The sequence below is a fragment of the Diaphorobacter nitroreducens genome, from assembly GCF_002214645.1.
GTDB classification, from domain to species: Bacteria; Pseudomonadota; Gammaproteobacteria; order Burkholderiales; family Burkholderiaceae_C; genus Diaphorobacter; species Diaphorobacter nitroreducens.
In genome coordinates, this window is the sequence record NZ_CP016278.1 from 1,746,686 (window position 1) to 1,854,701 (window position 108,016).

Below are 108,016 nucleotides of genomic sequence, written 5' to 3' on the forward strand. Positions count from 1 at the left end.
TACACGAGGTAGTCCAGCGAGCAGCGGAGCGTTTTGGTATCCGCGTCGAATTCGTCGCGCTGGCCGTCCAGCACGAAGGTGGCGCCCAACGCCTGCATGGCGGCGAGTAGCTGTGCGCGCAGGGCGAGGAATGCGGCCTCGCCCTTGCCGTAGGCATCTGCGAGATCGATCTGCACGCGGTAGTCGGCCGCGTCATCGCCGCCGTCGCCGCAGATGCTGGGCGCGGTGGTGAGCGAGGCGAACACAAAGCGCGCCGCGGGCCAGGGCGGCAGCGCGCCGTCGGGCTGCAGGAAGGTGCGCGCATAGCAACGCCCGCCGACCAGCGGGCCGACGGCCTGCACGATCTGCTGGGATACGCTGAGCTGGCTCATTTACCGGTCCTCTGTGCGCGCTCGATGCGCTTGCGCAGGCGCTCTGTGATGGCCTGCAGGGCTTCACCCTTGCCCTCGTCAAACGCGGGCCGCACGAAGGGCTGCGGCTGCCGCTTGACGGTGCCGAACTCCTGCAGCGCGCCCACGCGGCTGGCGTAACCGTGCTTGCGCTTGCCGCGCACGGCGACTACGTGTTCGCTGGTGAGCCTGCGCTGCGACTTGGGCACCTGCTTGGCCACGATCTGCTTGGGCAGGTTGCCGCGCGGCACGTGCTGTCCCTCGACTTCGTAGTCTTCGTCTGCGATGGGCGCGTTCTGCTGCGCCCGCTTGCGGATGACGCGCGCGCCGGCGCCGGTGGCGGCCACGGCCACTTTCTTGGAAATGTCGGAGCCCAAGGAACGCATGGCGGCGCCGAGCTGGCGCAGGCCATCTACACGCACGGTTGTCTTAGCCATCGTTCGCCCCCGAGTTGCACGTGATCTCCACCTCGCGATGGCGGGATTTGAGGTCTGCCGGCGGGCGGACGATGTTGTAGATGACGGCGCCGTGGATGATGCGGTCCTTCGCGGTGATGGCCGCGATATCAGTAGTCCAGCGCGTGGTAATGCGCGTGTCCATGTCGGCCACCAGCTGGTTGGCGCGCATGGCTTCGCGGCCGCCTATGGGCTCGACGTAGGCCCAGAACTCCACCAGCGTTACCCACTGCGACACGACGCCGCCAGCGCCGTCTGGCACCTGCTGCACGCGCTGGGCGATAACCCAGTTTCGGTATTTGCCAGCAGCCACGGCCTACCCTCCCCAGCCCACGCGATCGGGCAGCAAAAAGAACTCTGCGCCTAGCGGAACTTCGACCATCGATACGCCGCGCGCTACGCTCTCGCGGTTCTCATCAAGATGGTTCAGCAGCAATCGCAATGCGGTCTTGATGTTCTCATTGATGACGATGCCACGCTGCACGTAGCCAGCGTCCGACAAGGCCTGCCGATATTGCTCATACGCAGTGCAGCGCAGCCATTCGGCCACATCAGGATCGGTGGCTGCATCTGCGGCAGCAAGGCCAACTGCTTTGGCATCAGCGGCCGCCTCAAGTGCAGCCGGAACCCCCGCCAGCGCAGACTGCAGTGCGGTGGCGCTTTCATAAATATTCCGGTTGAGGAACTTCACCGCAATAGCTTCAGCGCCGCGCAGGTAGGGCTCAATTTGTTCGGCTGGGTAAGTGGGGCCCACCTTCAGGTGGGCGCGCGCCTCATCAAGGGTGAGCAGGCTCATGGCGGAGGCCTCAGGGCGTGGGATTGATGTCAGCGTTGCCGGAGCCCTGACCGTCTTGGCTTGCGGCGGCTGGATCGGCAGCAGGCGCGGCGGCCAAGGCGCCTGCGGACGGGGCGGCAGGATCAGCCAGCGCCACCGCCGCGGTATTGCCGCCCGGAGCGGCGACATAAGAGGCTGCGGGCGCCGGTGCGTGGGCCGGTGCTTTGGGCGCGCGCGGCGCCTTCGGCTCGCGCTTTGCCTGCTCCGATTTGAGCGTCTTGGCCTGGCCGCCGGGTTTGCCGCCATCGTTCGACTGGCTACCGACTATGACGCAGAGCCGCTTCTTCTGCAGTTGCTCGGCATGCTGCGGGCTGACCTCGAAGAACTCACCCGGGCGGCGGGTGCCGTTGTGCTCGAAACTGGTGAGCGCTTCGACTCTGACTTGGGACATGGAGTACTCCAGTGGAAGGGATAAACGGGAAATGAAACAGGGCAGTGCATACGTATGCACTGCCCCGCCCTGGCGTTCTGCCGCGGATTACGGCGTGACCAGCAGGCCCTTCACGAACGCTTCGGGACGGAACACGGTGAGGGCGATGCGCTCTTCGCAGAGGATCGTCACCATGTTCTTCACGAAGTTGTCGCGGTCCTGGTTGCTCACGGCGATGTTGGCGTCTTCGCGGTCCCACCCCATAGCCCCCATGCGGAAGGAACCAGTCAGGAAGTTGTTAACCGCGATCGCCGTGGTGGCCACTACCGGCCGGCCCCACAAAATGGGACTGGACACGCCTTGGGGGTTAGCGAACAGGTAGCCGCCCGTGGACTCCTTGAGCAGTTCGATCTCGGCCCAGTCAATGGGGTTCAGCACGATGCCATCGGCGGCGTACTCGGCCAGCTGCACCTGCAGCATGGCGATGCGCAGGCGGTCCACCGGTGTCTCACCGACCACCGTGACGCCCGGGTTTGCATACGCAGTGGCCTGGGTGTTGATGCCGTTGAGGTTGAGGCCGACGCCGGAGCCATTCAGCAGCTGGGCTTCTTCCTTCACCTTCAGGCCGTAAAGCAGCCGACCGTCGATGTAGGCCTGCAGCTGGGTCACATCGTCCAGGATCTGCTTGGACGCGCGGATGTAGTGCGCAATGGTGCGCACAGGCGCGCTGTCTTCCTCGAAAGTGATGTCGCTCTCGGGCTTGGGGTCGGCCGGGTTCTCATCCACAGGGCCGGCGTTGTTGGTGAAACCCAGCTCGCGCACGTACTCGATGGCATTGCTGGCGGCACGACCCCAGAACAGCAGATCACGCACGAACAGTCGTTGGTCCGGCGGGGCGATCACACCCGGCATGCGCTGCGGCACCACAAGGTTGCCGGCGGTGCCATTGCCAGCCAGGGCCGCGTGGATGCTCCCCACCTTCGTGGTGAAGCTGTTCGGGTTGGTGAAGTTGGTGTTCTTCAGTCCCTCGGCGTTGGCGAACTTCTCACCGAGTGACTGGGGTGCACCAGCTGCGCCGAGTGCGCCATCTTTGATCTTGGCGAGGATCTGTTCAGCCGCACGCTGCGCTGCCTGAAGCTCGCCCTGAGTTACCAGCAGCTCGTCCACCTTTTCTTTGGTTTCCTTGCTCATCTGGACGGCCTTGGCCGTCTCGGACTTGGCCTGCTCGGCGAAGGCTTTGAGCTGGTCGCCCACCTTCTCCAGGTCTGCGCTGACTTTCTTCAGATCGGCAGCGACGACTTCAGTATTGCCGAGCATCGCCAGGGCCGAGAGGCCGGCGAACACATCGGGATGGGCGCCGATGAACCCGGCGATATCAACGCCTACCGCTTGGGCGGCAATGGCGGCAACAGCCAGGGCGCAGATGCCCAGGGAGAACAGGGTACGGGAGATACGCATGGTGATGGTCTTTCAGAATGTAAGGATGTTTGTCAGCCGCGACGAAGCCGAGGACATGACACCTGGGACGTAGTCGGCCAGCTGGCCGCGCTCGGCGGGATCACCCTCGCCGCTGCCAGCGGGATCACCCGCGCCGGCCTTGAACTCGCTGATGAGGCGCATGGCCTCGGTCTTGGGCATGCCGGAGGCGCGCAGCGCGGCCTCGATGCGGCGGGCCGCGTGTGCATTGGCCTTGCCGTCACCCTTGCCGACCTGGTCGCTGGGCAGCAACTCGTCGGCCAGGCCGCGTTCGATAGCGTCGCTCCCACCGATCCAGGACTCGGCGTCCATCAGGCGTGCTGCTTCCTTTTCGCTCATGCCAGAGCGCGCCACGTAGATGTCGGCCATGGAGCGGTCGAACGGCTCCAACCAGTCGGCAATCTCGCGGAAGTCGAGGCGGTTGCCAGCGGCCACAACCCAGGCGTTATGCACCATGAAGAAAGCGGCCCGCGCGATCTGCACTTTGTCGCCCGCCATGGCAATGATGGATGCGGCCGAGGCAGCCAGGCCCACCACCTTGAGAGTCACTTCGCCCTCATGCTCGCGCAGCAGGTTGTAGATGGCCAGGCCCTCGAACATATCGCCGCCCGGGGAGTTGACGTTGACTGTGACGGGTCCTTTGCCAAGCGTACGCAGCGCCGAGGCTATGCGCTTGGCTGTGACACCTTCACCGGTCCAGTAGTCGTAACCGATCACGTCATAGACGCTGATGCTGCGGTCTTCCTCGTTCTCGGTAAGAGCGGCCCGCACCTCACGGTTCCAGCGATCGAACGCGCGGGGCGATATCTCGCTGCGCACGCTGGCACTGGGCCTGCCTGCGAGGGCGGCTGGTAGGGTTCGCAAACTCATGGTCTAGCCTTTCTGTGGCTCGTTGTCGTCCAAGCCGAGCAGCGCGCGGAGCGATGCCCGCACTTGCTGCGCGTCTGTGTTGGCGCCGATGGCGTCAAGCAGCGTCATCGCCGACTGGACGGTGAGCTGCGCGGCGTTACCGCCCATCGGTGGAAGGTCTTCCAGCTCGCGCACTTCGTCACGGGTCATGATCCCGCGGTCCACCAGCGCGCCGTAGAACGAGGCCCGAGCAGCGCTGTCTGCGCGCAGCAGGCCTTCCACGCTGAATTTGGCGTAGTACTTTGTGCGCTCGGCCGGCGTGAGAAGATCCTTGTTGATGGCCTGCTCGATGCGCTTGAGCCAAGTGCCCAGGGTGAAGGTCAGGAAGCCGATCATTTCCTGCTCCATCCCACTGCCCCACTTGGTGGCGCCCTGGGCAGAGTGACCGACCATCCAGGGCGGCACGCGGAACCATCGGCAGATTTCTTCCACGCTCCAGGACCGGGACTCCAGCAGCTGAACATCCTTCGGATTGATGCTGACCGTCTTAGCCTCGATCTCGCCCTCCAGCAGAGGAGCCTTGCCCTGTGCCAGAAGCCCGCCCACGTTTCTGTGAAACTCCTCGCGCTGCTCTGGCGTGAGCCACTTCTTGATGGTGTAGTAGAGGTTCTGGAGCGCGCCGTTGTTGAATGTCCGTCCGGCGGCGTTATCGGCCGCCAATGCGTTGCCGAACACTTTCGAGCCGTACTCAATCACGCTGATGCCGTTGCGCCCATCGAGCGAAAAGCCGGGGATGGTCCACACCTCGCTGTCGGGCAGGATGAGCAGGCTGCCGTCGTCGTCGCGGTACTGCCATTCCACTACGCGGCGGCCGATGCGCCGCCGAGGAGACAAGCATTCCGGGTCTAGGAACTGCAGTCCGACCAGTCGGCCGTTGAACATCAGGCGGCGAGCCCGACCGGCGCCGCGCGTGAGCATGGCGGCCACCATGCTTTCCCAGAAGACGCTGGCCGTGCTGTCATCGTTGGGAACGTCGTGCACGATGCCGTGCAAGGCATGTTCGGGCGCCAGGCGTTTGCCGCTGGGTGACCGGATATAGATACCCAGGGGCAGCGTGGAGATCGTCTCCGAGATCAGCCGCACGCAGGCCATGGCGGCCGACAGCTGCATCATGGACCGGTGCGAAATCGAATGGACTCCACCCAGCGCAACACCGAACACATGGGAGCTTCCAGCGGAATCGCTCAAACTCGCCGAGCGCCCAGTGAGCGCTCCAACTGCAGCCCGCACTCGGCCCACCAGACTGGGTTTCATTGCATATGTCATCCGTAGTCCTTACGCCACAGCTGGCGATGCAAAGAAGCCATCGGCGTCGCCTTCGTCACCGTGATGAGCGAGCGCGCGGCCCAGCGCCATGAGCATGGCGATGGGGCCGTCGATCTTGTTCTCGGGCCGCTCCTTCGTGGGCGACATGAGCTCGTTGAACTTGCTGACCTTCACCACCAGGTTGCTGACCATCCAGGCCATGACGGGGTTGCCGTCGTGCACCAGGTTGCCCTCGCGCACCATGTTCTCGACCTGGATCAGCGCGGGCGTGAAGAACACGCTGCGCTGCGCGATCTCGACCAGCGGCAGGCCTTCCTCGATCAGCTTGCCGGCAAAGTACATGGACAGCGCCGGGTCGAAGGCGATCTCCTGCACGTCCCACTGGCGGCAGTAGCGGCGCAGGTCATCGGCCACGCGGTCGAAGTCGGTGAGGTCGCCGTCGGTGACCTCCACGTAGCCTTGGCGTGCCCAGCCGCTGAGGTGGGCATTGCCGCTTTCCTGCACGGCCAGCTCGTTCAGGTACAGACGTGTGCACAGGCCCCACACGCGCGTCGGGACATAAACACCGTCCGCGCCAGGGCGCAGCAACTCGTGCTCCCAGGCAATGGCAAGGGCGGCGAAGTCCTTTTTCTGCGCCAGGTCTAGGCCCATGTACACCTTGGCGCCGGGCGGGATGCTGTCAACGGTGACGGGCTCTTTGCCGCAGCGCTCCCAGGCGCGCATGTCCATCCACGGGCTTTCGCCGGATACCCAGACGTTGAGGCGCTTGGTCAGGAAGTTGTTGAGGGCCGATGGCATGGCCTCGGCCTTGCGGGCCTGGGCGGCCATCTCATCGGCCTGCACTGACTTGCCAAAGTTGGGGTTGGCCTTGGGCCACACGGCCGGGTCGAAGGGGTCATCACCATCGTCGATGGTGTAGATGATCCCGAACACCCGCGCGTCATCAATCACCCGGCCCAGGATCTTGGTGATGTGCGTGCGGCGTTCGTAGCAGATGCCCGAGCGGTCCGTGCCTGCGGTGGTGATGGTCCACAGCAGCGATTGCTCGCGGGCGCCGCGGGCGGTGTCGATCACGTCGTACACGGCGCGCGTCTTGTGCGCGTGCAGTTCGTCCAGCAGCGCGAAGTGCACGTTCAGGCCGTCCAGCGTACTGCCCTCGGCGGCCAGCGGCGCGGCCTTGCTGCTGGTGTGCGCCACCGTCAGGCTGTGCTGCATGATGGCCACGCCCAGGTAGGTGCGCAGATCGGGCGTGCGCTCGGCCATGGCGCGGGCGTCATCGAACACGATGCGCGCCTGGTCGCGCGTGGTGGCGGCGGTGTAGCACTCGGCGCCGTGTTCGCCATCGGCGGCCAGCATGTACAGCAGCAGGCCCGAGCCCTTGGCGCTCTTGCCGTTCTTGCGGGCGACCTCTTCGTACACCTCCAGGAAGCGGCGCAGGCGGGTCTCGCGGTGCACCCATCCGAAGACGGTGGTGATGATGAAGCACTGCCAATGCTCCAGCTCAAGCAGGCGCCCTTCGCGTGCCCACTTGCCCTTGATGTGCGGCAGCAGTTCGATGAAGGCGCATGGCCGCTCGGCCGCTGCCTCGTCAAACACCCATGGCCATTCCTCAGATGGCTCGCGCGCCAGGTCGTCTGCCTGGCGCTGCACGGCCAGCTTCACCCATTTGCAGGCCGCAACTTCCCCATCCAGCACGTCGCGCATGTATTGCTGCGCCTGCTGGATGTAGGAGTGGGTCATCGTGCTGGGTTAACGAACATCGAGAAACTGGGTTTGGCCTCTGGCTTGGGCTCAATGCCGGGCAGCGTGGGCTGCACGTAGTTGCTGGCCTGCACGCGGCCGCGGGCGGCTGGGCTCAGGCCGAAGTGCATCAGGTAGCGGTTGAGCTGCTCGCGGTGCTTGCCGATGAGCTGCACGATCACGCTCTGCTGGGCGTAGCCGCTGGGGGTGGTGGAGTAGCTCATCTCATAGACGGCGTCGGCGTAGTCCATACCTTCAGCCACCTTGGCGGCCACCTTGCAGTTGAAAGCAGTCTCCAGCTCGGCCAGCCGCCCTGCAGCCTGGCAGTACAGCGCCAGGGCCGCACGGTCCAGGCCGCTGATCAGGCCCAGCTCCTCCAGCAGCGGCGTGATGCGCTTCCACTCCTTGCGCGCCTCGGTGCCCAGATGCTTCGGCGGGCTGGGCACCTCGATGCGCGGGTTTACGCCTGCGGCGAGATCCAGCGAGCGCTTGCCGGCGTTGCCTTCCAGCAGTTTCAGGGCCGCAGGCTTCGGCAGCGGCCCACGCGTTCCACTCATGATCAATCCTTTCGGGGTACCCCCCCTCCAAAACCTGCGCGCACAAAAATTTGGGGAGGCGGTCGGTTTCCAGTGGGTGGTTTCTGGACTTTTGCCCCACCCCTCCCCCAATGGGAAACAACGGGTCAGGGTTCGCGGTAGTGACCCCATGCGCGCTGCACGCCGCGTGCACGCTCGGCCTTGCTCTTGGCGTCGTGGCAGTCGGCGCACAGGCCCTGCACGTTGGACTCAATGTCCTCGCCGCCCTCTTCCAGCGGGATGATGTGATCGCGCTGGGTTGCCAGCGTCACGCGCCCATGGCGCTTGCACTCGGCGCACAGCGGATCGCGCTCAAACAACTGGGCGCGCAGGCGCTGCAGCTTGCGGCCGGTGACACGCTTGGCTGCCGTGGGCTTCTTTGCCCATGCCGCCTTGGGGTGCTTCGCGCACCGGCCCGTGCCGTCACGAACCAGCACACCGCAGCCGGGATGACTGCAAGGGCGAGGGGCGGCAACAGGCATGGGGTGGGCTCCAAAGAACAAAACCCCGACAAGCTCAACGCCTGCCGGGGTTTCTCCCCTGTGGGTGCGGGTGGGGCGCACCAATCACAAGATGCCTGGAATCTACCAGAAAGGTCTATGGTGTAAAACTCCCCGCGTGTCTATAGCTGGCCGCGCCGCATCTTGTCTATTGACACTGCGCGCTTACGCTCACGCTCGATAGCCTTGGCATCCAGCCAGGCCGCGATGGCATGGTCCGCCTGCTCCAGCTGCGCCTTGATCGTGGACTCCGCGCGCTGCATGCGCTGCGCGGTCTGCTTCACCCCCAGGTCCTTCAGATAGATGCAGTCCAGCGTGACGAACAGGTGCCCCTTGCCCAGCTTCAGCGCATTGACCGCCTCATCGGTCTCCACCGCTTCATCCTCGAAGTGCGGGATGCTGGCGCCGTTGTAGCTCCCGCGCATCCACACATCCACTGCCAGGATGCTGCGGCTGTGAAACCCCAGGCCGCTGTCATTCATGCGCGCTTTCCACAGCGCCCAGTTATCTAGCCGACGCTTGATGTGCTCAAGCCGCGCCATTGCCCGCCCCCTTGCCCTCGCCCGCCGGCAGTTCACCCCACATGCACACGTGTGCACAGCCGAACTGCACCAGCTGCTGCGCCACCGCCGCCTGCACCGGATGGCCATCGAAGGGCGTGCCGACTACATGCCCGCGCTCCATCGCCCAAAAGCACAGCGGCTCACCGCGCAGGCCTCGCCGCACCAGGCCGTAGGCGCCCTGCCCTATCTCTGCCGCCTTCGCCTGGATCGCCGCATACACACCGGGCATGGCCGTCTTGATGGTCTGCAGGTCCCGCTGAACTGCTGCTGCCTGGGCTTCGGTCATGACTGCTGCCCCTTGCCGGGCCTGTTGAGGTGGCCGAGTGTCCATACTGTCCATCCTTTTCTATAGAGATCAACGGGTGAGTGGGATTACGCCTGCGCGTACGCGAACGCAGGTGCGCCTGCCTGCGCCCGCCCGCACCGTAAGAGGCGCGGGGCCCATGCCGCAGGCCTTGGGCAATGCAGCGGCCTCAACTCCAGAAACAAGGGAATTGGGGTAGCTGGTGGTGTCCATGCAAACGCGTGGACACCGTGGACACTTGGACACTCAACTCATGGGCGAAGGCAGCGCCATCCCCGCCACTGCACCGCAGGCCGGGCGCGTGGCGCTCCGGGCTGGCACCGTGGCGCGAATCACGCCTCCCCCACGGTGTGCGGTGCAGCGCGTTTCAAGCGCTGCGTGTGTGATGCGAGGCATGGCCTCAGAAAGGCGCATCGTCATCCTCCTGCGCGGCCAGGTAGGCCCCGGCGGGCGATGCGGGTGGCGGCGGCTCATGTGGCGCTGCAGATGCTGGCGGCACGTCGTCCAGTTCATCGCCTGGTGCGCCACCATCCTGGTCCAGGCCCGTGGCACGGTCCTTTGGGGGCCACACGGCAGGGCGCTGGAAACCCCAAGCCCGCACGCCGTTCACCTGCTTTTTCACGCGCTCCCAGCCTTCGTGCTTCAGCCAGGCCGTGATCTGCCCCTGTAGCCCCGGCGGCGCCTTGGCCGCATCCACGCCCAGCGCTTGCACCAGCTGCGCAATCGTGACGAACGCCGCCTCGCAATGCACGAACGACAGTGGCCCGTTGGCATTGGGATTGGGCTTGCGCGTCAACACGGCAAGCAGCTCGCTCTCCACTGCCGTCTCCACAAGGCGGCTTTCCTGCATAGGGTGGAACAGACGTGCCTCTTCATCGGCCGTGGGTGTGTAGCGCTCACCCTGCAGGTACAGCGCATAGGCCTCTGCGAGCAGCTGCTCACGGTACTTCGCCACCCAGTCGGTATTGATGATCTTGCGCACCGGGATGGGCCAGAACCGCCGGTTACCCGTGCGGTCGCGCAGGTAGGTATCCTCATTCGTGGTGCCCACCAGCACGCACTGGCGCGGGAAGGCCTCCACCGTGCTGCCGTAGGCCACCCGGTAGCGGTCCACCTTCGAGCTGATGAACGCCTTGATCGCGCCCACCTCGGCCTTGCTGAAATGCGTCAGCTCCGCAATCTCATACAGCCAGCAGCCCTGCACCTGCTCCGGGCCTTCCTTGCCCTGGCCCACCTGGAACGGCGTGTCGCTGTAATACTCGCTGCCCGCCAGCACCTCTACCAGCGTGGACTTGCGCAGGCCGCCCGTGCCCTCCAGTACCGGGCAGTAGTCGAACTTGCAGCCCGGCTCCATCACCCGGAACACCATGCCCAGCAGCCAATAGCGGCCCACCAGGCACAGGTACTCGGCCAGCGCCGGGCGCACGCTCTCAGGCGTTTCCCCCAGCGCGTGCATCAGCCACTTGTCCAGACGGCGTTTGCCGTCCCACTGCAGGCCGCCCAGCCACTCGCGCACCGGGTGGTAGCGGCAGGCATGCGCCACGGTCTGAATGCCCTCCTCCAAGCTCGCTTTGCTGATGCTGGGCAGGCCCCACTCGTCGCTCATCCACTTGCCCAGGGCCAGCGCATCCGCACCGCGGATCTCGCCCGGCTTGCTGTAGGCCCAGGGGAAAGCCTTGCGGCACACCACGCTGTTGCGCAACTCGTCGTAGGCCAACACATCCTGCAACGCGGACGCATGCTCCAACGCCGCGATCACCGTCTTGCGGCTCACGTTCCAGCGCTTTTTCTCTCGGTCGTAGTACCAGCTCAGCCACTCAGGCACCAGCCGCGCGCCGCACTTGACCAGGTCTTCGCCATGCTCATCCGGCGAGGCCGCGCCCTCGGTGCCAACGGGGTCATCGATTTTTTTTCCAGCCGGTGCCGCAGCAGCCGGGCCCACCTCGGGTTCAGGCGTGTCCACCAACGCGATCGCCTCACCAAAGAACGCCAGCACGCGCTCGCCCGTCCACCCGTCTACCTCAATGGCATCCTTGGCGTCCCAGCCATCGGCCAGCTCACCCGGCTGCTTGATGGGCAGCAGGCTCACCGTGCAGCCGTGCGTGTCGCGCAGCAGCGTCCCAATGGCCCGCTGAGCCTTCATGCCCGGCTGGTCCAGATACGGCAGGTACGGCTTACTGTCCTTCAGCGCCTGCAGCGCCTGGGCATCCCCCTCGGGCAGCGCCTTGCGCTCGGCCACCGTGGGCTGCTCGCGCTTGCTGTCACAGTCAGGCCACAGCAGCACCGTGCAGCCGGCCAGCCAGCTCCAGTCCGCTTTCTGCCAGGCCTTGCACCCGCCGGGCCAGCCCACCACGCAATACACGCCGGGCGCATGCGCGTCCAGCAGCTGCTGCAGCACATCGCCCTTGCGTTCACCCTCCACCAGCACCACCGTGCGGCCCTTGGGCAGCGTGCGGCCGGGCAGGTACAGCGGGCGCGGCTCCTCCCACTGCTTCCAGTGCCAGCGCGCGCCGCCCTTGGTCACGCTCTCGCACCACGTGCGGGCAATGTCATCCTTGCCGCCGTCGCTGGTCTTGAAGCGCACCACGTAGCCGTACAGCTCGCCCTCGCACCAGTATTCGGACACATGCACGATGTCATCCGCCGTACGGTGCTGGTGCTGGTAGTTCACCGGAGGCGCGTACGCCGGCACCGGCGCAATGGCGCGCCACTGCTCGCGCGACTGTTGGGCGGGCTTGGGCTCAGGCGCGGGCCGTGGCGGGCGCGGCGCATGTGCAGCGCCATCGGCGCCCTTCACCACGCCGGCCACGCTCTCCAGCCCTTCGGCGCGGGCCAGCTCCACGCAGGCCTTCGCCATGGTCAATCCATGGATGGCCGCGTACAGGCTCAGCAGATCGCCGCCGCGCTCCTCGCTCGAAAAATCCGCCCACGCACCCGTCGTCAGATTGACCGAGCAGCTGCTGCCCTTGCCCCCGGCCAGCGAGCCGCAGACGAACTCATGTCCCCGGCGCACGCCACCCGGCAGCCAAGCAGGCACCAGCGTTTCGGCGTTCTTCAGCAGCTCCGCAGCCAGCGCCGCAAACTGCAGCGGCGGAAGGTCTTTCTTGTTGCCGTCAGCCATGGCGCGACCCCCGCGCCACCGGGGCAAGGGCTACACAAGCCAGCGTCCCACCGCCGGCAGGCTTGTCGTGAAAGTGCATGCGCCCTACCCCACCCAGGCCGTCATCACGCTGGCCAAGCCGCGCGCGACTGGTGCACAGCGCTTCGTACGCTGCACGGGCACGTACTCATTGACGGGCTTGTTGCGGTAGGCCACGCGTCGCGTGCGCGGCACGTCCAGCACGCCCGCGCGGCGCATGTTGCGCACCGTGTCCCGCGCCGATTTCATGCCCACACGCGCGTGGTGCGCCATCTCGCGCAGTGTCGGCGCCCGGTCGGGCCGCTGCAGATCCTTGCATGCCTGCAGCAGCGCCTGGTGCACTTCGCCGGGCTGCTTCATCGGGCAGCCTCCACGGCAGCGCGGTGCTGCTGCACCTCGGATTCCAGGCGTGCCTGCAGGTTGCGCATCATCAGCTGGCCTGCGGCCACGACATCGGCCCACTGCTGGCCCAGCTCACGCAGCTCGCGTTCAGTCACGCGGCCGTCAGCATCGGCATCGGCCACAGCGGCGACTACCTCGGCGCACTCGCGCATCAGCGTGGCCACATCCCGGGTCGTGGCGGTATGGCCCCCATCCATGCGCGGCAGCACCACCAGCATGGCACCCACCGCTTGCGCCACGGCGTTCGGGAACTCCAGCGCATGCTCTGCCCCACCTCCACGGCCATGGCCGCAATCTCTGCGGCATCCACCGCGCCCAGCTTGTAGCCCGGCGCACCCCGCAGCTCACGCTCCAGCGTGCCCAGCTGCTTGTGCAGGCGCAGGGCCACAGCCTCTAGGCCCCCAGGGTAGTGGCGCGCAGTGCGCCGTGCGGCATCCAGCAAATTCATAGCTCAAACCCCCACATAGCAGCTATAGATCGACAAGTGCCCCAGCCGCACACTGCGGCTATGAGGCGAGGAAGACAAAGCACCCAACCACGCAGCCATGCGAAGCGCCGCGCACCTGCCCGCGCGCAGCACACCCAATGGGGGAGGAGTTGCGCCCCGGCGGCATGGCCGTGGGCATGGCGGGTGGGAAACAGGCAACGGGCGCCCGCCCCGCCCTGGCATACGATGGAAGTTCCTACACAACCATCGCCAGAGGGGACGAGCAATATGGATTGGTCTGCAATAGCAAGCATCGCGACCTCAATCACTACTGCGCACGACATCGCAAAGGGCATTGCCGCTGGCCGGGACACCGCGCTCATCAACGAGAAAACGGCCGCGCTCATGGACCAACTGCTCAAGGCGCAACAAGGACTGCTCACCCACAATGCCTCTTTGCTGCAGCTCCAGGCGGATCTCGCCGAGGCACAGCAAAAAGTGCGAGAACTGCAAACACGCATCGAAGAGCGCGCCAACTATTCGCTGTTCGAAGTTAAGGAGGGGCACTTCGCGCTTCGCTACACACCCATCAACAGCAGCAACGGGGCCAGCGACCCAAGCAGCGGAGAGCCGCCCCATTACATCTGCCAGCCATGCTTCTCCCTGGGGAAGAAGTTCGTCCTCCAGCGCACCTATGTAGCGGGGTACGACAACGGACTCATCTGCCCCAGCTGCAAAACACAGGTTTTCGACGAGTGACATCACACCACCGCCTGCTGGGCGCAAGGGATAGCCGCAAGGGTTGCGTGAGTGGGCGCGGGAGTCTGGGCTGGCTCAGCAACGGCCAGCTCGGGCCAGATGTCTTGCCAATCATCGGGCCTCAGTTCGCGACGGGTGATAGCGCCGCACGTGGCTCGTTCGATGGATACGCAGTGAGCAGCATCAATCTTGGTGCCGCGCGCACGCCAGTTACTTATGGTGGACTGAGCGACACCCAGAACCAAAGCGAGCTTGCTAACGCCACCTACGCGGGAGATGGCAACTTCGAGTGGATGTGCGGGGGTTAGGTGTTTCACGAACGTGATATTAAGTTCATCACCATCGTGAGTCAACCTCGTGGGAAGATCACAAGCGTGAACACCATTGCGGAAAGACTCAAAGCTGCTCGAGAAAAAGCCGGGCTCACTCAGCCAGAACTGGCGGCCAAAGCACGCGTCTCTCAGGGAACCATCGGAAACATCGAATCCGGTCTGCGCAAACGACCTCGCGAGTTGCTTTCCATTGCGCACGCTTTGAAGGTAAATCCTGTTTGGCTCGAATCAGGGAAAGGTTCTATGAGCCTTGATCCATTCGAGGACTATCTGCTCAGATCATTGGCGTCAGAGGGCATTGAAGCTGTTCCATTAAAAAGGGACGCAACAACAAAAAATAGTCTCCCCAAATGGCTCTTGCATGCATGTGGTGACGATCAGTTGTTCATTCCGGATTTCGCAGCTACGAGACCGGATTCATCAATGGTTTACGTCACCGTCTGTTCCCGCCATAACCAGGCCCATGCACAGCTGAAAGCAGTGGAGGAGAAGCATCCACACGATTTCGTACTCCTGGACGGTGATGGGCAAGTACATATGGGCGCGCGCGTCGCAACGGCCATAGCAAGAGGCGGTACCACAAATCGCGTCAATACAGAGCCCGGCCCCGACCTGCGCGGCAAAGTTCCGTTGATTTCCTGGGTGCGTGCCGGCGAATGGTGTGAGGCCGCAGACCCCTTTCAGCCCGGTGATGCTGAGCGCTGGATGGATTGCCCCGTCAGCCACAGCAGCAGCACCTTTGCATTGCGCGTGCGCGGTGACTCCATGACCGCTCCCCACGGCAATAGCCGCACCTATCCCGAGGGGTGCTTCATCTTCGTGGACCCCGAGCGAAAGACGCCCGTGAACGGCGACCGCATCGTGGCCTGCATGGAGGGCTCACACGAGGTGACCTTCAAGGTCTACAAGAACGAAGATGGTCGCCAGTGGCTGCAGCCATTGAACCCATCCCATGAACCCATCCGCGAGCCTTTCAAGGTGTTGGGCACCGTGCTGGGCAAGTGGGAAGATGGCTAAAGTCCTGCAGCAGTCAAATAAAAAACCGCCCTGAGGCGGTTCTTATTTCAGTCCTGCTTTTGGTCCGCAGGCGGGCTCAGTGCCTCGAAAACCTCTTGCACCTTAGCCATCCATTCGGCACCGCCTTGCTGCAAGGCCGACTTGTTTTGCGCCATATTTCGCAAGATCCCCTGGGCGATCTCAAGCATTGCAGCTGTTGGCATCACTAACTCGCATGCCAATGAGTGAACAACCTCCTGACCCTCACCGTTGTCAGCGTGCTCAATCATGCTAGAAAGGCGCAGGCGGCTATTGGGAAAGCCCACGACCATCTGGCTGACACCCTCCACATAAATAGTAGGTACTGCGGCGCTACGGATGATCCGTGTATTGATGACTGTTGGCTGCTGGGGATTGGCTGTGGTCATGGTGTGACCTCACAAATTTGGTCTTCTAGAATTTCAGGGAAGCTGAAGCTTGGCAAGGTAAACGTCGTGCGGCGCATACCTAAAGATGGTTGCATCTTGATGTGCACCACGCTCCTGGGAGTGATGTTGCTCGCGACAAGCGTCGTCGCCCTACTCGCCTCGTAGAAACTGACAAACGGAGCTTCTTCTTCAAACGAAGGCACTTCGCGAAGATCAGCTCTGGGCTTGAAGGTTTCATGCAGCATGGTGATCAGAGACACGAACTGCACGCGCAGTCCTGTATCGAACACGCGGCTCAAGTCCAGCAGGGTCTTGATGGACAGGCGTCCGTAGCTTGGATCCTCCAAGCGCGAAACCGCAGCTTGGGTCGTGCCCATCTTTTTTGCCAGATCTGCCTGAGACCAATTGCGTTGCATACGGATGGCGCGAATCTGGTGCGCAAGGGCAGTTACGACCTCGGCCTGGACGTAAGCATCACGCGCTGCCGGGCTCTTCGTCATGCGCAGGAAAGTCTTCTCCATCGATTTGGAGAGGTACTGTCGATGCGCTTCCGTTCTCAATTTGCCTGATGCGACGGTGGGCGATTTCAAAGGCGTCTGCCGGGGTGTAGATCCTGCCTTTATGGAAGCAACAGAGAACGATGACAAAGGTGCTTCCGTCGGGCGCAAAGTACCCAAGCGCCCGCGTTGCACGGTTGTTGGCTTTGTACCTGATTTCATATAAGGGATCCTCGTTCTTCAGCTTTTTGCCGTGTGGCTCATTCCACTGAACTTTTGGCGTGATGGCTAGATGCTCGACTGCGCGGGAGAAGGCTTCACGGGCGTAGTCGTCATAGCTATCAATCTCCGCTTGAACATCGCAGCGCCCAGTTGGACCTACGTAAATACTGAAGTTCCACGGGAGCATACCAAATTTGTGATAATTATGTGTTGTTTGTTCCGATTTGGCTCTATTGCCCAGGGTCGCGGCCGGCAGCCAGATGCACGGCTGCATCACTCAGATCGGCCAACATCAGCGAAAGCTCTTTGCCCACCTTCGCTACCAATGCGACCAGAGCCGCAATTCCCCACCCCACCAACAGCACCCAAGTCGATCCATTCGCGCTGAAAAAGACCGATACAGCCAAGACTGCCGCAACGATGTATCCCAAAATGGCAAAGAAACCGACGACCTTCCGCCACGCAGGATACAGAGTTTGCTCCCGCATGCGTTCGGCAAACGAGTGAACCTCTATTTCTGCGGAACTGCGCCGCGGCTTTGAGTTCCGCTGTGACGCGAAGTAACCGGATGCAGTGTCTTGAATCTTGCTGGTTGGACCGCTTGCGCTTAGCGCCTGCGCCGCCTCCACCTTTGTGTAAATGGCACCGCATGACGGGCAGGCCTGGGGTGGCTCTGTTTCGTAAGACGCGGCGTGACCGCACTTGAGGCACTTCTTCGTATTCATCGCTTCCTCCCTGGAACGTTGAATAGGCCCGGACGCTGTGGGCCGCTGTGAGTTGTAAATAGAGTCTACAAGACGCCTGAATCTGCATGTCCGCCCGCTGGCCGTGTCTTGAGACGGCATTGCTTGCCTGCTGGAAAGCGTTTCTGAATTTGCGTGATAGAAATATCACGAACGTGTTGACATTTAAATTCACGTTCGTGATACTCCGTGTGCCAGATCAAGCCAACGGAGTACGTCATGCAAGTCACAGCCCTACGCAGTTACCGCTGCTACCACTATCCCAAGACTCCTTACGGCCGTCCCGTGGCCAGCGAAACGGGCGTGCTGCCCTTCGTGCAGGTGCGCGCCTCCAGCGCCACCCGCGCCATGGAGAAGGCGGCGGCCGTCACCGGTTGCGTGATTGACCGGGCCGAGCGGCTGGAAGGCGGTGTGGCATGACCACCACCCAGCAGGCACGCTCAGTGCACAACCTTGTGCCCGGCCAGACGCTCCAGACGCTCGGCATAGGTCTTCCAGTGCGCCGCGCTTTCGGTGGGGATGCACCCGTCGTTGTAGAGGTATATGCGCTCGGGGTTGGCGTCACCCTTGTAGGAGAGGGCGGCAACCTGCGCGGCACTAAGGGCACGCTTGAACTTGAAGCGAACGGGAAACGCCTCGTAATCGACCCACTCCACTGTCGAAAGACCGACAGGCTTGTAGCGGGCGGTTCCCTCTCTGTTGCAAGGACGGCCATTCTCAGCCTGCCTGCGGGGTGGGGCAAGACGGCCATGGCGCGGCCCATCGCTGAATTCCTGGGTTGCACCTTCATCGTTGAAGAATGGCTTCCTGGCAAGCCCATCCTTCCCGGTGCCCTGCACCTGACAAATGAGGTGGTGGAAGGCGGTGCAGCATGAGCAACTCCCCTCAGCCCAGTGCACACGCGTGCACATCACCATCGGCTGGTATACGCCAGGCACTCGCCCACGGCGGCCTTGATAGCCTCTGTGTCCCCATAGAACGCGCCGCCCGCAGTATCTCGCTGCAGGGCTTGTGCGCGGGCCTCCTGCTGGCGCTGCCATGCAGCCAGAAAGCCCTTGCGGCGCCAGAAGTGCATGCGCTGCACCAGACGGTCAATCTCCACCACGTCGGGCGCACTGCTTCGCCAGCTGGGGGCGCGCTGCTCGCGCAGCAGCCAGGCACGGACTGGATCAGCCGCGTCGTTGAATTCCTTGCGCAAGTCCCGCCACAGTGCCGTGCGGTGGCCAACCAGCAGCCCGATCAGGAATGTCAAAAGCGAAAGAAGGGGGTTCTGGAGCAGCTCAAGCATGACCATCCTGTGTTGTTCAAACTGGCGGTGGCAGCAGCCACCTTCGCGCTGGGGTTTTACATCACGGGCGGCTTCACGGGGGGTGGCAAATGACCTCAATCACGTTTGAGATCAACAGCGACCGTCTGGACGGCTACACCGACGAGTACCTCGTCCAGCTGTGGCACATCAGCCAGGCCAACCCGGCGCCGTTCGGTGACCGGCAGGCATGCGAGCTGACGGAGCGCGTCGGCCGCGAGATCATCCGCCGCTTCGTCAGCAACCAGCCTCCCGCGCTGTGGAATCACCAGGGACGGCACGTACTCACGCAAGTGCGCATCGCCACCGCATACGCCGCCCCGTCCGTCGAGGACATCATCGAGCGCCTGCAGGCCCAAGTGCAGCCTGGCGAAGTCATCACACTCGACGACGCCACCAGCCTTCTGAATCTGCCCGACGAGCCGGGCATGCAAGGCCGGTTGACCACTGCCCTGCGCTGCGCCGGCTTTACGCGTGATCGTTTCGGGGATCTTCGCCTGTGGGCATGGAAGGCTCCCGCCGGGCCGCATCGTCCTGGATCTCCAGGCGAGCTTCCCGCAGCGCCGAGTACGCATCAACAACAGCCTGGCGCATGTGATCAATGCTCACATCCGAGCGCTGTGCCCACCCCTGGAGCACAGCAGCAGCCAGATAGCTCGCTTGCGCAAAAAGTGCCTCATCAATCTGCTTGGCCATCTCTTTCTCCTTTGGAAGTCGGCGGCAGTGTATCCAGCACGCAAGGCGGTGACGCATGACCGCCCCCAACTGGCTCACCGCCATCGCGCTCACCCTGGTCGTCGGCTGGTTTGCCGCCTGGGCCGACTCCACCGCCGACCGCCCCAGCGCCGCCAGCCAGGCCGCGCAGGAAGAGGCCGCAGCCCTGGCCAGCCGCGACTGGGTAGCTGCCCAGGTGTGCGCTGGCCGCCCGTTTGAGTGGCTGGACGACAAGACCCTTGTATGCCACCGCGAGGTGCGCCCATGAGGCTCGCCGCCATCGCCGCCCTATCGGTCCTGACCTGGCTGCTGGTGCTGGTCGCCGCAGTCGTTCTCACCGCGTGCATCGCCGTGGCAATGCCCGGCACGCACTGACCACCACCACCCGCACAGGAGGCCGCCATGCACACGTGTGCACTGCACCCCGACGCATCCGCCGATCTGTTCGGCGACATGCCAGAGCCGCAGCCGCCGCAGCTGGAGTTCACCGGCACGCTGGCCGCGCAGCCCGTCATCCGCACCCGCAGCGACCACGGCCGCCCGGTGCCCGTGCTGTGCGTGGAGCTGCAGGGCGTTGGGCCCCATGGCCACACGCTGCACGCCGAAGTGCCGTTCACCGAAGACCAGCGCAAGGCCGCAGAGGCCCAGGCCAACGCCCTGCGCGCCGGCCAGCGCGTGGCTGTCACCACCCCTATCACGACCCTGCGGCTGTCGCTGCCGCAGGCCACATCCGTAGCCCTCGCGGCCGATTGACCACCACCATGCAAGCCAAGACCATCACCATCCACATCACCGACACCGCCGGCGGCGGCGTCACCGTGCTCACCACCGCCGGCACGCCCCTGCCCGGCCTGCGCCTGACCCCCGCCGAGGCCCTGGCCACCGACCTGATCAACACCTGCACCCACCGCGCCAGCGACGTGCACTACTGGCAGGGCAAAGACCGCGCCCTGGAGCTGCTGCAGGACCTCGTCAGCCCCGACGAACTGGGCTACGACGTCAGCGAAACCGTACGCCGCCGCGCCTGCGCGGTGCTGGGGCGCGTGGGAGGGACGGCAGCATGACTGATATGCAAAACCCAAAGCAGGCAGCGCGTGCCGCTGTGGCGGTGCCAGTCATGACACGCCATCGGACGAAGGACGGCATTCTGCATTTCCTGACTAAAGAACAGATGGCCGAAGAGATCATCCGCCTTGATGCTGCCCTCGCCGCCGCGCCCGCCGCCCAGTCAGCGCCCCAGCAGGAGCCAGTGGCGTGGCGTCACAGCAAAACACTGCGCTTGTACGAAGCCAAAGCCGACGTCCCGCTCGCAGACGGTGACGAGTGGGCAGAGCCGCTATATCTAGCAGCGCCTCAGCCAGCGCCAGTAGCGCAGGGGGATGCGGAGCAGCGCGCAATGGACACACGCCACGCCGCAATATACCGGTGGATCATCCAGCACACAGACGAGGCGGCCGGCATCATCGACGCATGGCGCGAGGACGGCGAGGCCGACACGGACGAGCTGCATGACGCACTTGCCGCCCGCTCCCAGGCCAAGGAAGGCGGTGCACCATGAGCCGCCGCCCATCCACATCCTCCGCGCACATCCACGTGGTTCCCGTCGCAGTCCCGCGCGCCCCTGGCCTGCACGCCGTTGCGCGCCCCGGCCGCAAGACACCACCGGCACGGTTCCTAGCGGACATGCCCATCAGCAACGCCAGCAGCCGCGCCATCTACGACGGCGCCGAGCTGCGCGCCCACGTGCGACCCGGCTCGCAAGTGGCATTCAGCCTGCCCAGCCGCGTTGGTAGCCGACTGCACTTCCCTGATGGCCGCGTGACGGATCTGCAGGGCAACTACATCGACCGTAGCGCATGAGCGAACAGGCCACCACGCCCGACTGGTACGGCGCAGACAAGGCCTACCAACTGCACCACTGCAGTTGCGGCACCTGCCGCGCCGCAGGCGCACGGCCCGGCGCTGCCCAGCGCTCCCCCACCGGGGCGCAGCTGTGGGCCACGTACGAACAGGCGGGCAACCCGCCGCACTTCAACTGGCTGAAGAGCACCACCCCTTCCCCGTGAGGCAACACCATGGCAACCGACTTTCACGACACCGTAACCACCCCCCTGCCCCAGCCCGGCGCAGGCCCGCAGATGCGCATGGTGGAGGTGGCCCTCATCGAAGAGAGCACCACCAACCCCCGCAAGCACTTTGACGCCACCAAGCTGCAGGAGCTGGCCGACAGCATCGCCGCCACCGGCGTGCACCAGCCCATCTTGCTGCGGCCGCTGCCCGGCCACCGCGTGCCCGACACGTGGGGATTCCGCCGCAAGGACGCGCCCCTGCCCGCCTACGAGCTGGTGGCCGGCGCCCGCCGCCTGCGCGCATGCCGCCTGGCCAAGGTGGCCGAGATCCCAGCCATGATCCGCGAGCTGACGGACGAGCAGGCGCTGGAGATCCAGGTCATCGAGAACCTGCAGCGCGAGGACGTGACCGAACTGGAAGAGGCAGAGGGCTACGAAGTGCTGATGCGCACCGGCAATATCAACGCCGACCAGGTGGCTGCCAAGATCGGCAAAAGCCGCAGCTACGTGTACGCGCGGCTCAAGATCCTGGACCTGCACACCAATGCCCGCGAGGCCCTGCGCTCGGGCGACATCGACTTCAGCAAGGCCTTGCTGATCGCCCGCATCCCTGACGAGGCTCTGCAGCTGAAGGCCTTGCGCTACTGCAGCGAGAGGAACTACCTGGGAGAGCCGCGCGGCCAACGCGACTGCGCGCAGCATGTGCAGCAAAACTACATGCTCAAGCTGAGCGGCGCCCCCTTCAAGATCACCGATGCCGGCCTGGTACCCAAGGCTGGCAGCTGCAAGGAATGCCCCAAGCGCACGGGCGCCAATCCCGACCTGTTCCAGGATGTTGGCAGTGCAGACGTGTGCACCGACCCCCCGTGCTTCCACGCCAAAGAAGAGGCCCACGCCACGGCGATGAAGCGCGAGGCCTTGGCACGCGGCCAGCAGATCATCGAGGGGCGCGAGGCCAAGACCCTCATGCCCAACAGTTGGAGCACCGAGGTCAAGGGCTACCTGCGCCTGGACGACAAGGCCGACAGCCCGACCGACAAGCCGCTGCGCAAGCTCATTGGAAAGGTCATGGAGCAGCATGGCATTCAGCCAACACTGGTGGCCAACCCACACAAGGGTGGCCAACTGGTGGCCGTTCTCACCCCCGACCAGGTGGAAGGCCTGCTGAAAGCAGCCGACAACACCGAGGCCGCCGCCAAGATCGAGGAGCAGGCCCAGCAGGACGCCCGCTACGCCAAGCAACGCTCCGATGCCGATGCTAAGCAGGCCTATGAAACGCAATGGCGCTGGGATGTGCTGACAGCCGCGTGGAAGGAAATCACCAGCCCGGAGTTTTCCGGTGCCGTGCCCACCGACGAAGTGCTGCGCCTGCTGGCCACCAACATGGCCCGGGCCTACAACCAGGACCGCGCCAAGCGCCTGTGCAAGCTGCTGGACCTCGGAAAGGTTGCCCCACAGGCCGGTTTGCTGCAATACATAGCCGACACCGAGACCCCCAGCGATGTGCTGCAACTGCTGGTGATGTTCAACGACGTGGAGTATCGCCACTGGCTTGGCAAGGATGACAACGAGGGCCTGATGCTGGTTGCCAGCCAGTACGGCGTTCACATCGATGCCGTGAAAGCCAAAACAAAGGCCAACCAACGCGCCGCAGCCAAAGCCCAGGCTACGCCCGCGAAATCTGAGGCCCCGAAGGGCTCCTCCCCCCATGACCCCGCTGCGCAGGCCAGCGCAGTGCGTGGTGGTGGCAAAGCCAAGAAGAAAGGCCCCGCTGCGCCCGCCGGCGGCGAAGCGCCCAAGACCTCCGCTGCGCATGCCAGCGCGCAGATTGCCGAAGCCCTGGCTGCGCTGAAAGAGGACCATGACCAGGCGCCTGCGGCGCAAGGCAACGAAGCGCCGCCTGTCCCTGATGGGCAGGCGGCGGGTGGCGTTGCGCCCAGCAACAACGGCAGCGCCCAATCCACGTCGGTCGCTTTGCCCATGGTGGCCGATGCCTCCCAAGCAGGAGCGACCGACTCCCGTCTCGCGCCCGGTGGTAATGGCAGTGCAGACGTGAGCGATGGGGCGGCAGCGAAGCCCGTGGCCATCGGAGTGGGCGTGCGCGTGCGCATCAACAGCACGGCCACCGGTAAGACGCAGAAGCCCTGGATCGACTACGAGGGCGTGGTGGCTGCAAAGGCAGGCGACCGCGCCTGGGAGGTGGACATCGAGCGCAGCAAGCGATCGGCACCCAAGCGCGTCATGTTCGACGTGAGCGAGCTGGAGGTGCTGGCGTGAACGGCTTGACCATCCCCACCCTGCAGGCCCAGGAGCGCGCGCAGGCCCGTCAGATCGCGCTGGAACGTGCCGAGCGAATCGCCATCACGGCCGCCGAGGAACTGATCATGACCGAGGGCGAGCGCCTGGCCGAGGACGACACCTACGGCTTCGCCGCCGGCCAGCTCGACGACCACACGCGCGAGTGCATAGAGCACCTTCGCTTCCACGGCCGCGCCGCGGCGCATGAGACGTCCGACGGCTACATGCTGGTGCAGCTACTTGATGACGATGCGGGGGTGTCTGCATGAGGTACGTTCAACACCCCTCCAACAACAGGGTACTTGGCGCCCCATCCGGCTGGGATCAACAGCAGATGCCCGTGGGAGCACTGCCCGTCACAGATGTGGTTGAGGACGGTCTGCCCTGCGTGCTCTCATTCTGGAAGCCCGACGCGGCTGAGATGGCCGCCATCAATGGCGGCGGCCTGGTCATGCTCAGCATTGTTGGCCGCACCATGCCACCCGTGGCGGTGCACGTCACAAAACCGGAGGCCCGATGACCCACGGCCGCAAACCCCGCAAGCCGCGCGTGATCAACGTGAATGCGTTCGGCACCGCCCTGTACCGCGCCGCCCGGCTGACCGACGCCGAGGTGCGCGAGACCATCGCCCCAGCCCAGGCGTGTCTGGACCGCCTGCGCGAAGGCGTAGCCACAGAGGACCAGCACACGGTGCTGGCCACATGCCTGCAGATCGCTTTGGAGATTGAGCGCAGTGGCATCGTGCGCGGGCTGCGCGAGCACATCGCCGCCGCCCAGGCCGCCATGGATTCCATCCGGGCACGAGCCCTCGCCTCAGGCGCCTGGCGCCCAACGGCGCTGTATTTCCACGAGCTGGACGCCCTGCGCGATGCCGTGGAGTTCCATGAGTTCCAACTGCGCCAGGTCAGCTCCGGCGAGCTGACCGCCATGGCACGCAAGCTGATCGCCCGCACCCAAAGCACTGGCGGCACAGCAGTGCGCACAGACATGACCAGCCTGGGCCGGCAGGCCGCCTGAGAAGACCATGACGACCACGATTCAAAGCACCTCTGCACGCGTTGACACCGCCGGCATTGCCGCGCTTTTGGGCTGCACGCGTGCGCACGTCACAGACCGTTTGACCAAGCGTCCCGACTTTCCCAAGCCGTTCATCAACGTGTCGCAGAAGATGCGTTACTGGCGCCTGGCCGACGTGCAGGCGTTCATGCAGGGCAAACGCCAACCGAGGTCTTGATGCCAATCCTAGAACGCATGACATTGCGCGATGCCAGGGTTGAAGCCTCTCGAAGAGGCCAAGCGGAAGGGTGGCCGCGCTGCTACTACTGGAACGCGATATGGTGGAGGCTGTACGCGCGCGAGTCCGCAGTGCCGCATGAGCAACTGCGCTACAGCCGCAACCAAATGGCCCTTTATCGGGACATCAAACTACGCCCCGAACATTACGCCAACCCACGGCGCCCGCACGGCATGAGCGACTGGCTATGGAGCGGGCTAGCTTCAAACGGTTAGCCAGCTAGAGCCGCGCCGCAATGTCCTGCGCGCTCTCGCGGTAGTACGTGTGGAACAACTCGTTGATGTCCACGTGCCCGCTGATCTTGGCCAGCGTCATCACGTCGTAGCGTTTGGCCAGCCAGGTCAGCGCGGCCGCGCGGCTGTCGTGAAAGCGAAGGCCCTCGATCATCACGCGATCGCGCACTTTGCGCCAAAGCACGTCGCGGCTTTGGTCACTGATCGTGAAGTATTCATCCCGCCCGGCGGCCGCCGCCGCCGCATCCAGTACCTGCAGCAGCCGCGCAGCACGGCGCGTGAATGGCACCAGGCGCTCGCCCACGGCGCCGTCCGTCTTGTGCCTGGGCAGGCGGTAAACGCGCTTGGCCAGGTCCACCGTGCTGCGCGACATGCGCAGCACCTCGGCGCTACGCAGCGCGGTATGTAGCGCCACCATGTACGACCACACCGCCTCCTGCTGGGGTGACTGGGGCGGCAGTGCACGCGTGTAGCCTGCCGAGCGCACCAGGCGGCGCACCTCAGGCCACATCGTTGACCGCCGCCGCGCATGGCCCTTGCGCGGCAAGCGCAGGCCCTTCCAGGGGCTCTTACCCGCCCACTTCCATTCGTCAATAGCCAGCGCCCAGATGGGGCGAAACTGCTGCAGCTCGCGCAACACGCTGGACTCTGACACCTCCTGCAGCCGCTTATCGCGCCACCTGGCCAAGTCCTCCGTGGTGATCTCGTGGAACACCTTGGCCGCGAGATCCGGGAAGTCACGCAGCCAGGCATCAAACCGCAGGTTGTCCGCCCTGGCCACGCCCGGCCGGGCTTTGGCCTTCTTGTCCGTCACCTCGCGCCGGTAGCGCTCCACGGCATCGGCCAGGGTCTTGCGCGGGTATTCGCCCCGCGCGCCGGCCAGGATTGCAGCCTCTTCCGCCACTGCCCAGGCCTGGGCCTCGGCCTTTGTCGCACGCGTGGCCGACACACGCACGCCGGCGCGCTCAACCTCGGCCCGCCAGCCGTTCCTTACCTTCCGCAGGTATGCCATGGTCCAGCGCCCTCCACCGCGCGGGATGCAGCGCGGGATTCGCGCGGGAAGGCATTGTAGTTTTTGGATGGGAGCGGCTGGAAACGGCAGGACGACAAGACAAGAAAAAAGGCCCGTTTCCAGAGGGAAAACGGGCCTTTTGCAGGAAACAGCCGGAACTGGCAGTTTTCTATCGTGGTGCGCGGGGGGGGACTCGAACCCCCACACCATTGCTGGCGTCAGGACCTAAACCTGGTGCGTCTACCAATTTCGCCACCCGCGCAGTTCTGAAAGCCACCCGGATGGCAGGCACAGCAGGCCACCCCGGTGAAATAGGTCAAACGGCAGATTTTACCCTGTTGCGGCCCGCCTTTAAATGGAATCGTTTATTGGCGCTCCGGGATCGGGCCGCCGCACACGAAACCACGCTGCGTACATCGCGGGCAGTGCCAGCAGCGTGAGCACCGTGGCCACGACCAGTCCACCCATGATGGCCACGGCCATAGGCCCCCAGAACACGCTGCGCGACAGCGGGATCATGGCGAGCACCGCCGCCGCCGCCGTCAGCACGATGGGCCGCAGGCGCCACACCGCCGCCGCCACGATCGCGTCCCACGCGGGCACGCCGGCCGCACGGTTGAGCTCGATCTGGTCGATCAGGATCACCGAATTGCGCTGGATCATGCCCATGAGAGCGATAACCCCCAACAGCGCCACAAAGCCGAAGGGCCGGTTCAGCAGCAGCAGCGCCGCCGCCACTCCCGCAATCCCCAACGGGCCGGTGAGGAACACCAGCACGGAGCGGCTGAAGCTGTGCAGCTGCAGCATCAGCAGCGTGAACACGATGAACAGCATGACGGGCACGCCCGCCACGATGGAGGCCGAGCCCTTGCTGCTCTCTTCCACCGCACCCGCGACCTCGATGCGCACGCCGTTCTCACCGGCCGCCTGCCAGCGGGCCTCCAGCGCGCGCAGCTCGGGCAGCAGTTGCGCCGTGACGGTGGCGCCCTGCAGCCCCTCCACCAGGTCGCCCTGCACGGTGATGGCGTAGTTGCGGTTCCAACGCCACATCACCCCCGGCTCCCAGGTGAACACGGGCCTGGCGATCTGCGTGAGCGGAATGGAGCGGCCCGAAGCCGTGGGCAGGTAGGCGTTGCCGATGTCGGAGATCGCCTCGCGCTCGTCCTGCGCCTGGCGCAGCACGATCTCAATGAGCTTGTCGCCCTCGCGGTACTGCCCCACCGTGGAGCCGCTGAACATGATGCGCGAAGCCTGGGCGATGGACTGGCTGGTCACTCCCAGCGCGCGCGCCTTGTCCTGGTCCACCTCCAGGCGAACCACCTTGACCGACTCGTTCCAGTTGTCGTTCACGCCGATCAGGTTGGCGTTGCCGCGCATCAGCGCCTTCACCTCGTCGGCGCGCTCGCGCAGCACGGCCGGGTCGCTGCCCACCACGCGGAACTGCACCGGGTAGGGCACGGGCGGGCCGTTGGGCAGCAGCTTCACGCGGCCGCGTGCCTCGGGGACCTCCTCGGCCAACAACCGGGGCAGGCGCAGGCGCAGCGACTCGCGCTCGGGCAGGCTCTTGGCCAGCACGATGAACTGCGATACGTTGGGCTGGGGGAACACCTGGTCCAGCGGCAGGTAAAAACGCGGGGTGCCCGAACCCACCCACGCGGCCACGCTGGCCACGCCTTCCTGCTCCATCAGCCGCTGCTCTACACGGCGCACCACGGCCTCGTTGGCTGCGAAGGATGTGCCCTCGGGGAACCACAGGTCCACCATGATTTCCGGCCGGCTGGAGTCGGGAAAGAACTGCTGCTGCACGCGCCCCATGCCCACCAGCCCCAGCGCAAAGATGCCGATGGTGGCGGCGATGGTGATCCACCGGTGCGCCACGCACCAGTCCACCATGTGGCGGAAGCGGTGGTAGAAAGGCGTGTCGAACACCTCGGGCGGCGGCGCATCGGGCGCATGCGGCTTCACCTTCAGCAGCAGCGTGCCCAGGTAGGGCACGAAATAGACCGACACGATCCACGACAGCACCAGCGAAATCACCGTCACCGCGAAGATCGCGAAGGTGTATTCGCCCGTGACCGACTTGGCGATGCCGATGGGCAAGAAACCCGCGGCCGTGATGAGCGTGCCGGTGAGCATGGGCTTGGCCGTCACGTCATACGCAAACGTGGCCGCGCGCACCTTGTCGTAGCCCTCCTCCATCTTGCGCACCATCATCTCCACGGCAATGATGGCGTCGTCCACCAGCAGCCCCAGCGCGATGATGAGGGACCCCAGCGACACCTTGTGCAGCCCTATTCCCAAATAGTGCATGGCCAGGAAGGTCACGGCCAGCACCAGCGGGATGGTGATCGCCACCACCAGGCCCGGCCGGTAGTCCACGTGCCAGCCAAAACGCCCGCCCTTGTGCAGCCCCAGCGAGATGAAGCTCACCGCCAGCACGATCACCACGGCCTCGATCAGCACCTTGATGAACTCGCCCACCGACTCGGCCACGGCCGCCGGCTGATCCTGCACCTGGTGCAATTGCACGCCGGCCGGCAGCCGCGCCTGGATGTCGGCCGCTGCAGCGCGCAGCGCCTTGCCCAGCCGGATGATGTCGCCACCCTTGGCCATGGAGATGCCCAGGCCGATGACCTCGTGCCCCTGGAAGCGCACCTTCACCCCCGGCGGATCGACATAGCCCCTTCGCACTTCGGCGATGTCGCCCAGGCGCAGCTGGGCTCCAGAGCCGCCGCGGATCGGCATGTCGCGCAGCTGCTCCACGCTGGTGAACTGCCCGCCCACGCGCACCTGCACCACGTCCTGCGGCGACTGGATCGCGCCCGCGCTCTCCACCGCATTCTGCGCACCCAGCTGCTGCAACACCGCGTTGAAGTCCAGCCCCAGCTGCGCCAGACGCTTTTGCGAGACCTCGACCCAGACGCGCTCGTCCTGCACGCCGAACTGCTCGACCTTGGCCACATCCTTCACGCGCAGCAACTGCTGGCGCACGTCGTCGGCGAAGTCCTTCAGCTCGGCATAGCTGAAGCCCTCACCCTGCAGGGCGTAGATCACGCCGTACACGTCGCCGAACTCGTCGTTGAAGAACGGCCCCTGGATATTGCCCGGCAGCTGGTAGCGCATGTCACCCACCTTCTTGCGCACCTGGTACCAGATGTTGGCCACCTCCGCCGGCTTGGACGAGTCCTTGAGCTCGAAGATGATCTGCGACTCGCCCGGCTTGCTGTAGCTGCGGATCTTGTCGGCGTAGGGCACCTCCTGCAGGGTGCGCTCGATCTTGTCCGTCACCTGCTCGGCCACCTGCTGCGCCGTGGCGCCGGGCCAGTAGGTACGCACGACCATGGCGCGGAAGGTGAAGGGCGGGTCTTCGTCCTGCCCCAGCTGAAAGTACGCGGCGATGCCCAGCACCATCAGCACCACCATCAGGTAGCGCGTGAGCGCGGCATGTTCCAGCGCCCAGCGCGACAGGTTAAAGCCCTGCTTGGGCTGCGTCTGCTGCATGGGGCGGCTCCTCAGCGAGCGGCAGCGGAGGCCGCTGGCGCTTCATTATTAATAGCTGGTAGCGCTTGTCCTTCGGGCGTTGGAGCCGTTTTTGGCTTGTACACCGTCACCACCTGTCCCGGCGCCAGCACATGCACGCCCGTGGCCACCACCTGCATGCCGGGGGTGAGGCCGGCGGCGATCACGGCCTCGTTGCCGTCGGCCGTGGCGATCTGCACCGGCTGCAGGCGCACGGTGCCAGTGACACTGCCGTCCTTGGCCTCATAGACCCACACCACCGTCTGACCGCCCTCCTGGCGCAGGGCGCTGGTGGGCAGCTTGATCGCCTGCACGCCGCCCCGCGCCAGCACCTGCGGCGCCACATACACGGTGGCGCCCAGCGGCGGCACGTCCGCGCCCTCCACCGCCACTTTCACGAGGAAGGTGCGCGTCACCGGATCGGCGCTGGCCGCCACCTCGCGCACCCGGCCCTGCAGCAGCGCGTCGCCCGACCAGGCGCGCACCTGCACGGCCTGCCCTACGCGCAACTGGCCCACCTTGTCCTCCGGCACCGAGAACACCGCGTCGCGCGGGCCGTCGCGAGCAATGCGCACCACCGGCGTGCCCGCAGACACCACCTGGCCGGGCTCGGCGTCAACCGACGTCACCACCCCCGGCGCATCCGCCACCATGCGCGTGTACTCGGTCTGGTTGCCCTGGGAAGCGAGCTGCGCGCGCGCCTGGTCCAGCGAAGCCTGCGCGGCCTTCAGCTGAGCCTGGCGGCGGTCCAGCTCCGCCCCGCTGATGAAGTTCTGCGCGCGCAGCTTGGAAAAGCGCTCGAAATCCGCCGCGGCCAAATCACGCTGCGTGGTGGCGGACGCCACCTGGGCGCGCGCCGCCTGCGCAGCCAGCTCATAGTCGCGCGGATCCAACTGCGCCAACACCTGGCCGGCCTGCACGCGCTGGCCCAGCTCGGCCTGGCGCTGCACGATCTTGCCGGCCACGCGAAAACCCAGGCGCGATTCCACGCGCGCGCGCACTTCGCCCGCGTATTCCAGGTGCATCTGCAGGGGCGCCACGCCGACGGTGAGCAGTTTCACCGCGCGCACCGGCTCTGGCGCCGGCTCGCGGCGCGAACATCCCGCCAGCGCCAAGGCAGCCACGGCCAGCACCAGTGCAGCACCCGCCACGCCGCCACGCGGCGGCCACAAAAAAACCCCGCGGCGGGGTTGCAATGAAGACGGGCCCGGCAGGCCCGCGGCGCGCTGTGCGACAGGGTGGGTCATGGAAACATCCGGTATGCCAAATTACTGACTGACTGGTTAGTAATCTATGAGAGGCCGGTCGCTCTTGTCAAGCACGACAATGGCCGCGTGAAGCATCCCGAGTCCCCCGCCCCCCTGCGCGATCCGCGCACCGCGCCCGCCGAGGCGCCGCCGGTCACGCACTACGAGAACTTTCCCGTGGCTTCGCTGCTGTGCCCGCCACGGCTGCGCCCGCCGATCGCCGCGATCTACGCGTTTGCGCGCACGGCCGACGACATTGCCGACGAGGGCACGGCCTGCGCAGCCGAGCGCCTGGCGGACCTGCGTGCCTACCGCGCCGAGCTTCAATCCGTGGCGGCCGGGCACCCCCCCCAGACGCGCTGGGCCGCCGTGTTTGGGCCGCTGCAGGCGATGTTGCGCAGCCACCAGCTGCCCGTGGCACTGCTGGACGACCTGCTGGACGCCTTCATTCAGGACGTCACCCTGACCGAGGCCGGCGCCACCTACCCCGACCGCGCCGCGCTGCTGGACTACTGCCGCCGCTCGGCCAATCCCGTGGGGCGTCTGCTGCTGCACCTGTATGGCGAGCACGGGCAGGACGCACTGCGCGAGAGCGACGCCATCTGCACCGCGCTGCAACTCATCAACTTCTGGCAGGACCTGAGCGTGGACCTGCCCCGCGGGCGCCACTACCTCACCGATGCCGACTGCGCCGCCCATGGCGTGGCGCGCGCGGACCTCGCGGCGCAGCGCCGCTCCGCCGCCAGCGACCGGCTGGTGCTGGACTGCGCGGACTGGGCCCGCGCTCTCATGCTCGAAGGCAGCCCCCTGGTACACCGGCTGCCCGGCCGTGTGGGGTGGGAGCTGCGCTTGGTCGTGCAGGGCGGTCTGCGCATTCTGGACAAGGTGCAGGCGCTGGATGGCGCCAGCCTGCTCGCGCGACCGCGGCTGGGCACGCTCGACTGGCCCCGCATGCTGGCACGCGCCGCGCGCATGTAAGGGCCGCCCCACCCGCTGCAGCAGCGCGAGCACGCGGGGGTCAATGGCCCCCCATCACCGCATCGCGCGGCGCGCGTGCAACCCTCAGGCTACCCAGCGCCCGGCCCATTCGGCGCGGGCCTGCGCATGGCGCAGGATCTGCGCCAGCGCCTGCGGCACTTCGGCCGCCGCACGGTTGTGCAGGCGCCGCGTCGCGGCCTGGTAGCGCGGCAGGTCGGACAGCAGGGCCTGCACGCCCGAAGCGATGGATCGAAAGCTCGGCAACACCAGTCCCAGGCCCTGCTCACCCACCCATTCCGTGCAGTAACGCTCCTGCGGCATGGTCCACGCATTGCGCGTGACGAGGGGCGGCAGCCCCATGTGCACGGCCTCGCTCAGGCTGCCGCTGCCCGGCTTGCCGATGAAGAAGTCCGCCAGCTGCATGACGCGCGCCATCTCGCGCGTGTATTCGAGCACCACGGTAGGCGCGTTGCGGCGCAGCGCGCGCAGAGCCTGCGCCAGGGCCGCGTTGCGCCCGCAGGCCAGGATCAGCGGGGTGTCCGTCAAGCGGCGGGCTATCGTCACCATCTCCCTAGAACCCTCGGAGCCGAACAGCACCAGCCCCACGGGGCGCTCGTCCAGCCCCAGCCGCGCCCGCTCGGCGGCACGATCCTGGCCCACCGGCGCATGGAACTGCGCACTCAGCACCATGCCCGAGGTCTCCCAGATGCGGTGGGGCGGAAAGCCCGCAGCGCGCGCCTGGTCCACGGCATAAGGCGAGCCACAGACCACGATCTGCTGGGTTTGCGGCTCCATCCAGAAGCTGGGCGGGCAGTCGGCCAGATCGGTCATCACCGTGACGTAGGGCACGCCTGGCAGGGCCTGCTCCAGCGCGTCGGCCATGGCGCGGTTGAAGTTGGGCACCAGCGACACCACCATCGCCGGCCGGCGTGCCGCCCAGTGCCGGCGCAGCGACTGCATGAGCCGCTGGTGGTTCCAGCGGATCATGCCCTGCAGCAGGCGCAACTCGTGCGTCAGCCCCAGCGTCCAGCCCCGGGCCAGGCGCTTGTTGTAGACGTCTTCCGGTTCCATGCCCGTCCACTGGCGAAAACGCGCGTTCGGGTCCAGCACCTCGAAGAGATTGGTGCGGCACACCTGCCACGGCAGCCCGGCGCGGGCGATGGCCGCTTCCAGCGCCAGCGCGGAGGTGCGGTGTCCGCCCCCGGCATTGAAATAGATCAGCTCGACCAACGGGGCAGCTTCAGGCGCCATGGACTTCAATCGGTAGTGACAGGAATGGGTTGCGGTAGTTCTGCGCCGCTCTTGCGCTGCACGGGCATGTGCTGCGCCCAGTGCAGGATCTCCAGGCGCCCATCGGCGTGCTCGGCCAGCGCGCTGAGGCTTTCCACCCAGTCGCCATCGTTGGCATACAGGATGCCGTCGATGTCTCGCAGCTCCGCATGGTGGATGTGCCCGCACACCACGCCGTGCAGGCCTCGCTTGCGCGCTTCGCGAGCCACCGCGTTCTCGAAGTCGCCCACGTAGCTCACGGCGCGCTTGACCTTGAGCTTGAGATATTTGGACAGCGACCAGTACGGCAGCCCCAGGCGCGCGCGCAGGGTGTTCAGGTGCCGGTTGAGCTTGAGCGTGAATTCGTAGAGCGAGTCGCCCACATGGGCCAGCCACTTGGCGCACTGGATCACGCCATCGAACAGGTCGCCATGGATCACCCACAGCGCGCGGCCGTCGGCCGTCTCGTGCACCCAGTCCTCCGCGACGGCAACGCCGCCGAAGTTGAGCTGCACATAACGGCGCGCAAACTCGTCATGGTTGCCGGGGATGAAGATCACGCGCGTGCCCTTGCGGGCCTTGCGCAACAGCTTCTGCACCACGTCGTTGTGCGCCTGCGGCCAGTACCACTGGCGGCGCAGTTGCCAGCCGTCGATGATGTCACCCACCAGAAACAGCGTCTCGCACTCGGTGTGCTTGAGAAAGTCCAGCAGCGCCTGCGCCTGGCAGCCGGGCGTGCCCAGGTGCAGATCGGAAATCCAGAGCGTGCGGTAGCGCAGCGGGGGGCGCGCCGGGTCGCATGCATCATCCGCTGGGTCGTCCGGCGGCCGGGCCGCGGAGGATTTCCAGGCGTTCAGGAAGGCATCGTCGCGCATCATGAACAGGCATGGTGGGCCGGCGCCACGACAGCGGCATGACATTTCCACGTCTGGCCAGTGACGTTGCGGCGGCGCAGCGCTCCGGCCCTGCGCTGCGCATGTTTCCCCCGCGAGCCCCGCCCAGGGCCATGGGAGAATCACGCCCCCATGAGTCCTGAACAGTACGTCCAGCAAAAGGCCGCCGCCTCCGGCAGCAGCTTCTACTACGCTTTCCTCTTCCTGCCGCGCGAGCGGCGTACGGCCATCACGGCCTTCTACGCCTTTTGCCGCGAGGTGGACGACGTGGTGGACGAAGTCTCCGAAGCCAGCGTGGCCCAGGCCAAGCTGGCCTGGTGGCAGGGCGAGGTGGCCAAGGCCTTTGCCGGGCAACCCAGCCACCCGGTGATGCAGGCGCTGATGCCGCATGCGGCCGCCTACGGCATCGAACAGCGCCACCTGCTGGCCGTGATCGAGGGCTGCCAGATGGACCTGGAGCAGACGCGCTACCTGGACTTCGCGGGCCTGGCGCGCTACTGCCACCTGGTGGCCGGCGTGGTGGGCGAGGTGGCGGCGCGCATCTTCGGCCAGCAAGATGAGCGCACCACGCAGTACGCGCACAAGCTGGGCCTGGCGTTCCAGCTCACCAACATCATCCGCGACGTGGGCGAGGACGCCATGCGTGGGCGCATCTACCTGCCCATTTCCGAGCTGCAGCAGTTCGATGTGAAGGCGCACGAGATCACCAAACGCGAGTATTCGGAGCGCTTCACCGCGCTGATGCGCTTTCAGGCCGAGCGCGCGCACCTCTTCTACGACCAGGCGCTGGCGCTGCTGCCCGACGTGGATCGGCGCGCGCAGAAGCCCGGCCTGATGATGGCCAGCATCTACCGCACGCTGCTGCGCGAGATCGAGGCCGACAACTTCCAGGTACTGCACCAGCGCACCAGCCTCACGCCGCTGCGCAAGTTCTGGCTGGCCTGGAAGGTGCAGGCGCTGGGGATGATGTGAAGGTTGCCATCGTCGGCGCCGGCTGGGCCGGCATGGCCGCGGCCGTGCATGCGGCCCAGGCGGGCCACGCGGTCAGCGTGTTCGAGGCCAGCCGCACCCTGGGCGGGCGCGCGCGCGCCGTGGCCGGCCAGCGCGCGGACGGCTCGCCCCTGGTGCTGGACAACGGCCAGCACATCCTCATCGGCGCCTATGCCGAATGCCTGCGCCTGATGCGCGCCGTGGGCGTCACGCCCGACTCCGCCCTGCTGCGCCTACCCCTGGCGCTAGTGTTCCCCGACGGCAGCGGCCTGGCCCTGCCCGATGCCCCGCCGCCCTGGGATGCGCTGGCCGGCATCGCCCGCGCACGTGGCTGGAGCCTGCGCGAGCGTGCGGCCCTGCTGGCGCGCGCCGCACGCTGGCGGCTGGCGGGGTTCCGGTGTGCACCGGGCACCAGCGTGTCGGACTTGTGCGCAGGCCTGCCACAGCGGCTGGTGGACGAGTTCATCGCGCCGCTGTGCGTGTCGGCGTTGAACACGCCCGTGCAAGATTCCTGCGGCCAGGTGTTCCTGCGCGTGCTGCACGACAGCCTGTTCGCCGGTCGGGGCGGCTCCCACTTGCTGCTGCCGCGCACCGACCTGGGCGCGCTGTTCCCCGAGCCCGCGGCGCACTGGCTGCAGCAGCGCGGCCACGCGGTGCACCGCGGCCAACGCGTGCAGGCACTCGCACGCGACGAGGCCGGCTGGCGCGTGGACGGCTGCGCGTTCGACGCCGTGCTGCTGGCCACCAGCAGCACCGAGTCCGCCCGCCTGGTGGCCGAAGCCGCCGTGCCCGCGCCCCAGCGTCCCGCCCTGCAGACCTGGGCCGCCGGTGCGCAGGCACTGCGCTTTGGCGCCATCGCCACCGTGTATGCCGAACTGCCGGGAGCGCGCACCCCGCTGCTGCCCCGCCCCATGCTGGCGCTGCGCGCGCGGGCACAACGGCCCGCGCAGTTCGTCTTCGACCGCGCGCTGCTGGGCGGCCCGGCCGGGCTGCTGGCGTTCGTGGTCAGCGCCTTCGAGGGCGAGCGCGCCGCGCTGGAGCGCGACGTGCTGGCCCAGGCGGCCGAGGACCTGGCCTTGCCCGGTCTGCGCGTGGTGCAGACGGTGGTGGAAAAGCGCGCCACCTTTGCCTGCACGCCCGCCCTGGCGCGCCCGCCGCGCGTGATTGCGCACGGCCTGCAGGCCTGCGGCGACTACGTGGCAGGGCCCTACCCCGCCACGTTGGAGGGCGCGGTACTGCACGGCGCGGCGGCCGCGCAGGATTTAGGCCAAAACAGCCTCTAGCGCTTACCCATCAAGCGCTAACAGCTATCGTTTAAGGAGCATCTCAGATGGCCGCTGCACGGACTCGCGCGGCAGCACGTCGGCCAGCGTGAGCACCTCCAGCCCCGTGTGCGCCCACAGGCGCTCCAGCGGCGGGGTGCGCGCCAGCAGCAGGCGTTGCACCAGCGGCTCCATGTGCGTGGTGGCCGGCTCGGCCAGCAGCACGTAGCGTGCGTCGGCTGCGTCGGACCCGTCGGCGGCCGTCTCGTCCACCCGCACCACCCAATCCAGCGCCGCCAGCACCGGCAGCACGGACCCCACCTGCAGCACATCCACGCGCAGCCGCTGGGCCAGCTCCAGCACGCTCAGCCCGTGGGGCGGTTGCTGGCGCGCGCGGTGCAGCTGCTGCAGCACCTCCACGGCCAGCAAGAAGGCCCAGCCCTCGCCCGTGGCGCAGCGCGCCACGCCGGCGAGCAGGCTCGGTAGATAGGCGGCCACCACCGCACCCAGCAGCACGATGACCCAGGCCACGTACACCCACAGCAGCAAGATGGGCAGCGTGGCGAACGTGCCGTACAGCACCGAATAGGTGGGTACCGACGCCAGGTACAGCGACAGCACTTTCTTGGCCAGCTCGATGCCCACGGCGACGAACACCCCGCCCGCCCAGGCGTGGCGCCAGTGCACCTGGGTGTTGGGCACATAGCGGTACAGCGCCGCCATGCCGGCGGCCAGCACGAAGAACTCGATCGCATCGAACAGCAGGCGCGCTCCGCCCGGTAGCGTGTCGCCGATACCGCGCGACGCGGCGCTGGCGACCGAGGTGGTCAACGCCAGGCTGGCCGCCAGCACCAGCGGACCGAGCGTGAGCGCGGCCCAGTAGATCAGCACACGCTGGCCCAGCGGGCGCAGGCGCTGCACGCGCCAGATGTTGTTGAGCGTGCGATCGATGGTGAGGATCAGCGCCAGCGCGGTCACCATGAGGATGGACAAGCCCGCCGCGCCCAGGCCATGCGCCTTGGCGGCGAACTGCGTGAGGTAGCCCAGCACCGGGCGCGAGATGCTGTCGGGCACCAGGCTGTCCACCAGCCAGCGCTGCAGCACGAGCTGCATCTCGGCAAACATGGGGAACACGGTGAACATGGCCAGCGCCACCGTCACGAACGGCACCAGCGACAGCAGCGTGGTGAAGGTGAGGCTGCTGGCCGTCAGCCCCAGGCGGTCCTCGCGAAAGCGCTCGCGCAGCGTCTGCGCGGTGGTGCGCCAGGGGAAGTGGGAAAGCTCCACCAGCCACTCCTCGGCACGCACTGCAATGGACTGTAGGGACAACGACATGACCGATATGATGCCAGCCCCATGCATCGCGAAACCCTGCCCCCCGCCCCCGCCCTGCACATCGCCACCGACGTGGCGGCCACGCGCTGGCTGGCCGTGGGCAGCCTGGCGGCGCTGATCGTGCTGAGCCTGGCCTGGGAGCTGTGGCTGGCGCCGGTGCGCCCGGGCGGCTCGTGGCTGGCGCTCAAGGCCCTGCCGCTGGCGGTGCCGCTGGCCGGGTTGCTCAAGCGGCGCATGTACACCTACCGCTGGGTCAGCCTGCTGGTGTGGCTGTATTTCACCGAAGGGGTGGTGCGCGCCTGGAGTGACCCGACGCCCGGCAACTGGCTGGCGGGCCTGGAGATCGTGCTGTGCCTGCTGCTGTTCACCGCCTGCGCGCTGCATGTGCGGCTGCGCCAGCGTGCCGCCAAGGCGGCACGCGCCGCCGCGCCTGCATGAGCGTGCTGAGCCTTTGCCTGACATCGACTGGATTGACCGCCATGACCACTGCCCTGCTCGACACCCTGCGCCAGATCGTTGGCGCCGCCCATGTACTGACCGAGGGCGACCTTGCCGCCTATGAACAGGACTGGCGCAAGCGCTCCCATGGCAAGTCCCTGGCCGTGGTGCGCCCGGGCTCCACGGCCGAGGTGGCAGCAGTGGTCCGCGCCTGTGCCGATGCCGGCGCGGCGATCGTGCCGCAGGGCGGCAACACCGGCCTGTCGGTGGGCAGCACGCCCGACGGCAGCGGCACACAGGTGGTGCTGAGCCTCACGCGCATGAATGCGGTGCGCGCCATCGACCGCGACAACCTCACCATGACGGTGGAGGCCGGCTGCATATTGCAGGCCCTGCAGGAGACGGCCGAGAAAGCCGAACTGCTGTTCCCGCTGTCGCTTGCCGCAGAAGGCAGTTGCACCATCGGCGGCAACCTGTCCACCAATGCCGGCGGCACGCAGGTGGTGCGCTACGGCAACACGCGCGAGCTGTGCCTTGGGCTGGAGGTGGTCACGCCCCAGGGCGAGGTGTGGAACGGCCTCTCGGGCCTGCGCAAGGACAACACCGGCTACGACCTGCGCGACCTGTACATCGGCAGCGAAGGCACGCTCGGCATCATCACCGCGGCCACCATGAAGCTCTTCCCCCAGCCCGCCGCGCAGCTCACCGCCTGGGCCGCCGTGCCGTCGATGGGGGCGGCCGTGCGCCTGCTGGGCCTGTCGCACCAGCACCTGGGGGCCGGGCTCACGGGTTTCGAGGTGATGGGGCAGTTCGCGCTGTCGCTGGTAATCAAGCACATGCCGCAGCTGCGCGTGCCGTTCGCCGGGCTGGACGGCGCGCCACCCTACTACGTGCTGCTGGAAAACAGCGACAGCGAATCCGAAGAACACGCGCGCCAGCGCTTCGAGGCGCTGCTGGAACTGGCCTTCGAGGACGGCTGCGTGCTGGACGCGGTGGTCGCCGAGAGCCTGTCGCAAGCGCATGAGCTGTGGCATATCCGCGAGAGCATTCCGCTGGCCCAGGCCGAAGAAGGCCTGAACATCAAGCACGACATCTCGATCGCCGCGTCGCGCATCCCCGCGTTCGTGGAGCACACCGATGCGCTGCTGCAGCGCGAGATTCCCGGCGTGCGCCTGGTCAACTTCGGCCACCTGGGCGACGGCAATCTGCACTACAACGTACAGGCGCCGGCGGGCGGCGATGCGCGGGAGTTCCTGCGCACGCAGGAGGACCGCGTCAACGCCCTGGTGTACGACGCGGTGGCGCAGTTCGACGGCTCGTTCTCGGCCGAGCACGGCGTGGGCGTGCTCAAGGCCGACAAGCTGGCGCAGTACAAGTCGCCCGTGGCCCTGGGGCTGATGCGCGCCATCAAGCAGGCCCTGGACCCGCAGGGCCTCATGAACCCGGGCTGCATTCTTCAAAAATGAGAGCTGTTGGCGCTTGTCTAGCAAGCGCTGGAGCCACTTTTCATTCAAGACCATGACCCCACGCCCCATCCGCCACCAATACGAAGACCTGATGCGCCACGTGTTCGAGCACGGCACGGCCAAGGGCGACCGCACGGGCACGGGCACCAGGAGCGTGTTCGGCCACCAGATGCGCTTTGACCTGGCCGAAGGCTTTCCCCTGGTGACCACCAAGAAGGTGCACCTCAAGTCCATCATCCTGGAGCTGCTCTGGTTCCTGCGCGGCGACAGCAACGTGCGCTGGCTGCAGGAGCGCGGCTGCACCATCTGGGACGAGTGGGCGCGCGACGACGGCAGCCTGGGCCCCGTGTACGGCGTGCAGTGGCGCAGCTGGCCTACGCCGGACGGCGGCCACATCGACCAGATCCAGCAGGTGATCGACACGCTCAAGACCCACCCCGACAGCCGCCGCATCATCGTGAGCGCCTGGAACGTGGCCGAGCTGGACCGGATGGCGCTCATGCCCTGCCACGCGTTCTTCCAGTTCTACGTGGCGCCATCGCAGGTGGCCGGTGAGCCGGGCAAACTGAGCTGCCAGCTCTACCAGCGCAGCGCAGACATCTTCCTGGGCGTGCCGTTCAACATCGCGTCGTACGCGCTGCTCACGCACATGGTGGCGCAGCAGTGCGACCTGCAGGTGGGCGACTTCATCTGGACCGGCGGCGACTGCCATATCTACAGCAACCATTTCGAGCAGGTGCAGACCCAACTGGCGCGCCAGCCCTACGCCTACCCAACGCTGCAGATCAAGCGCCGGCCCGCATCCATCTTTGACTACGCCTACGAAGACTTCGAAGTGGTGGGCTACGAACACCACCCCGCCATCAAGGCGCCGGTGGCGGTCTGAGGCGGGACGAACAGCCATGCAAGTGAACCTGATCTACGCACGCGCCGCCAACGGCGTGATCGGCAAGGACGGCACCATGCCCTGGCACCTGCCCGAAGACCTGGCGCATTTCAAGGCGCTCACCCAGGGCCACCCGGTGATCATGGGCCGCAAGACCTGGGACTCGCTGCCCCCGCGCTTTCGGCCGCTGCCGGGCCGCGCCAACATCGTCGTGACGCGCCAGGCCGACTGGCAGGAAAGCGGCGCCCAGCGCGCATCCAGCCTGCCTGAGGCACTCGCCTTGGCCCAGCAGTCCGGCAGCACCACGGCATGGGTCATCGGCGGCGCGCAGATCTACGCCCAGGCCCTGCCCCTGGCCACGCGCGTCGAGGTGACCGAGATCGCGCAGGACTACGAGGGCGATGCCTACGCCCCGGCTCTGGGACCGGAATGGGTGGAAACGGCCCGTAGCAGCCATGTGGGCGCGGGCGGCCTGCCCTACGCCTTCGTGACCTTCGAGCGCCGCGGCTGACGCCCGCGCACTTCTCACTCTATTTTTGATAGCTGCTTGCGCTTGCTGTAAAAGCGTTGGAGGCCAAAAACATGCAAATCGCCACCTGCAATGCCTACTGCAACATCAACACGTGTCAAGACGTTCCACTCCACACGTAGATAAGGCATTGTCACCAAATAGTTTTCTCCCACTTCATGCCCTACCGTGCCAGAGCATATCGGGCTTGATTTGTAGCTGGCTTCGTAGCTAGAATTTGTAGCCAGAGACGTAGCTAAGAAGTTGATGTTGCGCCTCCGTTCGAAGTGGACAAGCTGTCGTAGACATAACCTCTGTCAATCGTCACCAGGGGTTCTGTATGGAGGACTTCAAGGTGGCAAAGAGGGGCAAGAACCTACTGACACCCGTGCAAATCCAGCACTGGATTCGCGCGCGCCAACCCGTCGCCCGAACTGACGGCGACGGGCTCACCTTCACGCTTTCGGCCGCTGGCACCGCCACCTGGGTTCTTCGATATCAGTACGGCGGGCGCGCCCGCGAACTCACGCTCGGCAACTATCCCGACATCAGTCTTCCAGCTGCGCGTCAGTTGGCGCGAGAGAAACGCGTCGAGATCGACAAGGGGGGAGACCCCGCGATCACGAAAAAGCAGGATAAGGTCCGCGTTCGGACCACCTGGAGTGTTCGCGAGTTGGCCGAGGACTACCGCGAGAAGATCGTTGCGGCACTGGCAGAGAGCACGCAGGAAGCCCGTAACGCGGACCTCGACCAAGTCATCATCCCGAAGCTTGGCGCGATGCTCGTCACCGGCGTGACGTCAGCAGACATCGTGGGCATGATCGCCGACTCGGGGCGCACCTGGACGATGTGCAAGCGCCTCCGCTCGACCTGCAACCGGCTGTTCGCGCATGCGCTTGGCAAGCGGTTGATCCATGTTAACCCGACCATCGGGATTGATCTGGTATCGGTCATTGGCCCTCGCCCGCCCGTGCGCCGCAGACTGATGCTGTCCGAAACCGAGTTGCGAACCCTGCTGCCCGACATCGAATCGATCGGTGCCGAGAACGCCCTGGCCTTCAGAATCATGCTCGCAACTTGCGTGCGGACCATCGAGCTCGTCAAGGCACAGTGGATCAACGTAGACTTGGACAAGGGCATCTGGATTGTCACCGAAGACACCGTGAAGACTCGGCGCGGGTACGTGGTGCCCCTCTGTCCGACGGTGGTCTCGTGGTTCCGGGAGTTGAAGAAGTGCGCTGGAGACTCGCGCTGGGTTCTGCCCGCTCGCCGGGGTCACCGGCGAGCCAGGCTCGGTGGCGACACGCACGTTGGCAACAGCACTCTCTGGGCGGCCTTGACCCGCAGGTTCGAGAGAGGCGGCCTGGACATCCGGAAGTTCACTCCGCACGACACCCGGAGCACCGCGAAATCACACATGAAAGCGATGGGAGTTACCAACGAGGTCTCAGAACGAGCGTTGAACCATATCTTGAAAGGCATGGAGGAAATCTACGACCAGTACGACTATCTCCCAGAACGGCATGCTGCGCTCGAACTATGGGCCGCATTTCTTGTGGCCTGCGAACAGGGTATGCCCTGGACGGTTGTTCCTCTTCGTCGTGTCGCTTGATCGAAGCACAAACGCTGCCCAAGACCGCAAGCCCACCTGATTCCCGCCGACCTCCATGACACCGCCAGCATGATCAACCACTACCGCTCCCCCTATCCCAACTACATCCATCAGCTTTTCATCACACCATCCAAGCATCTCTACGCGCTGAAGGATCGGCGGCTGAAGTGGCAAGACAAAGCGATGGAGGTGAAGCTCGACAAGATTGAGGAGGCGGACAAGGAACACGCTGTCCACTACATCGTGGCCGACCACACATCTGCAGCGTTTTATGCCGAATTGCGAACCAGCAAGACGCTGATGACCCCCTCTGAGTTTCTGACTCGGGCTTGGAGGGAGAAACCCGATTTTTTCTTCCACGGCATACCCGAGTACATGATCGTGCCAACCGCCGTGTCGAACAAGTACCCGGAGATCGTTGGCTGGCTGGAACAGTTGGACGTCGGCCTCGTTCCGCCGTCCAGCGGCTTCCAAGCGGGCATTCACCAAGTCAGGAACTGGGAAAAGGACGTGGCGAACAGCATCAGCTTCCACAGCTACTTTGAGAAAACGCCGTGCACGCTGGACAACATCTCCGTCAATATCGCCAAAGCGCTAAAAATGGCCAATGACAGCGAGATCAACCGGCCAGGCATTCGCATGACGCGCAAGCAGTTGTGGGCGATGCCGGTTGAAGGTCGGCCCGCCATTCGGGTCTTGGCTTGATGGCTTTACAGCATGAGGGCCCGGTCGACCATGCGGCAGAGACGCACGGGGGCCCCTGATCACGCCGAATGATCATCATTGGACACTGCACGGCACTTCCAGCACAGCAGCATTGGCGCGCTTGGCGAGCCCCCCCCCGGCCAGAGCCCACAATGTCAGCACATCGTCAAAGGCCCGAACATGCCGCGGGCACTGGGCGAGCCATTCGACAAGATCCTTCGCCGTTGCGTTGGAAGGGGCGTCATGCATCGCCATGAAAAGACGCCACGCGGCATCGAACTCCGGATCGAAAGACTTGCGAGCAATGTCTGGCATGTCTGTGTCCAATCTTGTAATCGTCATCCGTTCTTGACGTACTCCCCACTCACCATGACGATTCAGGGTGCCCGGTGTTTAACGTACGATTACCTTTTGAGCGAATTTCCGTGCATTTTTTCTCGAACTCACATTGACGGCACAGGTTTGGCGAGCAGGTGCGCTGAGGCCGGATGAGCCCTTTCAGGATCGCTTCCCGGCGATTGATCAGGGCATCGACCTCTGCAGCACTCAGCAGATCAACCCTGTGGAAGGTACGGTGACCGTCCTCGGTTTGCACGACCACGTACCCGTGCCGCGCAACCTGCTCTCCTGTCTGCCGCATGATGGCGACCCGCTGCGCCGACAGCTCGATCACGTCCGAATGGTAGGGGTGATTGGAACGGCGGGTTTTCAGTTCAACCAGGACGAGCGCCCTGCCCTCGACGCGGTAGGCCCGGTCAACCTTAGCTGTCAGAGCAACCGAACCGGGATCGCGAAACAACTTCTCGGCGTAGGCAAGCGTAGCGCACTGGAGCTCCATGGGCACCCCTGCCTTCGATCCCCGACGCCTCCGTAGCAGCAGCCAACCCAAGAAGGCCGCCAGGGCCAGAGCAAATTCAATCACCGCTCCGCCCTCCCCGGCTTGCGAGCACCTTTGCTGCCATCCACACCACCGACCTGAGCAGCGCCCGCGTGAACCGCACCAGACGCGGGTGCCCCTCAAGCAATCGACACGCACCAGGCGCCGTTCGGTAGTAGAAGAAGATGACCGCACGGCCGATGGGCGTGGAGCGCAGCACCCGATCTCGGAACGACCTGAGTACAGCCACCTCTACCCCTTCCCCGAAGACAGAGGTGGCAATGAAGCAACGCTCCCTGCGTTCCGCCTGTCCCTCCAGAAAGAAGCGACGATGCTCGCGGCCACCTCGCACCATGTCTGCACGCTGCTGCGCGGAGCGGTGCTGGCCGTAGCTGTGCTCGAACAGCACCAATTGTTCACAGACGCCCATCTGGGCGAGTTCTGACGCACTGACGCTGGAACGTCCGCCGCGATCTACCCGGGAGCGCCCGCGAGTCACCGCGCTGCCTCTTGGCGATAGAGACCAGCGCGCCAGCGGCAGTACTCGCGGTCGATCAGGTAATCGACCAGTTCGGCTGCCCGATGGCGCCGCGTTTGCGGCAGCTTGGCGACGACCAGCCAGAACAGCAGCGCGAACGCCAGCGTGGCGGGCACGGCGCCCCACCCGAGCGCGACCGCAAACGAGCCTGCCGTTGCCGCGATGATGAGGACATCCGATTCGGCCGGCCAGCGACGTTCTTGCCGACGCAGATAGTTCGTGCCCTCGCCCGTGGTGTGATCCATGAGGGCCAGCGCAAGGCCAGGACGCTCACGCTCGACCACAACACTGACTTCGTCGCCAAGCCTGACCGGGTTTTCTATCCGCCTAATGGAAAGATCGGCGATTCGCCCATCGGCCAACCTCACTCGAATGCGATGAGCCTCCTGGACAGTGGCATCCCTCATGACGTCATCCACCCAACCGTGGATGAAGATGTAGCTCGCTTCGGTCATTGACCTTCTCCCGCCCAGGTTTAGTTCTCAAGGGGTTCACCAAAGACGTCTGCCGCCGCTGGCATCTCGAAGACAGCTCCGGACGGCCCGCCTGCAGCAGCACTCACGATGGGCTGCACGGGCGCCGGCCGTGCGACTGCAACACCCGTCGCCGCGCTGAACTGCCCAAGCACCGCCTCGTGCGCCAGCAGGCGCAGGCGGTTGATGCGTTTGGTGCCCTTCTTGAAGCGGATCAGGTCGTCGTAGAGCCGCGGATCGTCTTCCCGATCCAGCTCGAACAGCATCCGGATCGTCTCCAGCTTGGGGGGCACGGCATCATCCATCACGCACCTCCTTGTGCGGTCGTGGCGGCAGCGCCGAAGAGCTTGGGCGCGTGGTTCATGCCGGCGATCTGGAATCCGCGAACGTTGGCATGCAAGGGATCCTTGACCTCGAGGATCTTGTGCTTCGGGAACGCCTCCTTCACCGCCTTCTTGAACAGGTACGCGCCACCGCCAACCAAAATGATGTTCTGGAAGCTGTAGCTCGCATCGATCCAGCGCATCATCGATGCCACGGCCTGCTGGGCGATCGAGTGCGCCATGGGCATGGCCCGAGAGATGTCGTAGGGCTTCTGGTAGATCACCGGGTTCTTGCCCGTGCGCAGCGCCAGGTCGATGGCTTCGATGTCGTTGTATGGCGTCCCGATGTCGTGGCTGATCTCGGCCGCAATCGCCTGCAGGATGTCGAAGACACCGCGGTTCACCGAATGGCTCTTCGCCTGCACCAGGCGCATGCCCCTGGCGACCAGCCAATCGAAGGTCCGGGAGCCTGGGTCAAGAATCAGACTCTGCTCCCGTTCGATGGAACCGCTTTTGCCGTGCTGGACGGCAAAGTCCACCAGGGCGCCTTGGGGCTGGGCAATGGCCAGGGCCTTGCGGACCACCACGGTCTTCCCGTTGCCGATGTCGTGGGTTCCCGTCACGGCCTTCTCGAGCGCGGCCTTCTTCGTGGCGAGCGCCGCCACCGGCAGCCCCACGACCAGCAAATCGATCGACGGTTGCTTCATCAGCGCGAGCGCGCCGCGCAGCAGGGCCATGTATTCCGGCGTCTCGGTATAGCGATCGTGCATCTGGGTTGCGCGAAAGGTGTCCGCCGCCAGTTCGACCTCGGGACCGACCTCGTAGAACAGGCCATTGATCGGGATCGCCACCGTTTTGCGCCGCTCGTAGCCTGGTTGTCCAGACGATTCCCGCATGCTTGGATAGGCGATCGATGGGAAGCTGGTGCAACGAATTTCGCTGCCGGACGCGCTGGTGACGTACTTGGTGTTTCCGAAGCCGACGTCGACGGCTCTGACGAGAAAGTCCATGGATGACTCCTATGTGGGTTTGAAAAGGGTCAGCATCGGTTCGGCGATGCGACCGTTCCACACAGAAATCGCGGGGGATAGCCTCGTTCTCGCAATCAGCTCGGACTGTGTTCCCAGCCAATACGAGTCGAGGCCGTGTACAGATCGAGTACTTTCGACCACGCCGCCCCACGTCTTCCGTGTCGGACTACGGTCTCACTGGATCAGGCGTCGTCAAGACCACACTTTCAGCGCCGAGGGCGTTCCAAAGGGCTCAAGGGCATTGAAACCCTCACGATAAAAACCAGAGGCAGGCCAAGGCAATGTCAACCCCAGGCGGCAGCTCGTTCAGGCGGGCTTTTGAAAAATAAGCGCCCCTCGCATTGCAATTTCAAGGGCCACCCGCAAACGCCGCTGTTCTGGCAGCAAGGGGGTGGTGCAGCGGTGCTGGCCATTGACCTGAGCGCGGCCTGGGTGTGAACTACAGTCTCCCGAGGCCTCCTGGCCTGCTCCATCACGGAGCGAAAGGCGTTGCGGTCGTGACCCGCCTCTTCAAGCCCCGACCTCCGAGTCGGGCTCGGCATGGCCCATTGAGCCCACGCCCGAAGCAGTTCAACCCGTAGAGCAACGCAAGGCACTGCTGGCAGTCGTCTGTCAGACGCTCCCCGAGAGCGAGCCCTGCGTTCGAGCAGTTCCACTGGCCGGCACTCGATGCCGCGCCACTGTTCCCGTCACCCTTTCGAGCACGCGCACTTCGCGCAGCACACGGCTGTGTTGGCCCCATGTTGGGCTCCCCGTGTGCCCCCGCTCGTGAACCTCGCACTGCCCCGGACTTTCGGTCAAGGGGCGGACCCATGCAGGTGGATGGCGCTACGTACTGAGGACTGATCCCCCATGGCGCGCAAGGCAAGACCTTCGCGCTGATGTTGCTCCCTGCCCTTGAGGCGGGACGGCATCCCAACGCTCGGCGAACGCAGAAATGCGGAAGCGAGACGGATCACCGTGTTCATTTTTAAGAACGACCGAGCTGGTCATCGCGCCCCACGCGATGCCGGCAAACCCTGGGTAGGCATGGCGCGCTCGTGACCGCACGCCTTGCTGAAACACCTGACCACGCATTGCCCGCGCATCGGAATCCGCGCCGGCGATGACCCGATGGATTCCACCCCATTCCCGCTGTGCGCCGCCGGGACGGCACACGGCACTGCTGTCGGAGATTTGCCATGTCCAGATTCAACACACAACACGCCCCCCGCCGTGTCCAGGGCTCCCTGGGCGCGTGGCGCGACACCCACCATCACCAGCCGCGCCGCGATCAGGAGCGTGCCACCCTGTCGCCGGAGCAAGCCCTCGAACGGCTGCGGCCCGGCCATGCCGATCCCATGCGCGTGCTTGACCTCCTGATCACGCTGTACAACGCCCAGCACACCGCACGGGAAAAGACCGTCTCCCACAAGACCCGTCAGGAGCGGGCCGATTTCCTGCGGCGCTTCTTCCGCGACCTGCACCGGAAGGCCGGCTTCAAGATGGTGCCCGATCCGCGCAACCTGGGTGATCGTCACATCCGGGCCATGGTCGCCGTGTGGCAGAAAGAGCAACTCGCGCCGGCCACGATCCAGACCTACCTGAGCTTCCTGCGCGGGCTGGCGCTGTGGCTGGGCAAGCCCGGCTTCATTCGCAAGCCGGATCACTACGGCCTGACGCCCGCCGAATACCAGCGCCACGAAAACGCGCAGCGCGACAAAAGCTGGACGGCGGCCGGCATCGACATCGACGCAGTGATCGAACAGGTATGCCTCTTCGACCGCTACATCGGCGCCTCCCTGAAGCTGATGCGGGCGTTTGGCCTGCGGCGCAAGGAATCGGTCATGTTTCGGCCGCACCGGTGCGTGGTGCCGTTCGAAGCCACCGGCTTGCCGTCCGAAGAGCGGCAGGCGGACAGCTACGTGCGGATCAAGGAGGGAGCGAAAGGGGGGCGACTGCGCTTCGTCCCGCTGGACTCAGCGGAGCGCATGGCGGCGCTGCGCTTCGCACAGGTGCTCGCCAAGGATGAAGACGCACACATGGGCGATCCCCACCACAGCCTTGACCGCAACCTGCGGCGCTTCGACTACGTGATGGGGCGCTTTCAGCTCACCAAGGAAGGACTGGGGGCCACGTCGCACGGCCTGCGCCATGAGGCACTGATCGACCACTACAGCGAGAAAGCGGGGGTTGCGCCCCCGGTGCGCGGCGGCGGAGACGTAGCCCCTGATGTGGATGCGGAGGCCAGACTGTCGGCGGCCCGTTTGGCCGGGCATAACCGCCCGCGCGCCTCCGGCGCTTATCTGGGCGGGTTGCTGGCGCGGCAGGCGCAGCGCAATGAGCCGCCGCCCAACACGGGGCCTAACCTGCCGGGTGATGAAGGGATGACCGAGGATCGCTGAACCGTAACAGCGCAGCCCTGCCGCAAAGAGAATGGGGGCATCGCTGCCCCCATTCCTGCATTCCGCAAGGATCACCCCGCCTTGTCGCCCATGCGCCGACGCAATCCTTCCCGGTAGAGGATGGCCCCGATGCGGCAAAGTAAGGCCGAATCATCGTCGGAGAGTTCGAGGCCGTCCATCCAGGTGGCCAGTTGAACGATGGCCTCGTCAATCGCTTCGGCGCTGCCGGTGATGTCCAGCACTTCGGCCTGCGCTTCGAACTGCTTGATGATGGGATGATCCCGGCTCATCGGGCCACCCGCTTGGATTCCGGTACTCCCGCGCCCATCGGAGACGGCCAGCAGATGGCGTTTTCGAACCAGTGATTCAGATGATCCATGCGCAATCCTTCAAGCGGAAATGAGGCGGTTCACGCCAGCATACGCCCGAACGGGTGACGAATGAAACGTCATGGATCGCTGCCCTCTGGCGGGATAGCCTCAAGCGGCGGTCTAGGCGAGCAGTTCCTCGGCGGTCTTGCCACCCGCCAGCGCCTCGACAAACCATTTGGGTTTGCGGCCATACCCCGACCATGCGTTGCCGGCTTCGTCCTTGTACTTGACGCGGCTCGGGGCACTCCCAGCGCCCTTGACCGACTTCGGCTTGGCCTTGGCGTCGGGCTTCTGCCCTTTCTTGCCGCCGCGAGACAAGCCGAGGTCGGCAGCGGTAAAGCCGTAGAAGGCAATGGCGTCCTTGATCTTGGCCGCCACTTCCGCTTTCTCGGATTCGCGGATGGCATCCGCTTCCTGTTTCAGCTTGGCGATTTCCTGGTCGATCTCTTGCAGGGTGCGTTTACGTGCCATGAGCGCCTTCTTTGCAGCAGGTCCATCCGATACCGGTCCGGCAAAGCCGCGTCCGGGGCTGCCCCAAGTCTATCGAAGGATCAAGCATCGCTGCGGCGAGCCCGGATTCAGACAGGCGACACCCAGAAGTCGCCCTCGGGAAGAATGGCGGACGCCGTGAACGGGGCTTCACCCGAATCCAATTCATCCTCGGTGACCGCGAAGCGCGACAACGCCGCGCATCGGGCCAGCGGCTCGTCCTGTTCGGACACCGTGCCGATCACCACGCTACGCCCGCCTCGGCAGACCCACACGTTCCAGTCCTTCATTCCAAAGCCTCCTCGCTTGCTGCATCGGCCTCGGCATCGGTGTGCCGGAAGCCGAAGCGCGCCCAAGTTCGAGGATCGACCTCAATGGGGCCAACGCGCTTGCTGTCGAGGTTGATGACCACCCCGTGCTGGCGCAGCCCGCCACGGGAAAACAACTCGTAAAGCAATTGCGCCGCAAAGCGCACGGCCACGTCGTTGACGAACAGCCCCTGAGAGGCCAGCGACATGCGTACGGAGCAGGACGGCTGGTTGTCCTCCACGACGGCCTCGTCGAGCAGTTCCGGGAAAAGCTCGGTGACGCAAGGCAGTCTCGGGACATCACCCGCCGTGCGCAGCACCGTGCGGTTGTCCGGCTGACCCAGCACCACTTGGGCGGTGGTTTCCGTGTTGCCCAGGTCGAGCCAGTACCGGCACGCGTCGTGATCGCGGAACAGGATCTGGTGCAGGTGGCGACGGGCCGAACGGCTGTCCACGCAACTGATCAGGATGTCGGCACCGCCGGAAATCCGCCGCCCCGCCATGTAGTCCTCGTAGTGCATCGGATAAGCGTCCCAATCGAGTCCGTAGAACTGGTTGAGCCGGTGCACCGTCACCAGCGCCTTGTGCTTGCCGAGGTCGGCAACGCTATACAACTGCCGTCCGACATTGGCCTCGCTCACCCGGTCGGCGTCGAAGGCTTCCACATACAGCCCGTATGGATGCCCGAGGGCGCGCGTCGCAATGTCCAGCCGAGCCAGGCATGCGGCCATTTGCGCACCGTTTCCCCCCACCCCGACCAGATGGCAACGCACCCGGTGCTCCAGCAGCCGAGGATCAATTCGATGTTCCATGCACAGCCTCCATGACGTGTTGCACTCAGTGTCCGGCGCCGGGAGGCGCTTTCAAGCGTGGGTCCAGCGGCGGATCACGCTGCGCATCCAGCGGTTCGGCCAGGGGGCTGGTTCCTCGCCGTCCATCCTGTCCGCGAGCGCATCCGGTCCCGGCCACGGGTGGCGCGGCAAGTCCTGGTAGAGGCCGTTGATCACCAGCCGGAAGCGCGCCATCGGCCTGGGCTGGTGGAGCAGACCAAACACGCCTGCTACCTTGATGCCCTGGTCGTCCCGGTCATCGTCGGCAGACCAGAACGCCGGCGCCCGCCCATGCGTGTGCAGGTCCACGGCCACGGTTTCGTCGTCGGCCATCGGTGGCCTGCGGTAGTCGATGCGCACGGGCGAGGTCCACTCTGCCTCACAGAATGCCAGTCGCAGCCGCCCGGTGCGGCGCGAGAAGATCAGCACGCCAGCGGCTTCGTCGGGCAGGCGCTCACGTCCGTAGGCCACGAACGCTTCGATCAGCGGGATCGGCAAGGGGCCGAAGCTGAAACGCAGGTGCTCGCGCACCTCGCCGTAGGGCAAGCGCATGGCCGGGGCCTCCAGACTCAGCGCGGTGATGCTGTCGAGCCAGTCCAGCCGGGTCTGGACGAACCAGCCATTGCTCGCCACGATGATGCGCTGGCCGTTGTCCATGTCGGGCAGCGGGCTGAAGCACGGCGCGGCCACCACCGGGCAGGACGCCAGCAAGGCTTGATCGCGCACGTCCATCATGCGGCCTCCTTGCGGTCTTTGCCGCCGAGCAGGCCGCCCAGCGTCGTCTTGACATCGACCAGTACGCGCTCCGGGAATCGGGTAAAACGTTGGTCGAGCATGTCGCGCCAGAAGGCATAGGCACCGCCCCGGTAGCGCAGCAGCTTGCCGGTCACGTTGGGATGCGTGAAGTAGGAGCGGAAAAAGGCATCGTTCCAGGCCTCGATCTTCTCCACCGTGGTGCCTTCGGGCACCGGCACGTTGCCTTGGCAGATGCCGCCCTGCCCATTGACGTTGAAGTAAGGGGCCTGATACAGCGGGGTCTGCGGCGTCGGACGGCGATTTCCCTTGACCGCCCACACGCCCCACGTCCGGCTGGATGCCGCGAAGACCAGCCCCGGCTGCGGCACCGTCTCTCCACGCTCGCCGCCACCGAAGGCTTCGGCGTGGTCGCCGTCCACCCGAAAGGCGATGTGGCGGCGCGTGGGCGGCACCCACCACAGGATCAGGTCGCCATGCACGTAGAGCACCGTCTCGGGCAGGAAGCCGCCGTGGGCCACCCGCTGGAGCAAGGCTGCGGCCAGTTCGCGCGCCGCCTGGGCGGTCATGGCGCGGCCCGCGCCGATCACCGGCGAGCCATCCACGGTCATCACCTCGTGAACGGTGGCCAGCGCGCCGCCATTGCGGCCGTGGTAAAGCAGCACCGCCTGATCGAGCGTGAGCACGTTCTCGGTCGGCGTGTGGATGGAAAACTCGGCTTCGTTCATCTTGGGATGACCTCCTGAGAACAGTGTCAGCCGCTCAGGGCGTGAATCAAGCGGTCGATCAGCGCGATGGCCTGAAAGCGCAGGTCCAGGCGGGCGAAGCAAGCAGCCAGTGCACCGGGATCATCCAGCGGGATCACCGCCTCGCCCATGCGGTCGCAGAACTCCGACTGATGCGCGAGGTTGAGCAGGTCGTCGTAGATGCGCGTCGTGATGTCGGCTTCGTCCCAGGACAGCACGGCCCCGAAGCCGATGTACTCGCCGTCGATGTCGGGACGAAAGCTGTCGTCCAACGGCAGCTTGGACAGCGCCAGCGCGTCGGCGACGATGGCGCGCATCGTCGGATTACTCAGGGTCTTGGCGGCACGGCGCAGATCGCAGGGCCGCTGGCAAGCATCGCCCTTGCGCCGACGCCGCCCCTTCTCCTGGCGCACCAGCCAGCGCCGCGCCCACTCGGGATAGGCGGCATCGAGCATCGCACGGGTGACCATCTCGTCGCGCATGGCCTCGCGGTCGGCTTCGTTGTCGTCCTCGCACATCATGTCCAGCGCGGCTTCCTCGTCCGACTCGCCCTGCCAGTACAGATAGGACGACACGTCGTCGGCAATGTCGGGGGTGAAGACGGGATAGACGTAGCGGCTCTGCTCGCGCAGCACCTGCAACACCGTCGCACCAAGGCCCGGCATCGCCGCATTCAGGGCTTCCAGTTGACGGCCCACCGGCCATTCGCTCTCGTGGTACTCGCACCAGTACAGGTCGAGGTAGGCATAGGCCCCGAGCTTTCCATCACGGCTGGCCGGCTGGTGCTGGTGCTCGTCGAGCACGTTGATCGCCACGCGGGGCTGCAGACAGTGGAGCGGTCCGATCAGCCGCTTGATCCAGGCGTCGATGGCCTGCTGGCAGGCCTTGAGCGGGTCGGCTTCGTTCTCCGGCAGCGCATCCTCATGCACGATGCCCGCCGCGATCAGGCAGCGGCACAGTCCCGCGGTCGCCGCCGCCTGCGAACGCGAGGCCACCGACAGCGGCACCACGGTGCTCAGTTGGGGAAGCGCCAGGACAGGCATCGCGGTGACACCCCGCCTGTCAGTGCCGGGAAGCAGGCTCGGGTTCATGCCACAGGCGCCAGCATGTCACTGGTCGCCGCCGAGCGGTGCGGACGCGCCTCATGGCGCGTTTGCGCCAAGGCGGCATGGGCAAACCGGCTCATCGCCGCCGAGCGGTCCTGCACGGTGCGGCGCGACAACGCGGCGGACAACCTGGACTGCGCACCGCTCGTCCCTGCCTCGTCGGCTTGAATCGTCGCCAACAAGGCGGCAAGGCGTGGGCCGGCCTCGCGGTCTTCGACCTCTGCCTCGGCAGACCCAATGCCTGCGCCCTTGGTGCCGACCGCCTTGCGGAAACTGAACTCCTGGATGCCGTCGCGCACCTCGCCGGGTTCGATTTCGGCGCTCACCAGTTCGGGGTACTGCGCGCTGTAGAGGTCGCGCACTTCGCGGGGTTCGAGCCCCGGCACGTCCGGCAGCAGGATGCCGTTGTAGCGGAAGGCCCGCCGGATTTCGAGAACTGCAATCGACATGGTGGTATCGCTCCTAGGTTCGGTGAGATGGCGGTCGCCTTCGACCGCCCTGAAATCCAGTCTCTCAACCAAAGGGGCGGATGCAAGCCCATGTCGTTGTGCTGCTGCGGCACTCAGCCGAAGAGGTCGTAAGACTCGGCACCCGCCGTGGGCGTTGCGGATGGCGCGGCGCTCGTGCAGGCGGTTTCTGCGTCTTCGTCTTCATCCTCAGCGGTCGCTGGCTGGGCAGGCGCGCTCGCGGCACTTGCCGACTTGCCAGCCGCACCCGCAGCGCCCCCCACAGCAGCACCGGGCCTGACGGCCTTGCTCGCCGCCTCGCTGGCCTTCTTCACCGAAGCGGCCTTCGCGGCCTCGATCACTTCCTTGGTGGCTTCCGCCTGCTGCGCGAGGCTTTGGCGAACCTCACGGTAGCCGGTCAAGGTGGCGATGAAGCCTTCGTCGAATTCCTGCGGGGTCGCCGTCAGGCTCAGGGGCTGCGTCAGCGCCGGCTCGCTCACGTCCTTGCGCGGCTTGGGAATCACGTTCACGGTCAGCCGGCCCGACTTCTCGTCGGCGCTCACCGTCAGGGTGAGCGTCGCAGTCAGGGCCAGCGCATAGAGTTCTTCAAACAGGGTCATGTCATGCTCCTTCAAGAAAGAAATGCCTTCGAAGACCATGCTACGAAGGCATTTCCGGGTTTCCAGTGGCTCTTTCCGGTGGCTTCCCGGCTCACGCGGCCAGCGCGGCTTCTTCGTCGGCGTCCTGTGCTGCCTCGGGCGGCCTGCCCGTCGCCCTCGCGCTCCCCCCATCGAGCGGTCCGGCTTCCGGCTGCGCTTCCTTGCGCGGATAGCGCATGGCGGACGGCACCGAGCCGTCGTAGGCAAAGCCCGGCACGGTGAGCAGCGCCTTGATGAAGTCGGCCTTCTTCTTGGCTCGGGCGAGCTTGTAGAGGCTGGCGCCCATCTTGGTTTTGAGCCCCACTTCACCGGCCAGTGCATCCAGTTCGCTCATCGTGAACAGGTCAAGGAAGGCCGCATCCCACTTGAAGTGCTTGCCCTCATCGACCTGGAGGTAGTTCAGAAGCGCCTCCAGGTCATGCGTGGTCACGCCGAACGCCGCCGCAGCCGTCACCGCCAGCGTCAACCGCTCCAGGTGCTGCGCGTCGATGGCATCCACTTCGTCCAAAAGGCCGCGAAAGCCTGCGCCCCTGATCGCTTCCGCCCCGGCGATCTTGCTCGCCGCCTGTCCGTATTCACTGCTGCGCACGTCGCTGGTCCGGCCCGATCCTGCCAGTGCGACCATCACGCGCCGGTTGCGCTCGGGCTGCACCATGAGTTCCTTCGCGGCCCACTTCCGCCACTGCATGAGGCGATGGTCGATGACCCGCTGGGGCGTCTTGTTGCTCGGGACGGTGGCCGGTTTGGCGGTTGGCTTCGACGCGGGCTGGCGCTTTCCGCCTTGGCCGCTGGCCTTGTCCGAGTAGGCCTCTTGCTTGGCGCTCTCACGCTGCGCCTTCATCCATGCCGCCACCTTGTGGCTGTTGCACTCGGCGTCGAAGCACAGCGAGGCCGTCACTTCACCTTGCGTGCCGGGCGTGGCCGAAACCGCGCAGCCGAACGAGGCGCACCCCTTGCAAGCGCCGTACTGCACCGGCCCGACACCGAGCGCGCCGTCTTCGGCCACCGGCAACGGTGAAAACCCGTCCGTAGCCCTGACGATGCGGACAACGGGGTACTGCTCTCCCAGGCTGGCAGCCTTCGCCTCGACGGCCTGCATCGTCAGTTCGTCGTAGTGGGTCGGGTGCTGGCAGAAGCCGTCTCCCAGGCTGGCATCGAACAGCCCGGACTGGCGGGAAGAGTTGTGCGGGCAGGCCGCACACTGCGCGGTGTCGAAGATGGCATCGGCCAAGCGGCGGGCAAAGCGACCCAACTGCTCCTTCAAGACGCCCACCGGCACCTTGTGCGCGATCACGCCGGTCAGCACGCTGTCCTGCTTCTGCGGTGGCACACCAGCCAGCAGTTCGGCGTGTCCAAGCTGAATCTGGCGTTGCGTCAGCGCCTTCAACACGGCGGGCGTGCAGGTCAGCAACGCCAGCCGGCGCTCCAGCACGTCCGGCTTCCAGCCCAGGCTCGCGGCGGCTTCCGCCTTGTCGCCCTTGTAGCGCATCAACTGACGGCGGGCCGCTTGCGCTTCCTCGGCATGCGACATGGCGGCACGGTGATGGTTTTCGATGGTGGCGAATGCCTCTGCCTGTTCGTCGCTCAAGGCCTCGATGACGACGGGCATGCCGTAGTCGTCGCCAAAGACGGTCTTGGCTGCACGCCAGCGACGTTCACCGGCCACGATTTCATACAGGTCAGCGTTGGGAATCGGGCGAACGATGATGGGCTGGATAACCCGCCCGGCAGCGCGCAGGCCGTCTTCCAGTTCGGCCATTTCGGCGGGATCGAAGTATTCGCGGGGGTTCTTGCCCTGCACGATGCGGTGCAGCGGTAAGGTGGGGTGGTTCGGTATGTCCATGAGAGCCTCCTGACGGGATGCCTTCATGCTCTCGCGGGGCGGCTCGCTTTCAAGGGCAGGCGCGCCTCAGTGGGGCACCTGCCCTGCTCCTTGGACTGCCACAATCAACTCGTCCACCGCCTGCTGCGCACGGCGCAGGCAAAGTGCGAGCGATCCTTCTTCATGGTGCATGGCGTTGAGTTCAGCCTGCTTGCCGCGCTCGATCCGATTCCATGCACCTTCAGTCCTGCGCAACAGGTGCGCGACATCATGCAAGGCATCTCGATCTTCCGCCGTGATCCGGTCAAGCAGTTGCTGTTCGAGCATCATGGTCAGGCCTTCGTTGAATGCGCGCAGCCCGTCATGCGTTGCAGGCGCGCCGCCAGTTGTCGATGGTGGTCAGGAAATCGGGTGAGGTTCGGGTCGGCCATCGCCTGCTTCCACCAGATGCTGGCGTAGTCCTGAACCACGGCGTTGTAGCCGCAGTCCGGCCCGTCCTCGTCGAACTCTGCACACAGGCGCCGGATGGCCTCGCAGTGGCTGAGCCGGCGCAGCGACACCAGCGCGCCCGGCGTCCAGATCACCCACACGTTGCCACCGAAGGCGCGAACCGCATCCATGCCGGAGCGCTCGAAGAACTCGTCCCAGGCATCCTTGCCGTTGCCCGTGCCATCGAAGCGATCCGTCCAGCGCGCCGTCGGCGCAAGCCGGGCCTCCAGCACGCAACCGCCCGTTTCGTACATGCCGTACTCGTAGGCCACCGTCAGCGATTCACTCAGGCAAATGCCGGTGCCCGTGTAGTTGCGTGAGTGAGAACGCCGGAAGCCGGCGCGCAGGATGCGGCGCGCGGAAGCATCGCGGGTGCCGTGGTAGAGCGGCGGAATCTGTGGTGTGGTCTCGGTATCCATGTGTGCCAGCGTCTCACCCCGCCCTTCGGCATCCAGGGCCGAGGGGACAGGGGGCTGATCGGCAAGTCACGCCTGCCGTCGGTGCCTCTGCTGCTGGATCAGCGCCGCGTAGCGGGCGCCAACCGCCTCGCCATCCAGGCAGTCGGCGGCTATGCCCACGGCTTCGACGACGCGCTGGCGCACGGACGCGAGGTGCCGCGCCTCGGCCGGTGTCGGCATGCACACCGGCCAGCCGGCTTCGTAGAGAAGGTGAGCGGGAATCTCCGCTTCGGCGGCCTGCCGCTGCATGGCCCGCTCCTTGGCTTCGGCGAGCGCGGCAAGCGTTGGCGCGTCGAGCAGGCTGGGCGCGACATCGCCCAGCCAACGCTTGCTCTGGAACGAGAACGTCGAACGGATTTCCAACTCCACGATCTCGCGGTAGATCGCCGCGTTGTCGTCACAACGGGTCGCTGCCAACAGGTCTGCCTGCGATGCCAGCACGCAAAACGCGCAGGACACCCGGCTGCTGCCGTAGATACGGTAGGCCGCATGCAGAATGTCCCCCCGAGAGCGGATGTAGTCGAGCACGTCACTGCGCGGCCAGTGGATCAACGGGTTCCAGGTCAGCCCGATGCCACGCGCGCGGGTCAATCGCTCGTCACGCTTGGCCGCTGGCGTGCGGGCGCGCGCCGTGCTTTCCTCGCGCCGGATGCCCACTGCCGAAATCACCGCCCCGGTCGGGTGGCGTGCCCGGATGGCGCGAGCGATCACAGACGATTTCAACTCACTGGTGCAGAAGCGTTGGGAGGCTGAACTCCAGGGCATGATGAGCTTCACGCACGACAAGGCGGCGTAGCGTCCGACGTTGGCCTCCCAACGCGCCAGCCAGCGATCCATCATGTCGCCCGCTGCGCGACGCACGACCATCAACTCCCAGCCCAGGCGTTCGGCAAGCCGCTCGCAGACCGCGAGGGAATCGCGCCACTCGATGCGCCCCAGGTCGCTGTGGATCAGCGCCCGGCTCCCCGCGTGGCCGTTGGTGTCGAGGTGGGCCTGAATCCTGTAGGCCAATGCCTGACTGTCCTTGCCGCCGCTGATACCGACATAGACCGGTGCATGGCCCATCAGGGCGATGTCGATCTGCGGATCGTGTGCGACGGCAAAGCGCTCGCATGCTGCCGTGCTGACGGTCAATGACGCCGGGGACACCGCTGGCGCGAGCCAGGGCAGTTCGATCTGTTCCACGATGGACCTCCTGTCCATCAAGGCTACGGACGCCATCGTGGAATCAAGGTCAGCCCCTTGGCGTCCCGACCCGGCCTTGCCGCCTTCAACTTCTCCTGGGACACCCTCCGTTCGAATCATGCGAGGGGCTGATACGGGGGCGCGGACGCCAAGGCGATGTCGTCAGCGCGCGTCGCGTGGCACACTTTCCGGAACGAATCACTCTGGGAGGCGCGACAACGGCATGAGCAAAGGCATCAAGATGCGTGCGGCGCAGGATCGCCACGGGCACCGCTACACGGTCGAGGAACTGCAACGCACGACGGACGGGGGCGGTACCGCACCGGAACTTCGTTGCGACGATCCGTCATGTGGCTGTGATGTCCGGTTTGTCCCTCGCTACCAACAGAACAGAGCCAATCGCATCGAGCCTGTCGATGTCCCAGCTTACATTGGTCTGACCCGTGGATCCGAACATTCCGCCGGATGCCGATACGACGCATCGGGCCGCCTGAAGATCATCGCTGCCCAGTCCGACCCCGAATTCGTCCGTGCGCTTGAGGATGGCAAGCGGGAGCTGCGGCTGCTCGCGCTGCACAACGGACTGCGCAAGTCCGGTCTGTCCGGCCATGCGCCGGAAACCGACCCCGTCGCCTCAAGCGCGAGCCAGCCGAAAACGTCCACCGAGGTGGCGCTCTCGGATAAGAAGCTCGACAGCTATCTGCGCACCACGGCCGACCTCGTGGCCCTGCGGGCGATGTGCGAAACCGATACGCTACTCGCCTCGGAACTGGTACTGCGCCTGGGCACCCAGCGCATCCCATGGAAGCAGTTCTTCTTCGAGCATGAGCGCTTCGATGAGGCCTGGGAGACGGTCGCCAAAGGCGGCGACAACCCCTATCCCATCGCCTTGAGCGTTACCGTGCGTTCCATCCATCGCCCCCCTGTTGGCGCCAAGTACAAAAGTAGCTTTCTCAATGGTCACGCGCTCTATCGGAAGACGGATGATCCCCTCCGGATCCAGTCGTTCGAGATCAGCGTCGCGCACGTCGACGGCGCCTGGCTGAACAGCTTCGCGCCCGAGACAGAGCTCGTCCTGTTCGGTCTCTGGAAAGCCGACGGCCCCATCGAGCGAACGGCTCCTGACAAGCGCGAGCGCACGCGGACCATCACCTACGTGACCTACAAGCTCACGCTCATGCCGAAGTTCAAGAAGCAGGCGGTGAGCGTCTCCTGACGCGCACGCACTTCTATCCAGGAAAAGACTCTGCCATGGCACCCGCCCCACCCGCCGCTGTCTCAACGGCTTGCGCCATGCTATGGCAACTTGCTTCTCCGGCACCGGGGGATCTGTTCAAGGCACCGGCGTTCGCCCAATTGCGGCATGCGTGCGAGAGCCACTACGACAACGCCGGATGGGATCAGTCCCTGAACTTCGCGCTCTACTACGCCCTGCGCTCCCTCGGTCTGCCCTGCCTCGGCGACGCCTCGCTTGCTGCCCCCTCCTCGGAAGCAGCAGCCCAGTCGATTCATCAAGCCTTCCAAGCCAAGACCATCACCTGGATCCATCTCTGTCCGTTGAACCTGGCCAGCCCTCTGCCGCCACTGAAGTTCGGACCAGCCGAGCTTCGCAAGTTCAGCAAGGAAGAGCTCGGCCCGTTGTTCGGCTGGGACCGGCTACTGCGCCACTACCCGTCCACGCTCCCCAGCCTGGGCGACCTTGCGCAGTTTCAGTGGCTGGTCGTCCATGAAACCCGCACGGCCGAACCAACTGCCGCAGCCCGTGCTTTACCTGCCCTGGAACACCTTCTGTCCGCCCCCGATCCCGCGCGCATCGACCCCCACGCCAGCCGACTGCCAGCCGCCGTGGAGCGCGCCTTGTTCTTCCTGCTTATCGCCCCTTGGGAGGATTGGTCGGACATGCCGGGCATCGACTGGCGCGGCTTCACAGTCCCATGGGTCTACTCGCGCTGCGATGATCTCTTCGTTCAGCCGCCTCTTCCCCCATCGGCCCGAAGCCTGAGTTGGGAGCCCAAGTTCGCCGTCGACCGGTATGGCGAGGAAGTCGAATGGGAGGCCCCTGTGGAACTGCCTTTGCGCGACGAAGCATCAGACCTGCCCAGCATCCTGTCTGATACCGCATGGGCATTGCTGCAGCAAGCCCTGCCTTCGCCGCTATTCGAAACGCCGGTCGTGCACTTTCTGGTGCGCGCCTATCTCAGTGATGGTATCGATGAATTCTTGGCACACCTCACGCTGCTCGAGGCGGCGCTGGGAACGGTACGGGATCACCAGCCGAAGCCCAAGACCGATCCGCACAAGTCGCTCAAGGCGACATCACGGATGGCCGCGCGCGTAAGCGCTCTACTCGGGTCATCCAGCGATGGCGCGACCTATCGCCATCTGTTCGACCTGCGCAGCGCCTTCATTCACGGCCGGCCACTGCAACCCATCTCCGTGGAAGAACGAATCGCAGCACGAAAGCTCGCACGCCGCGTCGTTCAGGAACTGGTTTTCGCGACCACCTCTTCACAGCCGATCAGTTCGCGGGATGCCTTTCTGGATTCCCTTCTCGACAAGGGAATTGCCATCATTTGAGGGTGACCCAATATCGCGGAAACTTGCGATTTCAGGAATTGCCTGAGAGAGACACCTCCGGCGCGCCTACCGCCACCCGCAGACCGTCTTGCCGCATGTCAATGACGAAGAAAATGACCGTGGTATCGACCCCGTTTCTGCGATAGGCGGCCCTGACTGCACCGGGCCTGGCACCATCTGCACGTATCGCCGATTGGCCCAGATAGGTTGTGCCAGGTGGTGGCAGCTTTGCCACCTCTTCGACTGCGGTACGCATTTCAGAGGCGTCCTTGCGATTGCTGTAGGTGACATGGAAGAGGATGTCGGCCCAAGAGTAGCCAAAAAGCTTGTGGAGATGTTCCGCAAGCCGTTCGTCATTCGGCCTCGACGCTTTCAGCGCCTCGAAAACGGTGATGTCTACGCCTCGGCGACGGATCACGAAGTCACGCCGTCCGGCATTGCCCTTCTCCGTGTAGCCGCCCGGTGACTGCTCGTGCGCCTGCCAACCCAAACTTCCTCCGAGTCGCGCCTCGACCAACTCGGCGACGATGCCATTGAAGTCGTCTTCATCGAATTCCGTATGCCTGTCGAGCTTGAGGAATGACAGCGTTCGCTGAAAAGCGGCGAGCGCGTCCTGAAAGGCTGCCGTCAGCAGCTTCTCCAATGCCAGGGGTGGCCCCATCAGAACTTCTGCCTGCTCCGAAGCGGGGAGCTCCATGAATGAACGCATGGCTGCGCGCAACTGGACCGCCGTCTCCTGTTTGGAAAGCACGAGAGGAGGCGCGCCAAAGCCGGCCGAATGATCGATGTGGCTCTCGGCCCCGACGAGCAGCGATGCGTCGCCGTAGCGCTCCCTGCCTGACCGAATCAGCGCACGGGCACGATCCGGCTCGCCAAGCCTCGCGCTGGCCACCGCCTCGAATGCCGTGCTCTCGGCGGTGCGCTCCGCAGGCGCAAGTTCCTTGAGGCGATTCATGGCCTCCCTGGGGCGCCCAACGGCCAGCAGCATGGCTGCGCAATTTGGCACATGGATGGCGCGGGACATGTCGCTGAGTCCCTGGACGGAAGGAATGGCCCGGTCAGCCCCATCGATTGCGAGGCGGGCCATCTCAGCATCCTCCCCGACCACGATACGAAACAGGTTCTCCCCAAGGAGTTTGGCCATACGCGCGGCGAGCAGGTTGATCGCGTATGCAGGCAACGGGTGCTGCCGATACAGGCTGTGAAAAATCCCTGCAGCTTTCAAGGCTTCGGGTGGCTCGTTCTTGAGGCACACCAGCGCTCGGAAGAAATCGAGTGTTCTCTGCGCCTCGGCCTGGTGTTCCGGCCGCAAACCGTCTGGAATCTTGGCTGATGCAACCGCATCAAACGTGCCGCTCAGGTAGTGGATCTGCAATTGCTGATTCAGGGTCTGCACGGCCAACGCGGGAAGATTTCTTCCACGTTGCGTTTCTTCAGCCTCTCGCAGGTACGCACTGGCAAGCTCAGGAAGCCCTGCATCCAGAAGCGCCTGCCCCCGCTCCGACGCTTGTGTGACGAACGCGGCACGGCTGGCTTCGTCGGGGGTCAACACCTGCAACCGGGCAACAATGCGCTCGCGGTACACCGCCGGCACACGGGGCAGCAACAAGGCCAGTATCAGAGGATCCTCGACCAGCAGGAGCGCCTTTACGAGGCGCTCTTGTTGAGCAGGGACCTCCAGCCGATTCACGGCCTCGATCAAATCTGACTCCAGGCGCGGCCCTTGCCGACCTCGGACCTGGTTGTCCAGTTGGAATGTGAAGGCGTCGACCCGGTCCTTGTCCGGGCGATTACTCGCCCCAGCCTGGATCGCCAAAGCCAATGCCTCGACGAGTTCGCCAGGTACGCTTTCGGGGTAGCCCACCACCGCACGGCTCAGCATCCGGATCTGCTCACGCATGGACAAACCCAGACCTACGACATCGTCCGGTTGACACGCCAGTTCGGCTTGCAAGTCGAGGGGATAGAAGATACTGGGTTGGAGATGGCCGTGATCCATTGCCAGCCGGGCCAGCACGGCCGCGCCCGTGACGTCTACCCATCGCGTGTCGGCCCGTTCCTTCGCCTGGAATGCCTGTCGGTAGGCAGAAGCTACCATTTCCGCTTCTGTAGGAGGCAACGACTCACCCACCACGGCAACAGCCTTCAGCATGATTGCAAACTCCTGGGAGGTGGCCTTGGGACTTGCCATTTCTATGAGTGACTGGCGAACCTGCCGCTTGATGTCCACGGGCAGTCCACGCAGGTGGTCTAGGCCAATGGGTAGCAAAGGCACGCCATCATTCCCCCCGCAATCGTGCTCCTGCATCACGATCAGCAAGCGCGCGGATTCAGCCGGAGCTACGTCGCCCTGAACAAGGTGATACCGGAGAACCTCCAGGCAGTCCGCCAACAATGACGCTTGCACCGAGTCGGCAGCCTCATTGCGATAGTCCCGGTCGATCTGGAACTGCACATGCCATGTAGCGACCAGGTGGCAGACCAGGCCCGCTGCAGGTGGACAGAAAATGAGGTCGGAAAGTACCTGCGGCGCTTGCAAGCAACAGTCGATCAGCACGTCGCAAAGTTCAGGGTGGCAGGTCGCCAGCGCGACCAGTTCCTGCGCCATCTTGGAAGGGACCGGTCCAGCCTCGACATGCGCCAGCTCAAGCACCAGTACCCTCATGAGTGCACAGAGCGCATGCGCCTCATAGAGGTCGGTTCCGTAGTGAGAGCGCGTACGAGCGAGGACGCGCCCCAGCAGGTCAGGCTTCACTTTGATAGGTGCCAGATCTCGCATGTCCCCGGAGGCCCGCAGGCTTTCGGCAACGGACACATGGTCCCATGTGGGGAGATTGGCATTGCGTAGGGCTTGAAGTGATGCCTCCCTGAACCGCTGTGCATCCTGCTCAGACCAAACGGCAGAAGGAATCAGGGGGACCCAATCGAGCACTTCCCAACGCATCGCCCACGTTGCGAGATCGACTGGTGGCAGGTCATCCCAAAGTCGCGCCGCAATCCAGGCCGGCGTCTGGACGGGCGGCTTATGCGCCGATTCGGCCCCAGCAACAAGATAGTCTTCGAAGGATCCAGCACTGGCATGCGTCCCTGGCTGTGCGATGTGATATCTCACTTCGCTTAGCCAGTAGACAAAGGAGCGCAACGCCTCTGCATAGGACACATCGTGCAGATGGTAGTAGTCGCGCAACGCACCCGCGGGAACCACGCTCCCCTCAATGGTTCGAAACCATCCCCTCGCCAGCGCTTCGTCGTAGTCCGGCAATTCGGCACCCGCCCCAGGCTCTGACCGGATGCGCATGTACTCCTGCCGAGCCAGCGTTTCCTCAGCGTTTCTGGTCAACGAGGTATCCTGCAATAGCTGCAGCAAATCTGCATCACGGGGCGCTTCCAGATCTGATGACACCAAGCCGACGTGAGCGCGACGCCACGAAGGCAATGCGGCGAAGCGTGCGCGAAGCACGGCTCTTGCATGGAAGAACGAGTGGCGCAGGCTTGGGATTCGATTCATCTCATTTCTCACTGGCTTTGATATCTAGGCATCGCTCGAAAGCGTCGGAGGAAAGACTACCTCATTGGCATCGTGGTGGCGCACAACTGGGCAAGACACGATGTCAAGACTTCAGTTCTCGGCTCATGGCAGCGCCATGACCGCGATGCGATACGCAATGATCGTGTGGCGCGATGGTTGCGCCTGGCTGCACGTGGCGAGTCCTTGAGTCCATGCGCGAGTCGTTGGATGCTGTCAATACGCCTGCATCCAATCGATGGATGCTCTGGCTCTGGCCAGCGTCGCAGTCCGATACCTGCCTATTCGGGCACGCCCCGCGTGCCTGCCCATTCCTCTCGGGAACACCGTCCCCGAGGGGGCGCGTGTTCCCCTTTTTCATGGAGAACACCATGCCACGTGCTTGCAACACAGCATCCGCTGGGGCGTCCGGCCGGAAGCCCAACACCATCGACCTCGAAGCCCTGCTCGGCGACAACGATGCCCAACTCGTCTATGAGGGCCTGCATCGTCTGCGCGAACTCAAGATTGACGCGCTCAACGTGGTTCGAACCGAAGGCGTGCGCCCGAATGGGCGCGACTTCGAAGCCTGGGACTTCGGCATCCCCCAGATCGACCGGCTGCTGGCGCGCTTGGGCGCGGAGCCGGTGGACGAAGATGCCGATCACCCGGAGGGGGCCTGACATGCCTCACCCCGTCTTTCAGCACCTGCCCCTGTGGGCCAGGGTCGCTATTGAGCGCCTCGACGCCTGCAGCGAGTTCCGTACACAGCGCCAGCTCGACGAATTTCTGGACGCCTACGCGAAGACCTACGGCACCGAGGTCGATGAGACCACGCGCACGGCCGCCAGGCACATCTGCCAGCAGCGGTTCGGCGACACGTTCAAGGAACGGCCCCTCCCCGAGGACATTCCGCCCGGCACGCTTCGCCTGGTCAGACTCGCCCGCGAAGGCGCCTTGAGTTCCGGTGACCGGGTGGCGACGCGGCGGCTCGGCGAATGCGAGGTCGTGCGTATCCACACGCCCCATTCCATCGAAGTTCGCGCTGTCGTCTCGGGCGAACACTACCTGCTCAGTGGCCTGTCGTTCGGGGCTGACGCCCGCGTCATTTCGACAATGGACGCGCTCGGCCCCAGGATTCAGGACGCAACACCGGGAGAAGGCTCATGAACATGCTGCAATACGAGCGATGGAAAGCACTCAGCATTGGAGTGGCTCGCAGCTACGGGGCACTGACGCCGCGACGGCACAAGCTGCTGCTGGAGGAGGTGGAGAACTGCATCGACTGGGTGGTCTGCAACGGCCTCGATACCGTCGACGACTGGGACAGCTCGGTTCGCATCAACGAACGCCTCTACTACGAGTCCGCTGGCACCCGTGTCGACGACTACCTCTGGCAGCACCGCTACGAGTTCGAGCGGGAATACCGCAATGGCGAGGTCGAACTGATGCGGGGCCGCTTCGGTGACATGCTCAGCGCGTGCGTGCGCGCCGGCTTCGACATGGCGGTTGCGCCCAGCGCCGGCGTCATCGGCTTCACGGTGGGCAACCTGCGCGATGTGTTCGACGGGAACATCCCGGACTGGATCGCCGAGCGCTTCGCCGAAAACAGGGATGCACTGCTGGCAGCAGGGCGGGACGAAGGCGTGTGGCTGTGAGCACCGCCAACGCCATCGGTTGTTGCGGCTGGCGATGCGGACTCCGGTGTCGTTGAGTGTTAAGGTGGGAGGCTTTTGCCTCTCGCCTTCTTTCTCCGATGTCCGCGCAGTTCTACACCGTCCTCAATCTCTTCGCGTCGCCACGCGGGCACCTCGCCGAGATTTCCCGGACGCTGCGGCACGCTCCCGAGACCTGGGTCACCGAGTGGCTCTGGATCGAGCAGCGCCACGTCATGACCTTGCAGCCCCTCGCTGGCCATGCAGTGGGAGCCTTCGAAGAAGGCCTGCTGCTCCTCAATGAGGAAAACGCAGGAGAACTGCGCTGGTCGACCGGCCGGATCGATGAACTCGCCCGCGTCAGCGAATTGCCGCAAACCACCCGCAGCTTCCTCGAACTGCACCTCTCCTGATTCCGCCCTCCACGGGAAGCATCGGAGCCCCCGCCCCCACCCGATGTGACTACCCCCAGGCCATCCCCTGGCCGCGTCCCCACGCCATGCGCTTGCCCTTCGGTCCGACGGACTTCAGGACAGAAGCCCTGCCGACAGCGCCCGGACTACTGCCGAGATGCGGTTGCTGCACCCGAGTTTGAGCACGGCGTTGCGGGTGTGGAACTTCACCGTGTCCTCGCTGATGGCCAGGATCGACGCGATGTCCTCGGTCGTCTTGCCTTCGGCGGCCCATTTCAACACCTCGATTTCCCGGCGCGTCAGGGGCACCTTGGCCCGTTCCGTGTTCGCCACGTTGAGCACGCGGGTGAAGGCCTCGTGGGTCGCGGAAACGAGCCAGTTCAACTGCAACGCCTTGCTCTCGAGTCCCTTGCGACCCAGGACTTCACCAGAGCGCGCCAAGGTCAGGAGACTGCCGGCCCCGGTTCCGTCGAAGCGCGACTGTGCCCATCCCACGCGCAAACCCATGGCTTGGGCCTCGTCCCACAGGCAGGGGACATCCGCGAACAGTTCGTTGTCCCACAGCATGGGCAGTTGGGATCGGATGCCCCTCTTGATGGTCGGATCGCAGGCGAGATAGCCGGCCTCCTGGTAGCGCATGCGCCACTGCACGGGGTAGTTGTTGAGCAACTGGAAGTCGGGGCGGGTCAAGCTGCTCGGCGAGCGCAGCCCGAACGCGCACCACTCGAAGCCCAGGTCCTTTGCAGCGGCCTCCACGACCCCGAACACGGCGTCAGCGTCCATGGAACACCCCAGCGCGGTGGAAAGGTCGTGAGCCCATCGCTGCATGTCAGGTTTCCCCTTTCAGCCGAACCCGAACGATGCTCGGCAGCAGGTTTCGCAACCCCGGCATGCGCGAGAAAACGGGCAGCAGTTTGCCGGCCAGGCCGCGATAGAACCCGTACGGCAGGATGTCGATGTGCTCGACATGCGGCATCCACCGTCCCAACGTCGCCGCGATGTCCCGATGGCGGATTCCCCACGGCATGGGCGGCGCACGGTAATGCGCCGTCTTCTGGAAGCCGGCCAGCGTCTTGCGCGAGAACCACGGCGGAATCGTATCGAACATCAACTCGGCTCCGGGAAAGCGGGCATCAATGGCCGCCAGCAAGGTCTGAACCTGACGCTCCTCGAAGTACATCAACAAACCCTGGGCCGTCAGGAAGACGCCCTTCGTCGCATCCACCTCGTCCAGCCAGGATAGATCCAGTGCGCTGCACGCCACGTGCCGGCACCGCTCGCTTGGTGGCAGCAGGCGCTCCCGGACGGCGATCGTCTCCGGCACATCGACGCACAACCACTTTACCCGACCATCGTCGCAACGCTGAAACTGGGTTTCGAGACCGCACGCCAACTCGACGACCGTGCCGCCGGGATGGCCCGCGAGCCACGGCCGCAGCGCCGCGTCGAACATCCGTGAACGCAGGGCGTGAGAACCATCGGGCTTGCCGAAGCTGCGGGCGTAGTCGTAGTCGATGGCCCGATAGAGCCGCACCGCCTCGGGGTCACGCAACAAGGCATCTGGACGCATGGCCTCCTGGGCGCGGTTGTGCAAGGTCCACAGCAAGGTCTCCGGCACCCCGCTCAAACGAACGGCGGCCGGGACGGCAGGTTCTGCGGCCGGCAAGGTCGGCGTCATTTCAGACCGCCTCCTGGGCAGAGTCCAGGCGGACGGGCTCATCCTCTGCATGGCCACTGGCACGCGTCGTGGCGTAGGCTGCGAACCCCAGCGCCCGGAAGTACGCCGCTGGCGCCGAGAAGCCGCTGCGGGCCAGCACGGCCTTCAGTTCGGTTTCGTCGAGTGAGTGGAAATCGCTCTCGAACCCCTTGAGAACGGCATCGGCGGCCTCTTCGCTCAGCCCCAGCGTCATGCAGGCATGTTTGTGCGCCGGCCGCTCCCACCCATCGGCGGCGGCCATCAGGTCCGCCAACAACAACGGGGCACCCGGCTTCAATCGATGGGCGATGGCCTCGAAGAGGGCTTGCTTGCGGCCATCGTGCGGCACGAAGTGCGCGACCAGGATCATCAGCGCCGCGTCGTAGCCCTGCCCCACATCCAGCGCGTCCAGCGCCCCGACGTGCATCCGAACGCGCGCAGCGATCCCCGCCTCGACGAAGTTCTGCCGGGCCAGCGCAAGCATGTCGGCAGAAACATCCGTCGCGGTGAAGCGCCAATCGGGTCGTGCCTGCGCCAGGCGCAAAACCTCCTGGCCGGTACCGGCACCGACCACCAGCACGTTGGCAGGTCCAGGCAAGCGCTGAACCATCTGTGCCATCGTCAGCAGATGCAGCAACTCGTAGCCCGGCACGCGCCGAGGCATACGGGCACTTCTAGAAACCTCTCTCATCCGGAAGGCGCCTGAGACGGCATGATGGAGCGCATGATCACCCCACGCATCAAGCCCTCGGCCTTCTGGCGTCGCCAGCCCGGTGGCGACCTGTTTGTGCAGGACCAGCGCCAGGCCAAGCTGGGCGGCTTCATCGCCAATCTGGCGGCGATGGATGAGCTGATTGACTTCAGCGCCATTGCCGCCCAGGTCGATGTGGCGTGCCCGCGCGCTGATCGAAGCAAGGGCGGTCGCCCGCCGTACCCCACCGAAGTCATGGTGCGCCTGCTGTTCATCCAGTCGCTGTACAACCTCAGTGACGAAGACTGCGAGTACCAGGTGCTTGATCGCATGAGCTTCCAGCACTTTTGCCGTCTGGACGGTGCCCTGCACATCCCTGATGCACGCACGTTGTGGAGCTTCAAGCAGCGCTTGGCCCAAGGTAGCCTGGGCGGACGCGCCATCTTTGACGCAGTCAGCCTGCAGTTGCAGCAGCACGGCTACATCCCCCGCGGCGGACAGATCGTGGATGCCAGCATCGTGCAGGCCCCCGTCACCCAGACGAACAAGGACGAGCGCGAAGCGCTCAACGAAGGCCGCAAGCCTGAGGGCTGGAGTGCCAAGCGAATGCGGCACACCGACGGCGACGCGCGCTGGACCAAGAAGCACGGCAAGAGCTTCTACGGCTACAAGGTACATGCCAACGCCGATGCGCGCTACAAGCTAATTCGCCAGGCCAAGATCACTGCGGCCAATGTGGACGACGGGCAGACATTGAAGGATGTGCTGGACTGCGGCAACACGGGCGCGCGGGTGCTGGCCGACCGAGGCTACGACGCGCAGGCCAATCGCGAGTTGCTGCACACCAGCAAGTTGCGCGACGGCATTGCGCGGCGCGCCAAGCCGGGACAAGACAGGCGAGCCCGGCTGGACGGGCGCAACAAGGCGATCAACCGCATCCGAGCCCGGGGCGAGCATGTGTTCGCTGGGCTGGAGCAGCTTGGCGGCAAGTGCGTGCGGGCGCTGACACTGGCGCGCAATGAGCTGGCCATTCTGCTCAAGTGTGCGACGTACAACGCCAAGCGTCTTGTCTGGCTGGTCAGCCATGACCCCATGCCGAGAGCGCCATGAGGGCCGAGGTGCGCCCGCAGAGTCCCCAAATGGGGTTTTGCAGGGCGCCTGCGGCCACTGCGGGCCTTGTCACGTCCTGCCTGCGTCCTCAAAACCCTCTGACTTGGCACTTGTGGGTCACTTCGCGCCGGATCGCCGCGAAGAACGGGTTACGCGAAGTGCCCATACGGGCATCGTAGTCGGCCACGCCCGCGCCGTGGAAACGGGGATTGGTTGTTTCCGAAATCACGCAAGCCTCCTTTTTTCTGCCCGCGCGACAACGCTGCAGAAACGAGATCGCAAGCGCAGGCCGAACGGGGAATCAAGCTACCGACAATTCCTCAAGATAGGAATGATTACTATTTCATAATCAAGTCAGCATAATCAACGCTGCCCCGCATCCGTTGCCGGATCAGCGCTTCGCGTATCCAGACACAGGCCCCATCACGGCGGCGCGCGACTGCTTACCGAGGCGCGATCTTTCCCAGAGCGCCGTCGGGGTCGTATACGCGCAATTGATCGACAGGCCGGGACGAACTCCGATAGACCACCAGATTGAGGCCGCCGGGGCGGGCCTGCGAGGGGAACAGGATGCCGTCCAGCCCCTCGGCGGCGACATCGTCGGCCATGTACCAGGTGGGCGGCTCGACGGACTTGCCGAACCACTCCGCCCGCCAGTCCACTGAAAAATCGGCCCACAGCGGCGGCCAGTTCGCCGGGTCGAAACCGGCGCTGAGGTCAGCGACCCGCAAGCCGCGAACGAAGAAAGTGCAGATCGTGCCCGGCCGCAGCCAGGGGTTGTCCTGCTTGTACTCGGCCAGGGCGGTGGTTTCGTCCAGCGACAGGTAGAGCGCCTCCTGCCCCGGTCGGTTGAAGCGGCCGCCCTGGCGCGCAGCGCCCATGCCGGACAGCGGCACGCCGGCGTAGGCTGGCGAGATGACGCGGTAGCAGGCCTCGTCCTTGCCCTCGCCGAGCGTGACGGCCAGGATCATCCCTCAGCGCCGCCCGCCAGCGATTCCAGGTAGGCGATGAGCGTATCGGCCCGCCCGTCCTGGATCAGGGCATCCGCCGTCTTGTAGCCGAAGGCGCGCAGCGGCTCGTTGCGCAGCAGGAATGCTGCGCGCTTTTCATCGCCGGTCATCTCGGTCGCCACGGCCAGCACCCGCACCATGTCCTGCAGATACTTTTGCAACTGAGGGGCCTGGGGCCTGGCGGTCGGGGTGTTTCGATGGACGTGGGCACGCTCGGCCAGTTCCTGGACCTTGAAGCCGAAGAAATCCCCGATCCGGGCCGGCGACAGGTAGGGCGTGTCCGGTTCGCGGAACTGCTCGGCGAAGGGTTGTTGCAGCACGGTGCTCATGGCGCCAACTCCACGCAATAGATATGCACTTATTTTGCACTCAATACGCTCCCCGCGCAACCTGCCTCCTATCTTGCCTCCGGCAGCAAGACCGCTCGGGAGCGGTCAGTGGCTCTCGGCGTGAAGCCAGGACGGGTTACCCGCTACTCTCCGACTCCATGCGTTCGCGCATCTCACCCGGCGTTGGGCGCGGCAAATCAATCGGCGTCGATACCCGCGCGCACCGCTGCCGCCAGCACGGCGTCGCGCAGTGTCGGGTTGCGTGCTAAAGGCGCGCCGACGCGTGTACCGCTCAGCACGCCGGCAAGCCGGTCGCCGAACAGCAGCAGTGCGTGATCGCGGTCGCGCTGGCGCGACATCCACAGCAGGCCGTCGACATCACCACACTGTCGGTGCAGCGCCTCGGCCCAGCGGGCCGTGAGCGGGTAGTTCCGGGATGGACTCGTGATCAGTTCGTGCTTGGGCACCTTCAGGCGGTGCAGCCCTTCGCTGGTCAGGTCCACGAGCTTCAGGTCGCGGTTCGGCACGAGCTCACCGTGGCCCCGTTGAGCGAAGTCGTCAAGATCCACGAACTTGTCGGCCGCATCAACCGGCACCTCATGAAAGACCGTTTCGAAGATGGCGCAGTCCAGGGTCGAGCCACCGTACAGGTAGGGCACCACTTGCCCCGCGGCATCGCGGATCGGCGCGAACCGAGTCGGCTTGCGTAGCCGCCCTGCCCCATCCTCCCCAGGATTGAAACTGTCGGGCGGGAAGGCCGTATCGTGGATGACGTGGATCACTCGTCCAACTGGCCAGCGATCGAACAGCGGATCAAGCGGCGGGACAGGGGCACGGCAGGTCAAGCCGCGCTCCCCTCGGCGTCCCGCCGTGCGGCCTCGACGACACCCTGCGGATCACTGGTCAGCAGATCAACGGGCCGTGCGCTGTCCGGCAGCCAGCCGTTGTTCGACGTGAACCACAGCGCCAGCTTCCAGGGCGACTTGCGGCCGGCGAAGGCTTCGAGCACGCCCTGAACCGCCTTGATCGGCTTGCCGTCGTCGAACTGGAAGGCGGGATAGACGTCGCGCTCGCGCGCGCCCTTGTCCGGATGCGGCACCGCGAAGACCTGGTGGCGCTTGCGCCAGTTGTCGGCCAGCGCCGAGCGGTTACCCGCCTTGGAGCCGTTCGCATCGGCCAGTTGTTCGGCGGTGAAGGAGCCGAACTCGTTGAGCACGCGAGCATGCCGCACGGCTAGGCGCTGGGCCATCTCGAGTTCGGCCTGGCTGGGCTGCACCATGCGGGCCGCCATGAAGTCAACCATCTCTTCCATGTTCCGCTGGCGCACGGCGACGATCTTCTCGGTGAGCAGCCTGTCCAGCAGGGGCAACGAGGCCAACAAGGTGTTCAATGCCGCCTCGGTGGCCACTTCGAGCACGAAAGCACGGCCTCCGCGCTGGCGTGGTCCGCCTGCGTCGGGGTACGGCTGCACGGTCAGGACATCGCCCTGCAGCGTCAGGGTTGCGGCTTTGCCCATGATGAAAGCTCCTTTGCTCTAGTTGATGTAATATTACATCATTGGTTCAAAACGATCAAACCTCAGTCGCCGCAGGCCCAAGGCGGGCGCTATGCCAGCACCTCATTGCCGACCGAATACGCAACGCCATCCGTCGCCAAGTCATCAAACAGCTCACCCTGCCGCTCGAAGCGCACGGCCAGACGGGCCTGCAGGGACGCCAGATCTTGCTGACCGTGTAGCCCGTGGCGCTGACGCCATTGGGAGCGCCTTAGGATGCCGTCGATCAGGTGCGACTGACCCTTGCGCGGCTGGACCAACCCGAAGCGCAGGTACGTGCGGTAGCCGGCCGTCCAGTCCCATTCGAAACTCGCCCGGGCGTCGAGCATGCGGTCTGCCTCGAAGTCGAGGAACATCCAGGCCCCCTCTTCCTCGATGTCGCTCAATCCCTCGATGTCCATCACGGTGCGGCCGTTGCGCAGCGTCCGCAGGTCCAGCCCACAGCTTTCGGCGAACATCTCCCAGCCCGGGTCCCGCAGTCCGGTGACCACCAGGCCCGACTGGACATCGTCGTCCCAGTCGTCCCCCACATGGATCAGCCCATAGCGCGGCACCTCGGTCTTGGGTACGGGCGCAACCGCCGGGGGCGTCCAGCGACCGCCTCGCTCTACCTCCCGCCAGATGCGCAGCGCCGTAAATGGCTCGGCCAGCGCGTACAGGGACCAGCGGGCATCGATGGCGATGAGTTGGGCGGCGCTCACCAGTTCGATGCCAACCAGCTTTTGGATCGACAGCAGGTAGCGCAGCAGCTCGGCGAGCATGGCCGGCGCGTAGGCATCCGCGCCGATCGCGATGAAGCCTTTGCGGATGGTGCGGCCGATGAACTGGCGGCGCGCCCAGTCGTACTGGGTATTGGAAATGAAGTCGCGAAGCGCGGCCAACGGCTGCATGTAGGCGTAGCGCGCTGGATCGCTGGCGATCATCTGGCGCAGCGAGCGATCCTCGCGCACGGCGGTGCACGCCCAGCAGCCGAAACGGCTGGAACAGGGCTTGGCGTGCTTCTCCATCTCGGCGTCGGCGACCACCACGCAACTGCTGCCGCCGGCGTCCTGGTAGATGCGCAGCGTCTCGTCAAAGTCGCTGTAGCCCGGGATTACGCCCTGCCGGCACAGCCCCAGGTAGGCCCAGATGTCGTCGCTGGTCCACTCCAGCAGCGGACTCAGGCGCAGCCGCCCTTCGCTATCAGTCCAGGTCTGCGCGGCCCGCTCGCCGCGGGCGAGGATCGCGCCGGCGCGTACGGTCGACTCGTCGCGCCGCACGCCCGTCATCAGGACCGGCTCCGCCCAGCCCTGGCGGCGCAGTTCGACAGCGAGGATGCGCAGGGCCTTTTCGTTCGGCTCGCGCTTCCAGCTGCTGGTGCAATCGCGCCGGGAATCGGGAAACACCGGCAGCCCCCGACCGCCGACGACGCGAACGGCGAACGTCTCGGACAGCGGTGGCCGGGCGATGCGCACGATCAGCGCGATACCCTGCGCCTTGGCAAAGGTCGCCATCTTGTCGAGCTCGCTCACCACCAAGGCGCGGATCTCCGGGTTCTCGACCGAGCCGACGTCGGAGTGGATGACCACCAGCGGCGGCAGCCGTTCCGTGTCCTGGCGTGCCGCCAGCCACGCGTTCAAAGCGAGGTTGGCGAGCGTGCTACTGTCCTTGCCGCCCGAGAACGCCACCACCAAAGGGTGCCCGGCCCGCAGCAGGCGGCTCATCGCGCCCAGCGCCGCCGCCTCCGGCGTGGCCCGCCGCATCTGTACCAACTGTTCTGTCATGCTGAATGCCTCCAATGGCATCCAGCGTCCTCCCGTAGCGGGCGGTTTCAAGGGCAGCCGCAACCACAACGCTTACAACGCGATGCGGCAAGCTGACAGCATTGTCCAGCCAGCCCTACCCGGAGAGCAGCGTTGGTTGTCGATCAAACACGCAGCCGGGGAGCCGCATCAATGCCCCCAGAATCCGTGGCGTACGCTTCAAGAATGACGCGCCGGAAGTCAAAGGTAGTGGCGGCCTCGTCTTGCCGCAAGGCGCGCTCGAAGCCTTCCGGATCGAATCGGCGGCAGACCTCCAGATAATCCAGAAACCGCTGATCCGCACAGTGTTGATCCCATTCTTCTTGATACCGAGCGACCATAATCCCGCTCCTCCATGGAAGCATTGAAAGACCGACCCGGCCCTGCATCACCAGGGCTGTTCTCCTTTCTCAACGAATAGGATCGGCAACCAGTTACTGCCCTGCAGCGCCCCAGCATCGGATTTATTGAGACGCCTAGTCGTCATCGAGACAGCAAGAGATGACAGGATATTTCGAAAACCATGCCCAAGATAGGCATTCGGAATATTTTGTGGATTATATTCCGTGGATTAATGGTCCCGCCAGCCCCATCCTGCCGGCGTGGAAGATAAGAACTTCGATACGCTGTGCCGTAACCTGTCAAAACAGGTCAAAGCTGCCCGACAACAGGCCGATCTTTCACAGGAGGCGCTGGCTCTGGCGGCCGAAGTCGATCGGTCCTACGTTTCGCAGTTGGAGCGCGGACTTGCAAACCCTTCCCTGCAAATTCTCCACAGGCTCGCCCAAGCTCTCGGTCACGATCTGCGTATCACGTTCGTACCGCCCGCCAAAAACCCTTCAGCCGACAACAAGGACTCGAAGACTCAACAATAACCATAGGGAATCGGCCCTTGACAGGGTCGTCGAGTGGATCATGGCGGATCGCCCTCACCTAAAGGTGATTCCACCCGAACACGCACCTGTGCTGGAGCACAGAACTGATGGCCTTCATGAAGCGCTCATCAACATACCACTCGTTGACGCTGGCTTCCCAGTTGACCAGGAGCGTGGCCCGCCTGGTGTCCTGGTCGGCCCGGTCGCGCTCTTCCGGGGTCTGCGTCGATGTGACGATCCACCAGCCCAGCATGGTCAACTCGCCCTGATGCGTTCGAGGATTTGCCGGGGCTCAGTGACCACGAACGGTTCGCCAAGAGACTCCACCATCCCCTCGGGCAAATGCTGGATGCTCTCGATCTGCCCGACGACAAGAGAGTTGTTGCCTGGCCAGAACAGCGCGGAGTGCGTGGTTTGCAGAAGCCGTAGCAGCGCTGCATGGAAGTCGGGATGGGAGGCTGGCCCCTTCACCATGAAACCATCGGTTGTGGGGCACGAATCAGTGCCTGACTGGACGGTGATGTAGACCTCTGAGCCGTCACTTACCACTACCGGGTACATCCGCCCGTTGATCTCCATGACGGGCGGTACGTCTGGTGGATTCAAGACTGGATATTCCAGCCGCCAAAAGAATCCGTTGCGGCTGGGCTCGCGATGCACGATGGCCGCTTGAAACGCTGACTCGACCTCGGACAGCGGGAAGGTGCCAGGTTGACCGCGCTCGTAGCTGTGAAAGAATATCTCGAAACTCATTACAAGGCCGAAAAACGTGGAAGCAAGTCTTGATCGACCAGCCGAATCTCGATGGCGTTGGCGATCTTGACGTGCTCGGGGTTCTCGTCCGAGAACGGTTCATCGGTGACACTGACGATGATCGTCCCGAGCTGCTTGTCTTTGCCCTTTGCGTCCTTGCCCATGACGGGCACCAGCGCGCGAGCCTCGGGGACTTGCTGGACAGTCAGCACTCGGGGCAGGTAAAGCATCCATCCCACGCTGGGGCGATCCTTGAAAACTGATTCGTAGAAAACCGGTTCGACAGAAGAAAATAGCGGGTTCCATAGTTCGACGATCTTCCTCGTGGCACTCAGCACCTTAGAGTATTCGAGGAATTCTGCGATCTCCGTCTCAAAGTGAATCAGGCTCGGCTCTTTAACTTGCCTATATAGCTGCCCCATGGTTGCGCCCTCAAGGCCTTCTTCGCCATTCCAAAGGCCAATTGGACGAGAGATGATGCCCCCCTTCTTTCTGCGGTATTTTTCTCGCAGAACGGCTGCAATCGCAGTGGTAGGGCCGCTCTCATCAAAGGCAGAGTACAGAAAGGCCTCGTCCTTTGTGTCTCCCCCCAGGAACCACTCCGCCAGCTTCGGCGACAACTGACGCAAATGCTGTCGAAGCTCAAACAACTTGGCTAAATCGTCTTCAAGACTTGGTGGATTTGTCAGGTCGATTTTGAACTGCGCTCTAAACGCAATGCTAAGGGGCGGTGTGTTTTTCATGGGAAGTAGTGGTGCGGTACGTCGGGGGCGATGGCAACGAGGATTTTTGAGAAATAGCGATAGCTAAGCGGTTCCTGCCAAAACCACTCCAATCGGGTGGGCGGCCTTGGCATCGCAGCCAAGCTCTGGCGGCTCATTTGATCCATCATCTCGTCTACTTGGTAAGCCCACCACTTCTTGGGTCGTCCCCACTCATCAAAGAATCTGTCGTAGCCACCCTTGGCTTCTTTGAGTAAACATTCGGCAGATACGAATCCGTCAAACTCTCGCCCGTTGAATTCCCACTCAATGATGAAAGTCGGGCCATTCGGCATCCCACCTACACGAGCTTGATAGTCAACCCAATCCTGGCGAACAGGGAATGTCCGCTCTTTGGTTCTCCCCTTATCTGGTGGGCATTCTTTGCACTTCGTGCGCTCCTTCGTCGTGGCGTCGGTGCGAGCGATGGGCGTAGACTTCGCCTTGTCGGCTTCCTCCTGACGCTTGCGTGCCTGTTCCTTCGCGGCCTCACCCGCCGCGCCGGCGACGACGCCTACCCCGAGTGCTGCCAGCACCCGCACCACAACGGCCTCAATGGCCGGAATTGCTATGGCGGCCATCAGGTGTTGCCTCCCTTGAGCTTGTTGTTCATGACGGCATCGAGGTCGTCGAGCCGTTGTTCCGGCGTCGCGCCGGGCTTGCGCAGGTAGTGATCGACCAACGGGTCGTCATGGATGCGCGGCGCGTCCGCCGACAGGACCATCAGCCGCACGATGTGCGGCGTGCAGGTGAAGCCTGCGCGGGCGGCGTAGTCATAGGCGGCCTGCATCCGTTCCAACACTACCTCGCTGCCAGGGTGTTCTCGCATCTCTGGCCGATTGACCAGGAACTCGTCGCACACGGCCGCCACGAACTGGCGGGCTTCCCCTTGTTGCAGGGCTTGCCACTGCGCCTCAGTGAGCGTCAGCATGTTGTCTCCCGATCCAAACGCGCTGCCCCTCGTGCAGCAGGTGCCATTCATGAATGTGGCCGAAGAATTCCTCGCGCTGTGGGCCGTCGAGCGTGCGCGCCAGGTTGACCAGGACGCGCGGGTCCCAGAAGCGAAGCAGGGCGCTGCGACCGTCCGGCAGGCTCACGTCGAGCCTCAGTTGCAGCAGTTGCCCGAGGCCTTCGAGGTCTTGCGGCGCGATGATCCATGACAGCGATGGTGCATCGCGTTCGAGCGTGGCCAGCTCGGCGACCATCACTTCTCCAGCTACGGCCGCATCCACCAGCCAAGGGCCTGCATGGGCCAGTACCGCGTCCTGCGTGCCAGCGAACAGCGGGAACAGTCCGCTGGCAGGCTGGAACCGCTTGCAGAGCTGGGTCTGGTACTGCACGCCATCGACCAGGGCATACAGCCGCAGTTCGGGCATGGTGTTGTGTAGCTGCGCCCACCGGGATTGCACGTCGAGCATCGTCACTCCCGGATCACGGTGGGACTGCCGAAGTGGGCGGCCTTGCGCAGGCAGTCCAGGCAGATGCCCGAGTCGGTGGCGGCCGCGACCTGAGATGCGGCATCCAGCGCCTCGGCCTTGGCGTCGGCCGCAGCGTCACCCATCGACGACGTGTTCGACCAGGTGGTCGTGGCCTGGCTGGAGATCAGTCTTGCGCCGCACTCGGTGGTGTCCATGTGGCGGGCGTAGCCACGTCCCTCGCCGTCCACCATGTCTTCCGCACCCGAGTTGATGCGGAACACGCCTTTGCACTTCGGGCACACCACCATGTCGCCCACGCGGGCCATCGCCTTACCGTGGATATCGCTGGTGAAGTCGGCGCTGATGACCGTGCCGCCGTGGCTGGTCTTGTCGCCCATGACGATGAATGGCCGGCTCATGCTGGCCTCCCCGGCGGCAGGTAGTGCGGATCGAGCAAGCCCTCGATCGGAGCTTCGTCGGCGTACTGCACGATCACCATGCCCTCGTGCATCGGACCGTTGATCGTGTCGCCGTTTTCGAGCGCACTGCCAACCAGCGCCACCGATCGGCCTTGGTGCCCGAGGACCGCACCCGCACCACTGACGATGCGGGTCTGGCTGCCGTCGGCATAGCGCACGATGTCACCGACCAGGGCAACCCGTCCCCCGGTGGTTGTGTAGGGGCTGGTCGCGATGACGTGCCCGCCGCGCTCGGTGGTCGAACTCTCCGTGGCCACCGGATAGCGCGCCTTGACCGGGCGGGCCGCGAGCTTCGCCATGAACTCAGCGACCTGACGCAGCCCATCCTCCACTGTGTTTTCCATCGTGTCTCCCCCCGTCTGCAGCGCCAGTTGCCGCCCTAGCGCCGCCGTGATCCCGACCAAGACATCCAACGAAAAGCGTCCGGTGTTGCCACGCAACAGATCGCTGATCCTCGGCTGCGTGACACCGCAGATGTCGGCGGCTTGCTGCTGCGTCCAACCACCCGCCTTGAGCTGCCCCCGGATCGCCTCGATCACATCGGCACGGATGCGTGCCGTCATCGGATCGGCAGCTTGGCGCCCCGACCTCTTTGGCGGCGCGGAGGAGTCGTTTGCAGTTGTCATAGCCGAATTATGCCATTTAAGGCATAAATTAGACAGCCGCCACGCACTCCTCGACCTCCGTTCGTCTTTCCCTGTCCGGTGCGCGGTCGCCGACGACAATCCGGAACGGCGGCAACCCGCGCAGCAGCAACCGCCCCCAGTGCGTGTTGCCCAGGCGTGGATCGAGCACGGTCACGGTGCCGGCATCCTCGTGCGTGCGCAGCAGCCGGCCGACGGCCTGGGCGAGACGGATGCCAACTTCCGGGACGCTCAGCAGCATGAAGGCCGACTTGCCCTGGCGCTCCACCCACTCCCGCCGGGCCTGTTCCATCGGGCTGCTGGGCACCGCGAACGGCAGCTTGGCGACGACGACGTGCGTGCAGTAGTCGCCCGGCAGGTCCACGCCTTCAGCGAGGCTCGCCAAGCCGAACAGCACGGACGGCTCGCCATGATCGACACGCCCCTTGTGGCAGGTGATCAGTTCCTGGCGCGAGACCTGCCCTTGCATCAGTACTCGGCTGCGAAAGTTCTCGGGCAGGCCGTCGTAGACCTGCCGCATCTGCCAGCCGGAAGCAAACAGCACCAGGGCGCCCGGCTCGTACGCCAGCACCGCCGGCAGGCGTTCGAGCACTTCCTGGGTGTGCGCCTCGGCATCCCGCGGATGAGCCTTCACGCGCGGAATGTTCAGCACGGCGCGGCGGGCGTAGTCGAAGGGTGACGGCACGTCCAGCCGGTGCAGTGCTGGATAGCCGGACAGCCCGCTTTCTTCCAGGAAGGGCTCGAACCGTCCGCACGCCCGTAGCGTCGCCGAGGTCAGCACCGCCGCGCCGGCGCGCTCCCAGAGCAGCGCGCGCAGTTTTTCGCCGCCACCGATCGGCGCTGCGCAGACCAGGTAGTCCTGCATGTGCGTGGCGCCCGTGTGGCGTTCGACCCAGCGCGCAGTCGGCAAGGCCTGCGGGGCGTCCTCGCGCAGCATCCAGGCCCAGGTCTGTTCGATGTGCGCCAGCCTGCCGAGGCAGAAGCCCAGCCCGGACAGATGCGTCTGCAACTGCGCCGGACGGTCGCCGGCCGCGGCCACCAACGCCTCTCGCACGGCCTGCAGTGCCTGGATCATTGCCGTGGCCGCCTGCGCGAGCCCCGTACCGATCTCGCACCAGCGATCCGGCAGGATGCCGTGCTGGCAGCGCCAGACAGTCGCCTCGCCCTCGAAGCGGCAGTGCTCGCCGATCACGGCGTGCAGCGCGTCCATCCGTTCGTCGAGCACCAGCGAAGCCGCCGCCACCGCCTCGGAAAGGCTCCGATCGAGGCGCAGCGCCACGGCTGCGTCCTCGGCCAGCACCGCCGCCCGTTCGATCCAAACCTGCGCGCCCTTGAGCGAATGGCGCGAGGCGCAGTGCTCGACCACCTTGGCCGGGAGGCCGTGCGCCTCGTCCAGCACCAGCATCGTCTCGGCCAGGTCGGGCAGCACCGAACCCGGCTCCATGTCGGCAGCCGCCAGCAGCAGGTCGTGATTGGCGACGATCAGGTCGGCGTCCTTCATCTCCTGGCGTGCGAGATAGAACGGGCAGCGCTTGAATTGGGGGCACCTGCCGCCGATGCAGCCCTGCCGGTCGGTGCTCACCGCCCGCCAGTCCGCGTCGGGGATCGCGCTGGGCCAGCTATCCCGGTCGCCCGACCAGGTGCCCTTGGCGAAGGCGTCAGCCAGCCGGCCGAGCAGCCGAACGCCGATGGGCCGGCCGGACTGGGCTTTGTCCTGCACGCTCGCATCGGGATCGTCCGGCAGGTCGGCGCAGGCCTGCTCGCGCATCTCCAGCCGCACCGGGCAGACGTAGCGCGCGCGGCCCTTGGCCACCACGCAATGCACGTCGAACGGCAAGCACTGGCGCAGCGCCGGCACGTCCTTGTGCAGCAGCTGTTCCTGCAGTGCCACGGTGGACGAGGCCACCACCAAGTGCTTGCCGCGCAGGTGGGCCAGCGCCAGCGCCGGCAGCAAGTAGCCCAAGGTCTTGCCCGTCCCGGTGCCCGCCTCGATCACCGCGAGGTGCCCGCCCTCCTCGCGTGCGCCTGGATTGCCAATGGCGGCGAGTGCGTGCGCCGCGGTCGCCATCATCCGCAATTGCGGCTGGCGCGACGTGAAGCCCGGCATCCCCTGACGCACGGCGTCGAGGCTGCGGCGCATCAGATCCTTTTCTTCCTCGGTGAGCATGGGACCAGCATCCGCTGGTCCGAGGGGTTTTCAAGGGCGCACCGGACCGTGCGCTTGGATCATCTACTCGGTACCATGGCTGTTGTAGTCCTCGATCCTAGGCACCATGGCCCTGGTCACTCTGGGCTGGCCAACCTGACAAGGCATGTCGCCAAGGGGCAAAGATGAATTTCAACCGTTCACTCTGGCTGTCCTATGCTCGCTCAGATTCTGGAACACATGGCGGAGACCCTGCCATTCCACTCCTACACCGACGATGAACAGCGCTGGGCCAGCGTCACCGCCGAGTTCGCCGAACAGATCCATACGCTCGCGGGCGAACTCCTGTCTTCGCTGCCTTCCGATCTCACGCGCCGCGTCCTGAACGAGTCCAAGCAGGAGCTTCTTTGTCGAGACAAGCCCACCGTCTCGATCGCTGAGTTCCGCCTGCGGCCCGCCAACAGCTACTACACCCGGTCGGGTCGCCCTCTGCCCCGCCCCGAGAACCCGCAGGGCTTCGACGCCACGGGTCTGGCCGTATCTCTTTCGCTGTGCCGAGGTTTCGCCGAAACGGAGAGCGCCACGCCTCCGTTCATCGCCTTGGACTTCGAGGTCTGGGGGGCGCATGAACGTGCCGGCTTCGCCAGTTTGCTGCGCGATCACCGCCATCTCGTCGAGATGCTCGTCACGCGCTCCGGGGCCTCCCTCTTCACCTCGTGCCCCTTCAAGAACATCGAGGCGGCCGATTACGTGTCGCCCTTCGAGGCGCTTGAGCTCTATTTCGAGAACGAGACCGACCCGGAGAACCAGTTCGCGCTGCAATGCAAGTTCGGCCGCACGGCCAGGGAGACCGATATCGGACAATCGCTGCAGATCGCGCTCGCCCTGTACGACGCCACAATGGGTTACTGCCTTGTCCAACCCCAGCGGGAGCGGCTTCTAGAGCACGTGCGCCTCGGCACCCTGCCACTCGGAAACAAAGCCTGACGGATCTGTTTTCATAGGACTGCGGCTCTCTTCCTTTGCGGTCCCGACATGGATCATCGCGACGATCCGCTCGGTGGGCCCGAACCCCATCAAAGCCCGCAGCGGCCCTTCGGGGCCACCCGGCGGCGACTTCCAGAATCCTCCATACCCCATCATGTGCAGCGCATTGAGGATGTTCATCGTTGCCGCGCCAGCGGACAACAACTGTTCGTGCTCGGGAATCTTGCTTTGCACATCCAGCCTGGCCGCCACGGCGATGACCATGGGTGACGCCAGTGCCTTGGTGCGGGCGCGCTCCGGGTCGACATCCTGTCTCATCGTCAGGGCAACCTTGGCGTAGGCATCCCCCAGCGCAGCGAGCGCATTCTCGCGCACCAGTGCAAAGCGCCAGGGCTGCAGGCGACCGTGATCGGCAGCGCGGAGCGCTGCGGCAAACACCACAGCCAGTTCCTCGTCGCTGGGTACCGGTCCTGCCAACGGCCACGGCGAATGGCGAGACAGCAGGAGTTCCAGCGCGCGGTGGCGTCCAGGGTTGATGCTGTAGGGGATTTTCATGAGTCACACCTCGGACAAGTACAGAAACTGGAGGCTTATCGCCAAGGCCGTCGCTTCGCAAGACCTGCCGATCACAGGCTGTGCACCGGACAGGCCTGGACCACGACGCCTTCGCCCTGGCGCATGGCATGGATGGCCTGGTGCTCATCGATGAGGATGCAGGCCTTGCCGGTGCGGCGGCATTGATCCCGAATCCGCCAGTAATCCCCATGGCTGATGCAGCCGGTACGGCAGATCAGCAATTCGGTTTCCTGCTGACCTTGCATGACAGCATCGCTGTGCCCATCGACGCCGTTTGAGTGCGCGCACGGGACGGCCTCCGTGCAGCACGCCGTCTCCTGTGGCAGCAGAAACGAAACGGCCGCAGAAGTCGCGCACTGAGCACGGTCGTCGGCGAGCGGAGGCTGCGGGGACACCCCTCGGCGCTCGCCACCCCACCGCCAATGCGTACGCTCCCGCAGCAGTGCCTCAAGGCGGAGCCTGAGTTGCTCGACCTGGCGCGCCAGGATGACGCGACGCGGCAACCCCGGCACCAAGGCCTCCACACGAGCCCGGTCCTCCCGCTCGAACTGCAAGGCGGTCGTGCGAATCACCAGTTGGGCACGCAGGCGCATCTGGTCAGCCTGCAGAGCCTCGATCAATGCTGCCTGCTCGGCGATCAGCCGGCTGCAACGCGTTTGCGCCTTGCCGTATTGCGAGACGAGCACAGCCATTTCCGATCGGCTCGGATGAAGTCCGATTTCCCTTTCCGGGCTGGCCATGTCCTACCCTCCGCCTGCGAACACACAATCCCGCCCAAATCCGGCGGGGGCTTGTGGACAAGACGGTTCAGGGGACGAAATGTTTAGCGTGGCAGAGGCAAGCCCTGGCACCGAATTCGACCTGTTCGACGTGGAATTTGTGCTCGCCCGGAAACCCGGGGGGACCTACGGTGACGACTCGTTCGTCCTCATCGCCAGGTCGTGTTGCCCCCTCTCTTCCGTCGCCGCCGTCGCGCCAAACTGACCAGCCGCATCGTCGAGCTGCAGTTGGCGCTCGCCCAGGCCGAACGGGCACTGCATCAGGACGACTTGACGGCACTGCTCAACCGGCGAGGTTTCCGGCGGGCCTGTGACGGGCATCCGGAGCAGGCCCCCGTGGTGCTCTCCTGCGTGATGATCGACCTGGATGATTTCAAGGGGATCAACGACCGCCATGGTCACCCTGCTGGCGATGCGGCCTTGCTGCATTTCGCCGCTGCCCTCAGGCGCGGCCTGCGGCCCGAAGACACCGTCGCACGCCTGGGCGGCGATGAGTTCGCCCTGTTGCTGGCAGGCGCCGCCGGTCGGGAAGTCGAGGGCATCCTGCTGAGAATTCAGCACGACTTACAGCAAAACTCTTGCACAATGCTGACTGAAACGCTCAGGTTTTCCGCCGGAGTTGCCGAAAGAAGCCCTCGTGAATCCTTGGCACAGACGTTGTCCAGAGCCGACAGTGCTTTGCTGGATGCCAAGCGACGCGGGAAAAGTTGCATCGTGCGCGCCGCCGATCCAACGCCGTGACGCAATATTCCGAAGGGTCAGCCCACGTCGTCGCCTGCGTCGTCCGGGTCTGTCGAGAACTCCAACAGCCTCGCTGGCGGAAACTGGAGCGTTTCGGCAAGAACACAGATGTTCATGAGTGACACGTTGCGCAGTCCGCGTTCGATCCCGCTCAAGTAGCTGCGTGCCAGGCCGCTTTCAAGGGCCAGGCGCTCCTGCGAAACGCCTTTGGCGCGGCGCAGCGCGGCCAGGTGACGGCCGAAGCGATTGAGGGGATCGTAGTTCAGTTCCATAGCATTTTCGCCTAGGAATGAACACTAACGGGACACGCGCCATGAAGCCACGCTTTATAGATGCACGCACTATGAGTACCATCGCAATGCACGCACACATTTTCTGGTCCAGCAAACGAACATGACGGCCCCAGCTTCCGCTCCCAAGACTCCTTATCTCTGTCCGAATCCTCCGACTTTTCGCGTTCTTGATCGCCTCCGGAAAACCGAACTGGGCTCACCTGAAAACCGGCTGTGCATCGGCTGCTTCAAACTGGCCTACTACGACGGCGTGCTCCTCATCGAAAACGGCTCGATCACGCACAACATGGCGAACCTCGAGCCCGACGCCCTGCGTGTGGTTCTGGGCGACCGGCAGATCGTCATCGACGTCTGGGTTCAGTCCTCCTGCAGCGTGACGCTCACCGCCTCGGCCACAGAGATGGAGAGCGCTCGCGCCTACTTCGTCGACCGGGGCATCGCTGTCTGCACCGCGTAGGGGTGGCCCGCCATCGTCATGGCACAAAGTTATCCACAAATTCTGTGAGCAACCTTGGGGATAAGTGTGCCCCGCGTCAGTGCCGCGCTCGTCGGCATGGGGTCCGGAAGGAGACGTCGGTTGTTTGCCAAAACTTCGAGCAGGTCATTGAGTCTGCCCTCGCCGACAAGCTGGCCGACCGCGGCCCTCCTCAACAGGATCGCTCACGATGCGCTCGCATCGTTGCGGAGTGATTTACCTGTCAGGTGCGACGCAAGCGCGGCAGGCTGCATGGACCGGGTCGTACGCGGCACACCGCCAAAGATGTCGATGGCCCCATCGTCCATTTGGACCGGTTTGAGCAAGTCCTCGAGGGCTCGATAGGCGGCCTGTGCGTAGGGCTTGAGCGGATCACGGGCATCCCAGGCCAGGAGTTGCTGGTCTCTCGCCCAGAACGCATGGCCATTGCCCACTTGCGTCGAAATGCGCTCATGGCGATAGGCCTCGGCGGCCGTATGGATCGATATCGGCGCCAGGAAAGAGAACACCTGCGAAGTCAGCCCCGTGACCATCGGTTCGATCACCAGGTACAAGTCGGCACGCGGCGTCGCCAGGACGTAGCGGGCCAGGCGTTCAGCTTCCCACGGGACATTCGGATAGCCGAAGCGGCGAAAGAGATAGGCGAACAGGGCACCGTATTCGATTTCACTACCGACCACCGGACCACGCACGGGATCGATCGAACGGGTGACCTGCCCACGGTCATCATGGCATTGCGCCAGGAACTGCAGTGCTTCGCGCATCGCCGCATCGGCGGGAAGCAAAGTGAGTTTCATACGAAAGGACATAGTCGGTACCTCCAAGACAATGATCGTCTCTGTACCGACGTCTGCAACCGACGCATCACCGCCAGGCGACCCAGGGCGCTACGCCTGGTGCAGGCAACCGTGACGCTACGGCGCGAGAACGTCCAACGCAAGTGACGACATTGGGTAGCACGCCAGAGAATCGGGAAAAGCCTCGAGGTAGGTTTCCAGGTCCGCCGACGTTGCTGGCACGAACACAATATCAGTCACGCCCAGAGCTGCGACGATTCGAAGCAGCAATGTGGGTGCAATCCCGGCGGCCAGAACCGGACCGTTCAATCGCCGGACCTGGATTTTCTCCGTCAGCAGTTGGATGACCGTCCCGCGCAATTCACTGCGGTTGTCCCGGTCCAGAAGCCGCGTCACCTGGTCGCCATACACCGAATGGATCACGTCCCCCAGGCTCGCCTTGGAAGGCACCGCAAGACCCATCATGGACAGACCGCGCGAACGCATCAACCCATTGCAGAACCGGTGAGCGGCCTGCAATGATGCTTCATCGACGCCAGCAGCACGCGCATGAAAGTAGCGTATCGGTGCAGCCGGCTCGGCGGTGGACTTCACCTGCGGAAGTGGCGACAAGCCTACGATCGTCATGAGGGCATCGTCCTCTTGGCAATCGGTTCGTTGATATCAACAAGCAGCGGAAACCTCCTGCGGGATCAAGATGAATTCCTTATTGGCCAAACGTACGATTTTAGTGCTCCGGCTACAGCGTGCTCAAGCAGCTTGATGCACCGCCACGCCCAGGCAACGAAGGCGATGAGGCAGGCATCGAAGTGATCGGACTGAGTGGCCACGACCCACGATACGTCCAACACCATCGGTCCGGGCCGCACCTCCAGGATGCGAAGACACGCAACAGTCCCCGTCGCAAAACCTTTGCGAATGGCGGTGCTGTGGCGCAAGCCTCCCGGCCATTGATGACGCCCATGCGCTGACCCATACTGGAATTGCTTCCTGCAGACATCGTGTCTGCGCAGCCTTCATCACTGCCCATCGCGGGTGGCCTGAAGTCCAGCTTCCGCTGGCGTCGCGGTCGTTACCCGCCTCTTGGTACCAGGTTCTCCTGGCTGGCCGTTCGCTTCGGCGACCGGCTCCGTAGCGGGTTTCCCACCCAGCATCCGGCCTGCCGGATGCCGTCATCCAGATCGGTTCATCCGATCAGCGCCCCTGCCTCACGGCATGAGCTGGCCCGGGTTCGCAAGAACCACAGGCCATTCACCTGGCGCACCGCAAGGTGCCGCCACCGAGCCGCTTCGCCTCACCTGGCGAGGCACACCCGAACGGGAACACTGTTTCCCGTCTGGGGATGGGTGTTCCCTTTACCCGAAGGAGAACACCATGTTCGCATCGATCGCAACCCGATCCGTCGCACGCACCTGCGTGCTGTTGGGCGGTTCCGGCCACAGCCGGCCGCTCACCGTGCAGTCGCGCCCCGTGGCCGCACTGCTGCGTCCCCTGCCGTCTTCTTCGGATGCGGCCGGTGGCGCTGTCTCATCGCGCACCGAAAGGAGCTGAGCATGCTCGGTTCCTACCGCAAGCGCATTGCCGCCATGGCGATCCAACTCGCCAAGGATGACCCTCAGTTGGTCAAGGAAGTCATCGCCCGTCTCCGCGAGTCGGGTGACATCGAAGCCGACGATCTGGTTTACCTGGACCGGATTGCCGACCGCTGGATCAGGATTGCTCAGGAGAATCTGGTTCGGGGCCAACGACCTTGAGTCGTGGGGGTGGCAACACCCCTTTGGCCCTGGCCATTTCCAAGGCGATCTTCTCCAGCAGATCCGGCCGTTCTTCGCCGAGCACGTTGGTCCATTGGGTCAACGCCGCCTCGACGTCGGCCTGCGTTCGCACGCCGTCGAAGTCGATCCCGAGTTCTCGGAATTCCTCGACTTCGGCGGGTGTGAACCGGAGTGATTCGCCTGTGCGCAGCATGTCGTCGCTCTCCTGAAAAGGGGTCAGCGATCAGCATAGCCCCGCCGCACATCCAAGCAACCCCAGGGAGATCCAGTCGTCTCCCGGTCGGGGACGGGTGCCTCCCATTTTCTTGAAAAGGAGCGTGCCATGTCCCCTGAGAAACGTCCCCGCCCGAAGCGTTCGGGCATCGAAACCGAGGAAGAACGCACCTGGGTCGAGTTCTACCGGCGCGTGCGCAGCGATGCTGTGCTGGCTGCGGAAGTGCTTGCCCAGCTCGACAAGGATGCCGAGATGAAGCGCTCGCACCTCGCGCTGTTCCTGACCTGCAAGGAAACCATCCGGCGGGAAAAGGCGCGCGAGACCCGCAACAAGCGCATCGGCTTCTTCGTTCGCTGGTTGGCCCACACCTTGTTCGTCGTGCCGTGGCAAGTCCTTCGCCAATTTGGCGGAGAGGGCCGCGACATCGCGATCGAGATGTTGCCCGAACCCGAGCGTTCCACCCGGCAGGCTCCCCTGCCCCCTTCCTCACCCGGCGTTGCCACGCCGCCCCGCCGCAGCCGCAAGGCCCGGCTCGATGCCCCTGCCCCCGCAGAGGCTGGCACGGAGAAAGCCGACCCGGCTTCCTCCTGAGCCGCGATGTGCCCACGTGACCTGGCGTCCTCCGACGCCGGTCCGTGCGGCCTCGCCCCGCTGCTCCGCGCCCACCCCCGATTTCCCTGCCCCGGTCTCTCGCCGCGGGCGCTTCACCCCAGCCGCCTTGCATGTGCACGGCGGCTTCCCCTGACTTTTCGCTCACTCGAAAGGAGCCCAACCATCATGAGTACCGTTTCCGACATCCTGCGCTCGATCGAGCACCGTGCTGAACGCGCCATCGCCCAGGAACTGCACCTGATGATGGAGCAGGTCTTGAAGATGCGCACCAGCCTCGTCCTTGAGGACAGGAACCATGCGGACGCCCTGCTGCTGAAGCTCGATCGCCTGCACAGCGATCAGGTCGTACGGCCGATCAACGCCTCCGAAGCGCCACCGCTGCCGCCCTTCCCGCCGCTGCCGCTGCTCGACGAGCTGCTGCCGCGCGCTCCGAGCGACTACGAGGTGCGCTTCTTCGCTCGCGAATACGGCGACCTCGAGGACGTGGCCGTCGTCGAGAGCTTCACGCTCGCCGTGCAACTGGCCGTGGATCGGCACAAGGCGGATCCGACCGATCTGACCGAAGCCGACTGGACCGAAGGTCGCGGCACGCTCACGGTGCGCTCGCGCCAGGGCGAGGTGCTGGTTCGCGTCGAAGCGATCGAGATACCGATGCCGACCGTGGATCTGCATGTCGCGCGGGCCTGCATGGCACTCGAAAACGGAGACCACGGCCCGGCGCAGCAGCTCTTCACGGCCTTGCGCCAAGCCGCTTGAGATTGACCCTCGGCAACCGGCCATCGCGCTCTTTCGGGAGCGCGCCTGGCCCGGCCGCGCCGACCGGCCACTGACCACCCAGGCCACACGGCCTCATTCATCCACCCGACGGGGATCCTTGCCCCGTCGGGCAAGGACATCCCGCGTCTTCATCAGGAGTCGAGCATGTCCTTCACCCCTTGGGCCGACGAGCCCACCCCGATCCTTGCGACCGAGCAGTTTCCCCGCATCCTGGCCGCTGTGATCGCGGCCGATCCACACGACCGCAGCGTCCTGCGGATATTCGGTCTCCCCGCATCCGTCGAAGCCAACCAGACCGCTGGAAGCCGACCGCAGATCGCCCTGAAGCTCTATGAAGGGCTGATCCAGGCGGTGCTGGACAGCGGCGTGGTCTATTCGCTGCGCAACGTCCGGGTGGCCGACGACTTCTACGTCGAGTACCGCCGGGAGCAACGCACCCTGTGGCTGAAATACCAGCAGATCCTCGGTTCGCGCCTGCTGATCCGGATGACGGATGAGCAGGTCGAAACGTTCGAGAAGACGGCCCTGCAATTGCAGGCGCCCGAGCCGGTGAAAGACGCAGAGGCGGAGCCCGCATCGCTGCACGGTGAAATGGCCCTGTTGCGGGCAAAGGGGCAGCGCATCGAGCTGCCCACCCGGCGTCTGCGGCACTACGCGCGCATCAAGACGCTGGTCCTGAATGCCGGCGGCGTCTACAGCCGCAACGGCTTTCAGTTTGGCGCGGCGATCGACGTCGCACAGGTTCTGAACCGCTTGCGGGGCGGCGAAAAGCCCAACCCCAAGAAAGAGCGGCAGGCCTTCTTCACCCCGGAGAATGTGGCCACCGAAACAGTGGCCTGGGCCATGGAATGCCTGGGCGATCTGACCGGCACGCGGGTGCTCGAACCCTCTGCAGGAGAAGGCGCCCTGGCCGAACCGGCCCGCGCCGCCGACGCCAAGGTGATCGCCGTGGAGATCGACGGGCCGAGCTCCCAGATCCTCCGAGACAAGGGTTTCGAGGTGGTCGAGCGGGATTTCCTGTCCCTGAGCCTCGCCGACATCGGGCTCTTCGATGCGGTCATTGCCAACCCGCCCTTCAGCAAGGATCAGGACATCACCCATGTGATCCACATGTGGCGTTTCCTGCGTCCGGGGGGCGTGCTGGTCAGCCTCACCTCGCCGGGCTGGCGGACCGGGCGCACCAAAGCCCAACGCAACTTCCGCGCCTTCGTGGAGAACATCGGCGCCGAGGTCGAAGCCTTGCCGCCCGGTGCCTTCAAGGCGTCGGGCACGAATATCTCGGTACTGCGCCTGCGCGCCATCAAACAGGTCGAGGGCGCGCCGCAAGGCAGCCTTCGGAAAGGGTGAGACGTCCCATGACGAACATCACCCTCAACACCGAGCGGCAGTTGTACGTGCTCGATCACGGCCATGGCTACACGTGCTTCGGCTTCGCCAACGCGCGGGATCACGCCAACCAGATCGCCGAGCGCCTGGGGCGGCCAGAACTCGCGTTCGGCGCCGATGACTTCGGCGCACTCGGCGGCTACCAGAAGTATCTGTCGAGCATCCAGGCCTGGGGCGCATCGCCGCTGAGCCGCAAGACCTACTTCGACCCCGGCACGGACCCCAAGGTCGCCCGGGTTCTGGAACGTTGCCGCAACGCCGGCAACAAGGTCAGGCTGATCCAGGGCGACACCGCGACGGGCCGCGCCTGGCTCGACGAGCACGATGTCGTCGGAAAAATCGGCCGCTCGACGGGAACCCTCAAGGTCCCGCTGCTGATCGAGCCGGGAGAAAACGGCGGTGGCACCATCCTCACGGCCAGCCTGCTAGGCATCGTGGATTGGGAGAGCGGCAAGTTCCTCTTCCGCCACCCGGCCTACCGCGCACCGGATCTCGCCATCCGGCACGGGGACGCCGCAGACCTTCCTTGGGAAGTCCATGACGCCCATGGCGTCATCGCGCGCTTCTCCGAAATCGGCAAGGCCGGCGCCTACGTCGCGTTCATGTGCGGCGAGACCGTCGAGCCGCGCATTTTCCAGTAATCCCGGTCCGTCCCCTGGACAAGGCCGTTCTCGCGCAGCACCCCGAGTGGGCGCTGCGCTCAGGAGAATCTTCATGCCCCCGACCAACACGGCGGACGTCGCCTCGCGTCGTCCTGCCGAGATGTATTTCGAGACCATCAAAACACATGCCGGGCGGATCTTCTCCGCCGCGGTCGATGCCGAGGCGGTCTATCGAGGCGTTCACCACGACGGCGACAGCCCGAGCTATCGGGCCTTGCTGCCCTTCATCCGCATGGTCGCCGCCGAACGCGACGCGCTGCGGTCCTTCACGCTGTCGCTTCCGCCGCCGCACCCATCGGACTGGCTGGCGCAGCAGGCCCGCTGGCAGGCCGAGCACGGCCGGTACCACTGGTCGCAACTGCTCCTGCAGGTGCGCGAGGCCGGCCTGCGCCGGATCGACGACTGGGACGTTCGCTGTCTCTGCAGCCTGATCGAACTGTTCCCCGACTGCGTGCCCAGGTCGTGGCGCCACGCCACGCTCTACAGCGACATCGCGGAGCCGTCCGGCGAGTGGCGCGTCAGCGTACTGCCCGCTTCCCCGCGTTCTTCCCGCGGCACAGGCCCTTCGCGGTCTTGATCGCCGCATTTCCACCGTCCGCCTAACCGCCGGACATCGTGTCACCCCGAGGGGCGTTCCGCCCCTTGCGGGTCGGTTCGTCCCTCGCTTCTTTTCAATGAGGAAACGATGAACCCTGATTCCCCCCTTCCGGAAGCGGCACTGCCGCTTTCCGAACCCGAGCGCCTGGCGCGCAACAAGACCCAACTGCTCGACGCGCTCAAGCGCGCGGGTGCCGTCCGCGCTACCGTGAGCTATCACGGCGGCGGCGACGAGGGATGCGCTGACGGCGCAGGAGCCTTTTCTGGCGATGGCGCGTCCGTCGACCTGGCAGGCACCGTCCTGGTGTTCCGCGAACGCTACGACCACGCCAACGGGCAATGGACAACCTCGATCGTCCAGCAGGAGGAACCGCTCGACGCAGCACTCTGCGACTACGCGATGGAGGCCGTAGCGCGGCATCACGGCGGCTGGGAAAACAACGAAGGCGGCTACGGTGAAGTCGTGTTCGATTGCGAGGCCGGCACGGTTCGCCTCGAACACAACGACTACATCATCGAGACCGACTACACGGAGACCGCGCTATGAAGGCCCACGTCTCCCTGGCCTGCTGGCCCGGCCTGCGCCATGAGGACGCGGCGCGGCACCTCGCCACGCCGCCGATCGAACCCTGCTTCGGCCGCCTGTCGACCGAGCACGTGCAACTCGTGCCGCAAAGCATGGGGCGGCTGGATGAGGCCATCGTCGATCTGTTGCGGAAGGCCTTCCCGGTCACGCGCTTCAGGCTCCATGCCAACGTGCGTGTGCTGGCCCGACACGTGATGGCGGACCTGTCCAACTTCGCGATGCACTCCGGATGGTTCTCCCAGGCAGCGCGCATCAGCCAACGCCTGGATGCCCCGGCCTACACCGTGCACGCGGGTCGGCGCAGCCAGGCGCGCCTGGACGAGATGCTCGACAACGCCCGCCGCTGCGCAGACCTCTTTGGCTGCCCGGTGGGTGTCGAGGGCCACTACCCAACGCCCCAGGACACCTGGCTGGTCTCAAGCTGGGAGGAGTACCGGATGGTCTTCGAGTCGGGCGTCCCGTACGCACTCGACCTGTCGCACCTGCACATCGTGGCCACGCACAGCGGCCGGCGCGAGGAAGCACTGGTCGCGGAGATGCTCGCTTGCGAGCGGTGCCTGGAGATCCATGTCAGCGCCAACGATGGGCGTGGTGACCGACACGAGGTATGCGGCGAACCGCCCTGGTGGTTCTCGCTGCTGGACGGTGCCCACCCGGCGGCCGTGCTTTTCTCCGAAGGCAATCACCGGCGCGAAGGGAGTGCAGCATGACAGCCCAGTCCCAGGAAGCCTCCCCCGCCTATTCGGTCACGCCGGACGGTACGGTGCGGATCAACGCGGCAGGCGCGGCGTTGGAGGTGCAGTACGCCGACATCTCGGCCCAGTTCGGGAAGCTGCAGCACAACTGGACGCAAGCGGAAATCGCGGCACTCTTTGTGCGGCATCCCTCGGTGCGCTCGTTCGATCTGCGGCTGTCTTCAAGCTGGGAGTACGACGATAGCGGAGGTTGCTACCTGAGCGGTTCCTGCACGATTGACAATGTCTGCCTGGATCCGGCAAGCGCACAGATCGGTGAATTCCTGGAAGGCCAAGCGCCGGACACCGGACTGGCCGCGGAGGTGCTCGAAAGAGAGCTCGATGACACGGGCCATGATCTCGCCCTGGTCTTGCTGCGCGAGGAAGGATCCGATGCGCTTTGCCTGGGCTGCCAGCGCGAAGAAACGCTGGCCACGCTCGGCTGGAGCGCGACGGATTCGTCACCCGAGCCCGAGCCCGAGGTGATGGCTGAATCCAAACCGCCTCGATAACGGCGTCAACGGTCCCGACCACCCCAACAGGTGGCCAGGACCGTTTTTCTTTTGAACGCGAACCTGATGAGCAGGGCGCAATCCGCAAACCACGCCATCCACAGCCCCTGCGCGTTGCGCCGCGGCCTGGACCAGCCCTGCGGGCGGCGGTGAACGAGAGAATTCCACAAACCTTGTGCTCCCTCATGGAGCCTTCCGGCCGAAGCCGGCGCCGCAGACGTCAACTGCCTCATCGCACCGGCCGCGCAAGCGGCCTGCACCCCTGTCACGTGGGACACCAGTCCCGCCAGAGGGGTGGTGTTCCCACTTCAAAAGGAGAACATCATGACCCTCTCGCCCACGGCCTACTGGCCTGACCTGACCCAGAGCATCGCCCGGGTTCTCGCTGCCGTGTTCGCACATCGGTGGTTCCAGCCCCAAAGTGCCCCGCACGCAACGGAGATGCCCCCGGCACCGCTGCACCGCGCCGAACTCGACCCGCAGCACCTCGACCGTGCAGCACTGCTGGCCGAGTTGCTGGCGCCCGCTCCGAACGCATCCACCCACCCGCCGTTGCCCACAGCGGTCGAATGCGTCATCGCCCGCAAGCTCTTGGCCGCACGCGAGTTGATCCAGCGCGACCTGTTGGCACAGATGCAAGGCCATCCGGTATTCGACAAACCCGGGCCGATTGGGGAATGGCTGCGACTGCACTGCGCAGGACTCGACCACGAGGTGTTCCTCGTGATGTACCTCGACGCCCAGCAGCGGCTGATCACCATCGAGCAACTCTTTCGGGGAACGCTGACCCAGACCAGCGTTTATCCCCGGGAGGTGGTCAAGGCGACGCTGAGGCACAACGCTGCGGTGGTGGCTTTCGCGCACAACCACCCCAGCGGCGTGCCCGATCCCAGCAGGGCGGACCAACGCCTCACGGAAACCCTGAAATCCGCGCTGAGCCTGGTGGACGTCCGGGTCATCGACCACTTCATCGTCGCCGGCGCGCAGCACTACTCCTTCGCCGAGCACGGGCTGATCTGATCATGAACGCGAGAAGGCCCCCGACTTGCCCGTTGTGCCAAGGGCCAGGCATTGCCCTGGGCAGTCTTGGCCGCCTGCACTGGTACCGCTGTCGCCATTGCGGCATGGATTTCAGCCGGGCCGCACGCCCCAGGAAGCCGCGCACGCCCACCGTTCAACCGGAAAACCCGAACATTCAGGAGCATCAAGCATGAGCCGACACCTCACCCGATCGCGCCACGGTGACCAGCCCGTCCTGGTGGTCGCCGGCTACGATCGACCGCTGCACGAGCTGTTTCTCCACGTCATCCGCGAAGGCACGAAAGCCTCCCCAAGGGATGCGGCCGAGGCCTTCATCTACGACAGTCTGGATGAGCCGGAGAAGGACTGGACCGACATCAACACCCTGACCGAGACGCTGGTGCGCCTGAGCATCAAAGTGCCTCAAAGCCTGATCGAGCAGATCTACCTCGATCAGACCTTCAACGTCGGCAATCGGTACGTCGAGCACCCCGCCGACGAGATGGGCGATATACCACCCTGCTGACCCGGATCGGATCGCGCATGGCAATTCATTGTTCATAATCAACAGGCTGCCTCGACGGGCCATTTCCTCCCTGTGGCCCTGCAGCCCTTTCACCGCCTCGGTTCACTCCGAGGCGGTTTTCTTTTGTCTGGCCGACGAACGCCATTCGCAAGTGCCCCTCGAATATGGCTGTTGGGCTTGGCGCTGCTGCATTCCATGCGCACACAACACGTTACCGGTGCAGCATGGCATCGCCATCGCTTCCCGTGCGGGAAGTATCCCGGCCCAGCCCGGGCGTTGCACACGTTAAGTGCCTGAGCGGTTTCGTACCGCACCTTCATTCACCCACCGGGGATGTCGCGCCCCGGTCCGGGGCGCGGTGTCTCCTTGCATTTCAGGAGGTACCCCATGAACCAAGTTCCCCCCATAGTATCCGCCTCGGTTTTGTCGCCGGTGCAGAGTACCGGCGACACCGATGCACAGCTCGCTTCACTGCGTCGCAGCATATTGGCCTGTGCCGAGCCCATGGTCGCGCTGTCGACGGAGCACCTGCACCCGGACACTCGCCTACGGCTTGCCAAGGGTGCGCTTTCCGTCGTGACCTATCCCAACGAATACGGCGGATTCGTCTATGTCGGAACAGAGGGGGGAAACACCCCCTCCGAGCCGGAGCTCGCCGCCATCTTCGAGGTCGTACGCGACGCCGACATCGTGTGGATCAAGTTCGACAGAGACACCCCGGTGGTCGAAGGTCTCCCGACCTTCGAAGACCCGCCGTGGGTGTGAAGCGCGCCCACTCGCGCCAACGTCACCGCGCCAGCCGTTGAGTCAAGGACTCCAGCGCTCGGCCCCAAGTCTTTCCTCAGGGCACTCCGTCATCGGCGAGCGACCACCGGCCCACTGCGGGCCGGTGGCATCCCTTCCTCACCCCATTGACAGGACAGAATTTAGCCAATATTCTGTCCTTCCGGGATTTCCCAGGAGTCCACCCATGTCCCTCGCAGAACAAATCAGGCCCATCACCTACTTGAAGTCCAGTGCGGCGGAGCTCGTCAAGGAGTTCGCCACCAATCCCGAGCCCGTCATCATCACCCAGAATGGCGAAGCCAAGATGGTGGTGATGGATATCGTTGAGTACGAGAAGCAGCAGGAAACCATGGCGCTTCTCAAGCTCCTCGCATTGGGAAAGAAGGAATTCAACGAAGGCAAATTCAGTGATGCCGAGGCCTTCCTTGATGAAATGGACGATTGATCGTGTCTCGCAGGATCGTCATCCTTGATAGCGCCAAGGAAGAATTCAAGGACATCAAGAAATATGTCAAACGGGATTTTGGAGATTCCGTCTGGAACACGGTCAATGCCGAATACAAAGATGCCTTCAAGCGCATCAAGGAAAATCCAAAAATCGGCAGCTACGTCGATGAACTCAAAGAACTTGGCATTACCCACGTCAAGTACGTTCTGGTCAGGCAAACCAGGGTCGTCTATGAATTCGACGACAACCTGATCATCATCCACATGTTCATTGGAACAAGACGGGATTTCAGGGCACATCTGCTCAAGAGGTTGTTCAGCCAGTAATCCCACATGAACCGCGCTGCGGCGCGTCCCGGTAACGACCGGCGTCATGCTGTACCGGCGGTTCACTCGGTGACTTTGGCGGCCCATGGCACGGCGGCTGTTGCGATACCGTCCAGGTCGATCACCGCATCGGCCAGCGCCGTCAGCTCAGGGGTCTGGGAGATGAAAATCTCCCGCACATAGCCCCCCAACCGCAGCACTTCCCGCTTCATCCCCATGAACATCCGCTTGCGCGCCGGATCCAGCGCACCATCGGCCTCGTCGCTGAACAAGGTGCCGTAGCAGCGCCCGCTGTTCTGGGCCAGGTACAAGGCCACGGCCCGCACCAGGCATTCATTCACCCAGACCCGCTCACCGCCGCTCATCTGCTCCACCCGTTTGCTCTGTCCCGATTCGCCGTCGTGGACTTCGATGGCAAAGCCCTCCCGCTGCTCGCCCTTGCGCGTCTCGAGCTGGGTCAGCAACGACACCGTGAACCGCGGCCCATAACACGCCAGCAGCAGGTCGTTGGCCAGACCCGCCAACGCGGGGCCTGCGTCATCGATGGCCAGGGCGATCACACCGTCGTTGCTCAGGCACTTGGCCAGCAGATTCCAGCTTCCCAGTTGCGCCTCCACCCGGGCAGTGTGCGCAGCCAACTGCTGACGCTCGCACCGGCGCTCGCGCAGCTGACGATCCAGGGCCGACCTGGCCTCCACGTCGCGGACCGCCTGCAGATGCGCACGCTCGGCCTCGGCGGCGGTCGCCTGGGCATCCACCACGGCACGCTGTGCCGCTTCGAGCCGCTGTTCGTCGAAGGCCGGCGGCAGGGCCGCCAGCGCAATGTCGAGCCGGTCGAGCGACTGCCGGTAATGCTTGGCTTGTTGCGTCTGCTGGGCCGCGAGCGCTTCCAGGATCTGGGCGATGTCGCTGCGCTCGGCAATCTCCTCCGGCGTTTCGTCCTTCGCGCTTTCGCCGCCCACCTGCAAGCCGGCCAGCTCGCCCTCGATCTCCTCGCGGCGCAGACGGGCCTGTCGAAGCTCTCCGGCCCGTTCAGCCAAACGACCGTACTGCTCCGTCCGACCGCGAGCCACCGATTCCCGCCATTCGGCCCAGGCCAGGGCCTGCGGTCCGTGCTCAAGGGCACGCCGCTGGGCCGTCAGCGCCTCCTCTTGCCGCCGTGTGGCCGCCCGGTCGTCCGCCAGACGCCGGATCGCCCCTTGCGCACTCGGCATCAGCGCCTGCGCCTCCCTGGCGTCACCCAACAGCTTGCATTGCCCTTGCAGACCGGTCCCGGCGCAAGGCACCTCGCGCGTCAGACCGAATCGGCGTGCCAGGTCTTCGGCCCGCAAGGCGGCCTGCCCTGCCTCCCGTTCGATCGTCTGGGCGCGGACACCAGCCGCCTCCAATGCGTTGTCGCAACGGGCCAAGGCCTGGACCTGCTCACGGGCTGCCCGCACCCGTTCGCCATGTGCTGCCGCCACGGCTTCGGCAACTGCTAGGCGGTGGATGGACCGCGAGACCCCCACCTCGTGCGCCAGGACCGCATCGCACTGCTGCCGCTGGCGCGCCAGGGCCTGCATTCTCGATGCGCGCTGCGTCCGGCGGGTCGCGACGCGTTGTTCAAGCCGTTCCAGCCGCTGCTGCTGGCTTTTCTTCTGGGTGGCGATGGCTTCGATGGCCTCCTTTCCGCTGCGGATCAGCACCGCACGTTCGCTGCTCATCCGGCCACGCACGGTCTCCGTGCCACGTGCCTGCTCCCGTGCCGCGCGCTGTTGTGCCAGACGTTCGCGTGCGGCCTCCAGGGTCGACTGCGCCGCCTTCAGGATGCCGGCGAGTTCGGCCATCCGCATCGGCGCCTCTTCCAGACGCTGCCACTCGCCATCCAGGCGACCGATCTGCTCATCAAGGGTTGCCTGTTGCTGGCGGACGGAGGCCAAGCCGGCTTTCAGCAGATCGGCCACCTGCCCGGCCTTCTTGCCTTCGTTGCGAATCTCTTCCTGCCCGAGCAGATCAGCCAGCAGGGTCTTGATCTCGCCGTTCTGGTAGCTGCTCAGTTGCCGTTTTCCCTGGGCGCTGAACGCCGACGTGAAGAAGGTCTCCGCGCTTCCCAACAAATGCTCGACGCACCGCACATAGGTGCCGGTCTTACCGTCGGAGACCGTTCCGTCCGGCAACTGCACGGGCCGCCAACGCCCTTCATCGGCGGCCTCGAACAGGAAAGCATCGGTCGCCCGCCGCCCATTGCTGCGGATCACGACCTGCGAGCGGTAACGCCGCCCCGCATGCAGCCAGAGCAGATCCTTCTCGGCTTCGGGCAGGCAGACATGGTCGTAGTAGGAAAACCCGCCGGCGCCAGCCGCCGACGCCCGTGAAGGCATGGTCAGGAAGGGGTGGAGGTTGTCGAGGAGGGTGCTCTTGCCCCGGCCATTGGCGCCGGCCAGCGCCACGAGCTCGGCATCGCCGGCGAGTCGTTCCAGGTCAAGGGTCAATACATCCATGCCAAGGCCATCGCGGATACCGCGAAAACCTTTGAGGGTCAGGGAAAGGGGATACATCGCGTCAGGCTCCAAGGATCGGAGCCTTCAGCTTGCCGCGCGTCAAACCGACTTCAAGAGCTTCGCCTGGCGACGGAGCACCCTCTGCGCGCGCAGTTCGCCTTGGCCGTCACCCGCAAAGCTCGCTCACGCATACCAATGGGTGTCATGCATGCATGAGCCCCATTGCCCAGCGACTCAGCCGCCGCCAGACTGATCGGCACCTACCACGGCCTGAGGCCGTACCTCCCTTCCGTCAGGATCGGAGGACTCCGGCACTCCGCCGGCGGCGCAACCCGTTACCTGCCTTCCACACGCGCCATGCGCGCCCCGCAACTCCGGGAACACGTTCCCGCCGCGGGGAGGTGTTCCCGTTTTCATTGGAGACACCTCGATGTCCAGCCAGATCATGAACATCGGCCCCGTGCCGTGCGAAGAGAACGCGGCCCAGGTGGGCCGTACCGACTACGACGAGCAATCCCTGCGCGAATGCAAGGTGTTCAAGCGAATGCTCGAGCGCCTGCACCCTGTGCCGGCCGATGCCCTGGCCAGCTTGATCGTGAAGTCCTTCCCCCACGATTTCGGCAGCTACCGCGAAGTCTGCGTGCGCTACGAGGACACCGACCCGTTGGCCACCGCCTACGCCTTCGACCTGGAGCGCGACACGCCCGAGCAATGAGACGCCATCGCGCGCTACGAGCTGATCTGGCTCGAGCGCCTTGATGTGTTGAACCGCGCCGTACGCAAGGGCGAGATGGCGCAGGACGAAGTCCCGGCGCCTTACCGCGCCCAGCAACTGCCGGCCCTGCCCGCCGAGCACACGTTCAGCCAGTTGCTCGCAGCCTTCCCGCTCTGACTTTTCCGCCTGGGCGCGGCTTGCCGCCCTAGGTCGAGCCGCGCCTGGGCTCCTTCTTCCTTTTCAGGAGATCAAGCCCATGAACCGCGAATTCCTCCGTGCGAATCTGTCCACGCTTGTCGCACATGCCCTTCCCAAGAACGCCCGCCAGTTCCAGTGCAGCGTCTTCGATGATCAGCCGCAGCGCAACACCTTCGGCTTGAGGATCGATCCCCAGCCCGCTGAGGGGCCGGTGGTCGCACTCACCGAAGAAGCCTTCGTCATCAAGACCGGCCGCACACGCTTTGTCGCGGTGGACCGGGTGCTTGCCACCCTTTGCCCCGCCGTCGGCGACAAGGTCCGGGCCACCCCGTACATCCGCCGCGACTTCGCCGGCGAACGGCTCGATGCGCCCAAGGAGGTGAGCCGCCAGAACAGCGATGGCCAGAACTACACGATGATGACCGTCACCCTGGGTGGCAACACGCTGCGCATTCCCCTCCCGGCTACGCCTCGCTGCCCCTACCTGGCGGATCTGGTGGAGCAGTTGGAGATCATGCCCACCCCGGACGGCCAGCGCACCGTGGCCAACCTGCTGGTGGATGCCAGGGCCCGGCAGATCGAAATCGTCGATCCGGACGATGAGCACCTCTTCGCGACGCCGCCGGAGATCAGTTTTGCCATTGAAACCGGCAAGTTCAGCGGCCGCATCGCGGTGCTCTACGACCGAGGTTACGACCTCTACGTCGTGGAACTGCGCGCGAACGACAGCGTCGTCATGCGCATCGAGGAAGTGGATGTCACCAGCTTGGCCGAAGTCATGGCCGACCTCATCGACGATGGCGAGTGGCGTCGCATTCGCGTCGAGATCCTCGGCTCCGGCCGGGGCGTCAAACGGGACACGGCGAAATGAGCGCGCGCTGCATGACTTCGCCCGCGAGCCTGGAACAGGCCGAGCACATCATCCGCCTGCTCCTGGCTCAGCGAGAGTCCTTGCTCCACGCCTTGTGCACCGCCCTTCCCTTCGTGGAGGATGCCGAAGATGACCCGTGCTTCAAAGCCGGGCACGTCCAGAAAACCGTGCGGGACCTCCGCCAGGTCATCGCATCGACGGACCTCGCCATGGTTCCAGACACCGCACAGGAAGTCACTGGCGCACTCGGTCTGGATAAAGACGTCCCTATCGACGAACGAAAGGAGCGAGCGTGATTCATCCCCTTCCTCCACAAGGCGTGGCCCCCGAGGTGACTGAGCGCAACCTCTTGGGCCTGATCATCGGATGTCTGGTCGCACGCTGCTGGACCACGGATCGGATCGTGAAGAACACCGTCACCAAGATGTTCATGACGGTGGTCGGACCCAAGCAAGCCGACATCTGGGTCGCGCGCAGCCGCGAATCCGACCGCTACCTGCTCACGGGGCAGTACCAGAGCCAGGGCAACAATGCCCTGTAGACGTACTGGGCCTGGATTCCCTTCACGGCCGGTGAGCGGGAGGTTACCCACGCGGTGGATGACTATCTGGCCAGGGTGGAGCATGCCATCGGCGAAACGTATGCCGTAAGGCTCCTGAAGCACCGCGCACCTCAACCTGGCGCCTGAACAAACGACCGTTACCCGGCCCGTATTGCCTACCCGTGCAGCGCGGACAACGTCCCGCTTCGCTTCCCCAGCCCCGCATCGTCAAGATCGCGGGGCTTTCTTTCGCCCGCACGAACCCGCTTCATGAGTAGGCTGGGCGCAACGCATCACCGGCCATACAGAATGTGCCATATTGCGAAACAGACAATGCGACCCTTTCTCGCCCATTTCCGCCTATGGATGCCATCCCCCGCTCCCTGCTCCACGGTTCCCGCCACAAAGCCCTTGAGCGGTTTGATCCTTTTCATGGAGACGAGGACTGGCCCTTTGGTCCCGCCCTGTACCTGACGGAAGACCCGGCCGTAGCAAACTGCTACGACCGCGGAGCCGGTGCCATCTATGCCATCGAACTGACGGGTAACAGCCAACTGACCATTCCGATGAATGCCTCCTGGAAGGATCTATCGGTCGATGCGAGGCTTGCCATCAAGAAGCTATTCAATGCGGCGAACCAGCCCCTACCAAGCGGCATCAACAATGCCCGAGCGATTCTGGACAGCATCGAACCCGCGATGAACAAGCGCCAGCGCAACGAATTTCTGGCGGCCGAAGGAATATGGATGCTCTTTGGGCACATTGACGCCATGGAGGACAGCGGCCTGTGCGATCGAGGCATTCAGTATGCGCTGCTCAGCGACGCCGCCATCACCGCTCAGCGGCCATGGGAAGGCCCACGACACACCCTGTAGATGGCGCCCCGTCTGTCAAACCCTGACGAAGTCGACATCACCGTAGTGCTCAAACGCACTCGACTTCCAATGCCGGCACTTCGCCCTGTCCCTCTGGGTCGAGAAGCGCCGGCTCATTCGTTACGGCGGACCCTGACAGCACGTGCTCGGCGATCTCCGTCGGCGCGCGTTCCGCCAGCGCATCCAGGCATTCGAGAACACAAGCCGGGTCGACTGCGGCCAACTCCGCCCAGCGCCGCACCTTGTCGGCCAACGAGGCCAACTGGCTGATGCCCGGCGCCCGCGCGCACACGATCGGCACGATCCGCCCTTCGAGTTTCGTCTGTGCCGCGCCCGCGAGCAGCCTGGCAATGGCCGCACGATCAACCGCATGGCGGTCTTCATCCGCCACCGTCCAGCGCACGCGCACATGCGCCCCTTCGATGCCATGGCTGGCCGCGGCTTCGCGCAGGGCCTCCAGGTCGGGCCGCCCCTCGAAAACGATGTCGATGGTGCGGCGCGCCGGCGTTGGTATCAACGCGCACACCGCGTCTTCGGGCGCCACCTCCCACAGCAGGAAACCCTTATCGCCCGGCTCGCCATAGTGGAACCGGCCGATGGAGCCCGCGTAGGCGATGCACTGGCGGCCGGCCCCACTGTCCTGTTCCCAGCATTGGTGCCGGTGGATATGGCCCAGCATCACGGCCTGGGTCTCGGCGCTGAACAGCACGCCAGTGGTGAACTCGTGGTCGAAGCCCGCCATCGGCACGCCATGTTCGCTCATGCTGCCGAACACCGTGCCGTGGGACACGGCGATCGTCGGCACACCGCGCGCCCTCGCCAGCCGGTTGGTCGGCGCGAAGCCCCGCAGCAGCAGGGCCAGGTGTTCGCCGATGGCCTGCGCCGCTTCGGCGGCACCGACGGTCGCGGCCACCACGGCCTTGTTGATGGTCGGCACGCAAGTCAGCAGTGCCCGAGCACCGGGCGGCACGGCCTCGAAACGCCAGCCGGCAGAGGGTAGCCATTCGCCGCCCGCCGTCAACGCCACCTGTTCGATCCGGTCGGCCACATGGACCGGATGGCGTGCCCCCAGCAAAGCGAACACGGCGAGCGTACCGGGCGGCTCGTGCGAGAAAGTCCCTTGCAGCATCAGCACGGGGCAATGGTCGGCCAGGCGGCGCACCTGGGCGCACAGCCGCCGCGTGGCGGGTTCGTGCAGGTCCAGGCCATGGTCGGTAGCGTCCCCCGAGATGACGGCAGCCTCGACGTCCTCGGCAATCGCGCGATCGATGGCCGCGCCGAAGCAACGGTCGGCTTCTTCCAACGTCTCCGCGCCGTAGTGCAGATCGGAAAAATGAGCGATGCGCATGGTCAAACCCTCCCGGCCACGGCGCCTAAGGCGCAGTCGATCTTGTCGGCGTAGCCTTCCGGATCGTTGGCGAAGCGCTCCATTTCGTCCCAGGCACGGCCGCGACCGTGGAGGTTGATTTTCCAGCCACGCCCCCAGCGCCGATCGGCGTACTGCTGGAAGCGCCGCGCATCCAGGCCCATGGCCTCGGCCCGCCCCAGCAACTGCTCGAGCGTGGGATTGCCTGGCCGCATGGGTGTTTCGACGGCCTCGGCCGCGGCCTTCGCAGCGCCTGCGACGGGCTTGTCGGGCTCCTCGACGGGATGGGTGGCCACCACACCTTCCAACACCTGCTCGGCCCGGCTCGCCTGCATGATGGCCGCCTCCGTATCCTCACCATCGCGCAAAAGTGCGGTCACATCGATCGGCGCCTCCAACTCGATGATCCACTGCGGCACGCGCACGGCGCGCCCGCTCTCGTCGATATGCGGCACATCGCGCAGCACCTTGGTGATGTGGAAAGTCTCGCGCGAGCGGCCAAGAAACCCCGAGATCCGGCCGCCCCGCATGTGGCCGATGGCCTGGAAGCGCTGGATCGCGTTGCTCATCGCGTAGAAGCTCGTCGTCGGCAGTTCCAGCGCGCTGATGGTGCGGATGCCTGGGATGAAGAAAAGGAAGCGGCCGGTCAGATTGCACTGGCGCGCCTGGTACTCGGGGCAGGATTCCGGATTGCAGATACCGCCGTTGTCTTCGCGCAGCATCGTCTTGCGCCCACCGAAGATGCGGATCGTGCGCCGCCCGGTCTGGTCCAAAGGGATCGGCGCATGGCGCATGCAGTGGCGCATCTGGCCGTCGGCCGAATACTGCGACCAGAAACGCTTCTCATGGGTGCCCCAGGCAGCCAACTCGTGGGGCATGACGCTCTGCCAGTGGTCGGCTGGAAAGACGACGGGAAAGCGGTACAGGCGCCTTCCTTGGCCGCGGTCCTCGCCGTAGGCATCGATGATTTGCCGGGCCAGCTCCGGGTTCGGGAAATCCTGCGCCCGGACGGTGAACCAGGGCACATTGCGCGGCACCAGCGGTGACTTGAGTTGCGGCAGCGCTTCCTTCAGGGCACGTTCGATCTGCTCGAACGAGTGCCCTTCGGCCACGCCCTGTTTGTAGATCTCCCTGGCCCCGGGCACCTCGGCGGCCTTCCTGGTGAGGACCATGATGCCGGGACGGATCTTGCCGCCGGTCGGGATGCGGGCAGCGCCCTGCCCGAGCAGGGTCGGCAGCGCGGCGGGGCCGCCCTGCACCGTGACGACTACGTTCGTCATGAGTTCGCTCCTTTAAGAATTTCGGCATGTGCCGACGATTCATGCTCTCAAGGAGCGGGTACATTTCAAGCCCGCGAAACGGCCTCAAGACTCGAGGGAGCAGTTGACTGACTCTCACGTCGTGTACACGACCCCCTGGGCATGAAGGTAGCCCTGCAGCGCGCGTGTGATGTCCTCCTCCAACGATGCTTGGGCAACACCGGCCGGAGGGGAGAGCACAGCCGCGTGGACGAGGCTTTCACCCATCGTGAGCAAAGTGCTCGACACGAGCATCGCACGGTCGTCGGCCAACGTGGTGTTGACGGTCTGCAGCCAAACGGTCACCGCACGCGCCAGCCGGGTCGTGGCGTCGCTTTCCGAGCGCGGATAGGCGAGCTGGGGCAGTTGTTCGTGCAACAAGCGCTGCAGCCGACGGTTCTCGCCGTGCAATCGCACGCAACTACGCACCACGGCGGCCAAGGTCGAACCGCTGCGCCGATCCGTTGCGCTCTGTGCGCACATTGCTTCCAGCATCGCGGATGCCACCGTCTCGATGTGGCGTTCATGCAGCGCCGTCAGCAGCGCGGCCTTGTCCGGAAAGTACTGGTACAGCGAGCCGACGCTCACGCCCGCCAACTCGGCGACTTCGTTGGTGGTCGCCCGCAGGTAACCACGGCTTTCGAAAACGCGAGTTGACGCTTCCAGAATCGCGTCCACCGTGGCAACGGAGCGAGGTTGCCGCGGCTGGCGGCGCGGTGCCCGAGGGCCCAACAGCACGCCATCGGCATGCGAGTTGGCGGCAGCGCAGGCGCTGCCTAAAGTGTCGATACCTTCCCTTGAATTGCCGACCGTCCGACGCCCACCCATGAAGAAGCTCCTTCCACCCGTACTGTTCGCGCTATTTTCCTGCGCCATTTTCGCCTTGGACTCGCTGTGGGCTGGGGACTGGGTCCGGCCTCTGATTGCACCCTACCATCATGCGGGCTGGTTGCCTCTGTTGCTGGGCGCGGTGTTACTGGCCTGCGCGCGCATGCAGTTCGCCAGGGCTCGAACCAATATCTACACCTTTGACGAGCCGGGCAGCCTGGTGACCAGCGGCGTTTTCGCGATCAGCCGCCATCCGATGTATCTCGGTTTCACGTCCGTGCTCTTCGGACTCGCGCTGCTGCTAGGCTCGGGGTTGGGACTGCTGCTGGCGGGGTGCTTTGCCTTCATCGTCGACCACTGGTACATCGCCTTCGAGGAACAGTGGCTGCGCTCGAAGTTTGGTGCAGCGTACGAGGCCTACGTCAGACGCACTCGACGTTGGTTCTGAGCCGGGTGCCGATTGCGCCGCTGACGAGATCAGGCACATGCCATGGGCTAGGAGTCTGTCGGGCTTGAGCCTGAGCGCAGTTGATTGAGGCAGGCGCTGCGTTTTTTGAGCCGGCAAGGCGGTGTTCGAGTGGCATCGGCGGCAGCCGAGGTTCCTGGAGGATCCAAGTCCCGGGCCTGGCGCGCATTGATGAGGCGATGTGGCCGCACTTTGCCTGCCCTCATGCCCCGCGCAGCACGTGCATGCATGCGTTTGATGTTCCACGCCATGGTCACCAGATTCCACTCGCCTTGGGCCTTGTGCAGCCCGCGCATGCTCATCTGGCGCCAGCCCATGACGTGTTTGATGATGCCAAACACCGGCTCGACCGTCTGCTTGCGCAGTTTGTACAGCGCTCGCCCAGCCTGCGTGCCCAGTTGATGGGCCATGCGCGTGAGCGGGTCTGTCGTCTCGGGCGTGGGCGCATCCGGGGCGAAGCGCTCCATCACCGGCAGGTGATGACTCTCGCGCTTGATCGCCAGCAGCGGCGCGATGCCCGCGTCTTGGCAGGCCTGCACATTGGCCTGACTGCAGTAGCCGTTGTCCGCCATCAGCGACTGCACCTGCCCCAGCACCTCGGGCAGGGCCTGAACGGCTTCGATCGTGGGCTGCACTTCACGCTTGTCATTGCAGGCCTGGCTGACATGGGCGGTGACCACCAGCATCGTGTCGGTGTCCACGCCAGCCTGGGCGTTGTAGCT

The 108,016-nt window shown here is 65.0% G+C and carries 135 protein-coding genes, 1 tRNA gene and 1 pseudogene (2 of these 137 cut by a window edge); 59 read left to right on the plus strand and 78 right to left on the minus strand.

Features of this window, described 5'->3' with window-relative positions; genetic code table 11:
• From gp17 to BA022_RS08260, 16 genes are all read right to left on the minus strand, one after another.
• Positions 1–371 carry the 5' portion of a tail completion protein gp17 gene (gene gp17 / locus BA022_RS08185; protein ID WP_088887136.1) on the minus strand. Its footprint begins 13 nt before the window's first position, so 371 of the gene's 384 nt are visible here — the first part of the coding sequence; its start codon is at positions 369–371; its stop codon lies off the left edge, out of view.
• Entirely contained in the window at positions 368–826 is a 459-nt protein-coding gene (locus BA022_RS08190; protein ID WP_088887137.1) for an HK97-gp10 family putative phage morphogenesis protein, read from the minus strand. The genes gp17 and BA022_RS08190 overlap by 4 nt, the downstream gene beginning before the upstream one ends.
• Complete coding sequence (locus BA022_RS08195) at positions 819–1,157, minus strand: phage head closure protein (protein ID WP_088887138.1); 339 nt, start codon at positions 1,155–1,157, stop codon at positions 819–821. Before BA022_RS08195 ends, BA022_RS08190 begins: the two co-directional genes overlap by 8 nt.
• Before the next feature lie 3 nt (positions 1,158–1,160).
• Complete coding sequence (locus BA022_RS08200; RefSeq protein ID WP_088887139.1) at positions 1,161–1,640, minus strand: head-tail connector protein; 480 nt, start codon at positions 1,638–1,640, stop codon at positions 1,161–1,163.
• A 10-nt stretch (positions 1,641–1,650) separates the two neighbouring features.
• A complete protein-coding gene (locus BA022_RS08205; protein WP_088887140.1) occupies positions 1,651–2,070 on the minus strand; it encodes a DUF7210 family protein in 420 nt (139 codons plus the stop codon).
• 87 nt (positions 2,071–2,157) lie between these two features.
• Positions 2,158–3,507, minus strand: coding sequence for a phage major capsid protein (locus BA022_RS08210; protein WP_088887141.1), 1,350 nt, complete (start codon positions 3,505–3,507; stop codon positions 2,158–2,160).
• Positions 3,508–3,519: 12 nt separating this feature from the next.
• On the minus strand, positions 3,520–4,395 hold the full coding sequence (locus tag BA022_RS08215) for a head maturation protease, ClpP-related (RefSeq protein ID WP_088887142.1): 876 nt from the start codon (positions 4,393–4,395) through the stop codon (positions 3,520–3,522).
• 3 nt (positions 4,396–4,398) lie between these two features.
• Positions 4,399–5,547 (minus strand): phage portal protein, encoded by a 1,149-nt coding sequence (locus BA022_RS08220; RefSeq protein ID WP_236884911.1) that lies wholly within the window; start codon positions 5,545–5,547, stop codon positions 4,399–4,401.
• A gap of 162 nt (positions 5,548–5,709) precedes the next feature.
• Positions 5,710–7,440, minus strand: a complete 1,731-nt coding sequence (locus BA022_RS08225) for a terminase large subunit (RefSeq protein WP_088887144.1) — start codon at positions 7,438–7,440, stop codon at positions 5,710–5,712.
• The gene (locus tag BA022_RS08230) at positions 7,437–7,997 is read right to left on the minus strand and encodes a phage terminase small subunit P27 family (protein WP_187306030.1); all 561 of its coding nucleotides are present in this window, start codon (positions 7,995–7,997) and stop codon (positions 7,437–7,439) included. Before BA022_RS08230 ends, BA022_RS08225 begins: the two co-directional genes overlap by 4 nt.
• A gap of 125 nt (positions 7,998–8,122) precedes the next feature.
• Complete coding sequence (locus BA022_RS08235) at positions 8,123–8,497, minus strand: HNH endonuclease (protein WP_088887146.1); 375 nt, start codon at positions 8,495–8,497, stop codon at positions 8,123–8,125.
• A 140-nt stretch (positions 8,498–8,637) separates the two neighbouring features.
• Positions 8,638–8,997: a hypothetical protein gene (locus tag BA022_RS08240; RefSeq protein ID WP_228403751.1), complete on the minus strand. Its 360-nt coding sequence runs from the start codon at positions 8,995–8,997 to the stop codon at positions 8,638–8,640.
• A 46-nt stretch (positions 8,998–9,043) separates the two neighbouring features.
• Positions 9,044–9,364, minus strand: a complete 321-nt coding sequence (locus BA022_RS08245; protein WP_088887148.1) for a hypothetical protein — start codon at positions 9,362–9,364, stop codon at positions 9,044–9,046.
• 418 nt (positions 9,365–9,782) lie between these two features.
• Positions 9,783–12,503: a VapE domain-containing protein gene (locus BA022_RS08250; RefSeq protein ID WP_088887149.1), complete on the minus strand. Its 2,721-nt coding sequence runs from the start codon at positions 12,501–12,503 to the stop codon at positions 9,783–9,785.
• An 84-nt stretch (positions 12,504–12,587) separates the two neighbouring features.
• On the minus strand, positions 12,588–12,881 hold the full coding sequence (locus tag BA022_RS08255) for a hypothetical protein (RefSeq protein WP_088887150.1): 294 nt from the start codon (positions 12,879–12,881) through the stop codon (positions 12,588–12,590).
• Positions 12,878–13,162, minus strand: a complete 285-nt coding sequence (locus BA022_RS08260; protein ID WP_088887151.1) for a phage regulatory CII family protein — start codon at positions 13,160–13,162, stop codon at positions 12,878–12,880. Before BA022_RS08260 ends, BA022_RS08255 begins: the two co-directional genes overlap by 4 nt.
• A gap of 476 nt (positions 13,163–13,638) precedes the next feature.
• Between BA022_RS08260 and BA022_RS08265 the strand changes: the two genes are divergently transcribed.
• Positions 13,639–14,109, plus strand: coding sequence for a hypothetical protein (locus BA022_RS08265; RefSeq protein WP_088887152.1), 471 nt, complete (start codon positions 13,639–13,641; stop codon positions 14,107–14,109).
• A 2-nt stretch (positions 14,110–14,111) separates the two neighbouring features.
• Here the strand turns inward: BA022_RS08265 and BA022_RS08270 are convergent, their stop codons facing one another.
• Positions 14,112–14,426, minus strand: coding sequence for a transcriptional regulator (locus BA022_RS08270; protein WP_187306031.1), 315 nt, complete (start codon positions 14,424–14,426; stop codon positions 14,112–14,114).
• Between the two features lie 57 nt (positions 14,427–14,483).
• Between BA022_RS08270 and BA022_RS19115 the strand changes: the two genes are divergently transcribed.
• Complete coding sequence (locus BA022_RS19115; RefSeq protein ID WP_187306032.1) at positions 14,484–15,458, plus strand: helix-turn-helix domain-containing protein; 975 nt, start codon at positions 14,484–14,486, stop codon at positions 15,456–15,458.
• A gap of 47 nt (positions 15,459–15,505) precedes the next feature.
• Here the strand turns inward: BA022_RS19115 and BA022_RS08285 are convergent, their stop codons facing one another.
• From BA022_RS08285 to BA022_RS19120, 4 genes are read right to left on the minus strand one after another with little or no spacing between them, the layout of a single operon-like run.
• On the minus strand, positions 15,506–15,865 hold the full coding sequence (locus tag BA022_RS08285) for a hypothetical protein (RefSeq protein WP_148665148.1): 360 nt from the start codon (positions 15,863–15,865) through the stop codon (positions 15,506–15,508).
• Positions 15,862–16,386, minus strand: coding sequence for a helix-turn-helix domain-containing protein (locus BA022_RS08290; RefSeq protein ID WP_088887154.1), 525 nt, complete (start codon positions 16,384–16,386; stop codon positions 15,862–15,864). Before BA022_RS08290 ends, BA022_RS08285 begins: the two co-directional genes overlap by 4 nt.
• A complete protein-coding gene (locus BA022_RS08295) occupies positions 16,340–16,771 on the minus strand; it encodes a type II toxin-antitoxin system RelE/ParE family toxin (protein ID WP_187306033.1) in 432 nt (143 codons plus the stop codon). Before BA022_RS08295 ends, BA022_RS08290 begins: the two co-directional genes overlap by 47 nt.
• A 43-nt stretch (positions 16,772–16,814) precedes the next feature.
• Positions 16,815–17,309, minus strand: coding sequence for an FmdB family zinc ribbon protein (locus BA022_RS19120; RefSeq protein WP_148665149.1), 495 nt, complete (start codon positions 17,307–17,309; stop codon positions 16,815–16,817).
• 237 nt (positions 17,310–17,546) lie between these two features.
• Here BA022_RS19120 and BA022_RS08305 point away from each other — a divergent pair, with 237 nt between their 5' ends.
• Entirely contained in the window at positions 17,547–17,747 is a 201-nt protein-coding gene (locus BA022_RS08305; protein ID WP_148665150.1) for a hypothetical protein, read from the plus strand.
• Positions 17,744–18,202, plus strand: a complete 459-nt coding sequence (locus BA022_RS19125; RefSeq protein ID WP_148665151.1) for a hypothetical protein — start codon at positions 17,744–17,746, stop codon at positions 18,200–18,202. The genes BA022_RS08305 and BA022_RS19125 overlap by 4 nt, the downstream gene beginning before the upstream one ends.
• Before the next feature lie 35 nt (positions 18,203–18,237).
• On the opposite strand, the gene BA022_RS08315 is transcribed toward BA022_RS19125, so the two are convergent.
• The gene (locus tag BA022_RS08315) at positions 18,238–18,615 is read right to left on the minus strand and encodes a hypothetical protein (RefSeq protein WP_148665152.1); all 378 of its coding nucleotides are present in this window, start codon (positions 18,613–18,615) and stop codon (positions 18,238–18,240) included.
• A gap of 89 nt (positions 18,616–18,704) precedes the next feature.
• Between BA022_RS08315 and BA022_RS19130 the strand changes: the two genes are divergently transcribed.
• The 12 genes from BA022_RS19130 (at position 18,705) to BA022_RS08375 (ending at position 24,948) form a co-directional block, all read left to right on the plus strand.
• Positions 18,705–19,388, plus strand: coding sequence for a hypothetical protein (locus BA022_RS19130; RefSeq protein ID WP_148665153.1), 684 nt, complete (start codon positions 18,705–18,707; stop codon positions 19,386–19,388).
• The gene (locus BA022_RS08330) at positions 19,385–19,615 is read left to right on the plus strand and encodes a hypothetical protein (RefSeq protein ID WP_088887162.1); all 231 of its coding nucleotides are present in this window, start codon (positions 19,385–19,387) and stop codon (positions 19,613–19,615) included. The genes BA022_RS19130 and BA022_RS08330 overlap by 4 nt, the downstream gene beginning before the upstream one ends.
• A gap of 134 nt (positions 19,616–19,749) precedes the next feature.
• Positions 19,750–20,100, plus strand: coding sequence for a DEAD/DEAH box helicase family protein (locus BA022_RS08335; protein ID WP_088887163.1), 351 nt, complete (start codon positions 19,750–19,752; stop codon positions 20,098–20,100).
• Positions 20,101–20,108: 8 nt separating this feature from the next.
• Positions 20,109–20,411 (plus strand): hypothetical protein, encoded by a 303-nt coding sequence (locus BA022_RS08340; RefSeq protein WP_088887164.1) that lies wholly within the window; start codon positions 20,109–20,111, stop codon positions 20,409–20,411.
• The gene (locus tag BA022_RS08345) at positions 20,408–20,905 is read left to right on the plus strand and encodes a hypothetical protein (protein WP_148665154.1); all 498 of its coding nucleotides are present in this window, start codon (positions 20,408–20,410) and stop codon (positions 20,903–20,905) included. The genes BA022_RS08340 and BA022_RS08345 overlap by 4 nt, the downstream gene beginning before the upstream one ends.
• The gene (locus BA022_RS19135; RefSeq protein ID WP_148665155.1) at positions 20,902–21,207 is read left to right on the plus strand and encodes a hypothetical protein; all 306 of its coding nucleotides are present in this window, start codon (positions 20,902–20,904) and stop codon (positions 21,205–21,207) included. The genes BA022_RS08345 and BA022_RS19135 overlap by 4 nt, the downstream gene beginning before the upstream one ends.
• Entirely contained in the window at positions 21,204–21,413 is a 210-nt protein-coding gene (locus BA022_RS08350) for a hypothetical protein (RefSeq protein WP_088887166.1), read from the plus strand. Before BA022_RS19135 ends, BA022_RS08350 begins: the two co-directional genes overlap by 4 nt.
• Positions 21,414–21,491: 78 nt before the next feature.
• Positions 21,492–23,693 carry a ParB/RepB/Spo0J family partition protein gene (locus BA022_RS08355; RefSeq protein WP_418236215.1) on the plus strand — a complete coding sequence of 734 codons (2,202 nt, stop codon included), beginning with the start codon at positions 21,492–21,494 and terminating at the stop codon, positions 23,691–23,693.
• A complete protein-coding gene (locus BA022_RS08360) occupies positions 23,690–23,983 on the plus strand; it encodes a hypothetical protein (RefSeq protein ID WP_088887168.1) in 294 nt (97 codons plus the stop codon). Before BA022_RS08355 ends, BA022_RS08360 begins: the two co-directional genes overlap by 4 nt.
• 71 nt (positions 23,984–24,054) lie before the next feature.
• A complete protein-coding gene (locus BA022_RS08365) occupies positions 24,055–24,234 on the plus strand; it encodes a hypothetical protein (protein ID WP_228403753.1) in 180 nt (59 codons plus the stop codon).
• Positions 24,231–24,731: a hypothetical protein gene (locus BA022_RS08370; protein ID WP_088887170.1), complete on the plus strand. Its 501-nt coding sequence runs from the start codon at positions 24,231–24,233 to the stop codon at positions 24,729–24,731. Before BA022_RS08365 ends, BA022_RS08370 begins: the two co-directional genes overlap by 4 nt.
• A 7-nt stretch (positions 24,732–24,738) precedes the next feature.
• Positions 24,739–24,948, plus strand: a complete 210-nt coding sequence (locus BA022_RS08375; protein ID WP_088887171.1) for a helix-turn-helix transcriptional regulator — start codon at positions 24,739–24,741, stop codon at positions 24,946–24,948.
• A 279-nt stretch (positions 24,949–25,227) separates the two neighbouring features.
• On the opposite strand, the gene BA022_RS08380 is transcribed toward BA022_RS08375, so the two are convergent.
• The 4 genes from BA022_RS08380 to BA022_RS08395 all read right to left on the minus strand — a co-directional run bounded on the left by BA022_RS08380 (position 25,228) and on the right by BA022_RS08395 (position 31,019).
• Positions 25,228–26,253, minus strand: coding sequence for a tyrosine-type recombinase/integrase (locus BA022_RS08380; RefSeq protein WP_088887172.1), 1,026 nt, complete (start codon positions 26,251–26,253; stop codon positions 25,228–25,230).
• 175 nt (positions 26,254–26,428) lie between these two features.
• Positions 26,429–26,515: transfer RNA gene (locus tag BA022_RS08385), tRNA-Leu, on the minus strand.
• An 89-nt stretch (positions 26,516–26,604) separates the two neighbouring features.
• Positions 26,605–29,754, minus strand: coding sequence for an efflux RND transporter permease subunit (locus BA022_RS08390; protein WP_088887173.1), 3,150 nt, complete (start codon positions 29,752–29,754; stop codon positions 26,605–26,607).
• 11 nt (positions 29,755–29,765) lie between these two features.
• Entirely contained in the window at positions 29,766–31,019 is a 1,254-nt protein-coding gene (locus BA022_RS08395) for an efflux RND transporter periplasmic adaptor subunit (RefSeq protein WP_088887174.1), read from the minus strand.
• An 87-nt stretch (positions 31,020–31,106) separates the two neighbouring features.
• Here BA022_RS08395 and hpnC point away from each other — a divergent pair, with 87 nt between their 5' ends.
• Entirely contained in the window at positions 31,107–31,997 is an 891-nt protein-coding gene (hpnC, locus tag BA022_RS08400; protein ID WP_088887175.1) for a squalene synthase HpnC, read from the plus strand.
• 84 nt (positions 31,998–32,081) lie between these two features.
• Here the strand turns inward: hpnC and BA022_RS08405 are convergent, their stop codons facing one another.
• Positions 32,082–33,248, minus strand: a complete 1,167-nt coding sequence (locus tag BA022_RS08405; protein ID WP_088887176.1) for a glycosyltransferase — start codon at positions 33,246–33,248, stop codon at positions 32,082–32,084.
• Between the two features lie 5 nt (positions 33,249–33,253).
• Positions 33,254–34,144 (minus strand): UDP-2,3-diacylglucosamine diphosphatase, encoded by an 891-nt coding sequence (locus BA022_RS08410; RefSeq protein ID WP_011804635.1) that lies wholly within the window; start codon positions 34,142–34,144, stop codon positions 33,254–33,256.
• A gap of 147 nt (positions 34,145–34,291) precedes the next feature.
• On the opposite strand from BA022_RS08410, the gene hpnD reads away from it, so the two are divergent.
• A complete protein-coding gene (gene hpnD, locus BA022_RS08415; RefSeq protein ID WP_015912817.1) occupies positions 34,292–35,131 on the plus strand; it encodes a presqualene diphosphate synthase HpnD in 840 nt (279 codons plus the stop codon).
• Entirely contained in the window at positions 35,128–36,432 is a 1,305-nt protein-coding gene (hpnE, locus tag BA022_RS08420; protein WP_088887177.1) for a hydroxysqualene dehydroxylase HpnE, read from the plus strand. Before hpnD ends, hpnE begins: the two co-directional genes overlap by 4 nt.
• Before the next feature lie 24 nt (positions 36,433–36,456).
• On the opposite strand, the gene BA022_RS08425 is transcribed toward hpnE, so the two are convergent.
• Complete coding sequence (locus tag BA022_RS08425; RefSeq protein WP_088887178.1) at positions 36,457–37,746, minus strand: YihY family inner membrane protein; 1,290 nt, start codon at positions 37,744–37,746, stop codon at positions 36,457–36,459.
• A gap of 21 nt (positions 37,747–37,767) precedes the next feature.
• Between BA022_RS08425 and BA022_RS08430 the strand changes: the two genes are divergently transcribed.
• From BA022_RS08430 to BA022_RS08455, 6 genes are all read left to right on the plus strand, one after another.
• Positions 37,768–38,184 (plus strand): DUF2069 domain-containing protein, encoded by a 417-nt coding sequence (locus BA022_RS08430; RefSeq protein WP_088887179.1) that lies wholly within the window; start codon positions 37,768–37,770, stop codon positions 38,182–38,184.
• Between the two features lie 41 nt (positions 38,185–38,225).
• The gene (locus BA022_RS08435; protein WP_088887180.1) at positions 38,226–39,650 is read left to right on the plus strand and encodes an FAD-binding oxidoreductase; all 1,425 of its coding nucleotides are present in this window, start codon (positions 38,226–38,228) and stop codon (positions 39,648–39,650) included.
• Positions 39,651–39,702: 52 nt separating this feature from the next.
• Complete coding sequence (locus BA022_RS08440) at positions 39,703–40,536, plus strand: thymidylate synthase (RefSeq protein ID WP_088887181.1); 834 nt, start codon at positions 39,703–39,705, stop codon at positions 40,534–40,536.
• Between the two features lie 16 nt (positions 40,537–40,552).
• Positions 40,553–41,047 (plus strand): dihydrofolate reductase, encoded by a 495-nt coding sequence (locus BA022_RS08445; RefSeq protein WP_088887182.1) that lies wholly within the window; start codon positions 40,553–40,555, stop codon positions 41,045–41,047.
• Between the two features lie 337 nt (positions 41,048–41,384).
• On the plus strand, positions 41,385–42,656 hold the full coding sequence (locus BA022_RS08450) for a tyrosine-type recombinase/integrase (RefSeq protein ID WP_228403755.1): 1,272 nt from the start codon (positions 41,385–41,387) through the stop codon (positions 42,654–42,656).
• Between the two features lie 69 nt (positions 42,657–42,725).
• Positions 42,726–43,361, plus strand: coding sequence for a hypothetical protein (locus BA022_RS08455; RefSeq protein WP_088887184.1), 636 nt, complete (start codon positions 42,726–42,728; stop codon positions 43,359–43,361).
• A gap of 75 nt (positions 43,362–43,436) precedes the next feature.
• On the opposite strand, the gene BA022_RS08460 is transcribed toward BA022_RS08455, so the two are convergent.
• From BA022_RS08460 to BA022_RS08485, 6 genes are all read right to left on the minus strand, one after another.
• Positions 43,437–43,676: a hypothetical protein gene (locus BA022_RS08460; RefSeq protein WP_088888561.1), complete on the minus strand. Its 240-nt coding sequence runs from the start codon at positions 43,674–43,676 to the stop codon at positions 43,437–43,439.
• Between the two features lie 49 nt (positions 43,677–43,725).
• The gene (locus BA022_RS08465) at positions 43,726–44,283 is read right to left on the minus strand and encodes a PD-(D/E)XK nuclease family protein (protein WP_088887185.1); all 558 of its coding nucleotides are present in this window, start codon (positions 44,281–44,283) and stop codon (positions 43,726–43,728) included.
• On the minus strand, positions 44,276–44,593 hold the full coding sequence (locus tag BA022_RS19645; protein ID WP_418236216.1) for a CFI-box-CTERM domain-containing protein: 318 nt from the start codon (positions 44,591–44,593) through the stop codon (positions 44,276–44,278). Before BA022_RS19645 ends, BA022_RS08465 begins: the two co-directional genes overlap by 8 nt.
• Positions 44,594–44,733: 140 nt before the next feature.
• Positions 44,734–45,231 carry a hypothetical protein gene (locus tag BA022_RS08475; RefSeq protein WP_088887187.1) on the minus strand — a complete coding sequence of 166 codons (498 nt, stop codon included), beginning with the start codon at positions 45,229–45,231 and terminating at the stop codon, positions 44,734–44,736.
• A 20-nt stretch (positions 45,232–45,251) separates the two neighbouring features.
• Positions 45,252–45,554: a hypothetical protein gene (locus BA022_RS08480; protein WP_088887188.1), complete on the minus strand. Its 303-nt coding sequence runs from the start codon at positions 45,552–45,554 to the stop codon at positions 45,252–45,254.
• Entirely contained in the window at positions 45,554–46,582 is a 1,029-nt protein-coding gene (locus BA022_RS08485; RefSeq protein ID WP_088887189.1) for a PRTRC system protein D, read from the minus strand. Before BA022_RS08485 ends, BA022_RS08480 begins: the two co-directional genes overlap by 1 nt.
• 1,202 nt (positions 46,583–47,784) lie before the next feature.
• Between BA022_RS08485 and BA022_RS08490 the strand changes: the two genes are divergently transcribed.
• A complete protein-coding gene (locus tag BA022_RS08490) occupies positions 47,785–48,987 on the plus strand; it encodes an integrase domain-containing protein (protein WP_088887190.1) in 1,203 nt (400 codons plus the stop codon).
• A gap of 71 nt (positions 48,988–49,058) precedes the next feature.
• On the opposite strand, the gene BA022_RS08495 is transcribed toward BA022_RS08490, so the two are convergent.
• The 13 genes from BA022_RS08495 to BA022_RS08555 form a co-directional block, all read right to left on the minus strand.
• Complete coding sequence (locus tag BA022_RS08495) at positions 49,059–49,277, minus strand: hypothetical protein (protein WP_088887191.1); 219 nt, start codon at positions 49,275–49,277, stop codon at positions 49,059–49,061.
• A 201-nt stretch (positions 49,278–49,478) separates the two neighbouring features.
• Entirely contained in the window at positions 49,479–49,829 is a 351-nt protein-coding gene (locus tag BA022_RS08500; RefSeq protein ID WP_088887192.1) for an H-NS histone family protein, read from the minus strand.
• Positions 49,830–49,936: 107 nt separating this feature from the next.
• Complete coding sequence (locus BA022_RS08505) at positions 49,937–50,137, minus strand: hypothetical protein (protein WP_088887193.1); 201 nt, start codon at positions 50,135–50,137, stop codon at positions 49,937–49,939.
• Positions 50,134–50,967, minus strand: a complete 834-nt coding sequence (locus BA022_RS08510; protein WP_088887194.1) for a PRTRC system ThiF family protein — start codon at positions 50,965–50,967, stop codon at positions 50,134–50,136. Before BA022_RS08510 ends, BA022_RS08505 begins: the two co-directional genes overlap by 4 nt.
• Before the next feature lie 51 nt (positions 50,968–51,018).
• Entirely contained in the window at positions 51,019–51,720 is a 702-nt protein-coding gene (locus BA022_RS08515) for a PRTRC system protein A (protein WP_472323105.1), read from the minus strand.
• On the minus strand, positions 51,717–52,466 hold the full coding sequence (locus tag BA022_RS08520; RefSeq protein ID WP_088887196.1) for a PRTRC system protein B: 750 nt from the start codon (positions 52,464–52,466) through the stop codon (positions 51,717–51,719). The genes BA022_RS08515 and BA022_RS08520 overlap by 4 nt, the downstream gene beginning before the upstream one ends.
• Positions 52,467–52,492: 26 nt before the next feature.
• Entirely contained in the window at positions 52,493–53,527 is a 1,035-nt protein-coding gene (locus BA022_RS08525) for a PRTRC system protein F (RefSeq protein ID WP_088887197.1), read from the minus strand.
• Between the two features lie 44 nt (positions 53,528–53,571).
• Positions 53,572–54,039: a PRTRC system protein C gene (locus tag BA022_RS08530; protein ID WP_088887198.1), complete on the minus strand. Its 468-nt coding sequence runs from the start codon at positions 54,037–54,039 to the stop codon at positions 53,572–53,574.
• A 113-nt stretch (positions 54,040–54,152) separates the two neighbouring features.
• A complete protein-coding gene (locus tag BA022_RS08535; protein WP_088888562.1) occupies positions 54,153–54,656 on the minus strand; it encodes a PRTRC system protein E in 504 nt (167 codons plus the stop codon).
• Between the two features lie 91 nt (positions 54,657–54,747).
• On the minus strand, positions 54,748–56,538 hold the full coding sequence (locus BA022_RS08540; RefSeq protein WP_088887199.1) for a PRTRC system ParB family protein: 1,791 nt from the start codon (positions 56,536–56,538) through the stop codon (positions 54,748–54,750).
• 66 nt (positions 56,539–56,604) lie between these two features.
• Positions 56,605–56,847, minus strand: a complete 243-nt coding sequence (locus tag BA022_RS08545) for a hypothetical protein (protein WP_088887200.1) — start codon at positions 56,845–56,847, stop codon at positions 56,605–56,607.
• Between the two features lie 2 nt (positions 56,848–56,849).
• A complete protein-coding gene (locus BA022_RS08550) occupies positions 56,850–57,425 on the minus strand; it encodes a hypothetical protein (RefSeq protein WP_088887201.1) in 576 nt (191 codons plus the stop codon).
• Between the two features lie 66 nt (positions 57,426–57,491).
• On the minus strand, positions 57,492–58,649 hold the full coding sequence (locus BA022_RS08555; RefSeq protein ID WP_088888563.1) for a phosphoadenosine phosphosulfate reductase family protein: 1,158 nt from the start codon (positions 58,647–58,649) through the stop codon (positions 57,492–57,494).
• Positions 58,650–58,872: 223 nt separating this feature from the next.
• Between BA022_RS08555 and BA022_RS08560 the strand changes: the two genes are divergently transcribed.
• Together BA022_RS08560 and BA022_RS08565 are read left to right on the plus strand one after the other, a co-directional pair.
• Positions 58,873–59,865 carry a hypothetical protein gene (locus tag BA022_RS08560; RefSeq protein WP_088887202.1) on the plus strand — a complete coding sequence of 331 codons (993 nt, stop codon included), beginning with the start codon at positions 58,873–58,875 and terminating at the stop codon, positions 59,863–59,865.
• A 77-nt stretch (positions 59,866–59,942) separates the two neighbouring features.
• Complete coding sequence (locus BA022_RS08565; RefSeq protein ID WP_088887203.1) at positions 59,943–61,226, plus strand: hypothetical protein; 1,284 nt, start codon at positions 59,943–59,945, stop codon at positions 61,224–61,226.
• Positions 61,227–61,257: 31 nt separating this feature from the next.
• Here the strand turns inward: BA022_RS08565 and BA022_RS08570 are convergent, their stop codons facing one another.
• Positions 61,258–64,734, minus strand: coding sequence for a hypothetical protein (locus BA022_RS08570; RefSeq protein ID WP_148665156.1), 3,477 nt, complete (start codon positions 64,732–64,734; stop codon positions 61,258–61,260).
• Between the two features lie 389 nt (positions 64,735–65,123).
• On the opposite strand from BA022_RS08570, the gene BA022_RS08575 reads away from it, so the two are divergent.
• The 4 genes from BA022_RS08575 to BA022_RS08590 all read left to right on the plus strand — a co-directional run bounded on the left by BA022_RS08575 (position 65,124) and on the right by BA022_RS08590 (position 66,799).
• Complete coding sequence (locus tag BA022_RS08575; RefSeq protein ID WP_148665157.1) at positions 65,124–65,414, plus strand: hypothetical protein; 291 nt, start codon at positions 65,124–65,126, stop codon at positions 65,412–65,414.
• A 1-nt stretch (position 65,415) separates the two neighbouring features.
• Complete coding sequence (locus tag BA022_RS08580; RefSeq protein WP_088888564.1) at positions 65,416–65,901, plus strand: hypothetical protein; 486 nt, start codon at positions 65,416–65,418, stop codon at positions 65,899–65,901.
• Positions 65,898–66,389, plus strand: coding sequence for a hypothetical protein (locus BA022_RS08585; protein ID WP_088887206.1), 492 nt, complete (start codon positions 65,898–65,900; stop codon positions 66,387–66,389). The genes BA022_RS08580 and BA022_RS08585 overlap by 4 nt, the downstream gene beginning before the upstream one ends.
• A gap of 98 nt (positions 66,390–66,487) precedes the next feature.
• Complete coding sequence (locus tag BA022_RS08590) at positions 66,488–66,799, plus strand: hypothetical protein (RefSeq protein WP_088887207.1); 312 nt, start codon at positions 66,488–66,490, stop codon at positions 66,797–66,799.
• Positions 66,800–66,913: 114 nt separating this feature from the next.
• On the opposite strand, the gene BA022_RS08595 is transcribed toward BA022_RS08590, so the two are convergent.
• The 3 genes from BA022_RS08595 to BA022_RS08605 are packed head-to-tail and all read right to left on the minus strand — an operon-like array spanning position 66,914 to position 69,159.
• Positions 66,914–67,627, minus strand: coding sequence for an autoinducer binding domain-containing protein (locus BA022_RS08595; protein WP_187306034.1), 714 nt, complete (start codon positions 67,625–67,627; stop codon positions 66,914–66,916).
• A gap of 1 nt (position 67,628) precedes the next feature.
• Positions 67,629–68,477, minus strand: a complete 849-nt coding sequence (locus tag BA022_RS08600) for a class I SAM-dependent methyltransferase (RefSeq protein ID WP_088887209.1) — start codon at positions 68,475–68,477, stop codon at positions 67,629–67,631.
• A 1-nt stretch (position 68,478) separates the two neighbouring features.
• The gene (locus tag BA022_RS08605) at positions 68,479–69,159 is read right to left on the minus strand and encodes a class I SAM-dependent methyltransferase (protein ID WP_187306035.1); all 681 of its coding nucleotides are present in this window, start codon (positions 69,157–69,159) and stop codon (positions 68,479–68,481) included.
• 60 nt (positions 69,160–69,219) lie between these two features.
• Here BA022_RS08605 and BA022_RS08610 point away from each other — a divergent pair, with 60 nt between their 5' ends.
• Positions 69,220–70,296: an IS5 family transposase gene (locus tag BA022_RS08610; protein ID WP_228403757.1), complete on the plus strand. Its 1,077-nt coding sequence runs from the start codon at positions 69,220–69,222 to the stop codon at positions 70,294–70,296.
• Positions 70,297–70,739: 443 nt separating this feature from the next.
• Here the strand turns inward: BA022_RS08610 and BA022_RS08615 are convergent, their stop codons facing one another.
• From BA022_RS08615 to BA022_RS08640, 6 genes are all read right to left on the minus strand, one after another.
• Complete coding sequence (locus BA022_RS08615) at positions 70,740–71,267, minus strand: RES family NAD+ phosphorylase (protein WP_088887212.1); 528 nt, start codon at positions 71,265–71,267, stop codon at positions 70,740–70,742.
• The gene (locus tag BA022_RS08620) at positions 71,264–71,635 is read right to left on the minus strand and encodes an antitoxin Xre/MbcA/ParS toxin-binding domain-containing protein (RefSeq protein WP_088887213.1); all 372 of its coding nucleotides are present in this window, start codon (positions 71,633–71,635) and stop codon (positions 71,264–71,266) included. Before BA022_RS08620 ends, BA022_RS08615 begins: the two co-directional genes overlap by 4 nt.
• A 197-nt stretch (positions 71,636–71,832) precedes the next feature.
• Positions 71,833–72,480: an RES family NAD+ phosphorylase gene (locus BA022_RS08625; RefSeq protein ID WP_088887214.1), complete on the minus strand. Its 648-nt coding sequence runs from the start codon at positions 72,478–72,480 to the stop codon at positions 71,833–71,835.
• Positions 72,477–73,151 carry a hypothetical protein gene (locus BA022_RS08630; RefSeq protein ID WP_088887215.1) on the minus strand — a complete coding sequence of 225 codons (675 nt, stop codon included), beginning with the start codon at positions 73,149–73,151 and terminating at the stop codon, positions 72,477–72,479. The genes BA022_RS08625 and BA022_RS08630 overlap by 4 nt, the downstream gene beginning before the upstream one ends.
• Positions 73,152–73,240: 89 nt before the next feature.
• The gene (locus BA022_RS08635) at positions 73,241–74,953 is read right to left on the minus strand and encodes a phosphoadenosine phosphosulfate reductase domain-containing protein (RefSeq protein WP_187306036.1); all 1,713 of its coding nucleotides are present in this window, start codon (positions 74,951–74,953) and stop codon (positions 73,241–73,243) included.
• Positions 74,954–75,096: 143 nt separating this feature from the next.
• Positions 75,097–75,312: a hypothetical protein gene (locus BA022_RS08640; RefSeq protein ID WP_088887217.1), complete on the minus strand. Its 216-nt coding sequence runs from the start codon at positions 75,310–75,312 to the stop codon at positions 75,097–75,099.
• 261 nt (positions 75,313–75,573) lie between these two features.
• Here BA022_RS08640 and BA022_RS08645 point away from each other — a divergent pair, with 261 nt between their 5' ends.
• Positions 75,574–75,846 carry a helix-turn-helix domain-containing protein gene (locus BA022_RS08645; protein WP_088887218.1) on the plus strand — a complete coding sequence of 91 codons (273 nt, stop codon included), beginning with the start codon at positions 75,574–75,576 and terminating at the stop codon, positions 75,844–75,846.
• Positions 75,847–75,904: 58 nt separating this feature from the next.
• On the opposite strand, the gene BA022_RS08650 is transcribed toward BA022_RS08645, so the two are convergent.
• The 9 genes from BA022_RS08650 to dinG form a co-directional block, all read right to left on the minus strand.
• Positions 75,905–76,099: a hypothetical protein gene (locus BA022_RS08650; protein WP_088887219.1), complete on the minus strand. Its 195-nt coding sequence runs from the start codon at positions 76,097–76,099 to the stop codon at positions 75,905–75,907.
• Positions 76,100–76,101: 2 nt separating this feature from the next.
• A complete protein-coding gene (locus BA022_RS08655; RefSeq protein ID WP_088887220.1) occupies positions 76,102–76,599 on the minus strand; it encodes a hypothetical protein in 498 nt (165 codons plus the stop codon).
• Complete coding sequence (locus tag BA022_RS08660) at positions 76,599–77,342, minus strand: immunity 52 family protein (RefSeq protein WP_088887221.1); 744 nt, start codon at positions 77,340–77,342, stop codon at positions 76,599–76,601. The genes BA022_RS08655 and BA022_RS08660 overlap by 1 nt, the downstream gene beginning before the upstream one ends.
• Positions 77,339–77,941: a Tox-REase-5 domain-containing protein gene (locus BA022_RS08665; protein WP_088887222.1), complete on the minus strand. Its 603-nt coding sequence runs from the start codon at positions 77,939–77,941 to the stop codon at positions 77,339–77,341. The genes BA022_RS08660 and BA022_RS08665 overlap by 4 nt, the downstream gene beginning before the upstream one ends.
• Complete coding sequence (locus BA022_RS08670) at positions 77,941–78,291, minus strand: hypothetical protein (protein WP_088887223.1); 351 nt, start codon at positions 78,289–78,291, stop codon at positions 77,941–77,943. Before BA022_RS08670 ends, BA022_RS08665 begins: the two co-directional genes overlap by 1 nt.
• A complete protein-coding gene (locus tag BA022_RS08675) occupies positions 78,275–78,778 on the minus strand; it encodes a DUF4123 domain-containing protein (RefSeq protein ID WP_088887224.1) in 504 nt (167 codons plus the stop codon). The genes BA022_RS08670 and BA022_RS08675 overlap by 17 nt, the downstream gene beginning before the upstream one ends.
• 2 nt (positions 78,779–78,780) lie before the next feature.
• Positions 78,781–79,197: a PAAR domain-containing protein gene (locus BA022_RS08680; protein WP_088887225.1), complete on the minus strand. Its 417-nt coding sequence runs from the start codon at positions 79,195–79,197 to the stop codon at positions 78,781–78,783.
• On the minus strand, positions 79,194–79,820 hold the full coding sequence (locus BA022_RS08685) for an XRE family transcriptional regulator (RefSeq protein WP_088888565.1): 627 nt from the start codon (positions 79,818–79,820) through the stop codon (positions 79,194–79,196). The genes BA022_RS08680 and BA022_RS08685 overlap by 4 nt, the downstream gene beginning before the upstream one ends.
• Positions 79,821–79,911: 91 nt before the next feature.
• Positions 79,912–82,068, minus strand: a complete 2,157-nt coding sequence (dinG, locus tag BA022_RS08690; protein ID WP_088887226.1) for an ATP-dependent DNA helicase DinG — start codon at positions 82,066–82,068, stop codon at positions 79,912–79,914.
• Between the two features lie 219 nt (positions 82,069–82,287).
• On the opposite strand from dinG, the gene BA022_RS08695 reads away from it, so the two are divergent.
• Positions 82,288–83,034, plus strand: coding sequence for a hypothetical protein (locus BA022_RS08695; RefSeq protein WP_187306037.1), 747 nt, complete (start codon positions 82,288–82,290; stop codon positions 83,032–83,034).
• Here BA022_RS08695 and BA022_RS08700 read toward each other — a convergent pair.
• Both BA022_RS08700 and BA022_RS08705 read right to left on the minus strand, forming a co-directional pair.
• Positions 82,987–83,589 (minus strand): nitroreductase family protein, encoded by a 603-nt coding sequence (locus BA022_RS08700; RefSeq protein WP_088887228.1) that lies wholly within the window; start codon positions 83,587–83,589, stop codon positions 82,987–82,989. The two genes, BA022_RS08695 and BA022_RS08700, sit on opposite strands and share 48 nt — an antisense overlap.
• A 71-nt stretch (positions 83,590–83,660) precedes the next feature.
• Entirely contained in the window at positions 83,661–84,350 is a 690-nt protein-coding gene (locus tag BA022_RS08705) for a DUF2325 domain-containing protein (protein WP_148665158.1), read from the minus strand.
• A 201-nt stretch (positions 84,351–84,551) separates the two neighbouring features.
• Between BA022_RS08705 and BA022_RS08710 the strand changes: the two genes are divergently transcribed.
• Complete coding sequence (locus tag BA022_RS08710) at positions 84,552–85,130, plus strand: GGDEF domain-containing protein (protein ID WP_088887230.1); 579 nt, start codon at positions 84,552–84,554, stop codon at positions 85,128–85,130.
• Positions 85,131–85,147: 17 nt separating this feature from the next.
• On the opposite strand, the gene BA022_RS08715 is transcribed toward BA022_RS08710, so the two are convergent.
• Complete coding sequence (locus tag BA022_RS08715) at positions 85,148–85,402, minus strand: helix-turn-helix domain-containing protein (RefSeq protein ID WP_148665159.1); 255 nt, start codon at positions 85,400–85,402, stop codon at positions 85,148–85,150.
• Positions 85,403–85,523: 121 nt separating this feature from the next.
• Between BA022_RS08715 and BA022_RS19140 the strand changes: the two genes are divergently transcribed.
• A complete protein-coding gene (locus tag BA022_RS19140) occupies positions 85,524–85,880 on the plus strand; it encodes a hypothetical protein (RefSeq protein ID WP_148665160.1) in 357 nt (118 codons plus the stop codon).
• Positions 85,881–86,083: 203 nt separating this feature from the next.
• On the opposite strand, the gene BA022_RS08725 is transcribed toward BA022_RS19140, so the two are convergent.
• Entirely contained in the window at positions 86,084–86,695 is a 612-nt protein-coding gene (locus tag BA022_RS08725) for a hypothetical protein (protein ID WP_187306038.1), read from the minus strand.
• A 117-nt stretch (positions 86,696–86,812) separates the two neighbouring features.
• Positions 86,813–87,322, minus strand: a complete 510-nt coding sequence (locus BA022_RS08730; protein WP_148665162.1) for a hypothetical protein — start codon at positions 87,320–87,322, stop codon at positions 86,813–86,815.
• A gap of 747 nt (positions 87,323–88,069) precedes the next feature.
• Between BA022_RS08730 and BA022_RS19315 the strand changes: the two genes are divergently transcribed.
• Positions 88,070–88,246, plus strand: coding sequence for a hypothetical protein (locus BA022_RS19315; protein WP_187306039.1), 177 nt, complete (start codon positions 88,070–88,072; stop codon positions 88,244–88,246).
• A 2-nt stretch (positions 88,247–88,248) separates the two neighbouring features.
• Entirely contained in the window at positions 88,249–88,449 is a 201-nt protein-coding gene (locus tag BA022_RS08735) for a hypothetical protein (RefSeq protein WP_088887234.1), read from the plus strand.
• Here BA022_RS08735 and BA022_RS08740 read toward each other — a convergent pair.
• On the minus strand, positions 88,406–88,663 hold the full coding sequence (locus BA022_RS08740; protein ID WP_088887235.1) for a hypothetical protein: 258 nt from the start codon (positions 88,661–88,663) through the stop codon (positions 88,406–88,408). The two genes, BA022_RS08735 and BA022_RS08740, sit on opposite strands and share 44 nt — an antisense overlap.
• Positions 88,664–88,792: 129 nt before the next feature.
• Between BA022_RS08740 and BA022_RS08745 the strand changes: the two genes are divergently transcribed.
• The 13 genes from BA022_RS08745 to BA022_RS08805 all read left to right on the plus strand — a co-directional run bounded on the left by BA022_RS08745 (position 88,793) and on the right by BA022_RS08805 (position 97,656).
• On the plus strand, positions 88,793–89,275 hold the full coding sequence (locus BA022_RS08745) for a hypothetical protein (RefSeq protein ID WP_088887236.1): 483 nt from the start codon (positions 88,793–88,795) through the stop codon (positions 89,273–89,275).
• Between the two features lie 186 nt (positions 89,276–89,461).
• The gene (locus BA022_RS19320) at positions 89,462–90,052 is read left to right on the plus strand and encodes a hypothetical protein (protein ID WP_187306040.1); all 591 of its coding nucleotides are present in this window, start codon (positions 89,462–89,464) and stop codon (positions 90,050–90,052) included.
• 165 nt (positions 90,053–90,217) lie between these two features.
• Positions 90,218–91,420, plus strand: a complete 1,203-nt coding sequence (locus tag BA022_RS08755; RefSeq protein WP_088887237.1) for a methyltransferase domain-containing protein — start codon at positions 90,218–90,220, stop codon at positions 91,418–91,420.
• An 8-nt stretch (positions 91,421–91,428) separates the two neighbouring features.
• Positions 91,429–92,100, plus strand: a complete 672-nt coding sequence (locus BA022_RS08760) for a hypothetical protein (RefSeq protein WP_088887238.1) — start codon at positions 91,429–91,431, stop codon at positions 92,098–92,100.
• 73 nt (positions 92,101–92,173) lie between these two features.
• Positions 92,174–92,698, plus strand: a complete 525-nt coding sequence (locus tag BA022_RS08765; RefSeq protein ID WP_088887239.1) for a hypothetical protein — start codon at positions 92,174–92,176, stop codon at positions 92,696–92,698.
• Positions 92,699–92,806: 108 nt separating this feature from the next.
• A complete protein-coding gene (locus BA022_RS08770; protein ID WP_088887240.1) occupies positions 92,807–93,265 on the plus strand; it encodes a DUF6878 family protein in 459 nt (152 codons plus the stop codon).
• Complete coding sequence (locus BA022_RS08775; RefSeq protein WP_088887241.1) at positions 93,262–94,014, plus strand: apurinic/apyrimidinic endonuclease family protein; 753 nt, start codon at positions 93,262–93,264, stop codon at positions 94,012–94,014. The genes BA022_RS08770 and BA022_RS08775 overlap by 4 nt, the downstream gene beginning before the upstream one ends.
• Positions 94,011–94,550: a hypothetical protein gene (locus BA022_RS08780; RefSeq protein WP_088887242.1), complete on the plus strand. Its 540-nt coding sequence runs from the start codon at positions 94,011–94,013 to the stop codon at positions 94,548–94,550. Before BA022_RS08775 ends, BA022_RS08780 begins: the two co-directional genes overlap by 4 nt.
• 324 nt (positions 94,551–94,874) lie before the next feature.
• Positions 94,875–95,570 (plus strand): JAB domain-containing protein, encoded by a 696-nt coding sequence (locus BA022_RS08785; RefSeq protein WP_088887243.1) that lies wholly within the window; start codon positions 94,875–94,877, stop codon positions 95,568–95,570.
• Positions 95,571–95,760: 190 nt separating this feature from the next.
• Entirely contained in the window at positions 95,761–96,096 is a 336-nt protein-coding gene (locus BA022_RS08790) for a hypothetical protein (RefSeq protein ID WP_088887244.1), read from the plus strand.
• Positions 96,097–96,483: 387 nt separating this feature from the next.
• Complete coding sequence (locus tag BA022_RS08795; RefSeq protein WP_228403760.1) at positions 96,484–96,861, plus strand: DUF5983 family protein; 378 nt, start codon at positions 96,484–96,486, stop codon at positions 96,859–96,861.
• A gap of 205 nt (positions 96,862–97,066) precedes the next feature.
• Positions 97,067–97,327, plus strand: coding sequence for a type II toxin-antitoxin system Phd/YefM family antitoxin (locus BA022_RS08800; RefSeq protein ID WP_088887245.1), 261 nt, complete (start codon positions 97,067–97,069; stop codon positions 97,325–97,327).
• A gap of 2 nt (positions 97,328–97,329) precedes the next feature.
• Complete coding sequence (locus BA022_RS08805; RefSeq protein WP_088888568.1) at positions 97,330–97,656, plus strand: type II toxin-antitoxin system RelE/ParE family toxin; 327 nt, start codon at positions 97,330–97,332, stop codon at positions 97,654–97,656.
• A gap of 62 nt (positions 97,657–97,718) precedes the next feature.
• Here the strand turns inward: BA022_RS08805 and BA022_RS08810 are convergent, their stop codons facing one another.
• Positions 97,719–100,193 carry a DNA repair protein gene (locus BA022_RS08810; protein WP_187306041.1) on the minus strand — a complete coding sequence of 825 codons (2,475 nt, stop codon included), beginning with the start codon at positions 100,191–100,193 and terminating at the stop codon, positions 97,719–97,721.
• 373 nt (positions 100,194–100,566) lie between these two features.
• On the opposite strand from BA022_RS08810, the gene BA022_RS08815 reads away from it, so the two are divergent.
• The 6 genes from BA022_RS08815 (at position 100,567) to BA022_RS08835 (ending at position 103,336) form a co-directional block, all read left to right on the plus strand.
• Entirely contained in the window at positions 100,567–100,851 is a 285-nt protein-coding gene (locus BA022_RS08815; protein WP_088887246.1) for a hypothetical protein, read from the plus strand.
• A 45-nt stretch (positions 100,852–100,896) separates the two neighbouring features.
• Positions 100,897–101,028 carry a hypothetical protein gene (locus BA022_RS19550; protein WP_257789742.1) on the plus strand — a complete coding sequence of 44 codons (132 nt, stop codon included), beginning with the start codon at positions 100,897–100,899 and terminating at the stop codon, positions 101,026–101,028.
• A gap of 79 nt (positions 101,029–101,107) precedes the next feature.
• On the plus strand, positions 101,108–101,920 hold the full coding sequence (locus BA022_RS08820) for a GTPase (RefSeq protein WP_228403762.1): 813 nt from the start codon (positions 101,108–101,110) through the stop codon (positions 101,918–101,920).
• Between the two features lie 11 nt (positions 101,921–101,931).
• Positions 101,932–102,216 (plus strand): hypothetical protein, encoded by a 285-nt coding sequence (locus tag BA022_RS08825; protein ID WP_088887247.1) that lies wholly within the window; start codon positions 101,932–101,934, stop codon positions 102,214–102,216.
• Positions 102,213–102,461, plus strand: coding sequence for a hypothetical protein (locus BA022_RS08830; protein WP_148665163.1), 249 nt, complete (start codon positions 102,213–102,215; stop codon positions 102,459–102,461). The genes BA022_RS08825 and BA022_RS08830 overlap by 4 nt, the downstream gene beginning before the upstream one ends.
• 362 nt (positions 102,462–102,823) lie before the next feature.
• Positions 102,824–103,336: a hypothetical protein gene (locus BA022_RS08835; protein WP_088887249.1), complete on the plus strand. Its 513-nt coding sequence runs from the start codon at positions 102,824–102,826 to the stop codon at positions 103,334–103,336.
• Positions 103,337–103,385: 49 nt separating this feature from the next.
• Here the strand turns inward: BA022_RS08835 and BA022_RS08840 are convergent, their stop codons facing one another.
• The 3 genes from BA022_RS08840 to BA022_RS08850 all read right to left on the minus strand — a co-directional run bounded on the left by BA022_RS08840 (position 103,386) and on the right by BA022_RS08850 (position 106,678).
• Positions 103,386–104,684: a metallophosphoesterase family protein gene (locus BA022_RS08840; protein WP_148665164.1), complete on the minus strand. Its 1,299-nt coding sequence runs from the start codon at positions 104,682–104,684 to the stop codon at positions 103,386–103,388.
• Positions 104,685–104,686: 2 nt separating this feature from the next.
• Complete coding sequence (locus BA022_RS08845; protein ID WP_088887250.1) at positions 104,687–105,982, minus strand: recombination directionality factor; 1,296 nt, start codon at positions 105,980–105,982, stop codon at positions 104,687–104,689.
• Between the two features lie 114 nt (positions 105,983–106,096).
• The gene (locus tag BA022_RS08850; RefSeq protein WP_187306042.1) at positions 106,097–106,678 is read right to left on the minus strand and encodes a TetR/AcrR family transcriptional regulator; all 582 of its coding nucleotides are present in this window, start codon (positions 106,676–106,678) and stop codon (positions 106,097–106,099) included.
• A 148-nt stretch (positions 106,679–106,826) separates the two neighbouring features.
• Here BA022_RS08850 and BA022_RS08855 point away from each other — a divergent pair, with 148 nt between their 5' ends.
• The gene (locus BA022_RS08855; RefSeq protein ID WP_088887252.1) at positions 106,827–107,276 is read left to right on the plus strand and encodes a methyltransferase family protein; all 450 of its coding nucleotides are present in this window, start codon (positions 106,827–106,829) and stop codon (positions 107,274–107,276) included.
• Between the two features lie 230 nt (positions 107,277–107,506).
• On the opposite strand, the pseudogene BA022_RS08860 reads toward BA022_RS08855, so the two are convergent.
• A pseudogene (locus BA022_RS08860) lies at positions 107,507–108,016 on the minus strand (IS1182 family transposase); its annotated part runs 840 nt beyond the window's last position; the annotation flags it as partial.

Coding starts and splice junctions, on each gene's coding strand:
- BA022_RS08190 (WP_088887137.1), bottom strand. CDS start 826: ATGGCTAAGACAACCGTGCGTGTAGATGGCCTGCGCCAGCTCGGCGCC.
- BA022_RS08200 (WP_088887139.1), bottom strand. CDS start 1,640: ATGAGCCTGCTCACCCTTGATGAGGCGCGCGCCCACCTGAAGGTGGGC.
- BA022_RS08205 (WP_088887140.1), bottom strand. CDS start 2,070: ATGTCCCAAGTCAGAGTCGAAGCGCTCACCAGTTTCGAGCACAACGGC.
- BA022_RS08210 (WP_088887141.1), bottom strand. CDS start 3,507: ATGCGTATCTCCCGTACCCTGTTCTCCCTGGGCATCTGCGCCCTGGCT.
- BA022_RS08215 (WP_088887142.1), bottom strand. CDS start 4,395: ATGAGTTTGCGAACCCTACCAGCCGCCCTCGCAGGCAGGCCCAGTGCC.
- BA022_RS08220 (WP_236884911.1), bottom strand. CDS start 5,547: ATGATGCAGCTGTCGGCCGCCATGGCCTGCGTGCGGCTGATCTCGGAG.
- BA022_RS08225 (WP_088887144.1), bottom strand. CDS start 7,440: ATGACCCACTCCTACATCCAGCAGGCGCAGCAATACATGCGCGACGTG.
- BA022_RS08230 (WP_187306030.1), bottom strand. CDS start 7,997: ATGAGTGGAACGCGTGGGCCGCTGCCGAAGCCTGCGGCCCTGAAACTG.
- BA022_RS08235 (WP_088887146.1), bottom strand. CDS start 8,497: ATGCCTGTTGCCGCCCCTCGCCCTTGCAGTCATCCCGGCTGCGGTGTG.
- BA022_RS08240 (WP_228403751.1), bottom strand. CDS start 8,997: ATGAATGACAGCGGCCTGGGGTTTCACAGCCGCAGCATCCTGGCAGTG.
- BA022_RS08245 (WP_088887148.1), bottom strand. CDS start 9,364: ATGACCGAAGCCCAGGCAGCAGCAGTTCAGCGGGACCTGCAGACCATC.
- BA022_RS08250 (WP_088887149.1), bottom strand. CDS start 12,503: ATGGCTGACGGCAACAAGAAAGACCTTCCGCCGCTGCAGTTTGCGGCG.
- BA022_RS08255 (WP_088887150.1), bottom strand. CDS start 12,881: ATGAAGCAGCCCGGCGAAGTGCACCAGGCGCTGCTGCAGGCATGCAAG.
- BA022_RS08265 (WP_088887152.1), top strand. CDS start 13,639: ATGGATTGGTCTGCAATAGCAAGCATCGCGACCTCAATCACTACTGCG.
- BA022_RS08285 (WP_148665148.1), bottom strand. CDS start 15,865: ATGACCACAGCCAATCCCCAGCAGCCAACAGTCATCAATACACGGATC.
- BA022_RS08290 (WP_088887154.1), bottom strand. CDS start 16,386: ATGGAGAAGACTTTCCTGCGCATGACGAAGAGCCCGGCAGCGCGTGAT.
- BA022_RS08295 (WP_187306033.1), bottom strand. CDS start 16,771: ATGCTCCCGTGGAACTTCAGTATTTACGTAGGTCCAACTGGGCGCTGC.
- BA022_RS19120 (WP_148665149.1), bottom strand. CDS start 17,309: ATGAATACGAAGAAGTGCCTCAAGTGCGGTCACGCCGCGTCTTACGAA.
- BA022_RS08305 (WP_148665150.1), top strand. CDS start 17,547: ATGCAAGTCACAGCCCTACGCAGTTACCGCTGCTACCACTATCCCAAG.
- BA022_RS19125 (WP_148665151.1), top strand. CDS start 17,744: ATGACCACCACCCAGCAGGCACGCTCAGTGCACAACCTTGTGCCCGGC.
- BA022_RS08315 (WP_148665152.1), bottom strand. CDS start 18,615: ATGCTTGAGCTGCTCCAGAACCCCCTTCTTTCGCTTTTGACATTCCTG.
- BA022_RS19130 (WP_148665153.1), top strand. CDS start 18,705: ATGACCTCAATCACGTTTGAGATCAACAGCGACCGTCTGGACGGCTAC.
- BA022_RS08330 (WP_088887162.1), top strand. CDS start 19,385: ATGACCGCCCCCAACTGGCTCACCGCCATCGCGCTCACCCTGGTCGTC.
- BA022_RS08335 (WP_088887163.1), top strand. CDS start 19,750: ATGCACACGTGTGCACTGCACCCCGACGCATCCGCCGATCTGTTCGGC.
- BA022_RS08340 (WP_088887164.1), top strand. CDS start 20,109: ATGCAAGCCAAGACCATCACCATCCACATCACCGACACCGCCGGCGGC.
- BA022_RS08345 (WP_148665154.1), top strand. CDS start 20,408: ATGACTGATATGCAAAACCCAAAGCAGGCAGCGCGTGCCGCTGTGGCG.
- BA022_RS19135 (WP_148665155.1), top strand. CDS start 20,902: ATGAGCCGCCGCCCATCCACATCCTCCGCGCACATCCACGTGGTTCCC.
- BA022_RS08350 (WP_088887166.1), top strand. CDS start 21,204: ATGAGCGAACAGGCCACCACGCCCGACTGGTACGGCGCAGACAAGGCC.
- BA022_RS08355 (WP_418236215.1), top strand. CDS start 21,492: ATGGTGGAGGTGGCCCTCATCGAAGAGAGCACCACCAACCCCCGCAAG.
- BA022_RS08370 (WP_088887170.1), top strand. CDS start 24,231: ATGACCCACGGCCGCAAACCCCGCAAGCCGCGCGTGATCAACGTGAAT.
- BA022_RS08375 (WP_088887171.1), top strand. CDS start 24,739: ATGACGACCACGATTCAAAGCACCTCTGCACGCGTTGACACCGCCGGC.
- BA022_RS08380 (WP_088887172.1), bottom strand. CDS start 26,253: ATGGCATACCTGCGGAAGGTAAGGAACGGCTGGCGGGCCGAGGTTGAG.
- BA022_RS08390 (WP_088887173.1), bottom strand. CDS start 29,754: ATGCAGCAGACGCAGCCCAAGCAGGGCTTTAACCTGTCGCGCTGGGCG.
- BA022_RS08395 (WP_088887174.1), bottom strand. CDS start 31,019: ATGACCCACCCTGTCGCACAGCGCGCCGCGGGCCTGCCGGGCCCGTCT.
- BA022_RS08405 (WP_088887176.1), bottom strand. CDS start 33,248: ATGGCGCCTGAAGCTGCCCCGTTGGTCGAGCTGATCTATTTCAATGCC.
- BA022_RS08410 (WP_011804635.1), bottom strand. CDS start 34,144: ATGATGCGCGACGATGCCTTCCTGAACGCCTGGAAATCCTCCGCGGCC.
- hpnD (WP_015912817.1), top strand. CDS start 34,292: ATGAGTCCTGAACAGTACGTCCAGCAAAAGGCCGCCGCCTCCGGCAGC.
- BA022_RS08425 (WP_088887178.1), bottom strand. CDS start 37,746: ATGTCGTTGTCCCTACAGTCCATTGCAGTGCGTGCCGAGGAGTGGCTG.
- BA022_RS08430 (WP_088887179.1), top strand. CDS start 37,768: ATGCATCGCGAAACCCTGCCCCCCGCCCCCGCCCTGCACATCGCCACC.
- BA022_RS08435 (WP_088887180.1), top strand. CDS start 38,226: ATGACCACTGCCCTGCTCGACACCCTGCGCCAGATCGTTGGCGCCGCC.
- BA022_RS08440 (WP_088887181.1), top strand. CDS start 39,703: ATGACCCCACGCCCCATCCGCCACCAATACGAAGACCTGATGCGCCAC.
- BA022_RS08445 (WP_088887182.1), top strand. CDS start 40,553: ATGCAAGTGAACCTGATCTACGCACGCGCCGCCAACGGCGTGATCGGC.
- BA022_RS08450 (WP_228403755.1), top strand. CDS start 41,385: ATGGAGGACTTCAAGGTGGCAAAGAGGGGCAAGAACCTACTGACACCC.
- BA022_RS08455 (WP_088887184.1), top strand. CDS start 42,726: ATGATCAACCACTACCGCTCCCCCTATCCCAACTACATCCATCAGCTT.
- BA022_RS08460 (WP_088888561.1), bottom strand. CDS start 43,676: ATGCCAGACATTGCTCGCAAGTCTTTCGATCCGGAGTTCGATGCCGCG.
- BA022_RS19645 (WP_418236216.1), bottom strand. CDS start 44,593: ATGGTGCGAGGTGGCCGCGAGCATCGTCGCTTCTTTCTGGAGGGACAG.
- BA022_RS08475 (WP_088887187.1), bottom strand. CDS start 45,231: ATGACCGAAGCGAGCTACATCTTCATCCACGGTTGGGTGGATGACGTC.
- BA022_RS08480 (WP_088887188.1), bottom strand. CDS start 45,554: ATGGATGATGCCGTGCCCCCCAAGCTGGAGACGATCCGGATGCTGTTC.
- BA022_RS08485 (WP_088887189.1), bottom strand. CDS start 46,582: ATGGACTTTCTCGTCAGAGCCGTCGACGTCGGCTTCGGAAACACCAAG.
- BA022_RS08490 (WP_088887190.1), top strand. CDS start 47,785: ATGTCCAGATTCAACACACAACACGCCCCCCGCCGTGTCCAGGGCTCC.
- BA022_RS08495 (WP_088887191.1), bottom strand. CDS start 49,277: ATGAGCCGGGATCATCCCATCATCAAGCAGTTCGAAGCGCAGGCCGAA.
- BA022_RS08500 (WP_088887192.1), bottom strand. CDS start 49,829: ATGGCACGTAAACGCACCCTGCAAGAGATCGACCAGGAAATCGCCAAG.
- BA022_RS08505 (WP_088887193.1), bottom strand. CDS start 50,137: ATGAAGGACTGGAACGTGTGGGTCTGCCGAGGCGGGCGTAGCGTGGTG.
- BA022_RS08510 (WP_088887194.1), bottom strand. CDS start 50,967: ATGGAACATCGAATTGATCCTCGGCTGCTGGAGCACCGGGTGCGTTGC.
- BA022_RS08515 (WP_472323105.1), bottom strand. CDS start 51,720: ATGATGGACGTGCGCGATCAAGCCTTGCTGGCGTCCTGCCCGGTGGTG.
- BA022_RS08520 (WP_088887196.1), bottom strand. CDS start 52,466: ATGAACGAAGCCGAGTTTTCCATCCACACGCCGACCGAGAACGTGCTC.
- BA022_RS08525 (WP_088887197.1), bottom strand. CDS start 53,527: ATGCCTGTCCTGGCGCTTCCCCAACTGAGCACCGTGGTGCCGCTGTCG.
- BA022_RS08530 (WP_088887198.1), bottom strand. CDS start 54,039: ATGTCGATTGCAGTTCTCGAAATCCGGCGGGCCTTCCGCTACAACGGC.
- BA022_RS08535 (WP_088888562.1), bottom strand. CDS start 54,656: ATGACCCTGTTTGAAGAACTCTATGCGCTGGCCCTGACTGCGACGCTC.
- BA022_RS08540 (WP_088887199.1), bottom strand. CDS start 56,538: ATGGACATACCGAACCACCCCACCTTACCGCTGCACCGCATCGTGCAG.
- BA022_RS08545 (WP_088887200.1), bottom strand. CDS start 56,847: ATGATGCTCGAACAGCAACTGCTTGACCGGATCACGGCGGAAGATCGA.
- BA022_RS08550 (WP_088887201.1), bottom strand. CDS start 57,425: ATGGATACCGAGACCACACCACAGATTCCGCCGCTCTACCACGGCACC.
- BA022_RS08560 (WP_088887202.1), top strand. CDS start 58,873: ATGAGCAAAGGCATCAAGATGCGTGCGGCGCAGGATCGCCACGGGCAC.
- BA022_RS08565 (WP_088887203.1), top strand. CDS start 59,943: ATGCTATGGCAACTTGCTTCTCCGGCACCGGGGGATCTGTTCAAGGCA.
- BA022_RS08570 (WP_148665156.1), bottom strand. CDS start 64,734: ATGAATCGAATCCCAAGCCTGCGCCACTCGTTCTTCCATGCAAGAGCC.
- BA022_RS08575 (WP_148665157.1), top strand. CDS start 65,124: ATGCCACGTGCTTGCAACACAGCATCCGCTGGGGCGTCCGGCCGGAAG.
- BA022_RS08580 (WP_088888564.1), top strand. CDS start 65,416: ATGCCTCACCCCGTCTTTCAGCACCTGCCCCTGTGGGCCAGGGTCGCT.
- BA022_RS08585 (WP_088887206.1), top strand. CDS start 65,898: ATGAACATGCTGCAATACGAGCGATGGAAAGCACTCAGCATTGGAGTG.
- BA022_RS08590 (WP_088887207.1), top strand. CDS start 66,488: ATGTCCGCGCAGTTCTACACCGTCCTCAATCTCTTCGCGTCGCCACGC.
- BA022_RS08595 (WP_187306034.1), bottom strand. CDS start 67,627: ATGCAGCGATGGGCTCACGACCTTTCCACCGCGCTGGGGTGTTCCATG.
- BA022_RS08600 (WP_088887209.1), bottom strand. CDS start 68,477: ATGACGCCGACCTTGCCGGCCGCAGAACCTGCCGTCCCGGCCGCCGTT.
- BA022_RS08605 (WP_187306035.1), bottom strand. CDS start 69,159: ATGCCTCGGCGCGTGCCGGGCTACGAGTTGCTGCATCTGCTGACGATG.
- BA022_RS08610 (WP_228403757.1), top strand. CDS start 69,220: ATGATCACCCCACGCATCAAGCCCTCGGCCTTCTGGCGTCGCCAGCCC.
- BA022_RS08615 (WP_088887212.1), bottom strand. CDS start 71,267: ATGATCCTGGCCGTCACGCTCGGCGAGGGCAAGGACGAGGCCTGCTAC.
- BA022_RS08620 (WP_088887213.1), bottom strand. CDS start 71,635: ATGAGCACCGTGCTGCAACAACCCTTCGCCGAGCAGTTCCGCGAACCG.
- BA022_RS08630 (WP_088887215.1), bottom strand. CDS start 73,151: ATGGGCAAAGCCGCAACCCTGACGCTGCAGGGCGATGTCCTGACCGTG.
- BA022_RS08635 (WP_187306036.1), bottom strand. CDS start 74,953: ATGACAGAACAGTTGGTACAGATGCGGCGGGCCACGCCGGAGGCGGCG.
- BA022_RS08640 (WP_088887217.1), bottom strand. CDS start 75,312: ATGGTCGCTCGGTATCAAGAAGAATGGGATCAACACTGTGCGGATCAG.
- BA022_RS08650 (WP_088887219.1), bottom strand. CDS start 76,099: ATGCTGGGCTGGTGGATCGTCACATCGACGCAGACCCCGGAAGAGCGC.
- BA022_RS08655 (WP_088887220.1), bottom strand. CDS start 76,599: ATGAGTTTCGAGATATTCTTTCACAGCTACGAGCGCGGTCAACCTGGC.
- BA022_RS08660 (WP_088887221.1), bottom strand. CDS start 77,342: ATGAAAAACACACCGCCCCTTAGCATTGCGTTTAGAGCGCAGTTCAAA.
- BA022_RS08665 (WP_088887222.1), bottom strand. CDS start 77,941: ATGGCCGCCATAGCAATTCCGGCCATTGAGGCCGTTGTGGTGCGGGTG.
- BA022_RS08670 (WP_088887223.1), bottom strand. CDS start 78,291: ATGCTGACGCTCACTGAGGCGCAGTGGCAAGCCCTGCAACAAGGGGAA.
- BA022_RS08675 (WP_088887224.1), bottom strand. CDS start 78,778: ATGCTCGACGTGCAATCCCGGTGGGCGCAGCTACACAACACCATGCCC.
- BA022_RS08680 (WP_088887225.1), bottom strand. CDS start 79,197: ATGAGCCGGCCATTCATCGTCATGGGCGACAAGACCAGCCACGGCGGC.
- BA022_RS08685 (WP_088888565.1), bottom strand. CDS start 79,820: ATGACGGCACGCATCCGTGCCGATGTGATCGAGGCGATCCGGGGGCAG.
- dinG (WP_088887226.1), bottom strand. CDS start 82,068: ATGCTCACCGAGGAAGAAAAGGATCTGATGCGCCGCAGCCTCGACGCC.
- BA022_RS08695 (WP_187306037.1), top strand. CDS start 82,288: ATGGCGGAGACCCTGCCATTCCACTCCTACACCGACGATGAACAGCGC.
- BA022_RS08700 (WP_088887228.1), bottom strand. CDS start 83,589: ATGAAAATCCCCTACAGCATCAACCCTGGACGCCACCGCGCGCTGGAA.
- BA022_RS08705 (WP_148665158.1), bottom strand. CDS start 84,350: ATGGCCAGCCCGGAAAGGGAAATCGGACTTCATCCGAGCCGATCGGAA.
- BA022_RS08715 (WP_148665159.1), bottom strand. CDS start 85,402: ATGGAACTGAACTACGATCCCCTCAATCGCTTCGGCCGTCACCTGGCC.
- BA022_RS19140 (WP_148665160.1), top strand. CDS start 85,524: ATGACGGCCCCAGCTTCCGCTCCCAAGACTCCTTATCTCTGTCCGAAT.
- BA022_RS08725 (WP_187306038.1), bottom strand. CDS start 86,695: ATGAAACTCACTTTGCTTCCCGCCGATGCGGCGATGCGCGAAGCACTG.
- BA022_RS08730 (WP_148665162.1), bottom strand. CDS start 87,322: ATGACGATCGTAGGCTTGTCGCCACTTCCGCAGGTGAAGTCCACCGCC.
- BA022_RS19315 (WP_187306039.1), top strand. CDS start 88,070: ATGTTCGCATCGATCGCAACCCGATCCGTCGCACGCACCTGCGTGCTG.
- BA022_RS08735 (WP_088887234.1), top strand. CDS start 88,249: ATGCTCGGTTCCTACCGCAAGCGCATTGCCGCCATGGCGATCCAACTC.
- BA022_RS08740 (WP_088887235.1), bottom strand. CDS start 88,663: ATGCTGCGCACAGGCGAATCACTCCGGTTCACACCCGCCGAAGTCGAG.
- BA022_RS08745 (WP_088887236.1), top strand. CDS start 88,793: ATGTCCCCTGAGAAACGTCCCCGCCCGAAGCGTTCGGGCATCGAAACC.
- BA022_RS19320 (WP_187306040.1), top strand. CDS start 89,462: ATGAGTACCGTTTCCGACATCCTGCGCTCGATCGAGCACCGTGCTGAA.
- BA022_RS08755 (WP_088887237.1), top strand. CDS start 90,218: ATGTCCTTCACCCCTTGGGCCGACGAGCCCACCCCGATCCTTGCGACC.
- BA022_RS08760 (WP_088887238.1), top strand. CDS start 91,429: ATGACGAACATCACCCTCAACACCGAGCGGCAGTTGTACGTGCTCGAT.
- BA022_RS08765 (WP_088887239.1), top strand. CDS start 92,174: ATGCCCCCGACCAACACGGCGGACGTCGCCTCGCGTCGTCCTGCCGAG.
- BA022_RS08770 (WP_088887240.1), top strand. CDS start 92,807: ATGAACCCTGATTCCCCCCTTCCGGAAGCGGCACTGCCGCTTTCCGAA.
- BA022_RS08775 (WP_088887241.1), top strand. CDS start 93,262: ATGAAGGCCCACGTCTCCCTGGCCTGCTGGCCCGGCCTGCGCCATGAG.
- BA022_RS08780 (WP_088887242.1), top strand. CDS start 94,011: ATGACAGCCCAGTCCCAGGAAGCCTCCCCCGCCTATTCGGTCACGCCG.
- BA022_RS08785 (WP_088887243.1), top strand. CDS start 94,875: ATGACCCTCTCGCCCACGGCCTACTGGCCTGACCTGACCCAGAGCATC.
- BA022_RS08790 (WP_088887244.1), top strand. CDS start 95,761: ATGAGCCGACACCTCACCCGATCGCGCCACGGTGACCAGCCCGTCCTG.
- BA022_RS08795 (WP_228403760.1), top strand. CDS start 96,484: ATGAACCAAGTTCCCCCCATAGTATCCGCCTCGGTTTTGTCGCCGGTG.
- BA022_RS08800 (WP_088887245.1), top strand. CDS start 97,067: ATGTCCCTCGCAGAACAAATCAGGCCCATCACCTACTTGAAGTCCAGT.
- BA022_RS08810 (WP_187306041.1), bottom strand. CDS start 100,193: ATGTATCCCCTTTCCCTGACCCTCAAAGGTTTTCGCGGTATCCGCGAT.
- BA022_RS08815 (WP_088887246.1), top strand. CDS start 100,567: ATGTCCAGCCAGATCATGAACATCGGCCCCGTGCCGTGCGAAGAGAAC.
- BA022_RS08820 (WP_228403762.1), top strand. CDS start 101,108: ATGAACCGCGAATTCCTCCGTGCGAATCTGTCCACGCTTGTCGCACAT.
- BA022_RS08825 (WP_088887247.1), top strand. CDS start 101,932: ATGACTTCGCCCGCGAGCCTGGAACAGGCCGAGCACATCATCCGCCTG.
- BA022_RS08835 (WP_088887249.1), top strand. CDS start 102,824: ATGGATGCCATCCCCCGCTCCCTGCTCCACGGTTCCCGCCACAAAGCC.
- BA022_RS08840 (WP_148665164.1), bottom strand. CDS start 104,684: ATGCGCATCGCTCATTTTTCCGATCTGCACTACGGCGCGGAGACGTTG.
- BA022_RS08845 (WP_088887250.1), bottom strand. CDS start 105,982: ATGACGAACGTAGTCGTCACGGTGCAGGGCGGCCCCGCCGCGCTGCCG.
- BA022_RS08855 (WP_088887252.1), top strand. CDS start 106,827: ATGAAGAAGCTCCTTCCACCCGTACTGTTCGCGCTATTTTCCTGCGCC.